Origin of the sequence: Bremerella sp. JC817 (assembly GCF_040718835.1) — a bacterium.
In the GTDB taxonomy this organism is placed as follows: Bacteria; Planctomycetota; Planctomycetia; order Pirellulales; family Pirellulaceae; genus Bremerella.
This window is the reverse complement of record NZ_JBFEFG010000274.1, coordinates 57672-173014: the sequence shown is the minus strand read 5'-3', so window position 1 is coordinate 173014 and position 115343 is coordinate 57672. Positions and strand designations below refer to the sequence as shown.

80 protein-coding genes (2 of these 80 cut by a window edge) are annotated in these 115343 nt (G+C 56.4%); 46 read left to right on the top strand and 34 right to left on the bottom strand.

The window, feature by feature from the left end:
- Nucleotides 1-633: the 3' portion of a PDZ domain-containing protein gene (locus AB1L30_RS14845; RefSeq protein WP_367014215.1), read on the top strand. Its footprint begins 447 nt before the window's first position; the window shows 633 of its 1080 coding nt (coding positions 448-1080); its start codon lies off the left edge, out of view; the stop codon is at nt 631-633.
- Between the two features lie 168 nt (nt 634-801).
- Entirely contained in the window at nt 802-1299 is a 498-nt protein-coding gene (locus AB1L30_RS14840) for an MgtC/SapB family protein (RefSeq protein ID WP_367014214.1), read from the top strand.
- Here AB1L30_RS14840 and AB1L30_RS14835 read toward each other — a convergent pair.
- The 3 genes from AB1L30_RS14835 to AB1L30_RS14825 form a co-directional block, all read right to left on the bottom strand.
- Nucleotides 1296-2189, bottom strand: a complete 894-nt coding sequence (locus AB1L30_RS14835; protein ID WP_367014213.1) for a LysR family transcriptional regulator — start codon at nt 2187-2189, stop codon at nt 1296-1298. The genes AB1L30_RS14840 and AB1L30_RS14835 overlap by 4 nt on opposite strands.
- A 120-nt stretch (nt 2190-2309) precedes the next feature.
- On the bottom strand, nt 2310-2936 hold the full coding sequence (locus tag AB1L30_RS14830; protein ID WP_367014212.1) for an SGNH/GDSL hydrolase family protein: 627 nt from the start codon (nt 2934-2936) through the stop codon (nt 2310-2312).
- 19 nt (nt 2937-2955) lie between these two features.
- On the bottom strand, nt 2956-3372 hold the full coding sequence (locus AB1L30_RS14825; RefSeq protein WP_345086001.1) for a methionine-R-sulfoxide reductase: 417 nt from the start codon (nt 3370-3372) through the stop codon (nt 2956-2958).
- A 217-nt stretch (nt 3373-3589) separates the two neighbouring features.
- On the opposite strand from AB1L30_RS14825, the gene AB1L30_RS14820 reads away from it, so the two are divergent.
- From AB1L30_RS14820 to AB1L30_RS14810, 3 genes are all read left to right on the top strand, one after another.
- Nucleotides 3590-5071, top strand: a complete 1482-nt coding sequence (locus AB1L30_RS14820; RefSeq protein ID WP_367014211.1) for a di-heme oxidoredictase family protein — start codon at nt 3590-3592, stop codon at nt 5069-5071.
- 151 nt (nt 5072-5222) lie between these two features.
- Complete coding sequence (locus tag AB1L30_RS14815; RefSeq protein WP_367014210.1) at nt 5223-6737, top strand: di-heme oxidoredictase family protein; 1515 nt, start codon at nt 5223-5225, stop codon at nt 6735-6737.
- 45 nt (nt 6738-6782) lie between these two features.
- Entirely contained in the window at nt 6783-8048 is a 1266-nt protein-coding gene (locus tag AB1L30_RS14810) for a glycoside hydrolase family 71/99-like protein (RefSeq protein ID WP_367014209.1), read from the top strand.
- Here AB1L30_RS14810 and AB1L30_RS14805 read toward each other — a convergent pair whose 3' ends face one another.
- On the bottom strand, nt 8049-8894 hold the full coding sequence (locus AB1L30_RS14805; protein WP_367014208.1) for an alpha/beta hydrolase: 846 nt from the start codon (nt 8892-8894) through the stop codon (nt 8049-8051). It lies immediately after the preceding gene.
- A 92-nt stretch (nt 8895-8986) separates the two neighbouring features.
- Nucleotides 8987-10072, bottom strand: a complete 1086-nt coding sequence (locus AB1L30_RS14800; protein WP_367014207.1) for a dienelactone hydrolase family protein — start codon at nt 10070-10072, stop codon at nt 8987-8989.
- 171 nt (nt 10073-10243) lie between these two features.
- Between AB1L30_RS14800 and AB1L30_RS14795 the strand changes: the two genes are divergently transcribed.
- Nucleotides 10244-11470, top strand: a complete 1227-nt coding sequence (locus AB1L30_RS14795) for an endonuclease/exonuclease/phosphatase family protein (RefSeq protein ID WP_367014206.1) — start codon at nt 10244-10246, stop codon at nt 11468-11470.
- Between the two features lie 7 nt (nt 11471-11477).
- On the opposite strand, the gene AB1L30_RS14790 is transcribed toward AB1L30_RS14795, so the two are convergent.
- The 4 genes from AB1L30_RS14790 to AB1L30_RS14775 form a co-directional block, all read right to left on the bottom strand.
- Nucleotides 11478-11930 carry a hypothetical protein gene (locus AB1L30_RS14790; protein ID WP_367014205.1) on the bottom strand — a complete coding sequence of 151 codons (453 nt, stop codon included), beginning with the start codon at nt 11928-11930 and terminating at the stop codon, nt 11478-11480.
- A 469-nt stretch (nt 11931-12399) separates the two neighbouring features.
- The gene (locus AB1L30_RS14785) at nt 12400-13428 is read right to left on the bottom strand and encodes an MOSC domain-containing protein (protein ID WP_367014204.1); all 1029 of its coding nucleotides are present in this window, start codon (nt 13426-13428) and stop codon (nt 12400-12402) included.
- Between the two features lie 115 nt (nt 13429-13543).
- The gene (locus AB1L30_RS14780) at nt 13544-14959 is read right to left on the bottom strand and encodes an SPFH domain-containing protein (RefSeq protein WP_367014203.1); all 1416 of its coding nucleotides are present in this window, start codon (nt 14957-14959) and stop codon (nt 13544-13546) included.
- A 71-nt stretch (nt 14960-15030) separates the two neighbouring features.
- Nucleotides 15031-15558 carry a hypothetical protein gene (locus AB1L30_RS14775; RefSeq protein ID WP_367014202.1) on the bottom strand — a complete coding sequence of 176 codons (528 nt, stop codon included), beginning with the start codon at nt 15556-15558 and terminating at the stop codon, nt 15031-15033.
- A gap of 375 nt (nt 15559-15933) precedes the next feature.
- Between AB1L30_RS14775 and AB1L30_RS14770 the strand changes: the two genes are divergently transcribed.
- From AB1L30_RS14770 to AB1L30_RS14755, 4 genes are all read left to right on the top strand, one after another.
- Nucleotides 15934-16635, top strand: a complete 702-nt coding sequence (locus AB1L30_RS14770) for a HEAT repeat domain-containing protein (RefSeq protein ID WP_367014201.1) — start codon at nt 15934-15936, stop codon at nt 16633-16635.
- A 376-nt stretch (nt 16636-17011) separates the two neighbouring features.
- On the top strand, nt 17012-18577 hold the full coding sequence (locus tag AB1L30_RS14765; RefSeq protein ID WP_367014200.1) for a hypothetical protein: 1566 nt from the start codon (nt 17012-17014) through the stop codon (nt 18575-18577).
- A gap of 143 nt (nt 18578-18720) precedes the next feature.
- Complete coding sequence (locus tag AB1L30_RS14760) at nt 18721-19659, top strand: diadenylate cyclase (RefSeq protein WP_345085975.1); 939 nt, start codon at nt 18721-18723, stop codon at nt 19657-19659.
- A gap of 35 nt (nt 19660-19694) precedes the next feature.
- The gene (locus AB1L30_RS14755) at nt 19695-20192 is read left to right on the top strand and encodes a GNAT family N-acetyltransferase (RefSeq protein ID WP_367014199.1); all 498 of its coding nucleotides are present in this window, start codon (nt 19695-19697) and stop codon (nt 20190-20192) included.
- On the opposite strand, the gene AB1L30_RS14750 is transcribed toward AB1L30_RS14755, so the two are convergent.
- Nucleotides 20189-20863 (bottom strand): NAD(P)H-hydrate epimerase, encoded by a 675-nt coding sequence (locus tag AB1L30_RS14750; protein ID WP_367014198.1) that lies wholly within the window; start codon nt 20861-20863, stop codon nt 20189-20191. The two genes, AB1L30_RS14755 and AB1L30_RS14750, sit on opposite strands and share 4 nt — an antisense overlap.
- Nucleotides 20864-20941: 78 nt before the next feature.
- Between AB1L30_RS14750 and AB1L30_RS14745 the strand changes: the two genes are divergently transcribed.
- Together AB1L30_RS14745 and AB1L30_RS14740 are read left to right on the top strand one after the other, a co-directional pair.
- Nucleotides 20942-21172, top strand: a complete 231-nt coding sequence (locus AB1L30_RS14745; protein WP_345085969.1) for a zinc ribbon domain-containing protein — start codon at nt 20942-20944, stop codon at nt 21170-21172.
- Nucleotides 21173-21232: 60 nt separating this feature from the next.
- Nucleotides 21233-22561, top strand: coding sequence for a PQQ-binding-like beta-propeller repeat protein (locus AB1L30_RS14740; protein ID WP_367014197.1), 1329 nt, complete (start codon nt 21233-21235; stop codon nt 22559-22561).
- 1 nt (nt 22562) lies between these two features.
- Here the strand turns inward: AB1L30_RS14740 and AB1L30_RS14735 are convergent, their stop codons facing one another.
- From AB1L30_RS14735 to arfB, 5 genes are all read right to left on the bottom strand, one after another.
- Nucleotides 22563-23693, bottom strand: a complete 1131-nt coding sequence (locus AB1L30_RS14735) for a DUF1570 domain-containing protein (protein ID WP_367014196.1) — start codon at nt 23691-23693, stop codon at nt 22563-22565.
- 65 nt (nt 23694-23758) lie between these two features.
- Complete coding sequence (locus tag AB1L30_RS14730) at nt 23759-25375, bottom strand: ABC transporter permease subunit (RefSeq protein ID WP_367014195.1); 1617 nt, start codon at nt 25373-25375, stop codon at nt 23759-23761.
- 77 nt (nt 25376-25452) lie between these two features.
- Complete coding sequence (locus AB1L30_RS14725) at nt 25453-26754, bottom strand: Gfo/Idh/MocA family oxidoreductase (RefSeq protein WP_367014194.1); 1302 nt, start codon at nt 26752-26754, stop codon at nt 25453-25455.
- A gap of 205 nt (nt 26755-26959) precedes the next feature.
- Nucleotides 26960-27706: a UvrB/UvrC motif-containing protein gene (locus AB1L30_RS14720; protein WP_367014193.1), complete on the bottom strand. Its 747-nt coding sequence runs from the start codon at nt 27704-27706 to the stop codon at nt 26960-26962.
- A 122-nt stretch (nt 27707-27828) separates the two neighbouring features.
- Nucleotides 27829-28269 carry an alternative ribosome rescue aminoacyl-tRNA hydrolase ArfB gene (arfB, locus tag AB1L30_RS14715; protein WP_367014192.1) on the bottom strand — a complete coding sequence of 147 codons (441 nt, stop codon included), beginning with the start codon at nt 28267-28269 and terminating at the stop codon, nt 27829-27831.
- Nucleotides 28270-28487: 218 nt separating this feature from the next.
- Between arfB and AB1L30_RS14710 the strand changes: the two genes are divergently transcribed.
- Nucleotides 28488-29735 carry a PQQ-binding-like beta-propeller repeat protein gene (locus tag AB1L30_RS14710; RefSeq protein ID WP_367014191.1) on the top strand — a complete coding sequence of 416 codons (1248 nt, stop codon included), beginning with the start codon at nt 28488-28490 and terminating at the stop codon, nt 29733-29735.
- On the opposite strand, the gene AB1L30_RS14705 is transcribed toward AB1L30_RS14710, so the two are convergent.
- Both AB1L30_RS14705 and AB1L30_RS14700 read right to left on the bottom strand, forming a co-directional pair.
- A complete protein-coding gene (locus tag AB1L30_RS14705; protein WP_345085955.1) occupies nt 29728-30537 on the bottom strand; it encodes a sugar phosphate isomerase/epimerase family protein in 810 nt (269 codons plus the stop codon). The two genes, AB1L30_RS14710 and AB1L30_RS14705, sit on opposite strands and share 8 nt — an antisense overlap.
- A gap of 262 nt (nt 30538-30799) precedes the next feature.
- Nucleotides 30800-31687 (bottom strand): hypothetical protein, encoded by an 888-nt coding sequence (locus tag AB1L30_RS14700; protein WP_367014190.1) that lies wholly within the window; start codon nt 31685-31687, stop codon nt 30800-30802.
- A 293-nt stretch (nt 31688-31980) separates the two neighbouring features.
- Between AB1L30_RS14700 and AB1L30_RS14695 the strand changes: the two genes are divergently transcribed.
- Nucleotides 31981-32817, top strand: coding sequence for a hypothetical protein (locus tag AB1L30_RS14695; protein WP_367014189.1), 837 nt, complete (start codon nt 31981-31983; stop codon nt 32815-32817).
- A gap of 206 nt (nt 32818-33023) precedes the next feature.
- On the opposite strand, the gene AB1L30_RS14690 is transcribed toward AB1L30_RS14695, so the two are convergent.
- The gene (locus AB1L30_RS14690) at nt 33024-36329 is read right to left on the bottom strand and encodes an aminotransferase class I/II-fold pyridoxal phosphate-dependent enzyme (protein ID WP_367014188.1); all 3306 of its coding nucleotides are present in this window, start codon (nt 36327-36329) and stop codon (nt 33024-33026) included.
- A gap of 229 nt (nt 36330-36558) precedes the next feature.
- Nucleotides 36559-36786 carry a hypothetical protein gene (locus tag AB1L30_RS14685; RefSeq protein WP_345085948.1) on the bottom strand — a complete coding sequence of 76 codons (228 nt, stop codon included), beginning with the start codon at nt 36784-36786 and terminating at the stop codon, nt 36559-36561.
- Nucleotides 36787-37108: 322 nt separating this feature from the next.
- Here AB1L30_RS14685 and AB1L30_RS14680 point away from each other — a divergent pair, with 322 nt between their 5' ends.
- Nucleotides 37109-38695 (top strand): alkaline phosphatase D family protein, encoded by a 1587-nt coding sequence (locus AB1L30_RS14680; protein ID WP_367014187.1) that lies wholly within the window; start codon nt 37109-37111, stop codon nt 38693-38695.
- Nucleotides 38696-38788: 93 nt separating this feature from the next.
- A complete protein-coding gene (locus AB1L30_RS14675; RefSeq protein WP_367014186.1) occupies nt 38789-39694 on the top strand; it encodes an endonuclease/exonuclease/phosphatase family protein in 906 nt (301 codons plus the stop codon).
- Nucleotides 39695-39781: 87 nt separating this feature from the next.
- Here AB1L30_RS14675 and rsmA read toward each other — a convergent pair whose 3' ends face one another.
- Nucleotides 39782-40687, bottom strand: a complete 906-nt coding sequence (gene rsmA, locus AB1L30_RS14670; RefSeq protein WP_367014185.1) for a 16S rRNA (adenine(1518)-N(6)/adenine(1519)-N(6))-dimethyltransferase RsmA — start codon at nt 40685-40687, stop codon at nt 39782-39784.
- Nucleotides 40688-40726: 39 nt separating this feature from the next.
- Nucleotides 40727-41323 (bottom strand): riboflavin synthase, encoded by a 597-nt coding sequence (locus AB1L30_RS14665; protein WP_367014184.1) that lies wholly within the window; start codon nt 41321-41323, stop codon nt 40727-40729.
- A gap of 260 nt (nt 41324-41583) precedes the next feature.
- On the opposite strand from AB1L30_RS14665, the gene eno reads away from it, so the two are divergent.
- From eno to AB1L30_RS14645, 4 genes are all read left to right on the top strand, one after another.
- Entirely contained in the window at nt 41584-42870 is a 1287-nt protein-coding gene (gene eno, locus AB1L30_RS14660) for a phosphopyruvate hydratase (protein WP_367014183.1), read from the top strand.
- A 143-nt stretch (nt 42871-43013) separates the two neighbouring features.
- Nucleotides 43014-43355 (top strand): hypothetical protein, encoded by a 342-nt coding sequence (locus tag AB1L30_RS14655; RefSeq protein WP_367014181.1) that lies wholly within the window; start codon nt 43014-43016, stop codon nt 43353-43355.
- Nucleotides 43356-43369: 14 nt separating this feature from the next.
- A complete protein-coding gene (locus tag AB1L30_RS14650) occupies nt 43370-43954 on the top strand; it encodes a hypothetical protein (protein ID WP_367014180.1) in 585 nt (194 codons plus the stop codon).
- A gap of 491 nt (nt 43955-44445) precedes the next feature.
- Nucleotides 44446-44820 (top strand): carbon storage regulator, encoded by a 375-nt coding sequence (locus AB1L30_RS14645; protein ID WP_367014179.1) that lies wholly within the window; start codon nt 44446-44448, stop codon nt 44818-44820.
- A 30-nt stretch (nt 44821-44850) separates the two neighbouring features.
- Here AB1L30_RS14645 and AB1L30_RS14640 read toward each other — a convergent pair whose 3' ends face one another.
- The gene (locus AB1L30_RS14640) at nt 44851-46932 is read right to left on the bottom strand and encodes a hypothetical protein (RefSeq protein ID WP_367014178.1); all 2082 of its coding nucleotides are present in this window, start codon (nt 46930-46932) and stop codon (nt 44851-44853) included.
- A 213-nt stretch (nt 46933-47145) separates the two neighbouring features.
- Here AB1L30_RS14640 and AB1L30_RS14635 point away from each other — a divergent pair, with 213 nt between their 5' ends.
- A complete protein-coding gene (locus AB1L30_RS14635; RefSeq protein ID WP_367014177.1) occupies nt 47146-48249 on the top strand; it encodes an aminotransferase class V-fold PLP-dependent enzyme in 1104 nt (367 codons plus the stop codon).
- A gap of 70 nt (nt 48250-48319) precedes the next feature.
- Here AB1L30_RS14635 and AB1L30_RS14630 read toward each other — a convergent pair whose 3' ends face one another.
- Nucleotides 48320-48553: a carbon storage regulator gene (locus AB1L30_RS14630; RefSeq protein WP_367014176.1), complete on the bottom strand. Its 234-nt coding sequence runs from the start codon at nt 48551-48553 to the stop codon at nt 48320-48322.
- An 834-nt stretch (nt 48554-49387) separates the two neighbouring features.
- Here AB1L30_RS14630 and AB1L30_RS14625 point away from each other — a divergent pair.
- The 3 genes from AB1L30_RS14625 (at nt 49388) to AB1L30_RS14615 (ending at nt 52038) form a co-directional block, all read left to right on the top strand.
- A complete protein-coding gene (locus tag AB1L30_RS14625) occupies nt 49388-49762 on the top strand; it encodes a hypothetical protein (protein WP_367014175.1) in 375 nt (124 codons plus the stop codon).
- Between the two features lie 31 nt (nt 49763-49793).
- Nucleotides 49794-50543 (top strand): hypothetical protein, encoded by a 750-nt coding sequence (locus AB1L30_RS14620; RefSeq protein WP_367014174.1) that lies wholly within the window; start codon nt 49794-49796, stop codon nt 50541-50543.
- Nucleotides 50544-50625: 82 nt separating this feature from the next.
- A complete protein-coding gene (locus AB1L30_RS14615; protein ID WP_367014173.1) occupies nt 50626-52038 on the top strand; it encodes a sulfatase-like hydrolase/transferase in 1413 nt (470 codons plus the stop codon).
- Between the two features lie 16 nt (nt 52039-52054).
- On the opposite strand, the gene AB1L30_RS14610 is transcribed toward AB1L30_RS14615, so the two are convergent.
- Together AB1L30_RS14610 and surE are read right to left on the bottom strand one after the other, a co-directional pair.
- Entirely contained in the window at nt 52055-52501 is a 447-nt protein-coding gene (locus AB1L30_RS14610; RefSeq protein ID WP_367014172.1) for a hypothetical protein, read from the bottom strand.
- A gap of 150 nt (nt 52502-52651) precedes the next feature.
- Nucleotides 52652-53425 carry a 5'/3'-nucleotidase SurE gene (gene surE / locus AB1L30_RS14605; RefSeq protein ID WP_367014171.1) on the bottom strand — a complete coding sequence of 258 codons (774 nt, stop codon included), beginning with the start codon at nt 53423-53425 and terminating at the stop codon, nt 52652-52654.
- 220 nt (nt 53426-53645) lie between these two features.
- On the opposite strand from surE, the gene AB1L30_RS14600 reads away from it, so the two are divergent.
- The gene (locus AB1L30_RS14600) at nt 53646-54317 is read left to right on the top strand and encodes a DUF1003 domain-containing protein (protein ID WP_367014170.1); all 672 of its coding nucleotides are present in this window, start codon (nt 53646-53648) and stop codon (nt 54315-54317) included.
- A 77-nt stretch (nt 54318-54394) separates the two neighbouring features.
- Here the strand turns inward: AB1L30_RS14600 and AB1L30_RS14595 are convergent, their stop codons facing one another.
- On the bottom strand, nt 54395-56530 hold the full coding sequence (locus AB1L30_RS14595) for a hypothetical protein (RefSeq protein ID WP_367014169.1): 2136 nt from the start codon (nt 56528-56530) through the stop codon (nt 54395-54397).
- Between the two features lie 512 nt (nt 56531-57042).
- On the opposite strand from AB1L30_RS14595, the gene guaA reads away from it, so the two are divergent.
- The 3 genes from guaA (at nt 57043) to AB1L30_RS14580 (ending at nt 60977) form a co-directional block, all read left to right on the top strand.
- A complete protein-coding gene (guaA, locus tag AB1L30_RS14590) occupies nt 57043-58593 on the top strand; it encodes a glutamine-hydrolyzing GMP synthase (protein ID WP_367014808.1) in 1551 nt (516 codons plus the stop codon).
- A gap of 405 nt (nt 58594-58998) precedes the next feature.
- Entirely contained in the window at nt 58999-60678 is a 1680-nt protein-coding gene (gene ettA, locus AB1L30_RS14585; protein ID WP_367014168.1) for an energy-dependent translational throttle protein EttA, read from the top strand.
- 104 nt (nt 60679-60782) lie between these two features.
- Nucleotides 60783-60977 (top strand): hypothetical protein, encoded by a 195-nt coding sequence (locus tag AB1L30_RS14580; protein WP_367014167.1) that lies wholly within the window; start codon nt 60783-60785, stop codon nt 60975-60977.
- Between the two features lie 122 nt (nt 60978-61099).
- Here AB1L30_RS14580 and AB1L30_RS14575 read toward each other — a convergent pair whose 3' ends face one another.
- Both AB1L30_RS14575 and proC read right to left on the bottom strand, forming a co-directional pair.
- Nucleotides 61100-61351, bottom strand: coding sequence for a hypothetical protein (locus AB1L30_RS14575; RefSeq protein WP_345085907.1), 252 nt, complete (start codon nt 61349-61351; stop codon nt 61100-61102).
- A gap of 73 nt (nt 61352-61424) precedes the next feature.
- Nucleotides 61425-62240: a pyrroline-5-carboxylate reductase gene (gene proC, locus AB1L30_RS14570; RefSeq protein WP_367014166.1), complete on the bottom strand. Its 816-nt coding sequence runs from the start codon at nt 62238-62240 to the stop codon at nt 61425-61427.
- 174 nt (nt 62241-62414) lie between these two features.
- Here proC and AB1L30_RS14565 point away from each other — a divergent pair, with 174 nt between their 5' ends.
- From AB1L30_RS14565 to AB1L30_RS14555, 3 genes are all read left to right on the top strand, one after another.
- A complete protein-coding gene (locus AB1L30_RS14565) occupies nt 62415-62807 on the top strand; it encodes a hypothetical protein (RefSeq protein WP_367014165.1) in 393 nt (130 codons plus the stop codon).
- Nucleotides 62808-62959: 152 nt separating this feature from the next.
- Nucleotides 62960-64351: a hypothetical protein gene (locus AB1L30_RS14560; RefSeq protein WP_367014164.1), complete on the top strand. Its 1392-nt coding sequence runs from the start codon at nt 62960-62962 to the stop codon at nt 64349-64351.
- Nucleotides 64352-64497: 146 nt separating this feature from the next.
- Nucleotides 64498-65340 (top strand): hypothetical protein, encoded by an 843-nt coding sequence (locus AB1L30_RS14555; protein ID WP_367014163.1) that lies wholly within the window; start codon nt 64498-64500, stop codon nt 65338-65340.
- 36 nt (nt 65341-65376) lie between these two features.
- Here the strand turns inward: AB1L30_RS14555 and AB1L30_RS14550 are convergent, their stop codons facing one another.
- Nucleotides 65377-65892 (bottom strand): hypothetical protein, encoded by a 516-nt coding sequence (locus AB1L30_RS14550; protein ID WP_367014161.1) that lies wholly within the window; start codon nt 65890-65892, stop codon nt 65377-65379.
- Between the two features lie 419 nt (nt 65893-66311).
- On the opposite strand from AB1L30_RS14550, the gene AB1L30_RS14545 reads away from it, so the two are divergent.
- The 5 genes from AB1L30_RS14545 to AB1L30_RS14525 all read left to right on the top strand — a co-directional run bounded on the left by AB1L30_RS14545 (nt 66312) and on the right by AB1L30_RS14525 (nt 72777).
- Complete coding sequence (locus AB1L30_RS14545; protein WP_367014160.1) at nt 66312-67520, top strand: hypothetical protein; 1209 nt, start codon at nt 66312-66314, stop codon at nt 67518-67520.
- A gap of 445 nt (nt 67521-67965) precedes the next feature.
- A complete protein-coding gene (locus AB1L30_RS14540) occupies nt 67966-69051 on the top strand; it encodes a DUF1559 domain-containing protein (RefSeq protein ID WP_367014159.1) in 1086 nt (361 codons plus the stop codon).
- A 168-nt stretch (nt 69052-69219) separates the two neighbouring features.
- Entirely contained in the window at nt 69220-69582 is a 363-nt protein-coding gene (locus AB1L30_RS14535; protein WP_367014158.1) for a hypothetical protein, read from the top strand.
- A gap of 344 nt (nt 69583-69926) precedes the next feature.
- Nucleotides 69927-71402, top strand: coding sequence for an IMP dehydrogenase (gene guaB / locus AB1L30_RS14530; RefSeq protein ID WP_345090817.1), 1476 nt, complete (start codon nt 69927-69929; stop codon nt 71400-71402).
- A 19-nt stretch (nt 71403-71421) separates the two neighbouring features.
- On the top strand, nt 71422-72777 hold the full coding sequence (locus tag AB1L30_RS14525; protein ID WP_367014157.1) for a hypothetical protein: 1356 nt from the start codon (nt 71422-71424) through the stop codon (nt 72775-72777).
- Nucleotides 72778-72876: 99 nt separating this feature from the next.
- On the opposite strand, the gene AB1L30_RS14520 is transcribed toward AB1L30_RS14525, so the two are convergent.
- Nucleotides 72877-73281 carry a carboxypeptidase-like regulatory domain-containing protein gene (locus AB1L30_RS14520; RefSeq protein WP_367014156.1) on the bottom strand — a complete coding sequence of 135 codons (405 nt, stop codon included), beginning with the start codon at nt 73279-73281 and terminating at the stop codon, nt 72877-72879.
- 76 nt (nt 73282-73357) lie between these two features.
- Nucleotides 73358-74329: a DUF1559 domain-containing protein gene (locus AB1L30_RS14515; RefSeq protein ID WP_367014155.1), complete on the bottom strand. Its 972-nt coding sequence runs from the start codon at nt 74327-74329 to the stop codon at nt 73358-73360.
- Nucleotides 74330-75084: 755 nt separating this feature from the next.
- On the opposite strand from AB1L30_RS14515, the gene AB1L30_RS14510 reads away from it, so the two are divergent.
- The 3 genes from AB1L30_RS14510 (at nt 75085) to AB1L30_RS14500 (ending at nt 94913) form a co-directional block, all read left to right on the top strand.
- Nucleotides 75085-76596 (top strand): hypothetical protein, encoded by a 1512-nt coding sequence (locus AB1L30_RS14510; RefSeq protein WP_367014154.1) that lies wholly within the window; start codon nt 75085-75087, stop codon nt 76594-76596.
- 395 nt (nt 76597-76991) lie between these two features.
- Nucleotides 76992-81350 carry a S8 family serine peptidase gene (locus AB1L30_RS14505; protein ID WP_367014153.1) on the top strand — a complete coding sequence of 1453 codons (4359 nt, stop codon included), beginning with the start codon at nt 76992-76994 and terminating at the stop codon, nt 81348-81350.
- Between the two features lie 591 nt (nt 81351-81941).
- Nucleotides 81942-94913 carry a GEVED domain-containing protein gene (locus AB1L30_RS14500; RefSeq protein ID WP_367014152.1) on the top strand — a complete coding sequence of 4324 codons (12972 nt, stop codon included), beginning with the start codon at nt 81942-81944 and terminating at the stop codon, nt 94911-94913.
- Between the two features lie 165 nt (nt 94914-95078).
- Here the strand turns inward: AB1L30_RS14500 and AB1L30_RS14495 are convergent, their stop codons facing one another.
- On the bottom strand, nt 95079-97802 hold the full coding sequence (locus AB1L30_RS14495) for a hypothetical protein (RefSeq protein WP_367014151.1): 2724 nt from the start codon (nt 97800-97802) through the stop codon (nt 95079-95081).
- 76 nt (nt 97803-97878) lie between these two features.
- On the bottom strand, nt 97879-99834 hold the full coding sequence (locus AB1L30_RS14490) for a hypothetical protein (RefSeq protein WP_367014150.1): 1956 nt from the start codon (nt 99832-99834) through the stop codon (nt 97879-97881).
- Between the two features lie 589 nt (nt 99835-100423).
- Here AB1L30_RS14490 and AB1L30_RS14485 point away from each other — a divergent pair.
- On the top strand, nt 100424-102886 hold the full coding sequence (locus AB1L30_RS14485; RefSeq protein ID WP_367014149.1) for an SdrD B-like domain-containing protein: 2463 nt from the start codon (nt 100424-100426) through the stop codon (nt 102884-102886).
- A gap of 96 nt (nt 102887-102982) precedes the next feature.
- Here AB1L30_RS14485 and AB1L30_RS14480 read toward each other — a convergent pair whose 3' ends face one another.
- The gene (locus tag AB1L30_RS14480; protein ID WP_367014148.1) at nt 102983-104260 is read right to left on the bottom strand and encodes a BBP7 family outer membrane beta-barrel protein; all 1278 of its coding nucleotides are present in this window, start codon (nt 104258-104260) and stop codon (nt 102983-102985) included.
- 678 nt (nt 104261-104938) lie between these two features.
- Here AB1L30_RS14480 and AB1L30_RS14475 point away from each other — a divergent pair.
- The 6 genes from AB1L30_RS14475 to AB1L30_RS14450 form a co-directional block, all read left to right on the top strand.
- Nucleotides 104939-106960, top strand: coding sequence for a preprotein translocase subunit SecA (locus tag AB1L30_RS14475; RefSeq protein WP_367014147.1), 2022 nt, complete (start codon nt 104939-104941; stop codon nt 106958-106960).
- Between the two features lie 334 nt (nt 106961-107294).
- The gene (locus AB1L30_RS14470; protein WP_367014146.1) at nt 107295-109343 is read left to right on the top strand and encodes an HlyD family efflux transporter periplasmic adaptor subunit; all 2049 of its coding nucleotides are present in this window, start codon (nt 107295-107297) and stop codon (nt 109341-109343) included.
- A gap of 85 nt (nt 109344-109428) precedes the next feature.
- On the top strand, nt 109429-110370 hold the full coding sequence (locus AB1L30_RS14465) for an HlyD family efflux transporter periplasmic adaptor subunit (protein ID WP_367014145.1): 942 nt from the start codon (nt 109429-109431) through the stop codon (nt 110368-110370).
- A gap of 56 nt (nt 110371-110426) precedes the next feature.
- Nucleotides 110427-112673, top strand: a complete 2247-nt coding sequence (locus AB1L30_RS14460) for a hemolysin D (RefSeq protein WP_367014144.1) — start codon at nt 110427-110429, stop codon at nt 112671-112673.
- 181 nt (nt 112674-112854) lie between these two features.
- Nucleotides 112855-113187, top strand: a complete 333-nt coding sequence (locus AB1L30_RS14455) for a DUF3467 domain-containing protein (RefSeq protein WP_345085866.1) — start codon at nt 112855-112857, stop codon at nt 113185-113187.
- Nucleotides 113188-113462: 275 nt separating this feature from the next.
- Nucleotides 113463-115343 carry the 5' portion of a peptidylprolyl isomerase gene (locus AB1L30_RS14450; RefSeq protein ID WP_367014143.1) on the top strand. The gene runs 1539 nt beyond the window's last position, so 1881 of the gene's 3420 nt are visible here — the first part of the coding sequence; it begins with the start codon at nt 113463-113465; the stop codon falls past the right edge of the window.

Genomic DNA, 115343 nt, shown 5'->3' with positions numbered 1-115343 from the left:
GTGCTCGGCGGCCAAGAGGTAGAAGTGAGCGATCCACCGGCGCGTCCTGCGCGCCCCGGCGGTTACGATCCACTCGGTGTCGAAGGCGCCATGCCTCCGCCGGTCGACACGTTACCTCCACCTGCCAACGAAGCACCGCGCGTACTTGGTGTTCGTGTCGTTCCATTGACGGAACAAATCCGTCAGCAGACGGGCGTCTCGGTGCGACGGGGAGCTTATGTCGAAAGCGTCAGCCGCGATGGCGTGGCCGATCGAGCCAATATCCCTGCCGGCGCGGTGATTGTCGCTTACGATGGACGTCGCGTGGACGATGCGGTGGAGTTGATTCAGTTGGTTCGCAATTCCCCAGACAACCGAGCGATTCCGGTGAGCTACTACTTCGGCAATCGCATGGAAACGACTCAGGTCTACTACGGCGATCCTCGCCAGCTGCCGCAGTCGCCGGGACCTCAGGCCGACAACGACCGCCCTGCCCTCCGAATGTTGCAGCAGGCGATTGGAAGTGTTGAAGGGGGTAACTTCGCCTCGCAGGAACAAGTTGATTCGCTCAGTCGACGCGTGCGAGAATTGGAGCAAGAGATCCGAGCCCTGCGAGAAGAAATGCAGACTCTCAAGGCGGGACGCGATCTATAAACCGATCGACCTCGTGTTAGTTGCTAATTTCCGCAAGAGACGAAGCCCGACAGGCTCCGTCTCTTGTCGTTTCGAAGCGGAGCGTTGTGAGGCAAGCGTTTCTCTTGACATACCTTTCGCGGTAGCATTACCCCAAGATAAAACCACCGTAGAAGGAGCAACAACCAAATGGACGACTGGATACTGCTGGCGAATCAAACGTTGAACTGGGATTCGTTCTTACGACTGGCGCTCGCCGCGCTGTGTGGGGCGGTATTGGGCTGGGACCGCGAGCGAAGAGCAAAACCTGCTGGCCTGCGAACGAATATGCTGGTCGCTTTGGGGGCAGCTACGTTCATGGTGATCGGACTTGACTATCAAAACTCGTTACAAGGCACGACGCCCGATTGGCTGGGGATCGATCCGTTTCGAATTCTTGCCGGTATCATCGGAGGGGTCGGCTTTCTTGGGGCTGGCTCCATTATCGAGTCGCGTGGAAACGTGCATGGACTGACAACCGCGGCGACGATCTGGGTTTCGGCCGCGACTGGTTCGGCGTGCGGAATGGGCTTCTACGGCGTGGCCGTGATGGCGGTCGGTCTGGGGCTGGTCACGTTGATCGCGATTGGCTTCGTCGAACGGTATTCTTTCCAAGATCGCGATGCACAGCCTGGCCGGCAGGACTAGTCCTTCGCGTTCATCGTCTTCGAGAAGTCGCGGATGTGCTGCTTGAAGCGATCGAGCAATTTGCACTGGAATCGATACGGATTCCAGATCATGGCAATCTGCCGTGTCGGTTTGGTGCCATGCAGCGAGCGATAAACGCGTCGTTTGCTGGCGTCCAGTTTCTTCGCCATCGCGGGGATCATCGAGACGCCATGCTTAAGCGAGACCAGTTCCTGGACGGTTGCCAGTTGGCTGGTCCGTTCGACCGAGATCGGGTTGAAAGATCGATGACGACAGAAGGTCACGATGTTATCCGACAGACAGTGGGCTTCGTCCAGCAACACGAACGGATAGGGTTCGACATCGGTCAGCTTGATCTGCTTCTTCTCGACCAGCGGATGATCGACCGGCAAGACCAGCAGCAACTCTTCCTCGAACAGCGATTCGATTTCCAAGTGCTTGGCCGAGATCGGCAACGCCAGGATTGCCAGATCGATTTCTCCTTGTTGGCAGCGACGCAGCAAATTGTCGGTCGTATCTTCTTGAACGGTGAGTTGGGCTTTCGGGAACGACTCGGCGAATTGGCTCAGCATTTCTGGCAAGTAGAAAGGAGCGATCGTGGGAATGGCTCCCAAGCGAATTCGACCACTCTCGCCATCGTCCGAAATCTCGGCCTTGGTATCTTCGACCAGGGCGACGATTCGATGGGCCCGCGAAAGGAGCAACTGCCCGGCATCGGTCAGCGTGACCTTGCGGGTTTGCCGTTCGAACAGTGGTTGTCCCAGTTCATCTTCCAGGCGGGCAATGGATCGGCTGAGGGCTGGCTGCGAAATGGCCAGGACTTCCGAAGCCCGCGTGAAGTTGCCGAACTCGGCCACTTTCAGGAATTGATGCAACTGTTCGATTTCCATTCCGCGATCCTGAATCTCTGCCTGATGCAGTGCATGCATAGATAAAGCGTAGATTATGCATGGCATGCATTGCGAAGGCTACCCCTCGGAATCGCTGAAATCGCGATGATCGGGCCGAATTCAGATGAAGACTCGACGAGAATTGCCCGTTTGCATCAAGGCATCGGCGATGACCTGGGCAATTTTCTCACTCCCCTGGGCCGATGGTTCGATCGGCGAGATGGGAGAATAATCGCCGGGGTCATCACAGATCAGTCGCAGATCGATGAGCGGAAGATTGTTGCGGAAGGCCGTTCGTGTGATCACATCGTTGTAGACACCCAGGCCGGCTCGCTCCGCAACGCCCATCCCAGGAATGGAATCGTAGATCGTGCAAACGGCCAGCGGTAATTCCTTCAGAAGCAGATGCAGGATCAGTTCGCGATATTCCTGAGCGAACGTATCGACCGCGGTCGCGACGCGTCGCAACGCTTCCGCCAGCGGAGCAGGATCGTCGGTAAATAACTCGCCCGATGCCCACAACGCATCGTTCCCTCCGATACTCATCACCAAGTGGGTCGTTGTTTTGGGGATCGCGTTGGACTGATGAAAGACATCCGACGCCCGGGCTCCGTCGACAGCGCGCAAGGTTGCATCGCAGTCTGCCGGTAGCTTGCCTTTGAGAAGCTCGATCACCGATTTGCCTTCAGGTACATAGGCGGCGTTGTCAAAGATGGAATCGCCCAACAGAGCAACGTGACCTGGCATGATGGCAAACGCTCACTTCCTAGGAGGAGGAAGATGATCCGTTGGGGCGAATCACCTCCGGCAATGGTTCACCTTCCGGGATGAACCGCATGGAAATAGAGTTTACACAGTGGCGCGTATCTTTGGGAGTAAATCCTTCCCCCTCGAAGACATGGCCCAGGTGACCATCGCAGTTTGCGCAAACAATCTCAGTTCTTCGCCCATCGGCATCTGGTACGCGAAGCACCGCTTCAGGAAGATCGTCGTCGAAACTAGGCCAGCCGCAATGGCTATGGAATTTATCGTCGGACTGATAAAGCGGCAGATTGCAGCGCCGGCAAATGAACGTGCCAGGGGCAGCCAGATCGGTGTATTCCCCGGTGAAGGGACGTTCGGTTCCTTTGCGAAGAATCACGTGCGCTTCGGCATCGTTCAGCGAGTTATACTCGGTCGACATAATCGCGGCTCCTGGCTGGGGAAAGGGACGAACTTATCAGGCAGTTTCATTCTAGGCGTTCGCCGCCGGGCAACAATCCACCGGCCTGGTTTCCTGCCCCAAGACCCGTTTGGATCGGCAATTTGACATTCTGTTTGCCATCGCTGTTGTGATTCCCTAAACAGGTGATAGCTTGAGGAGTTCTGATAGGCGGTTTGAACCCAGCAGAGGATACAGCATGTTTCGAACCAAACTGATTCTGACGATCGCTTGTACTTGCATTGGAATCGGTAGCTGGAGCACGTCCGGCAGTTCCGCCGAGTTGGAAAAGAAATCGCCAGATCAGTTCAATGGCCGTGATCTGTTTCTTCATCAATGGGAACCGAACGACGAGCTTAGCCGGAAAGGTGACGGGCTGGGACCACTGTTCAACGGTCGAAGCTGCGTCGAATGCCATTCGCAAGGTGGTGTTGGGGGCGCCGGCGACAACACGCACAACGCCCAGTTTCTCTCCTTTCTGCCAGAAACAGGCGACTTCTCGGACGATGGCCTGAAGGTGTTTCTCGGGAACTTGAAAGGAATGCACCCTGACTTCGTCGACAAAGACGACCAGTTCTCGCTCGGCGTGCTGCTGCATCGGAAAAGCACGAACCCCGACTATGCTCCGATTCACGAGCGTGTGACGGCGGAAGTTCCCAACGATTTCAATACGCGACTCCGTATCCGCCGTATGCTGCGGAAGCGAGACATCCGCGGGGTCGATGCGTTGCCGTTAAATCTTGTGATCTTTGACCAAGGTTTGCAGTACGCAACCGCCGAGCGCAATCCACCGCAACTGTTTGGTATCGACGACATCGACAAGCAGATTCGCGAGGCGGATTTGAAGCAATTGGTCGAAACACAGAAGCTCAGCCGTACTGGTGTCTCCGGTCGAATGGCCGGCAAGTTTGGTTGGCGTGGGCAGATGCGGAGCCTCGATCTGTTCGTGAAAGGTGCGTGCGCGATCGAAATTGGTTTGCAGGTCCCCGAGTTTCATCAGACGGCCGACCCGCTTCGTCCTGAGTATGAACTGAAGGGAACCGATCTAAACGAGAAGCAGATTTCGCTACTCGTCAACTACGTACGCGAGCTGCCCCGCCCCGAGCGAGTCATGCCGACGGACGACGATGCCAAGGCGTTGGCGATTGAAGGACAGAATCTCTTTACGGCAGTGGGTTGTGCCGAGTGCCATGTGACCGACGTTGGTTCGCTGAAAGAGGTTTACTCCGACTTCCTGCTGCACGACATGGGGCAGCAGTTTGAAGACCCGATCCCTGCCGAGCCCAAGACGGAGACCATCCTGCAAGAAAACATGGATGTGATTTCCTCGTACCATGGCATGGTCCGCCGCAAAGTCACGACCGAGTTGGTCCGCGAGTTGGCGATCGAGCCAGAGCAACATCGCGAATACAAAACGCCGCCGCTCTGGGGCGTGGCCGACTCGGCTCCTTACCTGCATGATGGTCGCGCGACAACGTTACGGGCTGCCATCGAGTGGCATGGCGGCGAAGCGTACTCCTCTTTTCGTCGCTTCTCGCTACTGAAAGAGGAGCAGCAGTTCGCGCTGCTGAAGTTCCTCGAAACGCTGAAGGCTCCTTTATCCGCAGAGCCAGCACCACCACAGAAGACCGAAACTCAGGTCAGTAATCGCTCATCAACGATGCCTGTTCAGTCGCGGTAGGTGGTAAGGATTTTTTGGGAGACAATCTATTGCGCAATTTGCGGCTAGGTGTTTGCAAATTGTTTGCCAGCTAAGGGACATTGCCTTAAACAGGTGGGTAGGAACCCGCATTTGCTGGTGGAAGTCGCTTCGTGGAACAAGGGGAATGGAAATGTCTCGTCTCCCATCTCTTCTCGTATTGCTAGGCATCGGTTGCCTGGCAAGCCCGGTATGGGCTCAGTTTGATTCCGATCCGGAATCGATCGAGCGTGGTCGTGAGCTCTTCACACATCAATGGAAACCGAACGATACCCTCAGTCCCAATGGCGATGGCCTGGGACCGGTTTACAACGCGAACAGTTGCGTCGCCTGTCACGCCCAAGGAGGCATCGGCGGAAGTGGTGCGAACGAGAGCAACGCCCAGATGCTCGCCTTCGTCCCTGAGCCGGGCAAGTTCACCTCGCGCAACATCGATTCCATTCGTAACCGTCTGCGAACGATGCATCCGCTGTTCGTCAACAACGATGGCAACATTTCGACCGGCGTTCTGCTGCATCGTTACAGTACCAACCCTGAGTACGCTGCAATCCACGCCAGCGTGACTCAGCCGCTCGAAGAAACGTTCAATTCGCGAACTCGTATGCGTCGCATGCTGCGAGAACGCAACCTCAGCGACCTCGGGTTCCTTCCGCTGAAACTGGTGACCTACACGAAGGACCTGCAGTTCGCCCTGGCCGAACGCAACCCACCGCAATTGTTTGGTGCCGGCGAGATCGCAGACAAGGTCCTCGATTCCGACATCGAAGCGATCGCGCGGGCTCAACTTCTTACGAGTAACGAAACGGGGATATCGGGGCGAAAGGTCGGTCGTTTTGGCTGGCGAGGTCAATTGAATGATCTCGGCGCGTTCGTGAAAGGAGCATGTGCTGCCGAAGTAGGTTTGCAGGTCGATCAGATGTATCAGTCGCCGGATCCAACCAAACCGAACGAACAACTGGAAGGCGTCGATCTGACGGCTGATCAGACGAAGCAGTTGATTGACTTCGTCGCCGCACTACCTCGTCCGGCACAAGTCCTTCCGGAAGATCCGAACGCCCGCAGCCGCGTGACCCAGGGACATCTGCTGTTCGAATCGATCGGCTGCGCTTCGTGCCATGTCGAAGACGTTGGCGCATTGAAGGGTGTCTTCTCCGACTTCCTGCTGCATGACATGGGCCCTGAGTTTGAAGATCCAATCCCTGCCCAGCGTATTCCGGTGCAAGTGGTCAGCATTGAAGACCGGTTCGAGATGCCGACCTACTATGGTTCGGAGTACAATCCTCCCCAGGTCATCGTCGAGAAGTACAGCGTGGCGATCAAAGAAGATCGCAAGGAATACCGCGAGTATCGCACTCCGCCACTCTGGGGCGTCGCCGATTCGGCACCTTATCTTCACGACGGACGTGCCGAGTCGATTCGTGCCGCCATCGAAATGCACAACGGCGAAGCACGCGGAGCGACCGCGACCTTCATGCGGCTGAATGAAGAAGAACAGTTCAGCGTGATCAGCTTCCTGAAATCGCTGAAAGCTCCAGAGTCGGCGGAAATGGTCCCTGATCGAGTCGCCGAACGCCCAGTAACCGACGCGGATGCTGACAAGATTTCCTCGACCAGCGAGGGTACAATGGAGTCAGTGGCCTCGCGATAGAAGACGGGGCCCAAACGCCCTTTTAGAATCTGCCGAGGACTGGTTATGCAATCTCGGGCAACCTCCCTGCCCCATCGTCGAACTTTCTGGCTGACCCTGCTGCTGGCAGCAGGGGTCAGCCTTCTTCTGGAATCGCCCCTTCACGCCCAGCCAAAACCGGTTACCGATGCCACCACGCTGGAGGGCAAAGTGATGACCGGTTACCAGGGCTGGTTTCGTTGTCCTGGCGACGGCACCGAGCGTGGTTGGCTCCATTGGAGTCGTCGTTCCACGATCACGCCGCAGTCGCTCACGTTCGAGATGTGGCCAGACCTGTCCGAGTTCAGCTCGACCGAAAAGTACGCGGTTCCTGGTTTCTCGCATGTCGGGGGAACGCCTGCTTATCTGTATAGCAGCGTCAACAAGGAAACGATTCAGCGGCATTTCCAGTGGATGCAGCAGTATGGAATCGATGGCGCTTTCGTGCAGCGTTTTCTGGTGAACCTGCGCGATCCTTCGTTTGAGAAAGTGCTCGAAAACGTTCGTGTCGCGGCGAAGGACTCCGGCCGAGCCTTTGGTATTTGCTACGATCTGTCAGGCTATCCAACCGAGCGAATCTACGACCGGCTGACTGAGGACTGGCGAGAGTTGTGTGATCGGCGCAAGGTGACGCGTGACGAACGCTACCTCGATCACGACGGTTTGCCGGTGGTCTTTCTGTGGGGACTTTATTCCGACCGCTTCGATGCGAAGCTCGCCCACCAGTTGATCGACTTCTTCCATGAAGAAGGTCCCTACCGGGCGACCGTCATCGGAGGCGTCCCGCCGCAGTGGCGACGCGATCGCGATCCACAGTGGGCCGCCGCCTATCGGAAGCTCGATGTGATCAGCCCCTGGAATGTGGGCAACATCGAGATGCGTGGCGGTGAGAAGATCGCCAACACCAACATCTGGAAAGGAGATCAAGTCGCTGCTACCGAAGCAGGTGTCCGGTTGTTGCCGGTGATCTATCCTGGGTTTGCCTGGACGAATTTGAAAGGTCCCGTAGCCCAACGCGACACCATCGAGCGGCGTCGCGGAGACTTCTTCTGGGAGCAGTGGGTTGCTGCTGCGAAGCTGAAGACAGGGATGGTCTACGTAGCAATGTTCGACGAAGTCGACGAAGCGACCGCGATCTTCAAAGTGACCAACGATCCGCCGACCCAAGGAAGCTACGCCACGTACGATGGTTTGCCGAGCGACTGGTACCTGCGATTGGCTGGCGAAGGTGGCCGCATGCTCCGAGGCGAAGTGCCGATCTCGGAGCAAATCACAATCACGCCGCAGCGTTAGCTACTTGGACGACTTGCTCGAGTCGATCCAGCCCAGCGAGGTGAGGAACTTGTCCATCTCGCTGACGGTTTCGTTGTACCAACGATTCTTGTCACGGCCGTGATTGAAGAATCCGTGCCCTTGCCCTTCATAGATTCGCAGTTCGCTGGTGACGCCGGCCGACTGCGACTTCTTTTGAAAGTCTTCCGCAGTCGAGACCGGGATCAGCTTGTCTTGCGAACCGAGAAACACGATGTGGGGTGGGTCGTCCTGGCTGATGTTGTGGGCCGGCGAGAACTCCGCGACGCGATCTTTGACGCGGCCAGCACCCCAACCACCCTTGCCGTTGTTGTAGACCGGGTTGAACAAGATCATCGCGTTCGGCTTGGTCGAAACGCCTTCTTCCTTCTGCGTGACGGTACCCAGGTAAGCCGCCAGGTGACCCCCTGCCGAACCGCCCGCACTGGCGATGCGATTGGGATCGATCCCTAGCTCGCTGGCGTGCGAACGAACCCAACGCATCGCGTCTAAAGCATCTTCAACGCAGATGGTCGGTGGATCGTTGTTGTCGCGATCGAGCAGGCGATACTGCACCTGAACGCAAACCAGTCCTTCTTTCGCCAGGTGCTTACTATGTTCGGTGAATTGCCCAGGGGCACCGCCGACCCAGCCGCCACCATGAAAGAACACCACGGCAGGACGTGTGTCCGATTTCTTCCAATCGGCAGGCTTGGTGACGTAAAGCGTCAGCGGCTTGCCATCGACCGTCTTATAAACCGTGGGCTCGCCAACCGGTTTGGTGGCCGACAACAGCGGCGAAGCAGAAAGAAGGAACAGCAGCGTAAATGCGAGGCGAAGATGTGGCATGTGTCGGATCTCGACGGAGGGGATGGTGGGTTTGTCGCCAATTATCGTAGCCCATCCATCGGCGGGATGCCAACAATCGCCCTGCGGAACGGTTAAGGCGATACCTGCGGGCGATCCTTTACGTAGGCGACGAGCCACTCGATCACGCGTTGTCCCGATTCCCACGAAAGCGAATGCCCTTGCCCGTGGTTTAGCATGCCAATCCGCGTTGGTTCGCCATAGAACTTCCGGGCAACCTGCTGTCCTGAGATCAACGCAGGCCAGCTTCGTTTGCCGTCGGCACATCCCTTGCCCGTTTCGCCCCCAAGAATCAGGAAGGGGCGACCGGCGATCCGCTGGACCAACTGGTGATGGCTGAGAGCGAAGTCGGCTCGCTTCACATCAGGGCCGAGATACCAGATCGCGTCCCAGTTGCTGAAACCAATTTCGATCCCCCCTTCACTAGCAACCGCCGCAACGATGCGATCGTCCATCGCCGCCAGGTAAAACGCTTCCTTGGCACCAAGTGAGTGCCCGTAGGCACCGATCCTGTGGGTATCGACGTTGGGCAGCGTGGCAAGCAGATCGACCGCTCGCTTCGCATCGGCCAACATCACGGCCATCCCCTTACTGCCAGGATGGGACTTCAGCGCGGCGGTGGTGGAGACGACGTACGACTTCTGCTCCCACAGGTAATTCTCAGGGCAGATCACCACAAATCCCTGCATTGCCAGACGCAGTCCCATGTGCCGCTCCGGTTCCGCCGCTAGGCCGACCAGCTTGTCGAACGTCTGCGGACTCGTCCCATGCAGAGCCACGATCGCGGGCAACTTCGCATCGCCACTATCGTGTGGCAGCAGTAGATAGGCACGCACCCGTCGACCGGGTTCTGCCTGATACCGAATCAACCGCCGCGTACAATTTTCCAGGCGTTCTTCTTTCAGCGTTTCGACCTCCAGCGGAAGGTCGGCAAAGTGATACGCCCCAAGGAACTCGCTCCAGCGCTGAGCGATCGCTTCGCGTTCCTTCTGCCAGTCGGCCAGCGATTCGATTCCGGATAGCGTGTTTGATCCTACCTGAGGGACATCTGCCGGAGGCGTCGTCACGTCTTCCAGCCACGAAACTTCGGCTGCCAGGGCCAGCGAGGTGAGCAGCAGCGAAAAGATAAGGATGGCGGCAGAGCGAGGCAAGAAAGTCATGGGCGAGTCGACTAGCGGGAGGTAAACAGGCTGGTTTTATGCATGATGTCACGTGCACATCAAATGTAGATGTCCGCTGACTTCGATGCAATCCGATTCGAGTTCTTGCGCTGCCATTCCGCGGGAGCGAACCAGCCAGCTTGCAACGGCATATGGTTTGCAAGGAGAATAGTGAATCGGCTGTCATTTCACGTCACACTGCTGAGGGCAGTAGTGCCACACCCGCCGGTTCATCCCGGCTGCATTCTTATAGGCAAAATTTGTTGCGTGTCGAATTTACCCACTCCTTTCAACTCGGCACTCTCCTGGCTGGCAAGGTTGACCCTTGCCGTTTTGGTTCTCGTGTCGCTGGCACCTTTAGTAAACACGGGTTACTGGGTCGTTCGGTTATGTGATTTCCCTCGGGTTCAGTTATTGGTTTTGCTGCTGATACCCACTTTGGCAACCGTTGCTTATGCCTGGGGAACTTGCGGTTTCCGGCGAGAGCACTGGGTGCTTGGCGGTGGCATTCTGGCCGTGGCTTGTTGGCAGGCAGCCCATGTGCTCCCATTCACACCGCTTTGGCCGCAAGAGTTGGCAAATGCAACGGAGCAAGAAAATCTTCGGCTGATGGTGGCGAACGTCAAATTCAGCAACACCCAATTCGACGAAGTGTCGCAGGTAATCGAGCAGCATGATCCAGACCTGCTGCTTTTGATTGAAGTCAATCAAGAGTGGCAAACCAAACTCGATTCGCTTCGTCAGGCATATCCGCACCGGGTGGAAGTCATCCGCGACGAGGGACTCGGTTTGGCGTTGTGGAGTAAGTTGCCAATTCAACGGGAACAGGTAAAGTACCTGGTCACGGAGCGGAGGCCATCGATCTTTGCGACTCTTGAGCTGTCTGATGGCAAAACCATCGAAGTGGCGGGCGTGCACCCGACCCCGCCAGGGCTGAAGGATGAGACGCCAGGGGGACGCCGCGACAGTCGCGTGCGAGATGCCGAACTTGTTCTGGTCGCGAAAGAAGTTCAAGCCAATCCGGATACGGCTTGGTTGGTTACGGGAGACTTCAACGATGTGGCCTGGTCCCACACCACCCTTCTCTTCAAACGCTTAAGCGGACTGGGGGATCCCCGTGTGGGACGCGCGCTGCTGACCACGTTTCACGCCGACTACCCGCCGTTTCGTTACCCCATCGATCACGTGTTCCTCTCTCAAGGATCTACGGTCGGTCAGTTTCAACGGGTAAGACTCCCCGGCTCCGATCATTTCGCGGTGCTGGCAGAATTTCATGTCACCGGCAATGCCGTGCCTGAAACAGCCGATTCCTTCGATGAAGTGGAAGCTCAAGAGATCGTGAAGGAAGGGGAACAAGACGCCCAGCAGCGAAACATCGATGCGGATCCGAACAAATAAAACGGCATCAGGGTTCGTCTTTCCGCACCACCAAGATCTGCCAACCCGGCTGTCGCTCAACCAGGTTCACGGTTCTTTCTTGGGTAAGGGTGCAATCTAAGTATTGCTTCACTCCATTTGCCTGAGCCACGTCTGAAAACTCTATTTTGAACGTCTTGCAGGAAGTTGCGAGTATTTTCAATTCGTCATGAATCTCGTGGAGATCCCCAACAGCGACATCACCTGGATTTCGATTTATCCACGACTCGGCAGCCCCGCTCGGCATACAAGGCCCAAAGCTCACATAAATCGTCTGATCGCTGTAAGAAACCCCGCCCCCATGGCTCAGAACCGCTTCAACAGATCGCTCAAAAGGGTCATGGCGATACCAAGCACAGACAGTTGCCAAGACCGTCGTTATCAGCAATAGAGCCTTCAAAGATGTTTGGTATTTTGCGATCGGCGGGGTGGCACGGTTCATCTTTTTCTAACGTCAAGCTTCTCTGGGGGTGGAACTGCCGGCCTCGGTAGTATGAATTTCTGAAACGAGTGCTACAACTGCACTAACATCGAACGCTATGCACTAACCGCAAAATGACCTGGGTAGGTTCGCTCTGGCAGGTATCTAGGATGGCAGCGTGGGTGCTGTTTGGCGGGACTCATGAGCCTGGGGAGCTAATCAAGAATGATAACTGCCAAAACGGCCGCAATCGCCGCACGAAAAAATTGTCCTGCTAGAACGTTAAAGTGCTACGTCACGCCACAGGTCTAAATTGCAAGAAACCAAGAGCAAGATCCATTGAAGGCTGGAATGTCGCCACGGTCGATGTCTTCAGTGGCGAAAACGTCGATCCTGGCCTCGGCATATTGTCAGCAGGCCGAGATTTTGCTGAACGACGAGAACCAGCTCGCTATCGAGATTGGCCGCCAGGCGGAGAGATGGTCTGCGGCTAGATCTTGGTGATCGTATCGCCAACGCGGACCAGGCCATCCTTCACGATCCGCGCGTAGATGCCGCGCAGGTGAAGCTGCTTGCCGACTTTTGAGTTAACCCAACGCGTGGCATCGGGGCCGAAGCGTTCCGAGAACTTGCCACATCCGTTATGGGCGACTTCGGTGATTTCGAGCTCGGCTTCGCCAATGACGATGCGTTGTCCCACCGGAAGATTTTCTTTCGAGAGGTTCATGTCGACGAACAAGTTGTCGCCTGCCAACGCCCATCGCGAACGATCGCCGGCAATCAGGTCGATGGCGCGGGAGTTCATGATGGCGACCTGAACATCGGGATGAGGCGAGCCATCGGGCAGCGACATCCAACAACCCAGTGCCCAGTTATCGCCATGCACACCGCCGGCCAGGCTCAACTCGCAGAAGGCGAGACTCTCACGCTGATCGGTCGTGGGACGAATGACGATCGACTCGAGCTTGCCTTCTTCGCATGGTGATTGTTCGATCAGCGGCAGTCCAGCGTCGAGCTGTTCCGTCGAGAGATGTTCCGGCATCGATTCCCCTTCCAGTCTGGGTAGTGGTTGAAGGTCTGGTAATAGGAAACAGCGTTTAGCCATCCAGGTCCGCAATCTTTCAGGCGAGTAATATCGCTGCAGCGCCTCTTTGGTGGAAAGGTCTTGATGGCGGCGAAGGAAATCTTGGGCGGTGGCGTGCGGACCTGTCTGATGAGTCGCGACGAAAATCAAACGCATGAAGGCCTGGGTGATCGTCTCATGATAGCCGCGATCGAGCGATTCGGGAGTCTTTGTCGCGCGATTAAATGCTTGAATAGTCGCTCGAATGGCAGGCATGGCTTCCGCCCACGGATGGCGAGAGGCGATCAGAAAGGCGGCCCGGACGTGCGCTTCATGCGTCCAGTCTTCTGCCTTGAGCGTGCAGTCGAGAAACGCATGGAGGAATTCGTCGTCGGTCATTAAGGCCCTGCCTGGCAAGTTGGCGGCATGAAAGATCTCAGGCAACTTCCGAGACACCGCTTCGCCAGGTCAGGTTCGCTACGCGGAACTCGCTCGATGAAGGCAAGAAACAAGCAAGGCGACACCTTGGGGGTATCGCCTCGCGGATGGTTGTCTTGGAAAAGGCTACGTTTTAGTAGTTGTCCGTTCCCAGCAGTTTCTCTTCGACCTTGTCGGCCTGCCACGCGATCGCGGTGATGGTTTTGGTGACTTCCAGTTGGTCGATGGCGTCGGCCAGTTGGTTGGCTCGCACGGTAATCACTTCGCCCGAGTCGAATTTCTCGACGGCGAACGCACCATGAATCATCTTCGTGTTGTAACGCAGCAGTGCCATCGCATTGCGTTCGTTGGCAGGTCCGCAAAGGCTGTTGTAAACGACCAACTCGTTGCCGTCGTCATCTTTCTGGCCGAACATGATGTTCACGTTCTGCTTGCGAAGTGCATTGACCGGAACGTTGACCGTCCAGAGGTTTTCATTTGTTTCGGTCAGGGGCCAACCGCTCGTCTGGGCAACATGCTTGATGATGTCGCGGGCACTCAAGGTTTGTGCCGGAACCGTTCCGGCCGGGCCTTGCAAGTCGTCGAAGCTCAGGCCGCCACCCATCGGTGCCGCCGGAACCACACCTGGTGCCTGCCCAGGTTGATTGCCCATTGGCTGAGGAGCCGGTCCACCTTGCGGGGCCATGCCTGGAGCCTGATAGCCCTGCATCGCGGCGTTCATCATGCCGGGCATCATCATACCGAAGCCCGCGCCCATCCCCATTTGCATGGCACCAGGGCCCGAGCCATCGCCGCCGTTCTCGGCCATCTTGCTCATGCTGTTGGCCGCTTGATACATGGTGAACGCTCGAAGGTCGCCGATCGCGCCCATGCTGCTTCGCGCGTCGATCGCCTTCTGTACTTCTTCCGGCGGAGTAATCGCGTTGATGAAGAAGTCGACCAGTTCGAGGCCGTACTTGGTGAAGTCGTCGGCAACTTTGATGCGTGTACCAGCGGCGATTTCATCGAACTTGCTGGGCAAGTCGAGCATGCTGATCTGCGAGGTTCCCAGCAGATCGGTCAAACGCGAGACGATCAGGTCTTTCAAGTAAGACGAAACATCGTCCGTCGTGTATTTGCCTTGCGTGCCAACGATCGTGTTGAGCATTAGCGGGGCATCGACTACGCGGAACGAAAACTTACCGAAGCTGCGCAGGCGGATCATGCCGAAATCGCGGTCGCGAACCGTGATCGGCTGACGCGTGCCCCACTTCTGATCGAGGAAGGTTTGCTTGCCGAAGTAGTAGACCGAAGCCTGAAACGGCGACTTCTCCCACGGAATGGTCAGAATGCTGGTGATCAGCGGGATGTTCTGGGTCTGCAGCGTGTAGCGGCCTGGACCGAACGAATCCATCGCCTTGCCATCGAGAAAGAAGACGGCTTCCTGATTCTGTTGGACGATGAGCTGGGCGCCATACTTGATCGCGGCCGAACCTTCGGGTGGCATGCGATGGACGATGGAGCGATTCGAGTTGTCGAAGAACTGAATGACTTCCAGTTGAAGGCTCATCAGTGGTATTCCTCTTTCTTCTTGCCGTAAGGCGATGACGAGATGGTTGGGTTATTGGGCGTTGGCAAAGACTAGCCGTCGTTGGGACCGGCGGCGACACCTTTCAGCATGTTCTCGCGGTGGTCGATCTTCTGCAGCAGGCCATCCAGCTTGGCAGTGATCTGAGGCACCACTTGGGCCGGTGTCAGCTGCGTGGTGGCCAACCCTTCAATTTCGGTGGCAATGGCATCGACCTGTTGGACCAGAGCCAGGTCGTGTTCGTAAATGTCGGTCAGCAGTTCCTCGTCGACTTGAACGAAATCGAAGAAGCCACTGTAGCCCGGCATCTGGGCCTTCAGGCGATTGATCGCCAGGTCGAGTCGGCTCCGAAGTCTCTCTAGCATCGGCAGTTGATCTAAAGCACCCAAAGCAACCAAGGTGTGGCCATATTCATCGAGCCCCTTCTTCGACTTTTGCAGTTTGTCCGCAAGAAAGTCGCGTGTCATGCTATCACTCTCGCGGCGATATTCACGCGATAGATAGCCGGAAAAGCCAGGAATGTACTTCAAAATGGACTCGACGAGCCCGCGATTCTTGGCGTGTTGTTGAGGGTCGATCACCGATAGCCTCCCGAGGGGGTGAAGAGCGAAGGTCGAAACGAACGATAAGGTCTTATGCAGCATTGCCAGACGCTACCTTCAGGAAAGTCGCTGGCGGTCGTCGCGATAAACTTCAGCAGTATTTCGTTCGATAGCGTCCGATCTTGCCGAGTTTGACTCGACATGCTGGCAAAATGAAGCCTGTCCGATCGCGCTAAGCCCTTACGATATCAGTTTTTCCGGCGGATGGAAAACATTCCCAGGAACTTTTTGTGAGGGCGTTCGTAGGCACAAAAAACGGGCATGAATTCACCTGGAACCGGGCCGCCGATTTTGGTAGCGTTCGCCCGCTTACATCGCAAAAGTCTTTATCTCTAGGCCAGTTGGACAAATTTCATGGACCAGAAGTCCACGCTTTGCGGAATCTTGGTGGTTGTCGTACTGACGCTGTCAGGATGTGCCTCGAACGGTGCGATCGTCGATCCGATCATTTGGTGGGACAACGACGATCCAGCCGACTTTGCCAAATATGGACCGACGCCAACCCAGCGGATCGAAGAGCTCGATCAGTTGGCCAGCAGCGCGTCGCGCTTACCGGCGGAGAAACAGATCGAACACGCCACGAAGATCGCCGAGGCGTTACCGACCGAAGAGAACTCGGTGATTCGCGTGCATATGCTGCGAGCCCTGGGGCAGATGACGGTTCCAGAAGCGATGCCAGGCATGCGATCTTCGCTATTCGACCCAGATGCGGATGTTCGCCGAGAAGCGGTCCTGGCGTTGGGTGAGTCGAAGAATCCTGAAGCGGTTGCCCTGCTGGGCGACGTGTTAATTCGCGATCGCGACTATGACGTGCGTTTAACGGCTGCCAACTCGCTGGGTGGTTTTTCTTCGGAAGCCGCCAAGCAGGCCTTGGTGCCGGCTCTCGACGCACGCGATCCCGCCATGCGATTCGCAGCGATCCAGTCGCTGCGAAAGCACAGCAATGTCGATTACAGGGGTGATACGGCCAAGTGGCGCGAGTTTGCCAATGGCGGTAGCCCTGAGCCCCCCACGACGTCGATTGCTGAGCAACTAGTGCCAAGCTTCTTGCGATAGAAACGCTGGTACTGCAGGTCGATTGGGTTAGCTAAAGGTTACCCCAAATTGGCTGCGTGACGGATGATCTCCTTAAGCCGGTTTGTCAGCGCAAGCCGGTTAGACAAAGACACCCAATGGCTTCGGTTTCTCTATAGTTCCTCTAGCCGGGATGCCGTTTGCTATAAGCGTGGCGTGGTGTGTAAACTAATGTCAGAAACGAAAATGCTTAAGCCTCGAAACTTTAACGCGGACGCAAATCTACCCCACTCGTCCGTGCGAGGATTCATGCCACCATGTGCATTTTGCCCCCCGTTTCTGAACGCGTTGACCGTTGACTCTGTTGCGGCCTATTTATCCATCCATCAGGCTGCCTAGGAATTGAAGATTTAGACGCATGCAAAGACGGACTGCAATCCTCCTCGGCGCGTTGGCGTTCTGGAGCACGACAACCCTGGACAGCATTACGGCATCGGCACAAGAAGTGATCGTTGCTCCGGTGTTAAATACTGCAGATGGCTCGGAAGCGGGTAGCTCGGCCGAAAGTCCGATGATTCGGGTCGCGCTGGTTCCGGCGGAAAAGAAAGACCCGTTCAAGCCGCAGCCACCGACCACCTCGGAAGAAGCTCCGGTCCTGGAACCCGCCACCGGCGACGCTTCCGCTGAAGAAGCCCAGCCAGCGGAAAAGCCTGCCGACAAGCCAGCTGCCGAGTTGACTCCTTCTAAAGAGCTGCCAGCCGCAACGCTGGAAGTGGAAAAGGAAGGTAAACCAGAGCAGCCTGCGAAACCAGAGAAAACCGAGAAGGTAGAAGCTGAGCAGCCGGCGGATGTCGAGCCAGCCGACGAGCAGCCTGCCCCGCTGATGCAAGATCAGCAAGCCAAGCCGATCAAAGAGGGCGACGTGACGCCGATGGCAGAAGTGGAAGTCGAACCGGTTCCGATGGAAGAGCCGGAAGTCGTGCCGCCGCTGCCTGGTTATGTTCAAGCGTTGCAGCCACGCATTCATCGCGTTCTCGATTACTACTACCGTACCCAGCCGGGCGATGCCTCGAAGCATGACGTCTGGGAAACGATGCATGGCTTTTTGCCGTGGGGTGTCGATGCCCTCATTCGTACGCCTGACTATCGTCAGCCGGTAAGCGCCATTGGTTGGGTCTGCTGGAACAAGCCCTGCCGCGGCAATCGTTTGTTTGCCGTGCAGAATGGTCAGCTGATGGCCAAGCAAGGTCCTCGCGTCCAAGGGCATCATGGGCAGTTTCTGGCAATGTTGGCCCAAAGTTACGTCGCTCCTTCCTACGAGATTCAGGTCGATGGTCAAACCTTCACGGTCCAAGACCTGATCGAATTCGAGAAGGCGACCTGTGTTCCGAAGTCGGAACTGACTTTCAAGCTGCTGGCTCTGTCGTACTATCTGCCTGCCGACGCCACCTGGAAGTCGCGTGATGGCCAGGAGTGGAGCCTCGAGCGTCTGTTGAAAGAAGAGATCACGCAGAAGGTCGTCGGAGCCGCTTGTGGCGGTACCCACCGTCTGACGGGGATTTCGTTTGCCCTGGCTGCCCGTAAGAAGGCCGGCCTGCCGATGGACGGAGTCTGGGAAAAGGCGGAAGAGTACATCAATGCTTACCATAAGCATTCCTTCCAGATCCAGAATCCTGATGGCAGTTTCAGCACCAACTGGTTCGAGGGCCGAGGCATGGATCGCGATGTCGATCGCCGTCTGCAGACCTCCGGACATATCCTGGAATTCCTGATCTACTCGTTGCCGCCAGAGAAGTTGACTTCGCCTGAAGTTGTCCGTGCGGTCAACTATGTGACGACCATCCTGGAGCAAAATCCGCGACACGATTGGAGCATCGGCCCGCGCGGCCATGCCCTGCACGCGTTGGTCCTGTATGACCAACTGGTGTTCGGAACCAAGCCAGGTAGTCGAACTCAAGAAATCCTGCAAACGTCGCACGATTAGTGGCACGCAGATTCGGCAAAAATTGAGCCCCAGCGTGCTGAAAACCGGGTGCATCGCTTGTCATTTGGGCCTATCTGGCCTACGATTGCGGGCACTCGCGCATTAATGGTTTGCTTCACACCTGGGAATGAACTCCGCTGGGGATGAAATATCAAAAGCTCTCGAATCAGTTCACCGAGTTTTTCAAGCTCGCGATTCGAATGCTCGAAGTCGCGGAAGCGGACGCGGTACTCATTTTTGTGGATGGCATGCCTGAGTGGGACAAGCTCAAGGCAATTGCTGAAGGCCACAAAGTGATCGTGGCTGCCGACCGGGATGAATTCCTGGTCGGCATCGAAGAGACCGGGCTGCATGGCGTGGTCGTCGAGCTGGAAGAAAGCCCCATCCTCGAAAAGCTGATGCACGCCCTGGTCGAGGCCGTTGCCAACGACCAGCTTTCTACCGGTGCCCGAGTTGTCTCTTTGTACAGCGGTTTTGATGAAGAGCGGATCGACACGATCAGCTTCATTCGCCTCGACGAACGTCTGGGCCGCCTTACCTCGCGGGATCTCCGCAAGCTGGAGACCAGCGTTCCGCTCGAGACCCTGAAGATCGTCGTCGACCTGGCGGTCGAGATCGGTCGCGAAGGCCGCGAAGGGAAGCCGGTCGGAACTTGCTTTGTGGTGGGCGACCATCGCAAGGTGCTCAGCAACAGCGCCCCTAGCGGCTTCGATCCGCTGAAGGGTTACGCCAAGAAAGACCGGCACATCGGCGACCGAAGTGTCCGCGAGAACCTGAAAGAAATCGCCCAGCTGGATGGTGCCTTCGTGGTCGCCGCCGACGGCACGGTCGAAGCCGCCGGGCGAATGCTTGATGTCACCTCGGCCAGCGTCACGCTGAGCAAGGGACTGGGTGCCCGGCACTGGGCTGCGGCAGCCATCAGCAAGAAGACCAAGGCAATCTCGATCGCCGTCAGCGAATCGAATGGCACGGTCCGCTTGTTCCAGGGAGGAGAAGTCGTTCTGCGAATCGAGCCTTCGCGCCGAGCGATGAAGTGGAAGGATCTCGATTTCGACAATCCTCAACAAGGCGGTTCTGACTAGTTCGCTAGTCCGCCTTCGATCCCCACGAGGCGCATGTGACGCAATCGTTCGTCGGCACGATCCACGCGATCGATCTGGAAAGCAAAGACCACGCACAGGCCTTGCTCGATCTGCTCGATCAGTACTCTCGCGATGAAATGGGCAGCGGTTCGCCTCTGCCAGAGGATGTCTATCTGCATCTGATTCCACGGCTGAAGAAGGTCGATACCTATCGCGGACTGCTGGCCGAGATCGACGGAAAGTATGTTGGCCTGGCCAACTGCTTCATTGGCTTCTCGACCTTCAAAGCCCGACCGCTGCTTAACATTCATGACTTGGCGGTCTCGCCCGATGCCCGAGGCTGTGGTGTCGGCACGGCACTGCTGGAAGCGGTCGATTGGCTGGCCGAGCAGGAAGGCTGTGCGTTTGTCACGCTGGAAGTGCGAGCCGATAACCGAGCGAGGAATCTTTATCTGCGTCACGGCTTCCTCCCCGGTGATCCGGCGACCGACGCCATGAGCTTCTGGAAGAAGCCGATTCGGAGCGAAGGTTAGCCCAGGACTTCACGCAGCAGCTTCTGCGGAGTTCCGATATCGATCACGTGCAATTCCCCCAGGTACTTCTGCGCCACCGCAGTTTCGTAGCCAATCTTCGGCGTGACGAAGGTCGCGGTTAAATCGGCTTCGATCGTCGGATCATGAGGCTGGCCAGTATCGCAGTCGAGCCCGCTGGGGATGTCGATGGCCAGAACTTTCGCCGGTGAAGCATTGATCGCGCGAATTGCGGAGGCGATTGGCTCGCGCGGGGGCGAAGTGACTCCGGTTCCCAGCATCGCGTCGACAACCCAGTCTGCACCGGCCAGTGCCTCGCGAAACGATTCGCAAAGAGGCTCATCAGAAACATCCAGAATCTCAATGTCAGATGCCGTCAAGATTTTAAAATTGATGGCGGCGTCGCCCTGGACACGTTCCCGGGAGCAGAACAGGGCAACCTTCACCGGAACCTGGTGCAAATCGAGTTGCCGGGCAATGACATAGCCATCGCCCCCGTTGTTTCCAGGTCCGCAGCAGATGAGCACGTTGCGTGGCGATTTCGAGCGAAGCAGCTCGGCACAGCCCCGTCCGGCGTTTTCCATCAGAATGACGCCCGGAATGTGGTATTTTTCAGCAGCCAGAACGTCGACCGCTCGTGACTGCTCTCGAGTGAGGGGGGTGCGAGAAGTCATGGATGCAGTTCCGTGGGGAATTACTTACAATACGAACGCCTGTTTTGACTGTATCCGATTTTCCCGCCAGGTGAACCGATGCCATTGTTTGAATACACGTGTGACGCATGCCACAGCCAGTTTGAATTGCTCGTTCGTGGTGGCGAAAAGCCGAAGTGTCCTCAGTGCGGCAGCGCCAAGCTCGAGAAGGCCTGGAGCGTTCCGGCTGCTCACACCGGTGGCAAGTCGAGCGACTTGCCGATTTGCGGTCCGATGCCGAGCGGAGGTGGATGTGGTCTGCCTCAATGCGGCGGTGGTGGCTGCCACTAAGGTAAATCCCTCCGACATGCCCTTCCCCTTCCAACCATCCTCGCAAACAGGTTAACAACCATGATCCGCGCCTGCGCATTGGCATTGCTCGTAGCGATCGGCTCGCAAGTCTCAGCCGCCGCTCCTGACGCCTGGCCTCAGTTCCGTGGCCCGAACGGTGATGGTGTCTCTGATGCCAAGAATGTTCCGCTCCACTGGAGTGCCACCGAGAACGTCGCCTGGAAAACTCCGATCCCGGGCAAAGGTTGGTCTTCCCCCGTGCTGGTCGGCGATAAGATCTGGCTGACGACCGCGCTGGTCGAGTTTCTTTCCGATGAAGAAAAGGCCGAACGTCTGAAAGATGCCAAGCCGTTCATGAAGAACTCGTCGAACATCGCTTCCGAAGTGAAGCTGCAGGCGATTGAAGTCGACTACAAAACGGGCGAAGTCGTGCGAACGCTTGAACTGTTCGAGGTCGAACGTCCCTTGGCCGTTCACCTGACGAACTCGTACGCGTCGCCAACGCCGGTGGTGGAAGGCAACTTGTTGTACTGCTACTTCGGAACCTATGGCACCTGCTGCATTGACACCCAATCAGCCGAAGTCGTTTGGAAGAACAACGAAAACGCCTTGGAGTATTACGTCGGTCCTGGCAGCTCGCCGGTGTTGGTTGGCGACAAGCTGATTTTGACCTGCGATGGCGTCAACGAGCAGTACATCACCGCGCTCGACAAAAAGACTGGCGAGACCGCCTGGAAGACTTCGCGTCCTCCGTACCGCACGGAAGATGGCGACCAGAAGAAGGCGTACGCCACGCCGCTGGTCGTTGAAACGGACGGCAAGACCCAAGTCATCATTCCAGGTGCCCAGTGGGTTTGTTCCTACGATCCAGAAACGGGCAAAGAACTGTGGCGCTGCGATCATGGCAGCGGCTTCTCGAACGTGCCACGTCCGATCTATCACGACGGGATCGTTTACATCTGCTCTGGCTTCATGCGACCGCAGCTTGTGGCGATTCGTACCGACGGAGAAGGCGACGTCACCCAGACGCACATCGACTGGACCTTCAGTCGCCAGGTTCCCACGACCCCGTCGCCAGTCTACGTGGACGGCAAGATCTACATGGTCAGCGATCGTGGTGTTGCCACTTGTGTCGATGCGATCACCGGCCGCGACGTGTGGACCAATCGCATGGGAGGCAACTACAGCGCTTCGCCAACCGTAGCGGAAGGTCGGATTTACTTCTGCAACGAGGCAGGCCTGACGACGGTGATCAAGCCGGGTGAAGAATACGATGTGCTGGCCGAGAACGACCTGGGCGAACGCATCATGGCTTCGCCGATCTTCCTGGATGGTAACCTGGTGATCCGTACCTCGGATCATCTCTTCCGAATCCAGGACGGTAAGTAAGCTAAGGCCGCAGGCCTTGCATCATCTGGCGGATCTCATTTTCTAGTTGCGTGAGATCCGCTCCGAAGTGCCGCTGAAACATACGAACCCGCTCGGCTTGGGGCGGGTCGTTCAGGGCCTCGATCTGCGAAAGTTCGCGCAGGTACGCGTCGTACTTCTCCGGCATCCGTTTCTGCAGGTAATATGTCACGGCCCAGGCCTGGGCGTAACGATCCATCGCCGTCGCCGCCTTCCGCAGCGAATCGTCGTTGGTCAACAGATCTGGCAGGAACGCTTGCCCGCTCTGGCCGGCTGCTTTCTGGAATTGCTGTAGTCGCGGAGCGCTGATCTGACCAATGCCTCTCCAACCGCGACTACTGGAGACGTCTGGCGTCTCGAAGTAGATCGCCAGGCCTTCCGAAAACCAAAGCGGTACGTCGGCAAAGCGTTGTTGCAGACCAGCATTGAATGCCAGTTGGTGCGTCGCTTCGTGCACGATCGTTGCCAGGCTCCATTGAAAGTCAGGGCGCGACATTAATCGCTGAATGTCGCGCGTTCCGAGCGTGCGTCGCGACGAGTCCCCTGCTCCGCCGGTCAGGTCGAACATCACCACATAATTCGTGTGCATGCTGTAGAAGCCAATCACGCTGTTGGCGGCTTCACCCAATTCTGCTTTGCCATAGTTCGCGAAGCTGGTTCGATCGTCGAAAACCAAAGCGACCATAGGCTGTTCTGGTTTCTTCAAATCGATGCCGCGCTGCGACCAGTAACTGGTGAAGCCACGATGCAGTCGTTCAAGCATTCCAGCGACCCACTGGGCATACGCGCGCGAGGTGTTGTAAGCGACGATGTAGTGCGTCGTCTCGATGACCTGCGATCCTTGCGGCATCTCGGAAAGCACGGTCTCGATCAGCTGCTCTTTGGTCTGCAGTTGGAACTCGCCGGTCGATTTCTGGCGATGGACGATTTCTTCCTGCTGGATCGGCCACAGCTTGTTATCTGGCGTTTGCAGCACGATGCCTGCTTCATGCGTAGCGATCACTTCTCCCTTGAGGTCGATTCGCTGGCCGTCCCGTTCAAACGAGACGTCGTCGGCACGCAGCGGGCACGCAGCTGCCAGAAGCAAGACAAGCAAGGAAATCGATCGAAGCATGAGTGACCTTTCGGGTCAGAAGTCGAAGCAGAGCGAACATTGGCAGTATAGTACGTCGCTACGAATCAAGGCAGCGAATCGCGAAAATCGCTACGACTGCGCCATGTGGCCAGCAGGCGGATTGCGATCGCCAGCACCGCCACCACACCCAGATTCAGCAGCAAAATGCCTGCCACGTTGTCTTCGCCCCCGAAATGGAGCAGGCCAAAGATCCGTCGCGAGATCGTATCGATCCCCGCCGGAAGGACCAAGACCGATGCCGCCACATCGTTGGCTGCCAGCACGAAACCAATCAGCAGACCAGCCACAATCATCGGCCAACTTGCCGGCAGAATGACCTTCCACCAGGTTCGTAGCCAGCTACTTCCATCCAGACTGGCCAGCTCGCGCAATTGCCGCTGCGAAGGCATTGCATGCCAATAAAAGAACGTCACCAGCGGCAAGGTGATCGTCACGATCGCCAGCGAAGGTGCAAAGATCGTCCGGTCGACAAGCGGCGCCATCCACGCCAACCAAGGTCGATTGGTACCCCACGCGATCGCCAGACCAACGATCGGTCCTGGCAAGGCGAAAAGGACCCCGCAGAGTAGTGCGACACCGCGTGCCAACCATTTGCCGCGACTGGCAATGTCGGCCAGCAGTAAGGCGAACAGTGTGGTTACCAGCGAAACGGTGCCCGCCAAGAGTAACGACCAGATGAGCTCGCGGCGATAGACAGTCACGCTGCTGAGTGTCAACTGAATCGCCTTCCACGGCGACCAGCCGCGTACGAACTGCCCGTCGACTTGATTGATCGTGATGCCGACTTTGTAAATCAAACCAACCAGCGGTGGTGCCAGCGCGAACAGAAATATTCCCCAAATCAAAAGCGACCACGCCGTCCTGCCGCGTTGCAATGGCAGCGGTGCTGGGCGATTGGTTTCGACTTCTTGCCCGCGAGGTCGCACGGTCTCGGCCAGCCAGGCGGCAAGGACGACCAGGCCGATCATCAAGATTGCTCCCGGTCCGAGCGTTAGTCCTGATTCGGTTGTCGTCAGCCCGAGCGGGATGCCGGTGAAAACGACTTCGCTGTAGGTTCGCACGTTGCAAACGCTGGCGATGCTCATCTCGCCGAACATCGTGATGACGATCCATACCACTGCTACCAGAACGGCGTCCCAACTGCGACGCAGCGTCACATTACCCAGGACCGACCAGGGAGAAGCTTCGAGTCGGGCGTCGTCTTCCAGGCTCGCTGGTCCGCGAGCAAAAGCGACCCCGGTCAGAAAGACGACCCATGGAAACGCGGCCAGCGCATGCAGCCAGATCACACCGGTTACGCCGTCGATTAGATTCGTCGAAGGTTGGAACGGATTGGGAACTTCCAACCAGCCTTGGGGCCCGAACAGATCACGCCAGCCAGCAATGTGGACGTAGACTGGCAGAAACAGCCATACGATCAACATTACCTGAAGCGCGGTCCGTCCCAGCAGGTTCGTCCGAAAGACGAGCAGCGCCGTGACAATCGCTGGTGGGAGCGTTACCACGGTCACGACGGCCGCGTACAGCAGCGTGGCGCCGGCAAGTGATGTGGAAAGCGGATCGCCCCACAGCATCATGGCAGAGGCAACCGCCAGGGTCAGCAGACCTAACGACCCGATGGTGATGCCAGGCGAACGAGATGCGAAGGATTCAGATGTCACGAGCGCAAAAGAAAGGAGGCCAGGAATTGTCCTGGCCTCCAGTGTAATCCGTTTTGCATGCGGAAACGATCGGTCGCTTAGACCAGCTTCGTTTGACCTGGAACGGCGATTGGAGTCGGGATGGTGACCGCGCCCCATTCGTAGCTCTTCGGAGTCAGGTCTTCCTGGCTGTTCCAGGCTTCTTCCCAAGTCACCTTCTTACCGGTGTAGGTCGCCATGCGGCCCATGATCGCACACATGGTGCTCTTGGTCATGTAATCACCATTGTTGATGATGTTGCCCGAACGCATGCCTTCGTAGAGAGCCTTGTGTTCCAGGTCGTACATGTTGCCGCCAGGACCGTCGTACTTCCAGGTGGTCTGGCCTTCGACCACATTGGCGAGGATCTTGGCGTTCCCCTTCGTGCCCATGATGAAGTCTTCGGTTTCGTTGAAACAGCCAGCCATCTGACGGGTGTAGTGGAACATCTTCTGACCGCCAGCGTATTCGTACATGACGGCGTGATGATCGAAGATGTTACCGTATTCTTCCCCGGTACGAACTTCGCGACCACCCAGGCCATAACAGCTCACTGGTGGGACGTCGTCCATGATCCACTGCGCCTTGTCGATGCTGTGAATCGCCTGTTCAGCGATGTGATCACCCGACAGCCAGGTGAAGTAGAGCCAGTTGCGGATCTGGTATTCCATTTCCGACCACTCTTCTTTGTTACCACGATGCCAGAGGGTACCGGCCAGGTAGTTTTCCTGCATCGAGATAACGTCGCCGATGGCACCTTCTTTGATCTTTTGCACCGTGGCGATGACGGCAGGATGGTATCGCCAGCACAGACCGCTCACGATGCTCAAGTTCTTCTGCTTGGCCTTTTCGACCGTTTCCATCACCTTACGGCAGCCAGGAGCGTCGATCGCAACAGGCTTTTCGCAGAAGACGTGCTTGCCAGCGGCAATGGCGGCTTCCAAGTGAGCAGGACGGAAGTGAGGGGTGGTGCACAGGAGCACGACGTCGACGTCGGTTGCCATCACTTCTTTGTAAGCGTCGAAACCGCTGAAGCAGTTTTCGTCACTCACAGCGAACCGATCGCCCAGCTGGCGGCCGAGAATTCGCTTCGAAGCTTCCACCTTGTCTGGGAAAATATCAGCCAGAACGGTGATCTTCAGGTTCTCGTCCCCTTTGGTCGCGTTGACGGCGGCACCATTGCCACGGCCACCACACCCGATCAGGGCCACCTTCAGTTCGTCGTTACCGGCAGCGTGCGCCGAGCGAGCCATGGTCAGGCTGCCGACCGCAGCAGCGGTACCCAGGGCGGCGGTCCCTTTCAGAAAGGTGCGGCGTTCGACTTGGTTAGGCGAAGCCGGCTTAGCGGACTGGTCAGTCATTTCGGTTCCTTCGATCTCAAAGGTGGGATATAGCGGGATATGTTCTTGTGCAAGACGAGGGGCTGGACCCAAATTGTAGCCAGCGCGGTAGGCGAACGCAACAAAAAGAAGCCATAGGGTGGGTATCGCTTGACCACTTGGGTCGCTTCTATGGGCGGATTGATGCCCCTTCAGAATGACTGGATTGGGGTGCAGTCCCCCCAGCCTAGCGGAGATCTTCCCGCTTGTGGATACGATCTCGCAGCTTGGCTGCTTGTTCGTACCGTTCGTTGGCAACGGCATCGGCCAGTTGCTCGTTGAGCGTCTGCCCGACTTCAAACTGCTCGCGAAGCGTTTCGCGAAGTTCGACGAGTCGCACGTGAAGTTCGTCGTTTTCGAAGTCTTCTTCGGACTCGTTGGAGGCGTAAAGCTCTCGAAGCTCCTCGACCCCTGAGGTGAGCTCTTCGATCGCGTGCTCTGGGGTGTGCTTTTCCAGCTCGATCAAGGCTTTGGCCTGAATCCGGTGGAACATCACAAACGGGCGGAAGTGCTCGTGGCTGTCGATCCACTCTTCATCGGTGGAATGCGCCTGGCACAGGTCCATTAACGCCAGCGTGTGATCGGCATCGCGAACGGCTTTCTCGTATTCACGAAGAGCCAGCCAGCAGATTCGGCGATGATAAAGCTGGACGAACTCTCGATCGATCTCTACACAGTCGTCGTCCGACAACATGGCATCCAGATCGGTCAGGAACTGAGCCTGGAGGTATTCGAGGTAAGAGTCGAAATTGAAAGGCTTTTCGCCGTCTGGCCGGCCGGCGATCTCCATTTGCAACAATCCCATTTCGATCCGCATCTGCAGCACATCACGTCCGTCCGATCCGGTGGCGATCCGGGCCGTTAGTTTGCCAGGCTCGAAAGACCACGAGTTAACGATGTGATCGATATTTTCAGAATGTTCGAAGGAGTCCATAGGATCCGTAGGGGAAAGTCACGTAACAAGTTCCACCCAGATTATAGGTCATCACCCGTCAGGGAAAAGGATGCGTTCAGCCGCAGTGATACCCATTACAGAGGGGGTATCGGCCGTGGATGCTAGTCGGGACGCCGAGAGATGTTCTTCGATTGCCGGCGATCGTTCTTTCGCTGGCTATGCTGCCGCTTCTTTTCCTGGTTCTTCAGGACAGAGCTTCGTGATGGCTTCGTCGGCACGCGAACCTTCGGCCGCTTGGCGGAAAGGGTGATCATCTGCTTGAGCTTCGCCAGGCAGGCTTCCATGTTGCTGCGTTGCTCGCGACTATCTTCGCTGGTGATGACCAGGACACCTTCTTTGTTGATGCGCGCCCCCCAGTTTTTCTCGAAGCGGATTTTAATCGCCGGCGAGAGGGCTTCGGTCTGGTAAATGTCCCACTTGAGGGTCGCCTTCGTGTTCGTCTTGTTGACGTGCTGTCCGCCGGGACCGCTGCTACGCGAATACGAGAATTGCAGCTCGCTCCACGGAATCTCGATCGAGGGACTGATGACAAACGTCGACATAGGATTCACGTAAGAAGCGGACGAAGTGAGGTAGACCTGTTTTGGATCGAACCGACGGGGTTAGCTATACTGCCAGGATAGGTTGATTTCCCTCCCAAGACTACCCACGTCAGCAGAAAGACCATCGCATGCCGATTCGGGTTCGCTCGCCTTTCTTCCTCTGGTTCGTTTCTTTTTGCATCGCCTCCCCTGCTCTGCTGTCAGCGGAAGACTGGCCCATGTTTCTTGGGCCGCGTCATAACAGCACATCGCTGGAAAAAGGCTTGCTCACACCATGGCCGGAAAGTGGCCCGAAAGTTCTGTGGGAACGCGAGATCGGTACTGGCTATGGTATCGGCAGCATCAGCCAAGGAAAGTTCTTTCAATTCGATCGCTACGGCAACGAAAACCGGCTCGACGTGCTGGATGTGAAGACTGGCGAGAAACTGTGGGACTATCAATATCCAACACAGTACGAAGACGCGCTCGGCTATAACAACGGTCCCCGCTGTAGCCCGGTGATCGATGGCGACCGGGTTTACATCTATGGTGCCGAAGGAGAACTGCACTGCTTGAGCATCGCTGAGAAGAAGCTGCTGTGGAAGCGGAACCTCTCGGAAGAGTTCATGGTGGTCCCAAATTTCTTTGGGGTCGGCAGCACTCCGGTAGTGTACGAAGACAAGTTGCTGGTGATGGTGGGTGGCAGTCCCGAGCAGTTTCGTGGACTGGGGCCTTACGACATTGGTCGCGTCGATGGCAACGGCAGCGCGATCGTGGCTCTCGATACCAAGACCGGCAAAACGATCTATCAACTCTCCGACGAGCTTGCCAGCTATGCCAGCCTGACGTTGGCTGAAATTGATGGCCGTCCGTGGTGCTTTGCTTTCCTGCGTGGTGGACTGTTGGGATTCGATCCGCGTGACGGCAAGATCGACTTCCACTATCCCTGGCGCGCCAAGAAGCTGGAAAGCGTCAACGCCAGCGTGCCGGTCGTGGTCGGCGACGAAGTCTTCATTTCAGAATGCTACGCCGTTGGCAGCACCCTCTTGAAGGTGAAGCCAGGCGGTTACGAAGTCGTTTGGAAGGATGAAGAACGAAGCCGCAATCACGCGATGGAAACGCACTGGAACACGGCCGTCTATCAGGATGGCTATCTGTATGCCAGCAGCGGTCGGCATTCGCACCAGGCCGAACTGCGGTGCATCGATTGGAAGACCGGCAAAGTGATGTGGGCGGAAGAAGGTCTTTCCCGAAGCTCGCTACTGCTGGCCGATGGACACCTGATCTGCTTGAGCGAAGATGGCGTGCTGCGACTGCTGAAAGTAAACCCGGAGAAATACGAACTGATCTCGCAGTCTTATCTGCGAAGTGCCAACGGTCGGCCACTGCTTCGCGCCCCAGCGTGGGCCGCACCGATCCTTTCCGATGGACGCTTGTTTGTCCGGGGTGAAGATCGGCTGGTCTGCCTGGAAGCGATGGCTAAGTAGTCGAGTTCATCGACTGCAGATAGCCGACGCTGTGAGCGAGCATCTCTTCATAGTTCAACTGCTGCACGTCGCGTCCCATCAGTTCGACATCGATGGGGCCATCGTAGCCAAGTTGCAGCAGGCGAGTGATCGTCGAATCGAGCGAAAGCTGTCCGCTACCCAGCAGGCAGCGGTTTGGTTCCTCGAGCGGATCGCAGCTACGATCGCCCACTTGGACCAATGCCAGGTAAGGGACCAAGAGGTGCAAGTTGTCGAGTACTTCGGGCTGGTCGCCGAACTCATACAAGTCGAGCACCAGTTTGAAGCAAGGCGAGTCGACCAGGTCGATCAATTGCAAGGCATCGGTCATCCGACGGATCAAGGTCCAGTCGCTGCCGTATTTGTGCCGGATCGGTTTGATGGCCAGCTTCACATGATGGGCTTCGGCATACGGAATCAGGTCGGCGAGCGCGCCCGAGAACAATCGCTGGGCGTGCTTGCTGATGTGACCTCCGCGGGCACCGCTGTAAACGATCAAGCAGCCGGCGTTGAGTTCCTGGGCGAGATCAACCGCGTGCTTGGCATCTTCCAAGGCGTCTTTGAAGTTGCGGCCATCACTACCGGTGAATCCCCCGGCCCAGCTGAGTGCGGAAACTTCCAGGCCAAGCTCTTCCAGCAGGATCGCACCCTTGGCTTCGCCGTAGTCGTGAATCTTGTCACGCCAGACGTGAATCGCCGAGAGGCCTGCCTCGCGGTATCGGAAGCAATCTTGTTCAAACGACCAGCGAAGGGTGGTCATCTGATTCATCGAGAACTTTGCCATCCGTGCGACACTCGTAAGAAAAGATATCTGTCGTTTGCCACCCGAAGATCCGCCTGGGTTGGCAGCGAAGTGAAGCCAAGTATAGGAAGCGAACTTCTTTTGTAAACGGCTTGACGGAAGAGTTTTGAAGGTTCGCTGGCCGACCGGCAGAAAAGCCAGATAGAAGTGATAGCAGTGCCATCCGCTGGGGGGCGACCTTGATCGTTTCAGGTCCAGAATCTGCCCGGCAGAGCCCCCCGCCATGTTGCGTTGGAAATGGATGTTATTCCAGTTTCCAAGCGTCGAGATATTCGACCGACTTCAGTTCCATGCCGAAGTCATTCAGCAGTCGCTGGTGCATGTCGTCCAGGTGCCCTGCCCCGTAGAAAACAGCAATGTTCTTCTTGCCATCTTTGATGCTCTTACCCATCACCTCGAATGCCTTGGCGTTCCGCTGCGAGATGATCGTTGAGCCGTTCTTCCCTTCGATCGCTCGCATCTGGTTGTCCATGTCCGAGATCTGCGAGGCAAACAATCGACGCAACTTGATAGCGCGATTGCTGGAGAACAACGCCATCATGATGGCGGCATCGTTGGCGCCACCCTTGGACTGCTGAACGAGGCCCTGACCCATGGCTCGGGCAAACATCTGCAGGAAGCCGTCCCCTCGGTCGGCCATGTCTTTGGCGAACTCTTCCGGCGACATATCGGCGTGGACGAAGTTGTCTGGCGAGTAGTCGACTTTCTCGAGCTGGAATTCGAGCTCTAGCATGTCCTTCATCCCGTTCTGCAGGCCGCTGACCGCACTGCCGGTTCCTTTATGTCCTTTCGGGACGCGGGTACCTTCTGGGGCGACCAGTTCATACATGACGGCGTCGTATTCCTTGAACCGCTTGTTGAGATCCTGGTAATAGGCGTCTTCACCAATATGGACGGCACCGACCAGGTCGATTTTCAAGTCGCCATCTTTGGCAACGTAGTGAGCGATCGCCGTTTGCAGGGCGACGGGGCGATCGTCGGCGTTCTTTTTAACGCGGACGAACTCCGGAGCGTCAGTTTCAGGGGCGGTCTCGGCCTGGGCACCCGATGCTAGCAGGATCGAGAGAATGAGGGTCCAAAGCCGGCGGTCAACAAGTGGTTTAAGCGAGTTGAACAGAGAAGAGCGTGACATCTTGGTTCCTTGCAGCTTGCTAGCGAAACGATTCCAAATTAGTCTACTCGCAATATATGCGGATCGTTTCGGTAAGGGAAAAAAGAATTCGCGAAAGCTAGCAATCTTGGTGCTGCAAGGCCAATTCCTGGTGAGATTTACCGATTAGACCGAATTTTCGGCAGAGTTTGCCAAACTGGTTCAATTAGTACTCGCAGACGTACCGATACAAACGGCAACGCAGGAACTTTCGTCATCAGCCAGATGGCGTCGTCCATACCATTACCGTGGAAGTCACAAGGTAGAAGTGGACCATGTTGAGTTATCGTAAAACACTGTGGGCTCTGGTGATTGTGGCCAATTTGGCGGCCGCTTCCGGTGTGCAAGCACAGTATGAGACCGTTTTCCCCGCCGCGAACCAGCCGTTCACCGATGTCAATTTGGAAAACTACGATTTCCAATGGTTCGCGCCCCCGATCACCGAACAGTACGGCCAGGACACGATTGATCCGAACACGGGGATCTTCTTCGAGTACCACCGTTTGTTCATGAACGTCAGCCGCAGCGACGTGGCTCCAGGCCCGTACGACGGCGACGCCACCTATGGTAACCGTATCGACGTCGGTTACATGACTGAAGACAACCACGGCTGGTTGATCAGCGGTTGGCGTCTGGACGGTCCCGCCTACAACGGCGTGAACCGTGGTGACTTCAACAGCATCGAACTGGACCGTACCTGGCGTTTGCCACAGTTCCACCAGGGTTTCTACATCGAACCTTTGATGGGTCTGCGTTACGCTCAGTTCAACGATAAGACCAGCACGGTCAACTTCGTGCAGAATAACATGCTGCTGGGCCAGCTCGGCGGTCGCATCTTCTCGCACCGCGGTCAGTGGACCCTGGAAGGTACCGTTCGAGCCTTCGGTGGCCAGAACTGGATCTTCCGCGGCGACCAAGACTCGTACTCGGCCGGTGTGGCTGGTGGTGAATTCAGCCTGGGTGCTGCTTACCACATCACTCGCGAGATCTCGATCGACGTTGCCTGGGAAACGATGTACATCGGAACCGGTGTTGGTCGTGACCCATTCTTCAACAACGACGAAGACATGACGATGACGGGTGTCGCCTTCGGCTTCACGCTGAACCGATAAGCCCTCCGACTTCCACGAAAGTCCCAATGAAAAAGCCTCGCGAGTTGTTCGCGAGGCTTTTTTCGTGCGCGGTTACCAAAGTGTTGCTACTGCGTGATCGGCGATACAGTTGGCAGCGTTTCCCAAGCAAGATGTGGAAACGCTGCGTGTCAGAAGATCTTGCCGCTGGCAACGATTGGTCGCGGAGCGAATCGCGATCAGATTGCTTACGACGTGCTGGCGTGATTCTCTCGCTGCAGCTTCGACCACAACGCTGCCAGCTTGTTGATCGTCTGGCGGATCTGATCCTTCGTGTGGTGGGCGTTGACGAATAGTCGCAGCCGTGCCGCCGACTCTTCCACCGCCGGATAAGTCAACGGACGAGCGTTGACGCCGTCTGCCAGCAGCTTTTGAGCCAGGATCATGGTCATCATCGAATCGCCGACGATGATCGGAACAATCGGAGACAGCTCGCTGGCACCGATGTTCAGGCCGGCCTTCTTCGCCAGGTCGCGAACCAGCTCGGCGTTTTGCTGCAGCTTGTTGATCCAACCAGGGTTTTCTTCCAGCAGCTTCAAGCTGGCCAGTGCAGCAGCGGTTGCCGGTGGCGAAAGCCCGGCACTGTAGACGAAGCCGCTGGCCGTATGCTTCAGGTAGTCGATCAGGTCGTGGCTACCGGCGACATAACCACCAGCCGAGCCGAGCGCCTTGCTGAGCGTTCCGATCCAGATATCGACGTCGCTGGCATCGATGTTGAAGTGCTCGCGAACGCCGCGGCCTGATTTGCCGAGGGTTCCCAGCGAGTGGGCTTCGTTGATCATCAGCCAGGTCTTGTGACGATTGCGGATCTCGATCAGTTGCGGCAAAGGACAAACGTCCCCTTCCATGCCGTAGACCCCTTCCGCCACGATCAACACGCGGCGGTAGTCTTTGCGAATGTCGTGCAGGATCTCGTCCAGTTCACGCCAATCGTTGTGCGGGTAAGGTCGTCGACGAGCACCTGACAGGTTAGCACCGGTGATGATGCTGCTATGCGCCATCGAATCGTGCAGAATCAGGTCGCCGGTTCGCAGCAGATGCCCGATGGTCGTCTCGTTGGCGGCATGGCCCCCAGACATCAGCATCGAACTGTGAACGCCCACGAACCGGGCCAATTCGCTTTCCAGTTCGCGATGGATGGCTCGTTCGCCAGAGATCAAGCGGCTGCCGCTGGTCGAGACGCCGAGTTCTTCGATCGCCTTGATGGCGGCCTGTTTGACTTCGTCATGCTCGGCCATGCCCAGATAGTTGTAGCCGGCGAAGTTGATGACTTCTTTGCCTTCCACCACGGCCGTTGCCGAGGTTGGGCCGTCGAGGATCTGGAAGTAGGGATTGGGCAGTCCCAGTTCGGCCAGTTGATCCGCCATCTGGCGAACCTGGCGATACTCGGGCAGTGCCGAGAAGCCGAACATCTCTTGCGGGATCTCGCTCGGTGCCGCTGGGAGCATATCTTCCGACGCGAGATAGATCTCGATGCAATCGGCGACCTGGGCCACGGTTCGCATCGACGGCAAGATGTCGTCGGGGAAGCGGGCACCATACTGGTCTTCGATCGACGCGATGATTTCCATCCGTTCGAGCGAGTCGAGATCGAGTTCCAGGATATCGGTTTCTGGTTCGATCGTACGGCCGCGATCTTTGGCGATCTCGCGGATCTTATCGATCACCATCTGCACGGTTCGTTGACGGACCATCGGATCGGAGACCGCCAGACCTTCGGCGTCGGCTCGGGCCGCCTCCAATTGAGCACGGCGAAGCTTGACGCGTTGAATCTCTTCGGAGACCTGAACTTCGTCCCAAGCGACCCAGCGTTCCAAAACAGGCAGCGTATGCGTCAGGAAGTGTTCCTTGCACGCGTGTCGCTGGATCTTGCCGCTGGAAGTCTTCGGGATCGAGCCGCGACGAATCAGGGCGACGCCATCGACCGAGACTTCATGTTCGATCGCCACTTCCCGGCGGATCGCGGCGATGATGTCGGTCAGGTCTTTTCGCTTGGCACGCGGCGCTTCGGCCACGACGATCAAGCGTTCTTTGTCGGCGACTTCCGCGACGACGGCCGCGGCGGTCATCCCTTCCATCAGGTCGTGACACTGCGTGACGGTCTGCTCGATATCTTGCGGATACCGGTTCACACCACGCACGATCAGCATGTCTTTCAAGCGACCGGTGATGAACAGCTCGCCATTGGTTTTCATGAAACCAAGGTCGCCGGTTCGCAGGAACGGACCTTCCTTCGTATCGGAAGTGAACGCGTTGAAGATCGTTTCGGTCGATTCTTCGTTTCGCCAGTAGCCCTTGGCGATACTCGGGCCTTGAACCCAGACTTCGCCGACTTCATCGGGCTGGCGTTTCACGAGCGTATCGGGCTCGACAATCAGAATCTTCTGGTCGGGAAGCGTGTTGCCACAGCCGACGATCAAACGGGCACCGTCGTCGTCGGGATCGGCGTCGACCACCTGATGATGATCGAGCGAGTAGCCATCGACGGCCTGAATTACCGGCGGGCTCTTTTTCATACCGCCGGAGATGATGAGCGTAGCCTCTGCCATGCCATAGCACGGATAGAACGCTTCACGGCGGAAACCGCACGATTCGAACGCCTTCGAGAAGCGATCGATCGTTTCTGGTCGGACTGGTTCGGCACCGTTAAAGGCAAGTTCCCAGTTGCTCAGGTCGAGCTTTTCACGTTGTTCCGGGGTGACCTTCTGTACACACAGCTCGTAGGCGAAGTTCGGACCGCCGCTGATGTTGCACTGATACTTCGAGATCGCGCGAAGCCAGCGATACGGCTGCTGCAGGAAGGCCATCGGCGACATCAGCACGTTTGGCTGGCCGATCTGCATTGGCTGAAGCACACCGCCGATCAGACCCATGTCGTGATACATCGGCAGCCAGAAGCAGGCCCGGACACTACGGGTATGTTCGAAGGCATACGAGATCAACGCCGAGTTGTGCATCATGTTGCCATGCGACAACATCACACCCTTGGGCGTTCCGGTCGAGCCGGAGGTGTACTGCAGGAAGGCGAGCGTTTCGGCCGTGATGCGCGGCTGGTTCCAGGCATCGGCCTGTTGGTCTTCAACCTTGTCGGTTCGGATCCATTCGATCGTCTTCAGGCCTGGGGTTTCCTCGAACATCGGGACCATGCGGTCGTACACGTCCGAGATGGTCAGGGCGACCTTGGCCTGGGCGTCGTCGGCGATGGCCTGGATGCGGACCATGTTGCGATTGCGGCGCGGCGGATAGGCCGGCACGGCAACGACACCGGCGTAAAGGCAACCGAAGAAGGCGGCGATGAAATCGAGCCCCGGCGGAAACAGCAGCAGCGCACGCTCCCCTTCCATGCCTCGGGCTTGCAATTCCGCAGCGATCGCCTGGCAGCGATGGTCGAGCTGTTCGTAAGTCAGCTTGACCTCTTCGTCTTCCCCATCGACCAGAAAGGTGAAAGCAACCTGCGACCCCAGGTGCTCGGCACGATGGCGCAAGCGATCCACGATGTTCGTCGAGGGAGGGGTAAACGAGTTGAGCATCTCTGGAGTCACGAGTTTTTCATTCTCCGATTGGCAATTCGCAAACGGCCATCTGGGTTCCGAGCGACGCGGCGTTAGCGCATCCAGGCTCGCAGTGGCAGGCGGCGACAGGACGCCGTGCATTGGGAATGGGACGAGAGTAAGGGGTTATGTACTTGCATGAATCATTCAAATGCAAGGCCAGCGACGGGGCTTAAGCCCACGTGCGACCACAGCTCTTGAGAATTCGGCCTTCGTATTCGCCGATCAATCCACCCACAACATCCCAGCCTTCCGGTCGACGAACTTCAATGTCGCCCTGGCGGTTGATGCGCACGATGGATGTCTCGGTGATATGCGACTTTCGCAGATCATCGGGAGTCAATTCGTCGTCGTGCAAGGCATCCATCAATTCTTTGCCTGTCATTTCGATGAACTGCATGGCTTGCAAACTTTCGGCTATGAATGAGCTTATGGCGCTTTCCGCCCCGAAATGGGCAAACCCTCATGATAACGTAAACGAGCCTCGGGGGGAGTATCTGAGAATCAGAATTGCCCCCGGAAAACCAGTACTATGGGGGAGGGATTGGGATAGTTGGAATAGTTTTATCGGGGGATAAGAGGATGTCGGGCCCCGAAATCAAATGAAGATCGTGTTGAGATCGGTCTCTGGATCGGGCATGCTGGTTGTTCGACAAGGCATTCGCTGTACCCTGAACACATCCCTGTTTGACAGCAACATTTTTGCCTAGGAGTCCCCGCCGGTGACCTCTCCTTCCTTCCAATCGGCTGCCCAAGCCTTTCTTTCGGACCGTCGTCAGTTTGTGTTGGGGGCTGGTTCCCTCACCTTGCTTCCTTGGTTGGGACAATGTGTTCAAGGGGCTTTGAAGACCAACGCGAGCTTCGCCAGCGATCCTTTCACCTCTGGCGTTTCATCCGGCGATCCGAGTCCGGATGGGTTTGTGCTGTGGACCCGCCTGGCACCCGATCCGATCAACGGTGGTGGCATGCCGGACGATGCGTTCCAGGTCACCTGGGAACTGGCCGAAGACGAAGGCTTCCGGAAGATCGTGCAGTCGGGCAAAACCCTGGCGACGCCACAACTGGGGCACTCGGTTCACATCGAAGTCGCCGGATTGCCGGCCGATCGCTGGTTCTATTACCGATTTCAGTGTGGCGACGCGGTCAGTCCGACCGGTCGAGCCCGCACGACGCCGGCGTTCAACGTGATGGCCGATAAGCTGCGGTTCGCGTTCGCTTCGTGTCAGCATTTCGAGCATGGCTACTTCACCGCCTACGAGCACATGGCTCAGGAAGACCTCGACCTGGTGCTGCACCTCGGCGATTACATCTACGAATATGGCGAGAACAAGAAAGCAGTTCGGCAGCATACCGGTTCGGAAATCAAGTCGCTGACCGATTACCGCAATCGGTACGCGTTGTACCGCTCGGACGAGCACCTGCGAGCCGCCCATGCGAAGTGCCCTTGGTTGGTGGTGTGGGACGATCACGAGTTCGACAACAACTGCGCCGCGGACATCTCGGAAGAAGACGACGTCAATCCAGCCGACTTCCTGCTGCGTCGAGCCAATGCCTATCAGGCCTATTACGAATCGATGCCGCTCCGCAAGCGAAGCATGCCCAAGGGGCCGCACATGCAGCTCTATCGCCGGATTCCTTACGGCCAGTTGGCGAACTTCGAGATGCTCGATACCCGGCAATATCGCAGTGATCAGCCGAATGGCGACGGTTTAAAACCGATGAACGAGGCGGCTCTCGACCCGAAAAACACGTTGCTGGGCGAAAAGCAGGAACATTGGTTGATGCGAGACCTGATTGCCTCGCAAAGCAACTGGAATGTCCTGGGACAACAGGTGATGATGGCCCCTGCCGATCGCCTGGAGGGTGACAAACAAGCCTACAGTATGGATCAATGGCCTGGGTATACCGCCTCGCGAGATCGCCTGTTGGCCTTCATGCAAGACCGCAAAGTTCCAAATCCAGTGGTTTTGACCGGAGATATCCATAACAATTGGGTTAATGACCTGAAGGCGAACTTCTCCGACGAGAAGGCCGCCATCATGGGAACCGAGTTTGTGTGCACGTCGATCTCATCAGGCGGCAATGGCAGCCTGCAGAAGTCGGACGCATACGCAGATCGAATTAAACGCGAGAACCCGTACGTCAAGTTCTACAACGCTCAGCGTGGTTACGTCAGTTGCACGGTCACTCCGACCGAGTGGCGTAGCGATTACCAGGTGGTCGAATTTGTCGACAAGCCTGGCGCACCGAAAGTGACCCGCGCATCGTACGTTGTTGAAAGTGGCAAGCCGGGGGCTCAATTGGCCTAAGACCTAACGGCCAGTTAATAAGGATGCCAGCGCCGACCCAGCTCTGGCATCCAACCTTCCCCCTCCCCCCGCGATTTGTTGATGAGATAGCTAATGCGCACGATCTGGCTTTGTGCCCTGTCCTTGCTGGCAGGGATTGCCGCCGCGACCTTGTTCAGTTCCGATGCGGACGCCGACGCAAAAACGAAACCGGCCGATCAATTGACGGTGATGTCGTTCAACGTCCGTTACGGTTCGGCCAATGATGGCGACGACGTCTGGGACAACCGAAAAGAGTTCCTTGTCGAAACGATTCAGGAGGTCTCGCCTGACCTGCTGGGAACGCAGGAATGCTTAAACTTCCAACGCGACTTCATCGCCAAGCATCTGCCCGGCTACGAAGTCCACGCCGCTTCCCGCGAAGATGGCAAAGAAAAGGGTGAGATGTGTGCGATCTTCTTTCGCACCGATCGCTTTGAAAAGCTCGATGGTGGCCACTTCTGGCTGAGCGAAACCCCCGAAGTTCCTGGCAGCAAAAGCTGGGACAGCAGCCTGCCGCGGATGGCGAGCTGGGTGAAGCTGAAAGATAAGAAGTCGAAGAGCGATCGCCCGATCCTGTACGTTAACACGCACTTCGATCATCGCGGTGAACAAGCCCGGATCGAATCGGCCAAGCAAATCCGCAACTGGGCTGCCCAGTTCGCCGACTGCGATCTGGTGCTGACCGGTGACTTCAACGCCGGTGAAGACTCCGCTCCTTACAAAGCGATGTTCGCCCAGGCCGAAGGCAAAGACTCGGTGTTCGGCGATTCGTATCGCATTGCGACTCCGAAGCGATCCGCTGAAGAAGGCACCTTTAACGGATTCAAGCCTTCTGCCACCAGCGGCGATCGCATCGACTGGATTGGCGTCTCCGAGAACTTCAACGTTATGAAGGCTTCGATCCTGCGAAACAACCGCGACGGTCATACCCCGTCGGATCACTTTCCGATCTCGGCCCAGTTGAACCGCTCGAAGTAAGCGACCTGGCTGAAGCACCAATCGAAACGAAAAAACGCCGTCAGTTTGACGGCGTTTTTTTATGTTTGGATCGTTTCGCTCGGAAAGTTACTGAGCCAAATGCTGGCGGAACAGTTCGCTCATCGCCAGGATCTCGTCGACCGTGAAGCACTCGCTGCGGCTGGTTGGATCGAGATTGCCTTGCTGCATTACTTCGTCGACCTCGGCCTTCTCGAGCCGGCCCTTGAACGCACTGTGCAGGACGCTCCGCAGAAACTTGCGGCGATGGAAGAACAACGCTCGGTTGAACTCGTGGAAGAACTCGAGGTCTGGGATTTGGGCCCGGCGTTCCGGTTCGACCTCGATGTGCAGAATCGCCGAGTGGACCTTCGGAGCTGGCCAGAAGACGCGTGGCGGAAGGATGCGAACCAGTTCGCATTTGCACTGGCTTTGAATCCAAACCGACAGGGCGCTGTAATCCTTCGTGCTCGGCTCGGCAACGATTCGTTCAGCGAGTTCCTTCTGGATCGTCACCGTCATGCTCTTGGGCGTGATCTCGGTTCGCAGCAGATTGGAGATGATCGGCGTGGCGACGTTGTAAGGAAGGTTGGCCGCCAGCTTGAACTTGGTGGTACCAAGCTCGGCCATCTTCTCCTGGATCGTCTCGATCATTTCCGGGCGGAAGTTGTTCTTGTTCTTCAGCGCGTCGAAGTTCAGCAGCGTGACGTTCTCGAAGTCGTCGAGTTCTTCCGAAGCGAACGTCGCCATGTGCGGATCGATTTCGACCGTCACCAGGTGCCCTGCTTCGTTCGCCATACGCGTCGACAAGGTGCCGGTTCCGGTGCCGATTTCCAGCACGACTTCATCTTTTTGTAGATCGGCGGACCGAACCAGCAAGTCGAGCAGGTTCATATCGATCAGAAAGTTTTGCCCGTGCTTCGAGACAGGGCGGATTCCGATTTCGCGGAATTTGCTCGTCAGGTACGAGATCGTTTGATTACGAATTTCAGGCATGCGCGAAATCGGTTTCTGCTAAAGAGCGTGTACGGTGGGTTACTTCGGCTGGGTTGCCAGTTGTCGCTGGACGTACTTGGCCAGCAAATCGGTCTCGATGTTGACGGTATCGCCGGTCTTGCGTTGACCCAGCGTCGTAGCATCCAGCGTATGCGGAATCAGGGCGACGCTAAACCGAGTATCGGTCACATCGACCAAAGTCAGACTGATACCGTCGATCGCGACGCTACCCTTGCTGGCCATCTGACGAGCATACTCGGCAGGCACTTCAAACCACATGGTGCACCACTCGCCATCGTCATTTCGTTCGACCAGTTGCGCGGTCGTGTCGATGTGCCCCGTCACCAGGTGCCCCCCCAATCGATCACCCAACTGCAGCGATCTTTCGAGGTTCACGACGCTTTCGGTGGCAAGCTGGCCAAGATTGGTTCGCTTTAAGGTTTCTTCCCCAGCTTCAAAGTCGACAACATTTTCGGCAATGCTGACCACGGTTAAACAGCATCCATTCACGGCGATACTGTCCCCCAGGCTGGCACTTCCAGCGATCAGGGGGCTGTCTAATGAAAGTCGAACCCCCGGTCCCTCGGGTTTAAGGGCGACGACTCTTCCTTGGGTTTCAACTAAGCCGGTGAACATGATTTCCTCAGTTTTCCCCCGATGGGGCGGGAATAGGTGAAGCTTGGGCTACTCACGAATTTAACGGTAGGGAAAATTCCCCACAACGACCCGTCCCATCCTTGGCAAGCGGCCCCAATATGGGTCAAAATGGCGGCGATTTTTGAAAAACCGCTTGAATGCCTAGTGCGTTCGAGTTTCTCCGCATTCTGCCCCATGCGTGCGGAATTCGGAAATACACACTCCCATTTTTGACACTTATTAGAAGACGAGCCAAAACCATGAGCATGATTGTCGACGTTCGCGGACTTCAGATCCTGGACAGCCGCGGTAACCCGACGGTGGAAGTCGAAGTGATTCTGGACAATGGCGTGGTTGGCCGCGCTGCAGTTCCTAGCGGTGCCAGCACCGGCGTTCACGAAGCCCTCGAACTGCGTGACGGTGACAAGAACGTTTACCTTGGCAAGGGCGTTACCAAGGCTGTTGAAAACGTCAACGACGTGATCGCAGACGCTTTGATCGGTGAAGACGCCACCAGCCAGACGCACATCGACGAACTGATGATCGAACTGGACGGTACGCCCAACAAAGCCAAGCTGGGTGCCAATGCGATCCTGGGTGTTTCGCTGGCCGTTGCCAAGGCAGCCGCCGCTGCTTCGGGTCTGCCGCTGTACCGCTACCTCGGTGGCGTTGGTGCACGCACCCTGCCGGCTCCGATGATGAACATCGTCAACGGTGGTTCGCACGCCGACAACAACGTCGACGTTCAAGAGTTCATGGTCTTCCCACTCGGTTTCGACAAGTTCGGCGATGCTCTTCGCTGTGGCGTCGAAGTCTTCCACAGCCTCAAGAAGGTTCTTAAGGGTAAGGGCCTCAACACGGCTGTCGGTGACGAAGGTGGTTTCGCCCCGAACTTGGGCAGCAACATCGAAGCCCTCGACCTGATCATGGAATCGATCGACGCCGCTGGTTACAAGGCTGGCGAACAGGTCTTCATCGCTTTGGACGTCGCTTCGAGCGAACTGTACAACAAGGATAAGAAGACCTACACCATCGACGGCAAGGAAATTGATTCGGCCGGCATGGTCGACTTCCTGGCTGCCTGGGCTGACAAGTACCCAATCGTCTCGATCGAAGATGGTTGTGATGAAGACGACTGGGAAGGCTGGAAGATGCTGACCGACAAGATCGGCCACAGCTGCCAGCTGGTGGGTGACGACCTGTTCGTGACCAACACCGAACGTCTGCAGCGTGGTATCGATGAAAGCATCGCCAACAGCATTCTGATCAAGGTCAACCAGATTGGTTCGCTGACTGAAACGATCAACGCTATCCAGTTGGCTCACGCGAACGATTACACCAGCATCGCCAGCCACCGCAGCGGTGAAACCGAAGACGCCTTCATCGCCGACCTGGCGGTTGCCCTGGGCACCGGTCAGATCAAGACTGGCTCGGCTTCGCGTAGCGATCGTATGGCCAAGTACAACCAGTTGCTTCGCATCGAAGCCGAACTGGGCGACCTGGCTCTGTACGGCGGTCCAGCTCTGCTGAAGCGTCGCGGCAAGTAAGCTTGCTGACGAGCAACGAGCCCCTCTTCTGGCTGGTCCATGTGAGGTGGCTCGATCTTGAAGAAGACATGGCAAGGGGCCCCGATTGGTGGCCCCTTGTTTTTTCTTTCGACCATTCTGAATGGTTCAGTTAGACTACAATCATGAGCGAGCCCCTTTCGCCGCAGCGCGAGCCGATCACCGATTCTCCTTGGTTTTGGCTCTATCTGTTCGCCACGGTCGCGCTCATTTTGCTGGTGTTCTTCCGTGGCAAGCTTGATATCCGGCAGGCCAACATCGAGCGGCAGCACCAGGCTCGTCAAATCGCCAATCAGGCCTCTGGCACCCCCGACGCAGAAAACGTCGCGGTTTCATCGCCAGGCAACACGCTGATCGGCCTGAACTACCTGTTTGCCATCCTTGGCATCCTGGTCTCGATTGGTTGGGGGCGTCTGTGGTATCTCCGCTTTCGCACACCACCCCCACCGGAAGAGCCATCAACATAAACGGTGACCCGCGCATGTGGATCTTTGAACAGTCGTTACCGATCATCATCATCGCCGTAATCGGCGGGGCGATTCTGGCCGGCACGATGATGCAGACCGGCAAGAAGCTATTTCTTTACCTGCTGATTGGCTGGATCGCACTCTGCTCGCTCGCCCTCGCCCTCGAATATGTGGTAGTCACCGAAAGGGAACGCATCGAAGGGGTGGTCTATCAGATTGCCGCTGCCCTGGAAGCGAACGACGTCGAACGAGTCAAAAGCTTCATCTCAGATGATGCTGAACAGATCAAGTCGGTCGCCGAACGACAAATGGCCTACGTGCAGATCGAGCACATCAAGCTGAAACGCAACCTGGAAGTGACGATCATGACCGGATCGACGCCGATCATCGGGGTCGCCAAGCTGAACGTGAAGATGGAAGGTCATTTAAAGAATAACGAGGCCTGGGATGGAGATTTTGCGACGTTCCTGGTGCTGACCTTCCAAAAGGACCCCGATGGCGAGTGGCGGCTGATTTCTTACCAGTTTTTTGACCCTCGAGGGGAACAAGCAGGCGAGATAACCCCTCCAATATCAGCGGTGGCAGTGCCCAGTTTTTGAATTTTTTTGCGTCTGAGGCGAAATACGGTAAATGCCGTAGCTTTCCACAAGTTATATTCGATTTGCAATTCAGGGGCTGACCAGCGCATTACGAATGTTTGCTGGCCGACGCGTACATTTCCAAGCCCCAGCCCGGCCATATGACCTGAGTCGCTTTGATGGCGACATGCTGCCCTTGGTCATGTGGCTGGGCGTTTTTTTATTCTCGTCGCATCTCTCGCGAACGACCCTCTTTCGGATGCAGGCCCCACTTTGGCCAATTTTTCCCTGCCGTTTTGTCATTTCGACAAAGTTGCTTGCCTTCATTTTGAAAATTTGTACACTACTTGGCAGTCCAGGTGGTGAACAGATTTGCACTAAATCCCGCTGAATGAACCATTTGGAGGAATCTGGGCTCTTTTTCAAGTGGTTTGGCATCCCCTTTGCAAGTGCTCTGAGATACCAAAACAACCACCTAGGATTTTCCCTTTTGCAACGGAGTGTAAAAAACCATGTTAGTTCTGACTCGTAAGCAGCAGCAGCAGATCCAGATCGGCGAAGGCGTCACCATCACCATCCTGAAGGTGAAGGGCAACACGGTTCGCATCGGCATCGAAGCCCCTTCGGACGTCAAGATTGTCCGCAGTGAACTGGAACCTGAAGAAGAATCTGCCCCTGCCAAAGAGGCCGAGCCTCAAGCCGCTGCACCACGGATCGATCAGATGGAATCTGTTTCGTTGGGTGGTAAGCCTAAAGGCAACGAGGAATACCGCGTCATCTCGTTTCGCTTGAATCCGGAAGCCGAAGCGAAGAATCAGAATAACTCGCCACGTGCTGCCAGCATGCGAGAGTTCATCGCTGCTCGGGCCGCCAATTCCCTTGGCTAGTCGAAGGATAGCGACTCCCTCGATTTCGTTCTAATTGGGCGACGGGGGAGTCGAATAAATGCTAGGCCTCAAGGTATTTACGGGCTGCGAAGGTGGCAGCGTTTCTACTGGGGCCAGGTGACTTGCCGGCATGATCTCAGGCGTTTGCATCGGAGCGATCGCCGGCTGTTGAAGCGAACTATAGTATTCCTGCCGCAACTGCTGAATATGTTCCCGCAGGATACGTCGAACCTCGAGCACGCTCTCTGGGTTTCGATGGACCGTGTTATGATCCGCGGTCACAATCTTCTCCGAAACAGCCTCGTCTAAATGGGCGCTCTCGTATTTCACGATGCCATCACTGCGCCCCGAGAAATAGCCCAGCCACGTCTCTTGATCAACGACACCGATCACCGTGTGGTATTTGACCCATGGTGCTTTGGGGGCTTCGAGGATCGCCGGCAGCACAGGCGAGTCCGGTGCCAAAGAATCGACGCTGGTGCTGATCTCCAACAAGTCTTTGTTCTTGAAGAAGCCAGGGTTCGCTGCCACTAGGCGATTGCTGCTACCAGTGACAAACGTTGGCAGTTCAATCAGGTTCTTGCCCAACCAACGCGTTGTCGAGTTTGCAAAGTCGCTTCCGCGGTGCGGCGTGCCCATCGTGATGACTCTTCGTACCGATGTGCTTGGATGGAAGAACAGCACGTTCTTGAGTGCTTGCGTGTCTTCTTCGCTGCCATGTAGTTCGCCCGGCGACCGGTCGCTGACCAGATGCCAGAACTCGCTTTGACTTTCGATGGTTTGCATGCGCGAGACCAGTCCCCCCATACTATGCCCGACCAAGACCATCTGATCGAGGGCCAGAGCGGTATGATGTGGGTCGAGTTGCTGGCGTAATCCATCGAGGTCGGAACGGAACTGCGACGCCGAAATCCAGAACGGCTGACCCGTCGGATACATATAGAACCAGAACTGGTAGTTATCGCGGATTTCAGGCTGGGCTCGCAGATCGTTGAACATTTCGAGCCAGGTCATGGGGCTGGACCATAAGCCATGCAGCATCACGACGGGGATCTTTTTGGGATCGTAAGGTTCCAACATGTAGACCCCGCGGCGATCTTGTTGAGCGCCTGGCGTCAACATCCCCAGCGTCGCCAGGTAGGTTTGCGAAACCTTTCCTTGATCGAGCAAATAGGCGAGCGGTGTACTGATGTCCGCTTCCAGTGGAATCGTCTGCCCGTTGATTGCGATCTCAGGTTCTTCCAGAGGGTCGTAGAGCAGGATCTTACAGTAGTGAATGCTCTTCTTCGTTTTCGGATCAATCGTCGGATCTTGTTCGACTTGTAGAAACGCCGTTAGCGCGAACGTGAGATTCGGCGGGAAGTAATCCGAGCCGGGCGCTTCAGGAGGTTGGTCTTTGCATTCAGCAATCAGCGGAACACCCAAGCCATACTGACGATGTTGGTTTTTCAAACCTTCGACTTCGTAGTCGGAAGTGAACTTGAAGTCTTGAAACTTCGTGTCTTTCCAGCGGCCCACGGTATCGAGCGAAACGTGGAACTCTTGGTTTGGCGTTTGGATGCGGTAGGTTTCGCCCTGGCGGAAACGCCCCTGGGCTTTGACCAATCGGAGCGAGCCTTCCAGGGATTTGTTGTAAATGTCACAAGCCTGGCGGAAGCGAGGATCGTAGCCATCCGCACGAACACCATCGCGGCATTCAAACAGGTAATAATAGGCGTGCGAAACGCTGCCGGCGTACATTTCCAGGGCGGTCGCATCGCGGCCAACGGCATCGGCTCGGGCACCGGCGACGTACGAAAGCTCGGCATAGGTGTAAAGGTTCTCGCCGGTAGGCTCTTTCTCGATCACCTTCGAGAGCTTCGTCAATCCTTCTTCGTAGTTGCCATGGGCATATTTATCGAGGTTCAATTGGCGAAGGGTTTGAAGTGTGCGCTTGGTAACCGCCGGCCCATCTTTCGACATCAACTGCAGTGGGCCTGCCAGCGGATTGCTGGGAGTCTTGCGAACACTCGCCCATCTCTGGGTACCGCAACCGCTGACCAGAATCAGCAAGAGAAGCAAAAGGCAGCCGTTAGTTCGAACGAACAAGCGTCCCTGATCGGGTTCAATCATGGTGCGATCTATCGAACGGATCATACGACTGATCTCGACGTTGGTTGTTGTTGGCTCCGGAAACTCGCTGCCAAGAACCCTTGATCCACGCTGGACAGGGCAATAGGCCGGAAGACAATACAAAGATTGAGAAAAGTTCGTCAATGGAAGATCGACTCAAAAACCACCCAGCCGAGCGGAAATTGCGAGGAGATAGCTATCAGCGATCACGAAGTGGAACCGGCCTGGAATCCAGAGTGGAACGTTTGGCCAACCAACAACAACGAAGCCATTCGCGATGCGATCCTCAGCGCGTATGAAGACGGCAGTTGGGGACATTATCACGGCCCCAACGTCGAGAAGCTGGAAGCGACACTCGCCACCTTTCACCAGGTCGATCATGCGTTGACATGTGCTTCAGGCACGATCGCAGTCCAAATTGCGTTGCAAGGATTAAATTTGCCGGCAGGTTCCGAAGTGTTGCTCGCCGCGTACGACTTTCCGGGCAACTTCCGAGCGATCCAGGACGTGGGGCTGTTCCCGGTATTGGTGGATATTGATCCGAAGACTTGGTGTATTGATCCGGGGCAAATTGAAGAAGCGATCAGCGAAAAGAGCTCGGCGATCATCGTCTCTCACCTGCATGGTGGGATCGCCGACATGAAACAGATTGGCGAAATCGCCGATCGCCACGGCTTGGCGATTGTCGAAGATGCCTGCCAGGCGACAGGCGGACGACTGGATGGAAAGCGGCTGGGAAGCCTAGGAGATGTAGGCGTTTTGAGCTTTGGCGGCAGTAAGCTGATCACCGCCGGGCGTGGCGGCGCAATCTTGTCCAACCGGGCCGATTTAATGCAGCGGGCAAAAGTCTTCTGCGAGCGGGGGAATCACGCATTTCCACTGAGCGAACTGCAAGCAGCAGTGCTGTTGCCGCAATGGCAGACTCTCGACGCAGCGAATCAAACGCGTTTGGCGAATATCGAGCGTCTGCGCGCAGCACTACACCGTTTTAATAACTTATTGGAGCCAGTCGCATGGAACGCGTTGGGAGAGCCAGCGTTCTATAAACATGCGTGGATATGCGAATCGACGGAGACTGCTCGGTGGCTGTTCACAAACGCTCAGAGAGACGGAGTTCCCTTGGCAGAGGGATTCCGTGGATTCACTAAACGCCCACCGAGCCAAGCTCGGAAGGTAGGACAGCTCACATATGCGAAGGATGCCAGCGAACGCACGGTCATCCTACATCACCCCGTTCTGTTACGGGACGAAACCGTTGTGGACCGACTGGCAGGTTGGATCTCCGAGAAGCTGGATAGCCAGTTTCCCAGACCGTGAAGCGCGACGGTACTAGCATCACATCAACCCGATGCCGCGGCCAACGAAACGCGGCGTCGGGTGAATTGAATTAGCTTGCCGCGTGGCTATAGTCAATCTGAGCTGCACCCAGCAGACCACTCAAAGCGAGGACGGCCTCACTATGGTCGTCGAGATCGACTTCGACTTCACCGCGAAGAATCCGGACATCTTTCGGAGCTTCCACGCCGATGGTGACTCGGTTGCCTGAAATACGATTGATCACGATTTCGATGTTATCGCCAATCTTGATCGAATCACCGACTTTACGACTCAGAACTAACATGACCTCAACTCCTCCGTGGCGGATTTAAAATTAGATCGTCTTGACCGGGTAATTTGCCGTTTGATGAGGTCTCGACACTCACTGTGCTGAGTCCCTCGATGTTGCAGTCGACTAGTGCAACTCAAGGGCCAGAACTCGGGAAAGCAGACTGGGTTGAGTTGCATGGTTTTGTAAGTTGTTCTTTTGTAGTAGGTTACGGGCAGAGAAAATTCTTTATTTTGGCTCAAGAAAAATCACTGATTTACCGACGCTCTGTCTTAATTTGAGAACGGCCTGTCAAACTGAGATGAAATCAGGATGATGCAACTACCTTAACTGTGGGGTATTTGCCCATCGTTGGCTCTGCAGTGCGGTCCCATTTACGCGAAAACGCGACCATATCTGGTCGATTCAATCCGATTTTCGCTTAAAACCAGTTCCTGCGAGGGGGTGGTGATGGCTGCTTGCAGATGCATCGCCGTGGTGGCGATTGCGAGGTAGCAGTGGGTAAATAATGAGACAACTGGGCAATGGACGCTGCTCTACCAACCCGGTTGTTAAGAAACCAGCGAAAAACAGCCACATACAGGACACTTGCGAAATTGGTGCTATCGATGCCGTCGCGTCACTGCTTTGACGGTATCGTTCTCGCTCGAATGGGGGCCACTACGGATAAAACCCTTCATTCCCTGTCCAATTAGTTGCCGATAAGGTAGATCTCCAGTACCATCGTAGAGGGTCCCTCTGAGGGACTGGTTGTGTTTACTGCTTTGTCGTGTACTTTCGCCCAATCGACCTCGAATGCCCCACAGAAAATGGATCTGCGCAGTGGTCGTGCGAAGGACTGCGTTTGGAATGGAGTTCTGGCTGAAGACCGATCCGCAGTCTGCTCGCTGGGGCTTCCCGACATTCGCGATGCCTGCGGTGGAGATGCCGGAAACACTACTGGGCCATATCGAAAACCATTGGAATCTGCGGGTACGTCCGTTAGCATCAGGGCCGGTGGCAACACTTCGCCGCTCTCGAAATGAAGAGCCTGGCATCCTGCGAGCCCATGCTTTTCAGTACGTTGGTCCGGTGACCACACGTCCTCCGGCCAACGACTTTCGGTCTCGCTGGTGCCTTCTGGAAGAGGCTCAGCGTCGCATTCGCCGAAAGCCCCTCCAACGGATTGTTCACGATGTGCATCGCGACTTCAACGACGATCTCCCGCTTTTTGACGGGGTGTAGCTTCTTTCTCCTCGTTTTCGGTCTCTCAAGCTTGGCTCTGGGCCAAGAAGACTCCGAAGAGAAGTTTACGCAGTTCAGCTCTCAGCTTCAAAAGGCTTGGGCTCAATCGGATAGTGCTGGGGCGGTGAAGGCCCTGGACAGCATGATCGAGCTTCGTCCTGAAATCCCGCGACTCTATTACTTACGGGGCGTGGCAAACTTCGAGGTGAGAAACTTCCGCCAATCGGTGGCCGACTTCGACCAGCTCATTAAACTCGAACCACGCCGCAGCGATGAACTTTGGGAACGTGGCATCTCGTGCTACTTCGCCGGCGACTACGAAGCAGGGGCAAAGCAGTTTCTCGATTACCAGAACTACCACGATCAGGACGTCGAGAACTCGGTCTGGCGATATCTTTGTCTGGCTAAGTCGAAAGGTGTCGCCACTGCCCGCGAGACCTTGTTGCCGATCGAACGCGATTCGCGACCAGGCTTGATGGAAGTGTTGGAACTGTATCGCGGCAAATTGACACCACAGCAACTGTTGGAAAAGATGCAGCAGACGGAACTCAATGGCGAGGCCGAGGCAGGCTATCGTTTCTACACGCTCCTTTACGTGGGGCTGTATTACCTGGCGGAAGACGACAAGGCCAAGGCAGCCGACTACCTGGCTCAGGCCGGCGATAAGAAACTGCTGGAAGCAGGCTCAAGCCGCATCAGCGAATACATGTGGAATACGGCTCGTATCGCCCACGCGGAAGTCATCAAGAAGGCCGCGCCGGCGGAGCCCGCCGCAAAGTAGCTTTCTCTCTGCGGACCTGTTAAGTTTGGTCGGTACCTCGCCTCCTCCTCCCCTGCCCCTCTCCGTGGAAAGGCTTTCTGTAATGCGCTGGTCTTCGTTCTTGCTGTTGTTGGTTCTGCTCGGGTTGCCTGCGTCGGTTTGGGCAGACGACCGCCCGAACGTTCTGGTGATCTTATGCGACGACTTGGGGTACGGCGATCTGGAGTGCTTCGGTCACCCATCGATCAAAACGCCGCATCTCAATCAGCTGGCGGCCGAAGGCGTTCGACTGACGTCGTGCTACAGCGCGGCCCCGGTGTGCTCGCCATCGCGGGCAGGATTGATTACTGGTCAAACACCCACGCAGCTTGGCATCTACGATTGGATTCCGGCAGGCTCGCCGATGCATGTCCAGAAGCAGGAAGCAACGGTGGCAAAGCTGCTGAAGGATGCTGGCTATCAGACCGGCTTGTTTGGCAAATGGCACTGTAACGGCAAGTTCAATTCGCCGGATCAGCCGCAGCCTGGCGACATGGGGTTCGACTATTGGTTCGCGACGCAGAATAACGCGGCACCCACGCACGAAAACCCAAACAACTTCGTTCGCAATGGTAAAGAAGTCGGCCCGACCGCAGGGTATTCGTGTCAGGTCGTGGCCGGTGAAGCGAGCAAGTGGCTCGAACAACGCGACCCTGCCAAGCCGTTCTTCGCACTGGTCACCTTTCACGAGCCGCATGAACCGATCGCCTCGCCAGCCGCGCTGGTCGAAACCTATCCTGACGCGGATAAGAAGGGAGAAGCGTTGTACTATGCCAACGTCACCAACATGGATCGCGCGGTCGGCAGTTTGATGGAAACGCTCAAGCGACTGAAGCTGCAGGACAACACGCTGGTGCTGTTCACCAGCGACAACGGCCCGGAAACGCTCGATCGTTATCCCAACGCATGGCGGTCGCATGGTTCGTCGGGCCCACTGCGTGGCATGAAGCTGCACATCTATGAAGGTGGGATTCGCGTGCCCGGGATCGCTCGATTTCCTGGGCATGTGCCGGCCGGGATCGAATCGGATCAGCCGGTCTGCTCGCTCGATATTCTGCCGACCTGCTGCGAACTGGCAGGTGTCGAATTAAACGACACGTCGAAGCTCGATGGGACGAGCCTGGTGGGCATGTTCGAGGGGAAGACAATTCAGCGTGAAAAGCCGCTGTTCTGGCATTACTACCGAGCGTACGGCGATGGCAAAGTGGCCGTTCGCGATGGCGACTGGAAGCTGGTTGCCCTGTGGGATCAAGGCGAGGTGAAGCCTGGTGCGGCTTACAAAAAGGGAGACTATCCACTGATTGCCGGGGCAAAGTTCACGAAGTTCGAGCTTTACAACGTGACCGAAGATATCGGCGAGAAAGAGAATGTCGCCTCACAGCAACCACAAGTGGTCGCTCGGCTGAGGAAGGCTTTGCTCGACAAGTACGCCACGGCCACGGCTAACGCTCCGGATTGGTTTTCCGAAGCGAAGTGACCGCGCTGGTGGTCGATTAATAGACCGGACCCTGAGGGGCACCGAGACGGCCGTAGCCGCCAGGACCGTTCCTGCCTGGTGGCAAGTTGGGATTGATGGGGCCACCAAAGTTGTTCTGGAAAACAGGTCCCAGACCGCCATACGGCTGTCCCCACAGTTGATAGGGCACCGAGTAAGGACGGTAAGGTCGTTCCCATTCGCCATACGGACGAACCGGACGTCCCCATTCTTCGACGATATGCAATTGGTCGAGACTTCCGTCAAAGCCACGAATGGTCGAGCGGCGATGATGATAGCCCGACTTCAGGTACGACGGGTTTTCCTGAACATAGGCTGGTTGAGGCTGCGTGTATTGGACGGCCCGTTGACCCGTTTCCGGATCGTGGCTGTAAAAGCTGGGGGCCAGAAGCCAATCGTTAGCCGTTGCCGGGGAGGCGACCAGCGCGCCAAGCCCTACGGACACTACTCCGAGGAGAATCACTTTTCGTACAAACATAGCAATGTCGATCAGTCAGACGCAGCCACACAGGTCCCTTGTGCGGCGGATGCGCAATTCGACGCCGGCGTCATGTGCCGGAATTTAAATTGAAAAGTGAATCGGGGTACTTCTACCCTAGTCAGAGACGCGAAGATTCCAAGGCTTCATTTCATCAATTTGCGCACGTTCGGTCATATCAAAGTGCAGTGGTGATAAGGTCAAAAAGCCTTTTTCGAGCGCCGAGAGGTCGGTTTCTTCTTCGCCATGTTCCGGCGGGGGATCGCCGGTAGCCCAGTAATAGTCACGGTTTCGGGGATCTTTCCGTTTGACAAAGTGCTCCCCATAACGAGCCACGCCCATCGGGACCACTTTCAACTCAGCCTCCCCTGGGGGTAGCTCTGTGGCGGTGGTCGGAATGTTCAGGTTATACAGCCTGGGAGCACTCGTTTTGCGCTCAAGAATTTGCGAGATGACCTGTCGCGCCATCGCCGCGGCTCGATCAAAGCGGGCATGTTCGTTCCATTCCAGCGAGACCGCGATGCTGGTGATTCCAAAGAATGCCCCTTCAATCGCAGCGGCGACCGTGCCGGAATATAGAACGTTGATCCCGGCGTTCAGGCCACCATTGATGCCGCTGACGATCAGGTCGGGGCGTTCGTCCAGCAGTTCGACCACGCCCAGTTTGACGCAGTCGGCCGGGCTCCCTTCCACGGCGAATCCGCGCCGGCGATCCCCATCGTAAACCGCTTTGCAGACCAGCGGGCTGAGGAAGGTAATCGAGTGACCCACGCCACTTTGTTCGGTTGCCGGAGCAATCACGGTCACGTCGCCCAGCTCTCGCAGGGCCTTTTCCATCGCTGCGAGCCCAGGAGCGTAAATGCCATCGTCGTTAGCCAGCAAGATTTTCATCGTGGTTCCACCTCGGGTTTTTCTTCCATCTTACGGCAATTCCAACGTCCGTAAACGAGGCGTCCGAAGGCTTAACCGTGACGGGACGTCTAGGGGGAGGATTGCTGTCCACGGTATGATTCTGCCAGAGTTCGGCGGATCCTATTGTTTCTTTTCGTGACGAGAAGCGGAAATGACCAGGCGAAAACATGCGGCGAGTCCCTGTTCTTTTTGTTCCCAGATGAAGCCCTGTGCCGAGATGGTGCCTGGCGATTCGCTTCGCGATGTGATCGTCCAAGAGATCCAGGCGGCTCGCCCCGATTGGAGCACCGAGGGATCGATCTGCCTTGAGTGTCTTAACCGCTTCCGAACGGAATACTTCCATCACCTGCTGGAACAGGAAAAGGGGGAACTTTCCGTGTTGGAACTGCAGGTTCTTGATGCCATGCGCGAGCAAGAGTCGATCGCGGCAAACGTTAACGAGACGTTTGAAGGTCAGCTAACCACGCCTGAGAAACTATCCGACTGGTTGGCCAGCTTCGGAGGCAGTTGGAGCTTTCTGACCTTGTTCATGGCGACCACGGCAATCTGGATGATGATCAATAGCCATTGGCTGCAGTCGCAGCCGTTCGATCCTTACCCATTCATCTTGCTGAACCTGGTCCTTTCCTGCTTGGCGGCGATCCAGGCCCCGGTCATTTTGATGAGCCAGAAACGCCAGGAATCGAAAGATCGAATGCGGTCGGAATACGACTTTCAAGTGAACTTTCGGGCCGAGCTCGAGATCCGCTTGCTGCATGCCAAGCTCGACCAATTGCTGTCGCATCAATGGCAACGCCTGCTCGAGATTCAGCAGGTGCAAATGGAAATGATGGAGCAATTGACCAGCCAACAAAAAAGCCCGCGTGAATAGCAACATGGAAGCGAGATTCGCTTCACGACGCGCAACGTCACGCAGGCTTGATAAATGTTCGATGGTTGCCGGGAAGTCTAGATCGTGTTCTCTTCCGCCAGGGCTTCCTGGAAGGCTCGGACCTTCTCGCCTTTTTCTTCCGGGTCGTCACCCATGTTACGAATCCGTTCCAGCAGCTTGCTCAGTTCTTCTTTTCGCGAAGCATCGTCGGTCTTGGCAATCGCTTCTTCCAGGACCTCGATACAGGCGTTTTTCCAGACCGGGGTCGCGCTCCGGTAAACAAGCATGTTGTCGATATCGAGCATCCGCTGCGCGATGACTTTGCCTGCCTCGACGTCGTCCATCATCGAAGCGAAGTTCAAGGCGTTCCGCAGCAATTTCTTATCGTCGGAGGTCTTCGAGATGAGGACGAAGCCTCGCAGAACCCGGTCCGGATCGAAACGGCATTCCGTTACCAGCCCGGGATAGGAAACGAAGCGAGCCACATGGCGAGCAATATGAGCGTACAACATGTCGCCGTCGTCCCCTCCGACCTTGTCGGCGGCTGTTTTAGCCAGGTTACGCGTATCGGCCGGACGACCTCCCCAGCGAGGAAGCCGGGCCACCCCTTCTTCGGCAAAGGTGCGGTGGTACATCGGATATTCGGCCACCGACTTGCGCAGTAGCGGATTGATGTCCTCGTATTCCCACTGCAAATCGCGGCCCGTCATGATCAAACAGGTGTAGCCTTCCGCCGGAATCTTTTCCTGGTTGAGCATCGGTTCCAGGACTTCCCACGACTTGACGATTTCTTCTCGGTAGACCTTCCAGCCTTCTTCGGTCACGGTGTTCGCGAAGCCACCTCCGCGTGCGTCGTAAGCGGCGCAGCGGTGATGGTAGAACAAGCCAAGTCGCACCATGTTGCAGTTATCGGGATGGTTCTCGATCCACTCGCGATACCATTGATTGCGAACGTCGAGTTCGACACCTTCCGGCACGTAGTGGGCGATTCGCGAAACCAGGAAGCTGCCGGGCGTCTCATGCTCGACTTCACGGAAGTGGTCGATCTTGCCATCCCACATCCGCCCCAGTTCTTCTAACGCATCGAAGCGTTTGGCATCGATTAAACGTTCGATCGCATCCCGAACTGCATAGTCCGTATCGAGCCAGTTCCCTTCGATTTTCGAGATCAAAAGGCTTTGGCGGTCCTGGCTGAGACCTGCCAGGCATTGGTGGTCCGGGTAGGTATAGGTAACCGAATGCACGAACTCGGACGGGACCTTGATCAAGGCGACGCGGTAGCTCGGGTCGTTGTAGCGATAAACTTCGACATAGTGGCGACCAGACATCGACATATGCCGTCCGTCGGTCGAGAGGGCGGCTCGGCCACAGCCATATTCCGACTCCACATGAACTCCGGTAAACGTGCCGGCCCTTTTGCCGGTGTTGAAGTGCCCGAAAATCGCTTTGACCCCCAAGGTCCAGCAATAGCCACCTTCGTTCGCGTCGACGGCGTAATGTTCCGGAAGGACGATCAGGTCTTCCATGATCTTTTCGCCCGTGAAGAACCAATGCTTCGTCTCCCCATCGATTCCTTGAACTCGTTTCCACCAGGTGTTGTGCGGCCCCATCGCCATTGCGATATGCCGGGTCTTGAATTCGATTTCGCTCTTATGAACTTCGGTGGCGTCTTCCAGCGGGGTCGTTATTGCAGAGTTACCCCGGATGTCGACCATGTAGATTTGCTTGCCATCGATTGAAAATCCCATCTGGGAGGTTGTCTCTGGCAAGACTGCATGGGTGTGCAACACTTTGCCCGAATGGCTGTCGACAACGTCGATTTGATTGGTGTACTGATGAACCAGAATGAGCTTCCCGTCGGGAGAAACCGTATACTCACAACCGCCACGACGAAGGTCTTTTCTGAGCGGATACTGGTGAATCCGCTTCCCCGTTTCCATGTCGTAAACGTGGGCGTTGGGACCGGTATCGGTCGCCACAAGCGTCTTCATGTCACGCGAGAAATGGAACTTCTGCATCTTGGTGTCTTCGATTTGCAGGTCGAAGACCGTTGGCGACGGGAATTGGGCGTTGGGTCCTCGCCGAGTCAACGCATCGATCTCGGCCGCCAATTGCTGTGCGGAAGGCTGCGGATCGTCGGCCTTGCAGATGGACTGACCGGCCGTGAGAGAAAGGGAGACGAACAGAGCAAAGAGGAAGAGCGTGGATCGCATCGGTGAAATATCTCGGCTGGACGAACGGGGGGAATTCGATAGCTCGCTAAGAGAATCTCCAGTTTACCGAGACCCAGTCCGAATGGGAGAAGCAAAACCACCTATTTGGTGTTTTGCACCATGTGACGATTGAGATTGCGCAATTGGTATCGGTTGTCCGTTAAGAACAGCCATCGATCTGGTGTGAGATTGTGCGGACTGAGCATTAATTGATCGCCACATCGCGAAACCGTTGGCCTTCGAGGGGCTCGGCAGGGCTGCGAAAGATCGGGGAACAGGCGTATGTGGTCACCGCGAAGCCGCGGATCCGCTGAAAAGCCTGGGAATCCCGCGAGTTCCCCGTTTGCGAGAGGCTTGCCGGTTGGAACCAGTGAAAAGTCGCGATATAATCGCCCGTTTCCACTTCCCGCCCTATTGCTCGGCGGGATTTTTCATTTCCCGAGCCTGCTTTCACGGCTCGACGATCACGGACGGAAACTATGCCTGATACCGCCTCCGTCAGCTCCCCTGGTATGACCGACATCTATTCGGAACGAGTTCTCGTTCTCGACTTTGGGTCGCAATATGCCCAACTGATCGCTCGCCGGGTTCGAGAGCAGAACGTTTACTGCGAAATCGTCCGACACGACATCACGGCAGAACGCATCCGAGAGTTGGCTCCGCAGGGAATCATCCTATCTGGTGGTCCTTCCAGCGTTTACGAGCCAGACGCACCGAAATGCGACCCATCGATCTTCGATCTCGACATTCCGATCCTGGGCATTTGCTACGGCATGCAGTTGATGTGCGAGCGTTTTGGCGGGAATGTTCGCAACGCATCGGCTCGGGAATATGGACACGCTCATATCCGTATCAGCGATCCAACCGACCTGTTGGCCGGCTTGCCGGACGAAACCGACGTCTGGATGAGCCACGGCGACCAGGTCGAGCAAATCAGCGGGCTGTTCCGCCCGTTGGCTTCGACGCGTACCTGTCCGGTGGCGGCGATGCGTCACGTCGATCGGAAGCAGTTCGGCATTCAATTTCATCCTGAAGTCACGCATACGCCGCTGGGTAGCCAGATCCTGCGAAACTTCGTGATCTCGATCTGCGGCTGCGAAGGTACGTGGAAACTGGGTGACTTCGCTCGCGAGACGATCGCCCGTATCCGGGAAGAAGTGGGCGATGCTCGCGTGATTTGTGGCCTTTCCGGCGGTGTCGATTCGTCGGTGGTTGCCGCCCTGCTCTACCGCGCGATCGGCGATCAGTTGTCCTGCATCCTGGTCGACAACGGCCTGCTCCGAAAAGACGAAGAAGCCGCGGTGATTGCCGAGTTTTCGTCGCACTTCAAAACCGACTTGCACGTGGTGAATGCCCGCGAACGCTTCCTGGAGAAGCTGAAGGGGGTTTCGGACCCGCAAGAGAAACGGAAGCGAATCGGGTACGAATTCATCGAGTGTTTCAAGGAAGAGGCGACCAAGATCAAGGACGCCAAGTTCCTCGCCCAGGGAACGCTCTATCCTGACGTGATTGAAAGTGGTGCCGCGGTCGATGGCCCTGCGGCCGTGATCAAACTGCATCACAACGTGGGTGGTTTGCCGGCCGAACTTGGATTCGACCTGGTCGAACCGCTGCGTGACTTGTTCAAAGACGAAGTCCGTAAGTTGGGTATTGAACTGGGGCTGCCCGAAGACATTGTCTGGCGACATCCATTCCCAGGTCCAGGTCTGGCTGTTCGCTGCTTGGGCGAAGTCAGCGAAGACAAGCTGGCCGTCCTGCGAGAAGCAGACGCCATCGTCGTCAACGAAATCAAGTCGGCTGGTCTGTATCGATCGACCTCGCAGTGCTTCGCCGTGCTGCTGCCGGTTCAGAGCGTGGGTGTGATGGGCGATGCCCGAACCTACGACAATGCGGTCTGTGTCCGCTGTGTTGACACCGACGACTTCATGACCGCGACGTGGAGCGATCTCCCTTACGAAGTGCTCGCTCGAATTTCGACCCGTATCATCAACGAGGTGAAAGGGGTCAATCGCGTCTGTTACGACATCAGCACAAAACCACCGGCAACGATCGAGTGGGAATAAAAGAGAAAGCCTCGGCGATACGCGGCTGACCGCTGCCTTAGGGCTGCCGGTCAGCGGGATGAGGCAATAAAAAAAGCGTGGCTAGGGGGACTAGCCACGCTGTTGATCGGGATGGTGCGAGAAGAATTCAGTTTTTGGCGGGGCGAGGAATGGGGATGGGAATCCTCGAAACCAAATTCATTCGTACCGACAAGAGATGAGATTAGTAAGGGTTGGAGTGTGCTTCCAACACTTCGGATCGTACCAGAGAATCGCATGCTTGCAACCATAAAATCCGCCTGACGGAAGGATTTTTTCCGACAGGAAATGGTTTGCGGGGCCCATTCTTGCATAGGGTGGTAGCGTTTCTTAACTGTACGCAATGGCGCAAGGACTAGAAGTGTTCCCCTAAACAGGGATTTGGTAATGGCTATAAGCAAGAATTTTATCTTCCAGATGGAGCGACTGACCAAGAAGATTGGTCCTCGCGAGGTATTAAAGGAAGTTTACCTAGCCTTCTATCCGGGCGCAAAAATTGGCGTTCTGGGCCGAAATGGAGCAGGTAAAAGTACCTTGCTCAAGATTATGGCCGGAATCGACAAGGAATTTGACGGAGAAGCCCGTCTTAGTAACGGATTTACGGTGGGCTATCTTCCTCAGGAACCGCAGCTCAACCCGGATAAGAACGTTCTGGAGAACGTCGAGGAAGCCGTGGCCGAGCGTCGCGGGCTGCTGACTCGCTTCAACGAGATCTCCGGCAAGCTGGGCGAAGATCTGCCAGAAGACGAGATGAACGCCCTCTACGAAGAGATGGCGACGCTGCAAGACAAGATTGAAGCGACCAACAGTTGGGAACTCGACCGCGAGATCGAGATCGCGATGGCCGCAATGAACCTGCCGGATGCCGAATCGGGTGTGACGAACCTCTCTGGTGGTGAACGTCGCCGCGTGGCTCTCTGCCAGTTGCTGCTGAAGAAGCCTGACCTGCTGCTGTTGGACGAACCGACGAACCACTTGGACGCCGAATCGATTCTGTGGCTGGAACATCACCTGGCTCAGTACGCCGGCACAATCGTCGCCGTGACCCACGATCGTTACTTCCTGGATAACGTCGCCGGCTGGATTCTGGAACTCGACCGAGGCAAGGGGATTCCATTCGAAGGCAACTACTCGTCGTGGCTCGAGCAGAAGCAGAAGCGTCTGGCCGTGGAAGAGAAGCAAAGCGAAGCCCGCCAGAAGACCCTCCAGCGCGAACTGGAATGGATTCGCTCGTCTGCCAAGGCGAAGCAGTCCAAAGGTAAGGCTCGTGTGAACGCCTACGAAAAGTTGGTCGCCGAACAATACGACGATCAGCCAGATGAATTCGAAATCCAGATCCCTCCCGGCAAGCGCCTGGGCGACCTGGTGATCGATGTCCAGAACGTCAACAAAGGTTATGGCGATCGTCTACTGGTCGAGAACCTCAACTTCCGTTTGCCGGCTGGTGGTATCGTGGGCATCATCGGACCGAACGGTGCCGGTAAGACCACCTTGTTCCGCATGCTGACCGGTCAAGAGTCGCCAGACTCGGGCAAGATCGTGATGGGCGAAACGGTCGAATTGGGTTACGTCGATCAGTCGCGCGATGCATTGGATCCGGAGAAGACGGTCTTCCAAGAGATCAGTGGCGGTCACGACTTGATCGAACTGGGCAAGCGAAAGGTCAATGCCCGCTCGTACGTTTCACGCTTCAATTTCAAAGGCCCAGACCAAGAGAAGAAAGTCGGCGTGCTTTCCGGTGGTGAACGCAACCGAGTTCACCTGGCAACGCTGCTGCGTCGTGGGTCGAACGTGTTGCTGTTGGACGAACCGACGAACGACTTGGACGTCGACACGCTTCGTGCCCTGGAAGAAGCGATTCTGAACTATGTTGGTTGTGTGGTCGTAACAAGCCACGACCGTTGGTTCCTCGATCGAATCGCCACGCATATTCTGGCGTTTGAAGGGGACGGCTACGTGCACTGGTGCGAAGGAAACTTCGACGCGTACGAACGACAACGGAAGGAACGTCTGGGCGTTAGCGCGGATGAACCGCATCGTTTCAAGTACAAGAGACTGGCTCGCTAGCGGCTTGGTCCTTGACCTGTATGCGAAATACGTTATTAACTAAACGAAGATTCACGTTCTTGATCTGAAATCAGGGACACTAACGTTTCCAGGAGGTTTTTACCGTGTCTATCATTCGTGTGGGCTCCACCGAAAAGTACTCAGCCGGATGGGAGTCAGCCTTCGGCGCAGCCCCAGCCAAGAAGAAGTCCGCAACCAAGAAAGCATCGAGCAAGCCGGCAGCGAAGGCTACCGCCAAGAAGGCAAGTGCCGCCGCCCCGAAGAAGAAGGCCGCCAAGAAGAAGGCCGCCAAGAAGTAACGGGGAAACTGCCGCGTGCCCGAGATCCGGTAAAATCGCGTCGTATCAAAAAACAAAGAGCCTGGTCGTTTCCGTCCAGGCTCTTTGCATATGTAGTTAAAGATTGATTGCGAAGGTTACGTTTACGACCAGCTCTCGAAGTCTTGGCCGCCGGCATCCAGGTCGTCCCCGGTGTGCCACTTTTCTAACGCTTGCAGGACATCGTCGCGTTCTTCGCGATTGGTCCACAGCGATTCGCCTTGTTCCAAGCGAACTTCATACCGCCCTTCACACTGGCAATCCTCTTCACCGCAGAAGTGCGGCACGGCGGATATCCATAGGATGCGATAGATCGGTACGTGTTTGTCGTCGATGATGCAAAAGAGCGAACTCATGGGCGACTCCTTATCATTCAGGCTGTCTCTCTTAGCCATTTCATTATATTACTCGCATCGGCTGTTTGGGTTGTCAATCCAGCCCTAATTCGCGAGAACGCCCCGCTGCAGCCGAAATCGCGTCGATAATTGCCCCACGAAAGCCTTTTTTCTCCAATTCGTGGATTCCCGCGATGGTCGTTCCGCCGGGACTGGCCACCTTGTCTTTAAGGACACCCGGGTGCTCTCCGGTCGCCAGAACCATCTCTGCGGCCCCTTTGACGGTCTGGGCTGCTAACTGCAAAGCGATGCCTCGCGGCAGTCCTTCGCGAACGCCTGCGTCGCTCATCGCTTCGATCAGCATGTAGATGAACGCCGGACCGGAACCAGATAAACCGGTCACCGCATCCAACTGCTTTTCAGGAACCTGCAAAGCCAGGCCAGTTGCGCTCAGAAGCTTCTGGGTAACTTCGATGTAGGCCGCGTCGACTCCTTCGCCAGCCGAGAACGCACAGGCGGACATACCAACCAGGCAAGGTGTGTTCGGCATGACGCGGATCATCCGCGGCGTTGGGAACAACTCTTTCAGCTTGGCAATCGACAGGCCAGCGGCGATCGAAACAAACAGGCAGCTATCAGGGATGTCGTTGATGGTGGCAGCAGCTTCGGCCATCATCTGTGGCTTGACCGCCAGGAAGACCACGTCGCTTTGATCGACCACCGTTTGATTCGAGGTCACCGTCTTCGCGCCGGAAATCTGGTTCTCTAAGCGAGTTCGGGCTTCTGGAAACGGATCGGAGGCCAAGATATGGCCACCTGGGATCCCCCCGTTCGTGACAAAGCCATGAGCCATGGCCAGGGCCATCTGCCCGGCGCCAAGGAAGCCAATACGGGGAATTTCGCTCGACATGAATGCATCCTGTTAGGTGATTGGGGAAGTGCCACTCTAAGGAAAAATGCTGGCGGCGACAATCGGCAAGAAAAGTCGCAAAACGTCACTTTTTAAAGCGGATTGATCTGGACATGGTTTCCGGAAGTTGAAACTATTCGCCCCTGCTATGTTTCCACTAACGGAGTCGGAGAAATGATTCGCACTAAAACGCTGTTCGTTTGGACACTCGTTTGCCTTTCATGCTTGTCGCTGCCTGCCGCTGCTTCGGCCGAGTGGTACAACCCGCTTTCGTGGACCAGTTCGTCCTCGAGTAGCAAAAAGAAGTCGAAAGAACCCAGCACTCTCCAGAAGTTCAATCAAGGGACGAAGGATTTCTTCTCGAAGTCGGCCGACTTCCTGAATCCGTTTGACGATGCGGATGATAAGAAGAAGACCAATACCCGCTATCAATACAACGGCGGCTACCGCTCGTCGAAGAAGAAGGAAGAAAGTTCCTGGTTTGGTTCGTGGTTCCAAAGCGATCCGGAACCTCGCCCAGCCGAGACGATCAGCGACTTCCTGGATGCACCGCGGCCTGAGTTTTAAGCTGCCGCCATCAAGCCAACTCCCGAAGGCCTCCCAGGCTCTCCAACTGGGAGGCCTTTTTGATGCGAGGACCGAATGCAAGGGCCCCGTGAAAAAAGCTTCGCGGCGGGGCATAATAGAGGGTAACCCTAAGACGCATGAAAGGTTGCCACATGTCGGATTCCCCTGTGAATCGAATTCCGTCCATCTCGCAGTTGATGGAACTGCGCCCGCTGAAAGATCTGGCCCACAAGGTTTCCAGCAGCACGGTCGCTGCCGGCATTAAAGCCTACCTGCAGCCATATCAAAAGCTGGCGATGGAGGCGGCCCCTACCCTGCCCTATGCTTCGCTGCAAAGTTTGGCGAGCGAAATCTCGGACTGGATCCTCGGGCAGCGCGGCCTCAGCCGACCAGAGGTGATCAACGCTTCGGGGCAGATTCTCGGATCGCAGTTCCCGGTTGGTCCCTTGGCGGACGAGATCGTGGTGCAAGCCCATGCCCGCCGGCACGACTACCGACTCGCTTCAGCCCAGCAAAACTTCCGGCAAGCGATCGAACAACTGCTGTGCGAGATCACCGGAGCCCAGGCCGCGATGGTCGTGAAAGATCGCGCTTCGGCGATCTACCTGGTCGCGACCACTTCGACCGGCGGTGGCGTCTTTGTGCCACGCTGCCAGATGTCAGCCACGTTCGATGGAATCGATTTTCCGAAACTGCTCGAAGCAGCCGACGTGCAAGAGATCGGCTCGAGCAACCAGGTACAGTTGGCGGAAATGGCCAACGATCTGCAAGGTAGCGCGCGGCGGCTATTGTGGTTCGATCGAACGAACTTCGACGGTGCCGGCAGTGCGGCCATCCCGAGCACACGCGAAGCAATCGAAACGTTGAAGTCGACCGGTGCTGCGATCTGGGCCGATCTTGGAATCGCGGGTCTGACGGCGGAAGGTCTCGAGCCATCGCTCGCGCTGTGCGATGCTCGGCAAGCGATCGACAGTGGAGCCGACCTCGTAACGCTCGGCGGCGGCTTGCTGTTGGGCGGTCCGGAATGTGGCATTATCGTCGGTTCGCAAGATGCGATCGCGAAACTGCGCTCCGTTTCGGTCGCTGCTTACCTGGGGGCTTCCGCACCAGCGTTTGCGGAACTGGAGGTTTGCCTGCGGATCCATCAATCAGGCGAACGAGTCGATGATCGGATTCCAGTTTTGTCGTTGTTGTCGACGCCGATCGAAAACCTTGATCTGCGGGCAACTCGCCTGGCTGAGCAGTTTGTTATTTCGCCTTGGATTGAAGAGGTGACGACGCGCGAAGCGGAAGCTCTCGTACTGCCAGGCGGCGTGAAATTGCCAACTCGCCAAGTTGTTATCAAACCGAAAGCAGATGGCAAAGAAGCCCTGTTAGCTCACCTGCAGGGCTTCCCGATGGTCGTGGCTGCCGAGGCGGGCGACGGACAACTCGTGCTCGACGTGCGCACTTTGTTCCCGCGCGACGACGCGCAATTGGTGGGCAAGATTGTTCCGGAAAACGGCTCTGGCGAGGGGTGTGATGCCGGAAATGATGAAAATTAGCAACTCTCGAAGGGGGAAATCGACCCTCTTGGATGCATCTTCATTCAAGATAAGGTAGCTTAGGCAAGATGCGTTCGGAGGGTTTGCCTGCATTGGCAGGGAAACCTATCCTAGTGTGTCCGTCGCCCTCACTGGAAAAACTTTCCATGCTTCGTGTTGCTGCTCTTCTGTTCATGCTGTTGCTTCCCTGCGTGGGGCATGCGCAAGAACTGTTGGTCCCGCACGAGCACCACGAGTGGGCGAGCTTTCCCGAGGGATCGTGGAAGCAGGTCAAACAGGTCACCGAGACCTTCAAAGATGGCGAACTCGTTTCGTCGATGACCACCACGCTGACCATTCGTCTGAAAGAAGTTGGTCAGGACTACATCGTTCTCGAACGTGAAGCTAAGTCGGAAGTGAGCGGTCAGGTCTTCGAGAAGCCGATCCGCGAATTCCGGAGCGGCATCAATGGGCAAAGTGGCGGACAACGCGTTCGCATTACCCCGGCCGGCGAGCAGAAAATCTCGGTCCTGGGCAAGCCTTACAAATGCGAAGTACGGCAGATGGAAGTCCTCGATGAGCCAACCAAGATCGTTGGCAAGGTTTTCTATAACTCGGAGACGCCACCTTACATTCTCCGTCGCGAGCACACCTTCACGCCGGCTGGTGCCGAGACACCTCAAAAGCAAATGGTGTCGGAAGTAATCGCCCTTAATAAGCCTTACCCGGTGCTGACCGAGATCAAGACGGTCGCCTTCATCGTGCAGAAGACCACCTCTTCCGACGAGACCACAGAAACGGTCGAAGCTCAATGTGCCGACGTGCCAGGCTTTGTGGTTGGCACTTGGATGACCGCTTACGACGCCAACGGCAAGTTGAAGTCGAAGACCACCGTCCAGCTTCTTAACTACGAAGTCGCTGCCCAGGAAATGGTGCCGGCGACAACCAAGACGGGCATCTTTCGCAATAAGCGAAACCAACGTCGCGTGTTCGACGAGCAGCAGAACTAAGCCGCTGCCATTTGCCTGGTCGATTCTTTCCGCGGACTACTCGTTCGCCGCGGTCTCTTGGGTTTCCACGCTTCGTGGTGGAGCTTTCTGCAGGGTCAGTTCCAGGAAGTGCGTTGGATCGACCTGGATCGATTTCGTTTTCGTCGGCTGCAGCAACGTTCGCAGCTTGGTCGAGGTCTCGGTGAAGATCTCGGTATCGGGATCCTGGTCTGACTTACGCACGTTCGCGTTCGAGTACGACAACTTTACTTCGTACCCATGTTCGGAGTAGCTGGTCACCTTTCCCAGGCACTTGAAGCCGAGACGTTGTTCCTCGGGCCAGTACTTCGAGGGCGTGGTGCCGCCGACTTGAATCGAGAACTCGTGGCCAGGCATGCACATCACCATCGGGCGTCCCAGGCAGACCGGCTTTTCCCGTGCTGGCCGCTGTTCCATTAACTTGATTTCCAGTGCGACGTACGACTCGAGCGGAGGTTCCGCACGCTTTTCTTCAGCGAAGCTGGTTGTCGGTAGCCAGGTCAAAAGCACGATTGTCAGAAGAAGGCGAGTCATCCGATGGGCTCCTCGGCGGAATAGGTGGAAGGTTTGGCAAGGCTATCCGATCGGGGCTGTTCAGGTCGATTCCAATCTCAATCAATTCGATTGATTTCCTTAGCGGTGATCTCGCCTGCCATTGGCCTGGGGGAGTGTCGGTTGAAGTGACGCGGCTGTCGCCTCAGATATCACGAGAAACAGCGGGAGGGAGTAAGTATAAAATTCTGTCGATCTTTCTTCCTTCTGCAGCGCCGGATCGGGAATAGTCCGTCCAGACCACTGCGAATCTTTACCCGAACAGTTCTCGGGATGGTTCGCGGATATCCATCATCTAAGCGGTCTTCTACACGCTGGCACTCTGCGTGCATTGGCGGTGATTGCGCTTCGACGATCGCGCCATCCCTGCTCCGCATCTCCCCTTGGCCAAGATAGTTTCTATGGACAACGAATCTCCGGAATCGACTGAATCGTCGCACTCGGGCAACAATTTCTTTCGCGTCGTTCCGATGCTGACCAGTGCCTTTGTCCACTTCATGCTGATCGTCTTATTGGTGGTTCTGACCGTCGATCTGGACGAAAAGCCGAAGATGATGGTGATCGATGCCGTCAACGATTCGGAAGAGTCGCTCGAAATGGACAGCTTCGAGGAATTCGAGTTCGCCGAAGACCTCTCCGAAATGGAAAACGAACTGAACGAGATGATGGCGGAAGCGTTGACGATCGAGGCTCAGGAAACGCCCGTCGTTGAAGTGGAAGCGGTCGAGATGATGGACAACTCGCTGCAAGTGGTCGAGAGCTTCGAGTCGATAATGTCGAGCGATTCGCTGATGGAAGAGATCGGCGGAGGCGACAACTCCAGTCGCTTTGGTTCATCCGGGGGCGGCGGTGCCGGGGCGGGTTCCGGGATGTATGGTCCTGGCCTGGTGGGGCGTTTCTTCGATATGAAGCAGGATCGCTCGCGTCGACCGCTCAGCTATACCGGTCGTTTTCCGGACTATATTGCCACGATGAATCGCCTGGTGGCGGCGGGCATGTCGGACCAGGCCACGCAAAGGTTCTTCGAGGCCAGCACGCGTTTGCAGCTCTCGCAGCTGATGATTCCGAACGCGGATGCCAACGATGCCCCCAAGGCCTTCAATGTTGAAGGCGAAGTCGAGCCGCGCGGCTGGTTCGTTCACTACACCGGAGTGGTCTCGCCGCCGGAAGGTGGCGAATGGCGGTTTGTCGGGTTCTTCGACGACATGCTGATGGTCTACATCAACAACAAGCCGGTGCTGGATGGTTCATGGGAACCGATGGTGAACGTCGGCAATGGTCCTTACGACAACTCGCTACGACAGGAATTCGGCGGTCCGAAGGTCATCACCACGCGTTCGGCCTATGCCGGCAAATGGATCAAGCTGAAAGGTCCGGTGAAGATCGACATCCTTATCGGAGAGACCCCTGGCGGACGGATGGGTGGCGTTTTGATGTGTCAGAAAAAGGATGCCGAGTACGAGAAGCGAGAAGACGGCACGCCGATTCTCCCTCTGTTTGCGGTTTCGCATGCTGAAACACGTCGCGTGCGAGAGGACGCTTTCGCCAAGCAATATGGCTTCGTAAACACGCCGCCACTGTGGAAGATCGCCGACTCGAAGCGGCGATAATCTACGCCTGCAGGGAGAGGGCAAAATTCTTCATATCCCTTTGCGCAGAATAGTTAGCAGTTTAAACGGACATGCTCTTAGTCGGCTAACGATTCTTAAGTCCCATATCGCGCGGACCCTCAAAGGCATGGGAACCTTCGATGCCTGAATTGCCGTCGGAATGTGGGATTATGCGCAGGTCGTTCCCTTTTTCCGTCGCTGCTCGTTTGGCGCAGGCCGCGATTGTTTACGACGCGGACGCTTTTTTCGACGAATTGCCACCCCCTGCGATAAGGGTGGACGGATTCGGCAAATGGTTCTTAGTTTGAGTCTTACCCCGATCATGCATCCTTAAAACTTCCAGGCTTTAGCCTCCCGCTCCGTCGAACGACGGTTACGTCGTGCACTGCGCGATGGATGGTCGTCTGACGCCTACCTGTTTTTTCGTCTTCATAAGGATGTAATTATGCAAATGGGTCTGAACCGCAATCGTCTGCGCGGTTTTACCTTGGTGGAACTGCTTGTGGTGATCGCGATCATCGGCGTGTTGATCGCTCTGCTTCTGCCAGCCGTCCAGCAAGCCCGCGAAGCTGCACGACGTATGCAGTGCACCAACAACTTGAAGCAGTTGGGACTCGCACTGCACAACTATCACGACGCTTTCGGCTCGTTCCCGTTTCGGAATGGTGGCACTGGGGCTCCAAGTTCGTCGACCGGTGGTCAGCGTAGTCGTCTGAGCGGGTTCTTGTTCCTGGCTCCGTTCTACGAACAACAGGCACTCTACGATCACTTTGTGGGTGGTGTCGAAGCTCCGCCATGGGATTCCTCGAAAATCACCGGTCCAACGTTCGCGGAAGCGGTTGTCGATGCCCTGCTCTGCCCTTCGGACGGCCAAGGACCACCGCCAGCGAACAACGCGATCGGTATGTACAACTACGTGATGTGCGGTGGCGACAGCGCCAACGGAACCGCGATCAGCACCTCAGTGACGACGCCAACCGTGCGTGGCTCGCGTGGTATGTTCGGTTCGTACATGTCGTATCGTTTCCGCGACATCATCGACGGCACTTCGAACACAATTGCCTTGTCGGAGCTCTCGCGACCCACCTCGCGCCGTCATATCGGCATGGTTGCCAGCACGTCGCGGATCAATAACCCCGCCGCATGTAAGGCGTTGTACGACTACAACAACAACGAATACTACGCCGACGGTTGGGTCGCTTCCGGCGAGCAGCTGCGTGGTTATCGCTGGGCGGATGGGGCTGAATTCTTTGCCGGCTTCCACACCAACGTCCCGCCGAACTCGCCATCCTGCTTCACGCAGCCGCAGATGGGGCACGTGTATGTCGGGCTGTACAGTGCCGGTAGCAAGCATCCAGGCGGTATCGTCTGCACCTTCGCGGACGGTTCGGCTCGGTTCATTACCGATACGATCGACACCGGGGACCAGTCGCAGATTCACCCCGTCTATAACGCTGGCTATGCTTCGCCCTATGGGGTGTGGGGGGCCCTTGGTACCCGTGCCGCTGGCGAAACGGTCAGCAACGACTAAGGCATTCTTCCCAACTGGCTTTTACCACACGGTCGACCGAATTCGGCCGTGTGATTGGTGGAGTTAAACAGACAAACCATGAGAATTGCATTCATCGCAGTCCTAGGCGTATTGATGCTGGGACAGTTTGGTTGTGGTTTTGGGGGGCGTGCTCTTCCTGAAGGTGCCATGGCTCTAGTGCCTGCCTCAGGCATTTTGCTCTATAACGACGAGCCCGTTTCCGAGGCCATCATCGTGTTCACGCCAGTCGACGAACACGCAGGATTCCCAGGTGGTTCGGCTCGAACCGATATGGATGGACGTTTCGTGCTGCAGGCCTATCCGACGCACGACGGAATGGTTCCAGCCGAGTACAAGGTTTCCGCGGTTAAGACCGAAGTGATCGAGATCGAAACAACCGATCCCGACGCCGACAAGTCGATCGCCCGTTCGTTTCTGCCCGAGAAATACATCAGCTACAAGACTTCCGGACTGACAGCAACGATCGGTCCTGAAGGAAACCAGGATCTCGTAATCGAGTTGCGCAACTAACCAGGTCGTCGAGTCACGGCAAATCTTAACCAGCGGCCGGCTCGACGCGTTGATTCTCTTTGCCGGAATTACACACGGGGGAGGCGTTCCAATCGGGACGCCTCCTTTTTTCGTACCTGGATCGGAAGCCAGAATTGGCAGGGTCTGCCTGCCGAAGCCGAGGCTGGAAGACGATTTGCCCGTAGCGAGTGGCGAATGGGGCAAATATCGGGCGAAAAATCTCCTAAAGCTCCCGTTTTTGTTAAAGTTCCATGCGTTGCCGAGGTGGGGCGGTTTGGTGCATAATACAGGGTTTCTCCCCTCGCATTTGCCAGCACCCATTACCGACAGGAGTTTGTATGTCCATGGAAGATCGCTTCAATAAGGTCGCGATTACCTTCGATGACGTCTTGTTGAGTCCCCGCTACAGCGACTTCGTGCCGGCCGATGTTACGACGAAGACCAACCTGACGGCGAACATCTCGCTGAACATTCCGCTGCTCAGCTCGCCCATGGATACCGTCACCGAATCGGAGATGGCGATCGCCCTGGCAAAAGAAGGTGGCCTGGGCATCATCCATAAGAATCTCTCGACCGAAGTGCAGACCGAAGAAGTCACCAAGGTGAAGCGGTCTGCCAACGGCATTATCGTCGACCCGGTGACGCTACCACCGACAGCACCTGTCGACGAAGCGAAGCGTCTGATGGATCAGCATCACGTTTCCGGCGTTCCGATCATCGGAACCGATGGCAAGCTAGCTGGTATCATCACCCGCCGCGATTTACGGTTCCTTGAGTCGAATGCCCTTTCTATTGCAGAGGTTATGACGAAAGACAACCTCGTGACAGCAACGGGGACCGTAACGCTTGCGGAAGCTGAGCAAATTTTAACGGCTAAAAAGGTGGAGAAACTTTTACTGGTTGACGAAGATTACAAACTAACGGGTCTCATCACGATCAAAGACATTGACATGATGAACCGGTTCCCCGAAGCGTCCAAAGACTCGATGGGACGCCTCAGGGCTGGAGCCGCCGTTGGTGTGATGGATTTCGACCGAGTTCAAAGTCTCATCAATGCCGACGTCGACGTGTTGGTAGTGGATAGTGCTCACGGGCACTCCAAGAACGTCATCGAGACCGTTCGCGAGATCAAGAAGAATTGGAACATCGACGTGATCGCCGGCAATGTGGCGACCGCGGAAGGATGCGAAGACTTGATCAAGGCGGGCGCGGACGCGGTTAAGGTTGGCATCGGACCTGGTTCGATCTGTACAACCCGAGTCGTCTCCGGGGTTGGTGTTCCGCAGATTACGGCGATTCATGACACGAGCATGGTTGCCCAGAAACACGGAATTCCGATCATCGCAGACGGCGGCGTGCGGTTCTCTGGCGACATTACCAAGGCGATCGCAGCAGGTGCTAGTGTGGTCATGGTTGGCGGGTTGTTCGCTGGCGTGGCTGAAAGCCCTGGCGAGGTGATCCTTTACCAAGGTCGAACCTTCAAGGTTTACCGCGGGATGGGCAGCCTCGGTGCGATGGTGAAAGGCTCCAAGGAGCGGTACCGACAAGGCAGTGTCACCGACGGTGGCAAGCTGGTCCCGGAAGGGGTCGAAGGTCGTGTGCCGTTCAAAGGACATTTGAACGCGTTTGTGTACCAACTTGTTGGCGGTTTACGAGCCGGCATGGGGTACTGCGGAACGCGGACCATCGAGGAGTTGCGCAAGGACGCCACCTTTATCCGAGTTACCTCGGCTAGTGTTAGGGAAAGCCATCCTCATGACATCGCCATCACTCAAGAGTCTCCTAACTACAGCCCGGAGACACACGACAAAAACGAATAGCATTAAGCTGCTCGCCACCTTGATGGTGCAAGGTGGCGTGGTGCTGGGCGGTTTGATGCCAGTGGCTGAAGCCCAGTCGCCTCGTACCCTCCCCACGGCTCAAAACACCGCGGCCCCGATTCAATCGAGCACGCCGCAAAGCCATCTGCAATGGCGACCTTCTACTAAGGTTCGCTCAGAAGCCAAGCCGGTCAGCAACGTTCAGCCGGCTTCGCATGTCCAACTGACTTCGGCCGATGGTCGTTCGGTTGTGCAGAACGCTTCGACCCTGCCGCCGGCCGATCCATTCAACGATCCGTTTGGCGATCAGATCCCTCATTACACCGCACAGCAGGCGACGCCACCGAGCCGTTTCTCGGCTCCTCCTGCCCCTCCGGTTGGTCAGCCAATGGCCGAAGAACCGATGCTGGAGCAGCCTGGTACGCCGCAGCCGATGGAACCATCGCCGATGCAACCTGCTCTGCAGCCATCGCGTCCGATGCCTTCGGTTCCGATGGAAAGCTCGCCGATGGATATCGTCCCCATGGACGAAATGCCAACGCCTGACGTGAAGCCGATGGCTCCGGTTCAGCCAAGCTCGCCTCCACGTTCGTCGAACGCATTGCCACCACCGCTGTTCCGTACGCAGCCAGAAATTCCGAACAACGCCGATCCAAACTGCGGTCAGATCTACCAGAAGCGTAACTGCTGCGAAGAATCGGATAACTGCAAGGAAATCCGCGAGGAACTCGGCCGCTTCAGCATCAAGCAAATCTCGCTCGACATCTCGTCGCCGTTCGCTCCAGACGAAGACGATCCGGCTGTCGCCGAGTCGTCGCAAGCTCAGGCCATGCAAGAAGCACCTGCCCGCGAATGGCGAAACATCGAAGGTGTGGTCGTCGCCGACGGTCGCATGATCGACATCCGCGATCGCCGTGTCAGCATCGACACGGGTGAAGAGATCAAGCGTATTCGCATCCAGGATCTGGGTAGCGATGAAAAGTGCTTCCTGACTGCCTACTGGAACCTGCCATACGAATGCGGTTGGACCGATCAGCCTTTCGAGGGCCGTCACTGGGCTCCGCTGGAAGTCAACTGGACCGCTTCGGCTCTGTGCCACAAGCCACTGTACTTTGAAGAACGTGCCCTGGAACGCTACGGTCACACGACCGGACCGATCTCGCAGCCGATCATCTCGGGGGCCCACTTCTTCGGAAGCGTCGCTGTCCTGCCTTACAAGATGGGGCTGAACCCGCCAACCGAGTGCCGCTATGCCTTGGGGTACTACCGACCTGGCAACTGTGCACCATACCTGGTTCCGCCAATTCCACTGAGTGCTCGTGCCGCAGCCGCTCAGGCTGGAGCCGTGCTCGGGGCGATCTACTGGATCCCCTAAACTGCTCACTTCCCACTGGGAGCGATTGGACCGGAAGGGCAGCCTGCATGCCAGGCTTGCCCTTCCATTGTTTCTTGAGCGTGCCAATGCCACGCGGTGTTAGTCGTCGCTTTTCAAATCAAGCTCGAAGTGATTGGTCTCGCCTTGAATCACTTCGCAAACCAATTCGGTTTGATCGTTGTACTTGCGAGGCACCTTCTCTTCGACGATCACCTCTTTACCTTTGTCGTTCACCATGGTGGTTGCTGTCCGCACACGCACGACATACTTACCTGGCGGAGCCCCACTCTGGCCGACGGTATAGATCAGCTCGAAATCGCCCTGCTCGTTCGTCTCGGCGACGGCTGGCCGTCCACCACCTTCCGGCGTGAAGACCACCTCGGCGTTTGGCAAAGGTTTTCCGTCGAGTGTCACTGTTCCGGTAGTTGCCGACGTGTTGCCCGATCCGCAGCCGGTGATGGCAAAGATGCCAAGCAGAAAGAGCTGTGCGCAACGTCGTTTCATAGAGTTAGCTTCCCTTCAAGAAAGGCACGAGCCAGCGTCTGCCCCCTAAGACGCCGGCTCGTGCCCAAGGTGTGAATTAAGAATTGTCGATCGGCTGGCCGTCATTACGAACGCCCAGACGCTGATAGACTCCCAGGTTCGCCGGATTGAAGGTGGGAGGTGCCGTGGTGTTCTGGTAGTCCTGGCCATTCACACCGGCGTTGCGATAGTGGATCGTGTCCGCGATGAAATGCACCGATCCGTCGGCATAAGCAAAAAGTGCCCCGCCAGGGTGATCGCTGGCAAAGCCTTCGATGCACTGATGCGTTCCGTTTAAGGGATCGTTCAGCGGTCGTGTGATCCGCCCGTGCGTGTAGTCCGATCCCTGGGGGCCACTTCCGGGCAAATTACGATTGCCGACCCAGGTGCCCTGAGCACAGCGACGATTTCGTTCACCCAGAATGAACGTGTTGGAGGTGCCATCCGTAACGTCTGCCAGACGCGTCTTGCTGCCGCGGAATAAGATGCCGTTATTCTTCAGATGGTTGACGTCGTACATCCCAATCACGGCGATGTAATTGGACTTCGACAAACGGAAATTGGTACCGAGATTGGCATCGCCGCTGAAATGACGGCCAGTGCCACCGTTCATCTTCCCACCATCCATCAGATGGCCTGCTGGATCGGAGGGACAGATGAAAACATCGAGCCGGGTTTGCACCAAGGGACGAAGGCTGGTGTCGTCCAGCGTGACTTTCAGATCCTGTTGAGATACCTCCAAGCGATCGTACAGGCTCGTTTGTTCCACAAATGGAAGGATGCGGGCTCCCCAGCCCCACATTTGTCGATTGTCGTCATTGGTGTGCTCACCTCCAGGCGGGAAATAGCCATAGGTATCGTGATGATTGTGCAGAGCAATGACCAGGTTCTTCAGGTTGTTATTGCAGTTAATTCGACGGGCCGCTTCCCTGGCCTGCTGAACGGCTGGTAACAACAAGGCGATCAGCACACCAATAATGGCGATGACCACCAGCAATTCGACGAGGGTGAAACCTCTTTTCGCCAGCATGACGAGACTCCTTACGTGGCTAGAGAAGAAGAGTGATGCGAAGAGGCTTGGAGTCTAGTGAAATATTCATTTAAAATCAAATTCTTTTGTTTTTGCACGCCTTGAGGACGTAGAAACGGGCTTTCCTTGTAGGAAGCTAAAGGAACGGATGCCACCATTCCCCAGATTGGCGATTGAGGCCGCTATCTAGAGGGGGTGCCGGATTGGTAAGAGAATTGAGCCTTTTGCTTCTTTCCCCTTTCGTGAGCTGGTCTCCGGCTTAGGGAGGGATCCTAGTCTCTGGGCCGCAATCCATAGGTGTTGCGCCAGGAAAGCAAATAGTTCGCCGGAAATCGAACGTTCCGACTTGTGATAAGTGTCTGAAGAACCTGAAACAGCTCGGCGAAGCCCGATCGATCAGTCCGCAGAGATATACGCCAGTCAAGTGAATTGAGCCTCTGGAAAGGCTCGAAAGTGTGCAAATTGCCTGGAAATTATAGGGTAAACGCCGCTTTCCCTATAAATCAGCCCGCGATGATCCGACGGACCCTCTTGCTAGCAGGATTGGTAATCTTGTTAATTTGCAAAATATCTGCGGCTCATGCTGAAAGTGTTGGTTTTGCCTGCGTTTCCGTGCCGATCGTTTGTGTTGAAGGTATCGAAAACTCAACCTGATACACGCTGGAGGTCTGTTATTTGACTTCCGGCCGCTCATTCACCAACCGTTGTCGACCACTGGGCCATCCAGTTGCCTTTCGATTGCGAAAGAGGAACCCATGAGAGCCACTACCTTGTGGACTGCCTTAACGTTGTCCACAGTGCTTTTTGCCGGCCAGGCAAACGCTGCCAAGACAACCTATGCCAACCAAACCGGTCAAAAGACGATCGGTCAGGAAACGTCTGCCGTCACCCATATCGCCAGCGGCGATTGGCGTGTCGAACGTCATCCTGAAGGCCAGCCAGGGCCGCAGATGCAGCCTGGGATGAACCCCTATGTGGCCATGGATCCTTACGGCCAGATGATGATGCCAGGCATGGCTGCAGGATACGCTCCCAACGGAGTGTCGCCGGCCGCCTATGGCATGCCGATGGGTCCGGGGTACGGCATGGCCGGGCCTGGCCAGCCAATGATGGATCCGAATGTCATGCCTGCAGGTCACCTCGGCGGCTACGGCTGTCAGTCGTGTGGCGGTGCAGGCTGCCAAAGCTGCCGCGGAGGTCACCTCGGTGGTCTCGGTAACGGTTGCAGTGCTTGTGGCGGAGCCGGTTGCGGCGGCTGCTGCGGACTGACCGGTGGCGGCATGTACTGCGGTTTCAGCCGCGGTATCGGCAACGCCTGGGACCTTTCGGCCTTCGGTGGCCGTTGTGCTCCTCGCTGGGCCGACGTGGTTGTCGACGCGACCTTCTTTATCTACGAACCAGGGAATAACAACATCGTTCTGGCTTCCCAGGGTGGTGCGAATAACCCGGTTCTCGATACGGACGACGTCGACTTCACCAACCAAGGTGGCGTCCGCATGTCGCTCAATCGAGCCTTCACCCCAGGTGGCAACCTCGAGTTCAGCTACATGGGCATGGGCAACTGGGCTTCGCAGCAAGGAGCTTACGGTAACGGTAACCTCTTCTCGCCTTTCTCGGACTTCGGTACCGATCCGGTTGGTGGTTACGCTGAAACCGACGGTGGCGACCTGATGCTGTACTCCTCGTCGAACCGCTTCGATTCGTTCGAGCTGAACTACCGCCGCTTCTTCACCTCAGCTAACTGCTGGTGGCAAAGCTCGTGGTGGGTTGGTATCCGCTACGTTCGAGTTGACGACGACGCCGTCCTGAACACTCAGGGGAGCGGTGGCACCCTCGAATATATCGTCGACGCTGACAACGACCTGTTCGGTGTGCAGTGGGGTACGGACTCGGCTCTGAAGCTGACCACTCGCTGGACGCTGTCGCTGTTCGGTGAGATCGGTGTCTACGGCAACCGTGCAACACAGGAATCGAATATCAACTTTGGTGGTATTAACATCCAGGAAACGACCGCCCAGCGTCGAGCCTCGATGGTTCTGGAAGCTGGCTTCCTGAGCACCTTCCGCATCGTTCCTCGCGGTACCTTGCGAGCCGGTTACCAGATCGTCTACATCGACGGTGTGGCACTGGGTAGCGATTCCTTCAACTTCCAGACCGGTGGAGCCGTTCCGCTGAATACCGCTCTGGCGGGCCGTGCAGCGAACATCAACGACAACGGTAACGCTCTTTACCATGGTCCAACGGTCGGTTTCGAGTACACCTGGTAAGACCTACCAATTAGCTCGACTATCAGAAACGCTAATAGGGTCGGCAACTTGCCGGCCCTATTTTTTTGCGCTCGATGGACATATAGAACGATTCTTTCTGCAGAGACGGCTCTGTCGGGGGGAATCGTTTTTGTCGATTTCCGGGGAAATGGGTAGAAAAACGGAACATTCGCGACTAATGTCAGTCTAAGTATATTCCGCAGAACTACCTAAATGGCGGGGCAAAGCCGACAGGTGAGTGGTGTGAGCGGCCCAAGACAGGGGCAGTTGGTTCGCTCCCAAAGCGGTTTCGGAAGGCAAGATCGCCGACCGGGTACTGTGCTCATCGAAATGACTGGTCTCCCGTCCATTTCATCAGAACAACTTGAGATTCATCGTAGGTGAGGAGTGTTTCCATGAAACGTGGAATCAAACGCCAGAAACGAACCCGCATGCAACAGATCGAGGCGTTGGAAACCCGAAATCTGTTGACGGGTGATGTTGCGATCGACATTCCAGGGACGGTCACGTTCGCAGATGGCGTCGAGCAGAAGTCCGAGAACGAATGGACCAAGTTCAGCACGAACCTGGTCAGTGTCGTTCGGCAATATAATGCTCAGGTCACCGACCCCAACTACGATGGCGGCGACGTCACCATCGATGTTCGTTCGACCCGGGTCGACGGTAACACAATTCTTATTCGAGCAATTGCAGCGACCACGGCCGACGCCGTCATCGCTGATCTGAATGAACTCGGAGCCACCGACACGCAGTCGTTCGGCAGGATTGTTTCGGCTCGAATCACGCTCGATAAGATCGAATCCCTCGAATCGGTTGACAGCATTCTTTCGGTCGCCGCTGTGACCACCCCGACGGCCAATGCGGGGCTAACGACCAGCCAGGGCGACGCAGTAATGCAGTCGGATGAAGTCCGGGCCAGCCTGGGTTTTGATGGAACCGGCATCTCGGTCGGTATTCTGTCGAACTCGTTCGACGCGCTGGGCGGCATGGCGGGCGACATCGCTAACGACGACCTGCCAGCCAACGTCACCATTCTGAAAGACGTTACCGATCCAGCCGACCTCGTCGGCTCGCTGCCAGACGAAGGCCGCGCGATGGCTCAAATCGTGCACGATGTGGCCCCTGGTGCTGACATTCTGTTTTATACCGCATGGGAATCGGACCTCGACTTCGCCCTTGGTATCCTTGCCTTGGCCGCAGCTGGGGCGGACATCATCGTCGACGACGTTGGTTATGCCAACGAACCTTGGTTCCAGGACGGTATCATCGCCCAGGCGATCGATATGGTAGTTGCCCAGGGCGTTTCGTACTTCACCGCCGCTGGCAACTCGGGTACCGAAAGCTATCAGGCTGCTTACCAGCCAAGCGTGATCATCGACGATGATCTCGGCGAACTGCACGACTTCGATCCAGGTGCCGGTATCGATACCCGCCAAAGCGTTACGATTCCTCGGGGAACCTATTTTGCTTTGGTGCTGCAGTGGGATCAGCCATTCGCCTCGGCAGGCGGTCTTGGTTCGCAAAGCGACTACGACATTTACCTGCTGGACGACAACGATGAAGTCGTTGCCAGTTCGGTTTTCGCGAACGTGGGTTCGGACGCGATCGAATTTTTGGAATTCGACAACGACACCGGCCTGACGAGCTTTCACATCGTGATTTCTAAATTCTCCGGTGTTGACGCCACGATGCTGAAGTACAACGTCTGGGCTGCTGACCCGGGTGTCACCTTCAACGAGTACTTCACCAACAGCGGTACCGCCGTCGGTCACGTAACTGCTAAGGGAGCCGCTGCCGTTGGTGCTGCTGGCTTCTATGACACGCCAGAATTCGGTACGAATCCTCCGGTCAAGCAGTCGTACTCTTCGGTTGGTGGTGTTCCGACCTACTACGATACCGCCGGTAACCGACTCTCGACGTTCGAGATTCGTATGACGCCTGATTTCGTCGGCCCAGACGACGGCAACAATACGTTCTTTGCCTTCGATGTTGTTGAGGATGCCGATAGCTTCCCGAACTTCGGTGGTACCTCGGCCGCAGCTCCACACGTTGCCGCCGTTGCCGCGTTGATGCTGCAGAAGAACTCGAGCCTCACGCCTGAGAACATCTACGATATCCTTGGCGCGACGGCGACCGACATGGCCACCTCGGGCCCTGATATCCAGACCGGCTACGGTTTGGTCAACGCACTAGCCGCGGTGAATGCTACTCCAGGTACGAGTTCGGGCGGTGGTGATGGTGGTTCGTCTGGCTCAACAGACGCTTGCGGCGTCGCTCTGCCAGAAGGAACGACGTCCTTCGCCGGCGCGGTGGGTGCGAATTTCTTCGCCAGCACGCATGCGATCCTCGATGGCGACCAGCCAGGTCAACTTGGTTACGACTACGCGATCCTCGACTACTTGCGTGGTAAGGGAACGCTGGCGGAAATCGCCAAGGAAGACTATTCGATCGCTGTGGTCGGTAACGGTTTGGTGAACTGGTCGTTCTCCGATGGTACGACTTCGGCCACCGGTTACGAACGAACCGACTTCTATAATATCGACTACTTCGGTATCGGCGATTTTGAAGAGCTGCTGACTCACGACCTCGTGATCGTCCTGTCGGGCGAAAACGCCGTGACCAACGGTATGACTGCCGTTCAGATGCAGTACTGGGCCGATGCCGAATCGGCGATCACGCAAGCCGTGAATCGTCTGGGCCTCGATCTATGGGTTGGTGCTTCCGGCGGCGACGACACCTACTACGAGTTCCTGCCATCTGGCACGCTCGCCTCGGCTGACTTTGTCAACGCTGCTCCACCGCAGAACTACATGATCACCGCGGAAGGCAGCATGGTCGGCATCACCGATGCCATGGCGGAAGCAGCTGCGACCGGACAGTACTTCACCGGTTACGACTCGGACTTGTTCCGCTTTGAAGTCCGTAACGACGACGAATTCATTTCGGTTGGTGCCCAAGGCATCGCCTTCGACAACGACCAACTGGTCTTGGCTTCCGACGTGCTCGGTGGCGTGACTTCGGGCATTCTGGGGACGGCTTTCCAGGACCTGAATCTCAACGGTGTTCAGGACGCGGGTGAAGCGGGGATTGCCGGAATCCGATTCTTCATCGACTACAACGGTGACGGCCAGATCGGTCTTTGTGAACCAACCGCTACTTCGGACGATCTTGGTCGCTTCGTGATGCGATCGGCGTTCTCGGGCGAGTTCCAGATCTTACCGGTTCCGACCGCTGGCTATGTGGTCACGACCGATACGCCGATTACCGTCACAATCAATCCTGATGGTTCCGCAGAAGCGTCTTCCGAAATCAGCTTTGGCGTGATCGCCGGAACGGACTCGGGCGACAGTGGTATCGGTGGTACCGTTCCGATCGCCGATGGCGCCTTCCTGGGTGACAGCCCGGTTGTCGACGATGGTGTCTTCTTCGGAAACGGTATCCAGATCGGGACCAATACGATCAGCATCACGTCGAGTGTCGAATACTCGAATACCGTGCTGAATGCATGGATCGACTTGAACAAAGATGGCGACTTCAACGACGCCGGTGAACAAATCTTCAAGAATGTTCACATGCAAATGGGAACGCACGACTACACCTTCGTGATTCCATCGTGGGTGTTCGACGATTCGTTCCTGCCAGAAGAAGCTCGCCTGGCGGTTGATATCCGCTTCCGCGTTGGACCCACTTTGAACATCGCTCCTGATGCCAACGACATCTTCGGCGAAATCGAAGACTACGAGATCTTCATCTCGCAAGATCCCGATCCGGGTCTGTACGCCAGCAACGACATCTTCGAATACGAAGACGACACCGCCGGACAGTACTTCAATGTCCTGGCCAACGATAGCAGCTACTTCAACCGTACGCTGACGATCGTTCCTGGTAGCGTGACCAACATCAGTCCCGTTTTGACGCCTGGTCTCGACATCACGGTATCGCCAGATGGCACGCGAATCTTGTTCGACGCGACCGGCGTGATCGATCTGACCGAAGACATCACTTTCCAGTACACCGTTCAAGACACGGCCGGCAACACGGCAATTGCGACGGTAACTTTGGTGACTGCTTTGGATACTTCCGCACTCCCCGTGAATGCGGTTACCAGTTCGTCGGTGGCAACGTTCTTCAATTCGTCTGGGGCAAGCCCTGGCGACGTGAACAACGACGGCATTCTGACCGGCCAGGACCTGGCTTCGGTCATCGCGGAACTGCGAACGGTTGGTTCTCGTGACTTGCCAGAAATGGGGGCAGCGACCGCTGGCTTCAAGCGATTCATCGATGTGAACGGCGACGGTCGCTTCAACAATGCGGACTTGATTCGCTTGTTGTCCCTGATGCGTCAGCCAATCACGCGAACGGAGGGTGAATCCTACTCGGATCTGGCCTCTTCGACCGATTCGGCCATCGAAACGATGACGGAATCGACCTCGAGCAGTTCCACGACTTCGGCTGTGTTGACCTCGTCATCGAGCAGCAAGTCGAGCTCGGCTTCGGCCTCGAACCTGGTTACAATCCAGCCGATCGTCACCGACGGTTCGTCGTCAGCGACCGGTGCAATTCTGGAAGGTGAAGGGGAATTGTCCTTCGAGCCATCCATCACCGATCAAACCTTGGCTGCCTTCGGCGAAGATCAGTCCGATCTGCTCTGGTCGAATGATGACGGAGTCGATCTCTTGGAAGAAGATTCTTCGGATGCCAGCGACGACCTGTTCGCCGACGACGAATGGCAGAACGAGCTGATTAGCCTCTAAACACCCGGTTTCAGGCTGTTTTGCCCAATTCAGAAATCAAAAGAGCCTCCCCAGACCGGGGAGGCTTTTCTTATGCGCTTGCGCTAAACGTCCGGCGTCAGGATTGACTTTGCCTCTCGGCCAAGGTGGTGCTGGAAGATTAGCGCGATTTGATTGGATTGGCCAGATTCTAGGGGAAATACGGGAACTAGCTGCCGGGTGCCCGCGTCAAAACGTCGACAGGGTCCTTCTCTACTCAGAGTTCATCGAGTGTGGGGGGCTTCAGGGCAACCTTCTAAGTCATTCAAGGTCAGCTAGTTAAGTAGAAATCCTGAGGGCAACTCATGAACCGAGCCTGGTCAGGAGTCTAAGGAACCCGCCGCCTTTAATGTCTGGGGGAAATGGAGTGGATCCCCCCGATAGAAGTTGCTGTGTTAATTTGGGTAATTATAATCCGACATGGATCATCCTAAATGTCGGGTATTTCGCCACGATGCGTTTGCCTTCCCTGATTTTTGATTCCGGGGCTTCCCTCCCGAATTGCGACACGAAGTCGCTGTAACAACTCAACATACAAGTTCAGCTTTAACTGAAGATAAAAAGGTTTGCCAAATGACCGTTCGTCATGCGAGTAAGCTAACCCGAGCTCAGCGCCGCGATCTCAATAAAAAGAACCGAATGCTTCGGCAAACCAAGAAGCGAGTCATGCAACATGAGGCGTTGGAAACGCGTCAATTGCTCACGACTCCGCAGCTAGTGGGCATCCAGCCCAACAGTGGCGAACTGCTGCAAGAAGGGGACATTCGTGGCATCTCCCCACGCTCGCTGACGTTCAACTTCGCCGATCCAGTGATCGCGACCGATTTCCTGGACGAGTCGACTTTGGCCGATGGGATCCGCATCACGCGTGCTGGCCAGGATGGTCAGTTGGGAACGGCGGACGATGTGATCATCACCGGTGCCGGCTCGAACTTTGAAGGCTTCATCGGCTTTGGCGATCAGCCGAATCAGGTCGTGGTGCGATTTGGGGAAGCACTGCCAGACGACTTGTACCGTATCGAAATTACCGACGCGTTGAAGAACCTGGCAGGCGAAACGGCTGCTCCGTTCACCCGTAATTTCGAGCTGAACCTGGCACCTCAGGTGATGTCGGTCGTTCCACAGCCAATCGAACGTGACGATGTCACTGGCGAGCTAGTGATGCAGACCGACAAGGTCTACGTCTACTTCAACAACGACGATCTTGATCCCCAGCTGGCCGTAAACCCAGATTACTACCAGCTGACCTTCCAGCAGCCAGTCGACGCAAACTCGACCAATGCTGACCTGGGCAATGCCCAAGGCGAGCTCGCCTTCTATCCAACTTCGGTGGAATACGATGCCGAATTGGACAGGGCCATTCTGACTTTCGCCAACGACATCGACAAGCTGGTCGATCCTGCTTACGCCGATGCCGGTTTCGCCACGGTGTTCCGTCTGCAGATTGGCGTTCGCGGTATCATCTCGAAGGACGCCCAGGTTCTTGATCTGACCATCCCAGGGGCAGCGAACCCAGGCACTAGCTTCGATTCTGCCTACGACTTGTCGAACTCGAGCGGCACGCTGCAGGGTCCTGAAGGGATCGAAGAATATACCAATGCCAACCTGCTTAACGGCAACCACGAGTTCCTTGTAACGCAGGTGCCAAGTGCCGCACTGCACGGCACCACGTTCACCATCAACGATGGCACGAACTCGGTTACCTTCGAGCTTTCGATCGATGGCACCGGAACCAGCGGCAACACGATTATCAACATGAGCCTGATCGGTCCGACATCGGTCGATCTGGCCGCTGCGATCCGCGCTGCGATCAATAACTCGGGACTGAACGCCACCGCAAGCGAAGTCTCCGGTTATAGCGAAGCCCGCACCAAGCTGCGTGGCACCGTCGAAAACCGCGTCACGATGACGGTCGGTACCAAGTCGACTGGTATCATCGTCGATCGATCGCAGTCGATCATCATCTCCAGCGAAATTCGCAACAACACTTCGTACGACCTTACACTGCCAGGCGGTAACGACGAACCAGGTCATCGCGACATCGAAGTTAGTGGTGAAGAGCACTTGGAAGATGGTGCTCAAGATACCAATGGCTATGGCGTTGAAGTCATCACCTACAACTTCCCAGACATTTACGGCTACGATCCCGGTAGCACCAGCCAGACCGCGCTGTACAACCAGATCACCGAAGCTCAGAAGCAGCGTGCGCGCGAGATCTTCGAGATCTACGGCTTCTACGCTGGCGTGACCTTCGTCGAAGTCCCGAACAGCATCGAAGCGGACTACGGTATCGTCACCGGCGACCTGCGTGCGATTTCCCCGAACATCATCACGGGTGAGGGTGGTGTTGCCGGTTTGGCCGGTCAATCGAACCTGCCGGATGAGCGTCGCCTGGCGATTATGGAACTGGCAGACCACAACGGGGTTGGTGACGACGAATTGGGCGCTGCATGGCAGAGGACCGCCTTCCACGAAATTGGTCACTTGCTGGGACTAGATCACACCTACGATCTGCCACCAGGAACCCTGATGGGTGCCGACGACGAGGCAGATGGCAACTACAGCTACGTCAACAGTGTCGAAACGTTGCTGCCTGGTGACTTCGATATCAACCACCTGCAGCACCTCTATCGTCCAGACGTCATCGATATCGACATGTATCGTTTCGAGATCAGTGAAACGGGCACGCTGTCGGCGGAAATCGTCGCCGAACGTCTGGCCGACGCCAGCCAGTTGGATGCCGCTCTGACTTTATACCGTTTGAACGGTAACGGCAGCTACTCGGTGGTCGGTCGCAACGACGACTACTTCAGCGAAGACTCGTTCCTGCAGATGACCCTGGAACCTGGCGTCTACTTCATTGGCGTTTCGGCCAGCGGTAATAACGTCTACGATCCGAACATCGAAGACTCTGGTTTCGGTGGTACCAGCGAAGGTGCTTACAACCTTCAGATTCGCTTCACGCCAACCGCCAACGATGCCCTGCGAGACACGGGTGCTTCGGTCTCGGAACTGAGCACCATGGTCGTCCGCACCGGTGGTGCTGGCTTCCAGGATGGCGATACCATCACGCTGAAGGATGGCACCAAGACGATCACCTTCGAGATCGACATCGTCGCGACGGAAGGCGATCCGGCTAGTCTCAATAACCCGAACAACGTTGCGGTCCAGTTCCTGGCCAACGCCTTGCAAAGTGAAGTGGTTGCCGCCCTGGTCAGTGCAATTAACTCGGCTGACTTCACCGTTTATGCCAGTGCCAATGGCAACCGTATCGAACTGGGCAACCTAGGCGCGACGTCGCCCATCTCGCTGTCCTCGGGCATTATCCAGAACAAGGCTCTGCTGATCACTGGTGGTACCTCGGCAGGTGCCGCACTGGACGGCGACCTCGATGGTGTCGCCGGCGGGGCTTTCAACTTCTGGTTCCGTGCTGAACCAACTCAAGACGCCAACCTGGATGACGCGACACCTCGTACGTTCATCGTGGATGCTTCGTACAACGGTGTCGGTGAAACGGGCTCGCTGACGCAGCCATTCAAGACGATCGCCGCGGCGATTGCTGCTGCGACCGCTTCGGGTCGGGGCGACGTAATCCGCGTTGTCGGTATTCAGCCAGATGACGACCAGAACATTCTGGCGGACAATGTTGCCTATCTGATCGGTCAGAACCCGTTCAACACCACGCAGGCCCTGAAAGATGGCCGCGACATCATCCTGCCGCAGGGCGTGACGATGATGATCGATGCGGGGGCGATCCTGAAGTTCTCGAACGCCAGCATTCAGGTCGGTAGCACCACGGTGACCAGCGACAACAGCTTCTCGTCGCTGCAGGTTCTCGGGATTCCAGAACGTTTCGATGCGTACACTGATGCCAATGGTAACGTGATCGAAGATACCGACCGTAAGAATCTTCGCGTCACGATGACTTCGTACCGTGAAACCACCTACCTCAACGGTTCGACTGGATCGACCGACCAGGTTGGTCACGCCAGCAACACCCAGGCCAACGCCGGTGCTGGTAACTGGGGCGGTATTCTGTTCAACCAGCAGATCGACAAGCAACAAGGTCGCGGCAGCTACGAAGACGCCGGTATCTTCCTCGACTCGATCATTGGTGCCGACATTCGCTACGCCGGTGGTGTGGTGCGTGTGAACGGTGCCTCGGTCAACCTGTCGCCAATCTACATGGAAGAAGCTCGTCCGACGGTGAATTACAACGTGATTCACCTGAACTCGAACTCGGCCTTGTCGGCAGACCCGAACAGCTTTGAAGAAAGCCGCTACACCGTTTACGACGGCGTCGTCGCGCAGTTCACGCCAGACGTGACCCGTGTCGGTCCCGATATCTTCGGTAACCGAATCGTCGACAACTCGACCAACGGTATCCAGGTTCGTATCAGTACCACGCCTGGGCAGCCAGTGGACACGTTGACCGTGGCTGGCCGCTTCGACGATACCGACATCGTCTACGTCATCCAGGACACGCTTTACATCACCTCGACCCCAGGCGGCATGACCTCGAGCGATCAAGAGGTCATCAAGATCGATCAGCTGCAGGGTATTCAGGTCGGTGACCGGATTGTTGTGAACGCGGTTTCTTCGACGAACCAGATCCGTACGTTGAATATCGTCTTCACGAACAACCCAACGGGCGCGACCTACGAAATCCCGCTGAGCGTCTTCCATACCGAAGCCGACATCGCCGGTGAAGTCGCCCGCTTGATCAACTACTTCCGTCGAGCCGAACTCTTTTCCGGTTCGCCAGGCCCGATCCTCGACATCGCTGCCACCGCGACTGGCAACGTGGTTGAAATCTCGGGTACTTACAACATGTTCACCGTCAACCCAGATGGTGGCATCGCAATCGAACAGCTTTACCATGCTCGCTTTGACGCCAGCCTGGTGGTCGACCCGAACGTGGTGGTCAAACTGTTCAACGCTCGTATTGAAGTCGGAATGGGTGCCAACCTGATCGCCGAAGGTGCCCCTGGCCGACCGGTGGTCTTCACTTCGCTGCTGGACGACCGATTCGGGTTCGGTGGCACGTTCGACACGAACAACAACGGTGACCTGAGTGTTCCAACCCCAGGCGACTGGAGCGGTATCTACTTCGCTCACGTGTCGTCAGGTAGCCTCGACAATGTCATCATCGCCTACGGTGGTGGTGACTCGACGGTTGCTGGTGGTTTGGCCAACTTCAACGCGGTTGAAATTCACCAGGCCCACGTTCGTATTACCAACAGCACATTCGAGTACAACGACGACGGTCAGGGTAGCAACACCGGTGGTGCGACCCGTGCCGGTCACATGTCGAACGATGACGCCGTGGTCTTCGTACGCGGTGCTCAGCCAGTCATTGTTGGCAACAACTTCCGCTACAACGAAGCCAGTGTGTTAAGCGTCGATACCAGTTCGCTCGATTACAAGCTGATCGACGACTGGGGCCGTTCGACCGGCAGTGCCAATCTGCAGGCAGGTCTGGGCGATAACCAGGGTGCTTTGATCCGCAACAACCTGCTGACCGACAACAACCTGAACGGGATGGTTGTCCGTGGTGGTGTGCTGACCACGCAAAGCGTCTGGGACGATACCGATATCGTTCACGTCGTTTACGACACGATCTACTCCGACAACTTCCACACCTACGGCGGCATCCGCCTGGAAAGCTCTTCCACGCAGAGCCTGGTGGTCAAACTGTTGGGCTCGTCGGCTGGATTCGTGGCCACCGGTCATGAAATGGCAATCGACGATCGTATCGGCGGTATGCTGCACGTCATCGGTCAGGCCGGCTACCCAGTGATTTTCACCAGCCTGTACGACGATACGGTTGGTGCTGGGTTCACTCAGGATGGTCGTCCGCAGAACGACACCAGCAACGACGGATCGACGACCAATCCAGTCCCAGGGGCATGGCAAGGTCTGACGATCGAAGAGTTCGCCAACGACCGCAACGTGCAGGTGGTTGTCGAAACCGAAAATAGCGGCCTGTCGGGCCCCGGTATCAACGGTACCCCGCAAACCTCGCAGAACCTTGGTATTCTGGCGACGGATGAATACGGCGGCGACGATAACCAGCGTCTCGGCTTCGAGGTCAACGGTTACATCAGCAACCCATCGGACATCGACGTTTATCGCTTTGAAGCCCAGCCAGGCACCGAAGTTTGGTTCGACATCGATCGCACCAGCTACGACTTCGACGTGGTGTTGGAACTGATCGACAACAACGGCAATGTGATCGCCGCTTCCGACAACTCGATCGACAATACCTTCTACGGTCAAGGTGCTGCTCTGGCAGTCACTAACCCGCTGCAGAAGTCGGGTGATTACAACACCGACCACTGGTCGACCAACCCACGCGATGCTGGCATGCGAGTCGTCCTGTCGGGGGCTGCCGGTCAGTTGAGTGAATACCTGATTCGCGTTCGCAGTGCGACCGACGACACGGGTGCCGGTTTGACCAGCGGTGTTTACCAGTTGAACATCCGCCTGAGCGAAGTCGATGAACTTGCCGGTTCGACGATCCAGTTCGCGGACATTCGTTATGCCGAAAACGGTATCTCGATCTACGGTCAGCCAGGTCACTCGCCAGTCTTGGGTGAATCGGCCGACGTCGAAAACAACGACACCAAGGGCAGCGCTCAGAACCTGGGCAACGTGTTGAACTCGGATCGCGGTGCGATCAGCGTCGCCGGTGAAATCGACGACGAAGAAGGTACCGACGTCGACTGGTACCAGTTCTCGCTCGACTTCGACGGTATCCAGGCCATCGCCGGTCAGTCGAACACCAACCAGTATGCCTCGCTGGTGATCGACCTCGACTTCGCTGCCGGTGCTGGCGGTCCGAACACCGTGATCTCGGTCTATACCGCGGATGGCACGCTGGTTTACTTCGGCGATCGCAGCTCGGTGAACGACGACCTGGTGAACCCCGAAAATCAGGCCGACTCGGACACCTACGATCCGGCCCGAGGTTCGGAAGGTGTGAACGATCCTTATATCGGCTCGATCATGCTGCCAGCCGGTACCCCGGACAATCCGGTTGTCTACTATGTGGCGGTCAGCTCGAACGGTCAGTTGCCAGCCCAGATGGATCAGTATTTCACCTCCGGTTCGTCGAACGCCAACGTTCGCTTCGAGCCAGTCAACTCGGTGATTCGTATCGTCGAAGATCACATCTCGACCCCATACAACCCGAACTCGACCACCAACTCGACTCCGACACCTCCGCGGGACGACTCGATCGTCGCTGCCGAGAACGTCAAGGGTTACACGCTCGCTGACCTCAGCATGTTCCTGGTCACCGACGAAGGGGTGCAGACCTCGAAGTTGTGGCAGGTCGATCCATTCACTGGGGCTTTGGAAACGCTGATCGGTAGTTTCGGCAGTGCCGTCTACGACCTGGCGATGGCTCCGGATGGAACGCTGTACGCGTACAACATTGACGAAATTTCGCCAGTCAGCGATGGCTCGAACGGTAACCTGCTTTCGATCAACACCGGTAATGCAGCGACGGCGGTCATTAACGACGACGCCCTGATCACCTACTTCGACAACAACGGCAATGCCGCGGTTGCCAATGTCGGTTTCCATTACAACGGTACGACCTTCCGCCGCTCGGGTTCAGGCAATCCGGAAGGGACCGCCTTGTACGCCATCGGTAACCGCAACGGTGCCAACACCGCGGCCAGTACCAATGCCAACGTCCTGTTTTTGATGGATGGCTTTGGAGACGATATCGGTGAGATCTCGTCGACGCTGCCGCAGGATCAGATCAATGCTTCGCTGAACAACGTGGGTCAAACCAATGCCAGCGGTGCTGCGATTCAGGGCCGTGTTGACACGAATGATCATAACGGTGGCTTTGTCACTGGGATCGCCTGGAGCGGCAATGAACTGTATGCAGTGACCGACCAGGGTGATCTCTACCGTCTGTCGAACAACGGTGTCATCACGACCGATGTGGACGACGACATTAATCTGACATTTATTGGCAATTACACCGATCCAGTCACCGGTAACCCGATCCAGTTTGAAGGGCTCTCTGCCGGTCCAGATCGTCCTGGCGACGACGGGGTCGAAGGCCTCAACGGTGTGTTGTTCATGATTGCATCGAACGGCGATATCTACGCGGTCGATGGCGCTGGCGAAGCTCAGCACCTGTTCCAGGGTGGGCGTTCGATGATCAGCACGGGTGTCAGCGGTATCACCGGTATCGAGTTCGGTACGCTGACGGAGAACCTCTGGAACATCCAGAGCACGCTGGAAGACACCTCGCAAGGTCACGGTGTCAGCGTTCCTGTCGACGTCTCGCGTGATGCGACCATCGATGACGGCAACACCACGATTTACTTCGGTAATCTCGACCGAACCTATCAGTCGGGCAACACGGCCAACGGTAACGCCAGCCAATATACCTACGACTTCCCAGGCGGTGCTCACGGTTCGGTGATCACCGATACCTTCAGCCTGGAAGGCTACTCGGCAGCCGATGCTCCAACGTTGTACTTCAACTACTTGCTTGACGGTGGGCAAGGCGACTCGCTCCAGGTCTACGCTTCGGCCGACAATGGCAATTGGGTACGCCTGGGTGCCAATACCTTCAGTGTCGACGAATGGCGTCAGGCCCGTGTCGCTCTGGATCAGTTCGCGGGTGAAGACAACATCCGCCTGCGGTTCGACTTCACCACGGGGCAAGGGATCGACTTCCAAGGTGTCGCCCTGTCCGGACTCGACTCTGCCAACCCTTACCTCGGTCAGCAGGTTCGCGTGGCGGAACTGCGTGCCGTAACAGGGGCCGATATTGAAGATGGAAGCACCTTCTCGGTTACCGATTACCTCGGTGATGGTGGCACGGTGAACTTCGTCTTCGAGAAGGGGCAGTCGCTGTCGTTCGACAGTGGTGCCCGCTTCTTCGATCACCTGGTGTCGAAGACCGATGCACTGACCAGCAGCTTCTCGCTGTTTGATACCAATGGTATTGAACACCAGTTCATCTACATGCTCGACAGCGATCCGACTTCACCGCCATCTAACGTTCGAGCGATCCGTGTCTCGCAAGGTGATTCGGCTGCTGAAATTGCTGCCGCAACTGCCTTCGCGATCAATCAGGAAAACATCCCTGGCGTAATCATTGCAGGCGAGGACCTCAACTCGTTCAACATTCAGGGTGTTCAGAACATTGTTCAGAACGATCTGCCACTGGGCATGCACGTCACCGGTAATTTCGACTTCTCGATCGATCCGGCCGATTACGACGATCCGGCTTACGCCAACATTATCCGAATCAGTTCGTCCGACACGGCAGAAGAAGTTGCCGAGAAGATTCAGACGGCTCTGAACGTGATGATGGCGTTCGAGGCTTCGGAACAAGACTATATGGTCTTCGAGCGATTCGAAAACATCGTCTACATGTCGGGTTACACGGCAAATGTCGGCAATACCCAGATCGGCTATCACCGAACTGGGGACGCCTTCGGTGTTAACAGTATTGTTACGACGAATACGGCAACGCCATTCGGTACCGCACCTGGTCTGGACAACGCCGGCTTCACCGGGGCGTTCATCGACGACATCATTGTCGGTTTCGCCGAACGGGGTGAAATGGTGACCGGATCGAACTCGGGTACGACCGGATTCATCCGTAATCCATCGTTGCCACTCGGCTTGCCGAACAACCAGAACCTGACCGGTACCTACCAGTTGGAAATCCGCCGTGGTGTCGACTACGGAACCCCAACGGGTGCTTCCAGCGGTCGCCAGTTGCGGTTCGATAGCGGTTTCAGCTTCGATACCAACGATCGTTTGGTCCAAGGCTACTCGATTCTGGCGGTGGCGGGTGCCAACCTGCAGACGGGCGACCAGATCCGAATTGGTGATGGTACCGACTTCGTTACCTTCAGGTTCTATGATCTGGCCTCAAGCATCGAGCAGTTCAAGCGTGACAGTGGTCTGTCGACCGATCCAGAAGATGGCCTGATCGAATACGACAAGGCTGCTGGCTACTACAGCATTGGTTACTCGGCAACGGATTCGGCCGCCGAAATTGCCGAGAGACTGATCGATGCCATCAACGACCACGAAGGGCAAATCGCTCGAGGCTTGCTCAGCACTTCGATTGGTGGCTTGGGCATCTACGCTCAGCTCAACTCGCGAACCAATGCCGAGGGAAGCAACCGAGTCGATCTGGCTGCCAAGAGCGTGTCAGACGTGGTGATCCTGGAAGATTCGCTCGATTCGGACGATACGGTCCGTACTGCGTTCGACCTGGACCTGAACGGTGCCGTGATCGAGAACTCGACCAACGGCAGTGTGATGGTTCGTACGATTCAGGGCGAGTTGGGCGACAATGACCCACGCGACATCGTGGCGAACGTAGCCGATGTCGACATGTACCGCTTCGTGATGAAAGCTGGTCAGGTAGTTTCCTTCAATCTGTCGACCGCCCTCGGGTCGGTAAACGGGTTGGGTGCCACTTTAAAGCTGTTCATGGAAGGTAGCAACGAGTTTGGTATTCCAACCGGTGTGGTTGGCAATGCATTGACCTTAGTCGCCGGTGGCAGCCCTGGTGAATTCTCATTCACCGCCACTGCCGATGGGGTCTACTACGTCGCGATTGCTGGAGACAAGGTGCCAGCCGCAGGTGGAGCAGATACTCCGCTGAACTACAACCCAAACAAGTACGGTTCAACCGACCCGGCTCGCCAGGTCGAAACCTACAACGGGGATTACGTCCTTCAAGTGAACTTAACCGAGCCGGGGCCAAACGTGACCCTTTACGACGTTCAGACGTTCCGCCGCTACACGGGTGGCGCGGATGCGGAACGTTCGGCTCTGCGGGGTGATTTCATCTTCATCGACTACGATCAGCTTGGTGGCAACGACTTCGAGCTGGTTGGAGATCGGAACCGCATGCGAGATCAGGGGCAGATCATCATCAGCTCCAATAAGATCTCGAATTCGTCGAACTACGGTATCTTGATTGATGCTGGTTCGCGAGTGACGATCGCCGACACGCTGTCCAACGGCAACCGACCTCACCAGGGTGCGCCGATCAACATCCCAAGTGCGTTGAACGAACAGCGATACGCCACGGGGGTGACGGTCACCAATAACGTGATTTACGATAGTGCCGTCGGTGCTCTGCTTTACAGCGGCGACAGCAACACGGGCAACGGACCTGACGGTGCGGTTCCATTCGGTCGCATCATCAATAACACCTTCTACGGAACGGGCAGCACCGATGTTGGTGTCCGCGTCGAAGAAGGTGCTGGTCCAACCCTGATGAACAACATCATCGCCAACTTCGGCACCGGTGTTCAGGTGGTTGGTGCGACTTCGTCCGCCAGCACCGTTCTGGTCAACAACCTGTTCCAGGACAACACCACGCCAACGACTGGCGTCTCAGTCCAGAGCGGTTCGATCTTGCTGGCATCAGGTGAAACGCTGTTCATCGATGCAGCGAATCGCAACTTCTACCTGGCGGAAGGCTCGCGTGCGATCAATGCTGCTCGTACCTCGCTGCCGGAACGTGACGAAGTTCGCCGAGTGCTCAATGCTTTGGGTATCAAGGGAAGCTCACTCCAGGCACCTGCCCGCGACATCACTGGGCAGCTGCGTTCGGACGACTATCAGAGCCCCGTCTCGGATGGTAGCGGTCTCTCGCCATTGGTCGACATCGGTGCCTTCGACCGATCGGACTTCACCGGCCCGACTGCTTACCTGACCAATCCTCAGGACGATGACTCGGATGGCCGCGATCTGGATGAAAATCCAAACCAGGTCCAGTGGATCGATGGTCCGCTGACCAACATCTCGATCCAGTTGCTGGATCAAGGTGAGATCACCGATCAGATCGAAGGTGCCGGTATCGACGACAACACGGTGACCGCGAACTCGGTCATCCTGGAACGAATCGCTGGCGGCGTGACCACGCAACTGGTGATCGGCGTCGACTACACGTTTGACTACGACGCGACGAACAACATCATTCGTCTGGTTCCGATCTCGGGTGTGTTTGAGCAAGGTGTGCTCTACAAGATCACCCTGGTCAGCGATCCGGATTCGCCAGATGTCATCCGCGACCTGGCTGGTAACTCGATCGAGTACAACAACCAGTACCTGGGTGACGATGGCAATGGTAACCAGGTCCTCATTCCAGAAACTCGCTTCCTGATTCAGGTGGGTGGTCTGGTCGACTACGGTGATGCCCCAGATTCGTACGGTACAACCGCCGAATCGGATGGTGCACGTCACCAACTGCGAACCGACTTCTACCTTGGTCAAAGCATCGACGCCGAACTCAACGGTCAGCCGACTGCGGATGCCTCGGGCGATGGCGACAGCGACGACGGTATCTACATCCGCAGTGAAGACCCGGCAAATTCTGGTCAGTTCCTCGACTTCGTCCTGCGAAGTGGTGTGAACAACGACATCTTCGTCACGGCAACCGTCCCAGCAGGCAGCACTGAATACGGTTTCCTGGATGTTTGGATCGACTTGAACCAAGACGGTGTGTTCCAGGAATCGGAACACCTGGTTGTGAGCGAAGCGTTGACGATCGAAGCGATCGACCCTGCTTCGACGATGGATGGTCTGGGGCAGCTGATTCCGATCACCTCGCAAATGCTTAACGGAGCGGTTGCAGGTGAAACGATGGCTCGCTTCCGCTACAGTTCGACGATCGGTCTGTCGGCCACCGGCCTGGCGGAAGACGGGGAAGTGGAAGATTACCTGGTGACGATCGCCGATGCCGGTCCGAACCCATGGCACAACTCCAACAATTCGTATGCGATCTCGAAGGGTGACAACATTGTCACCGGCCTGGACCTGTCGATTCTGATTTCAGAACTGCGAAATCGAATTTACACCTTGCCAGGAACTGGCGAGTTCCGCAGTGACACTCAGTCGACAAGCGGCGTAGATTACCGACCAGAGAACGTCGCCGACGCAGATGTCGTAGCCTACTTCGACGTGAACAACGACCGCAAGGTAACCGACGAAGACGTTCAGGCGTTGTTGGCTTACCTGCGGGCACCATTCACGCCATCGCCAGAAGCGATCGGTCAGATCGCGATGGGCGAAGCTTACCTCGGCGGTATTTCGGAATCGGAACCGGTAGCCGACTCGTCGGAAACGACTCAGTCGCCAACGGTCACCTCGCCGGTTGTTACCAGCCCAGTGACTTCGTCGAGTCAGTCTTCGGTAAGCGAAAGCCTGCAGACCGATTCGATGGTCAGCTCGTCGATCGACGTCTTCGCATCTTCCTACTCGGAACTGCAGATGAAGCCGGCGACCAGCCTGATGGGCCTGACGACGGTTGGCTCCAGCACCGGATCGAATGTCGACGGGACGCTGGTTGACCGAGCGATCGCCCTGGACGGCCTTTCGGACGACGATCAGTTCGACGCCCTGATGGGTGACCTGGCCGACGACCTGAGCACGACTTGGGACGGTAAGCTGTTCGACGACGAAGCGGAAGGTGAATCGGAAGATGCGGACGAGCTGGAAGACCTGCTCGCCCTGATCAGCGATCCATCCAGCAGCTAGTTCGCCGCGGGACAAACGTTAGAATCCAGAAAGCCCGGCAGGTAATGACCCGCCGGGCTTTTTCATGCGCGGATGGGTTGATCGTAATAACGAAAGGCAACGCGGGCTTGAGGGAAAGAAGCACTTCCGCAGAACTTTGCCTGGCGCGGTTCAGAATGGAAGCGACTAGTTGAAGTCGTCTTCCAGGGCCCAGGCAACGTCCAGATCGGCGAGCAGCGTGTCGACGGCATCGTCGTCGAAGGATGCTTCTGCATCACTAGCGGCGTCTTCCGAGTAGGCCAGAAGCTGGTCGAGCGAGAGCGTGGTCTGAGGGATGATGCCGCCAGTTGGCTGGGCGGCTTCGATCAGTTGCCCCTCCCCTGCCCCGATCGAAGTCGAAGCGGAAGAGCTGAGCTGCGGGTTCAAGACAATCATCGTCGACGACGAAGCAGCGAAATCGCTTGCGATCTCGGAATCAAACGTGATGCCCGGTTCCGATTCGACGACTATGTTCCCACCACCGGTCGAACTGTTCGACTGGGAAGAAGACCTAGCCGAGATATGGATCTGCGTCGATTCGCCATCGAAGCTGGCATCCGACGACTGCTGCGACGAGAGTATGTTCAGCAGGCGGATCAGATCGCGGTTGTCGAGGTAGCCATCGGCCACGATATCGAGGTACAAATCGCTCGACTGATGGGCATCGGTCAGTTCACGAACCGAACGCGAAACGATCGTTCCGGTCGATGGGGTTCGGAATTCGTCCAGCAACAGATCGAGGTCGTTCAAGTCGACCTCCCCATCACCGTTGATGTCGCCTTGGGCGATCGGATTGTGCCAGGAAGTCGACGCAATCGTCGTGGAGAAGGCGAGTCGACTGGTCGCCGAGGCACCCCCTAGCACGACATTCATCTCTGCAGGAATTGCGTAAAACGATTCCTCTCCGCCGGCAGGTGTCACCATCAGGCGATAGTTGCCATCGACATCGACCGGCAGCGAAAACGCGCCGAAAGCATCCGTTTTGGTCGTGTTGGGCCGGCCGACAACCAGATTATCGAGCCCAATGTATTTGGCGGTTCGCGAGCGATCGTTGGTCGTCGGCGAAAGTGCCCCGCGAGCGATCGCGTAGGCGGCATTGGCCGTTTCGATTTCGACCACCATCGTCTCGACTTCCCCGGCCGACATGGCCGAGGTGCTGTAGCGAGCCAGAAGGTTATCGTTCGCGTCGTACAGTTCAAGATAGCCGATATCGCCGTTGGCACTCGCGATCGCATCAATGGCGACGCGGCTTACAGGCGAATCGAAGGTAATCTCGAGTTGACGTTCGTATGACCAGAGGTTGCTCCAGCTACCGTTGTTGTAGTTGCCGAAGCCAAGCGTTCCGGTCGATGCCAGCGAACTGGTGATCGTCGCTGCCAGGTCATAGCCTTCCGGCAGATCGTCCCCCAGGACTCGCAGCGTGACGCCGTTGATCGGATTGCTAAGCGTCTCCGTGTTGTAATAGTTGTCAGGTTCGACATAAACCTGCGTTGCGACGGCCTGGCCTTGGTTGTTGACCAGTTCCACGGTCCAGCCGGCCAGACCCTGCTCTCCTTGGTCGTGGACACCGTTGCCGTTCGCATCGTATGAAAGATAACCGCTGAAACCATCGACGATCGAGCTGTCGATGTGGGCCGTCGAAGCGGTGAAGATGTCGGAGGTGATCAGACCGGTCGCATCGACCAGTCGCACCTCGACGACATGCATGCCGCTATCGGGCATGGTCAACGTGAGATCGAGAGTCACCGTGTAGTCATCGATGACTTGAGCGGTCTGCCACTCGCCACCATCGACGCGGATCTCGACCCGGTCGAGGCGATTGATGGTGACGGAAGTTTGCTGGCCCCAGGAGTTCTGATTCGGCAGCACGCCAATCTCGCCCAGACCGGTAATCCGTAGCTGAGAAGTCTCGGCGTTGAAGCTCGACTCCGCAGAGAACGCGATCGGCACATCGAAGACATCGAACAGCCCGTCGCCGTCCGAATCTTTCCAGCCGATCGATTCCAGTGACGAGGTACTGCTGGTGTGGGCTGCGTACGCCGCGGCCAATTCAGTCTGGTTGCCCAACAGGGTCGACTCACGCGAGTTGACATCTGGGTTGCCAGTAACGGCGTTGGTGTTTTGCGTGTCGTAGTAGCCACGCGTGCTATCGTAAGTTGAACTGGTCGAGGCGTATTCGTCCATCGCCCAGAATTGGTGCGAGATCTCGTGAGCGATGGTCGACGCGGGACGACCTGAAGGTACCGCCAGGAACGATCCACCGGCAAGCGAGAACGCTCCACGAACCGAACTGTTCGACGGGAACAAATCATCGGCGTCGTTGTCGGAGTTGATCACAAAGATCGTGAACGCCCAGTTCGTATCGTTGGCGACCCGCTGGGTGTGGTTGAACTGGCGGACATCGTTTTCGACGATGCCTGATCGCGAGACACCCACTTCACTGAGAAACGGCCCGACCCAGGCTTCCAGGTCGTCGGCCCGGTTCGAGATCGGTTCGACATTCACCTCGATCGGGTTGTCGGCGTAGGTGTAGTCGATCTCGAAGTTGAGCGTATGCACCGAAGACTGCAGAGCCAGGGTGTCTTCCCACCACTGCAGGGCTTCTTCGATCTTCCCTTTGACCTCGGTGCGGTGCTGGTTCGTCCAGGTTTCGGTGTTGTCGCTCCCGACCGACTCGAAGAAGACCACCGTCACGGTGATATCACCCAGCATGAATTCGCCGGTGTCGAGTGCCGTAGCGTTGTAAGGGACGGCCGAAAGAGCGAGCCGCGATTCCAGATGTTCCATTCCCACAGGCCGACGCGACCCGCCGCGTGTCGGCTTGCGGCCAGCACGCCTCGTCAGGCGTCGATGTGCGGTGAAACGAGACATGCAGGACTTTTGCCGGCTACGGAATTGTGAAAGGAAGAGTCGCCTCGGGCGAAGTTCGCGTGGACCTCAGTACCGATTACAGATCGGTTTCGTCATCCCACAGGGCGAGGATCGTGTCGGTGTCGCTTGTGAAAGACGAGTCGTCTTCTTCGCCAACGGTTGTGTCGGAACCACTGCTGCTGGCAGCGAGGATGACGTCCGATTGATCGTTCCAGTTCGAGACGATCTGATCGGTCGAATCAGGATTCACCGTTTCCGAGCCTTCTTCCGGTGGAGTCGTCGTCGACGCTCCACTGCTGGAAGTCGAGGCGGATGGAATCAGAAACGTGTTCGACTTGCTCGACGAAATACCGCTTCCCGAAACGGAGTCGGAATTGCTTGAGGTATTCAATTGCTTGCTGGACATCGTGCTCGAAGTCGACGTGGTTTGCTCGCTGCCGGTCGATTCACCCTCGAAGGCAAAGCTGCTCGAGCTGGTTCCGAACATCATGTCGGTGTACCAGGTCGGATAATTGCGAGGACTTGGATCGGTCGCTTTTACGCCGAAGTTCTGCACCAGAATGTTCAAGTCGGCCACGCCCACCTTGCCGTCGCGATTGAAGTCGAAGGTGACCGCGTCTGGGTATTCGTTCAGTGGCCGCCCCATCTGCTGGATCAACCGACTAAAGTCGATCACGCCGATCTTGCGGTCGCCACCATCCCCCAGGTCGAAGATCACCGGCCAGACCTCGAAGTTCTGGCTGGCATCATTCAGGTCGCCAACGACAATCGACTTGACCCCCTGGGTTGAGATGGTCGCATTGGCATCGACCAGGCTGATGCTGCTGGAGGTCACCGGCTGGTAAACTCCTTGGCTGTCGTCGATATCGATTTCAATCAACGAACGAAGCTGCACGCGACCCAGCAAGGCGAAGTTGTTGTCGCCCAAATCGGAACGAATCGTATTGAACGAAACCGTGATCAGACCATTGGTGGAATCGACCGTGGTAATGGTGTTGGTGTATTTGACGTTGGTGACGTCGTCCGAAGAATCGATGACGCCCACGTATGCGAATTCGGTCGGATCGTAGGCGATCTGATAGACGCCGCCGGTGATCGAAGTCCCGACTTCGGCCTGGGCATAAAGCTCGACGTAAACATGCGACCACTCGTCGATGATCTCGGTGTTGCTGACCGGCGTGTCGATTTCACCACGCGAGGTTGGCAGCGTTTGCGAAGGGGTCGTGACGAAGCGTACCTCGAAGTCGACTTCCGGCGTGGCGGCGGTCACGGTCAGGTTCAGCCCCTGGAAGTAGACCTCGGCCGTGGTGTCGAGGATGTCGTCCTCTTTGCCGATCAGGCTGATCCACTCTGCATCGTCACGGTAGAAGAGCGTTTTTTCGTTGCCTGTCATCGCTCGGGTTACTGGGTAGCCATTGAGGAACTCGAGTTCACGATCTTCTTCGGCAACGTTGGGATCGTCTTCCAGGGCAACGACGCGAGTGTTCAGTTCCGGCGTGAAACCATAAGTCCCGGTCGCTTCGGCAACCATCCGGAACGACATATATTCAATTTCGTTCGGGAAGGTCTGGCTCGTGACGCGCGTGTTCACAAATCCGATGTGCGTGAGATAGCCGTCGATCGAGTCATCAGGCTGATAGTCGTCGTAAACCTGAGTTACCGTTTGACCAGCTTGGATAAATGACGTTGAATCGAAGTCGAACCCGTCGCGGTTGTACGACAGATTCATAAAGAACGAGGCGAAGCCTTTGGGCAGTGGATTGAAGTTGTCGTCGGTAGTGGGGGTTGGCACCCCTGCATCGCCGCGGCGATCTTCGACCAGCACCTTGATCAAGAAGGTCTCGCCCTGGGCGACTTCGTTGATTTGGTTGCCGTTGAGGTCGGTCGCGACCAGGCGAACCGAAGCGAACTGGGCATCAGCGGCCAGTAGCTGTCGGGTTTCCAGCATTTCGACACGTGCCTGGCGGTTCCACTGGCGACCAGCAGATTTTCGGCGGAACGAACGAAGGCGATCGGTATTCATGATGTGCATGAGCTGATTCAGTGGTCCGAAAGGAAGAACCCGTCAAGTTTCGCGATGAGAGGGAGTTTGTCCGTCAGGCCAGATAAACCGGGAATGACTAGGTCTCAGACTAATTGGCCCCGAAAGGAACGCAATTGCGTAACTAGCTGAGAGCGTTAGGCTTTGCGGGTCGTATCGATTGTTTCGATAATTCACGCATTTCTGGCCTCGAATAACCTCTGATTTGGACGAACGGCCTGACCATTAGTTCCAAGCGAGAACTCAAAATCGAAAAAATTGGATCGATTTCCGGCGATGGCTGGGAACTTATTCCCCAGAGGGTGCGACCAACTGGCTAGGCAAATAGGAAATTTTGCGGATCAGGGCAGATAGCCCCGTTTTTCCGGGTTTGACGACCGGAAGAAAAAGTTTGCAAACGCCAATTGCCCTAATTAGTCTGGACGACGCGGGTGAACCCCCCTGGTTTTCCCAGATTCCATAACTTGTAACTTGCCTAATCGAAATTGATAGGTTGCCGTAGGTCGCCATGAAGAAATCCAAGAGCCGCCAGCACCGCTCCACTTCCCGTTCGATCCAACGCGCCAAACGGCAAAGCCGCATGGAATCCTTGGAACAGCGCTCGATGCTGGCCGGGAATGTGGTCCATAACGAATACTTCCCGAACGACGTGAACGGCGACGGGATGTTGAATGACCTCGATCTCGAGATCATGGTCAGCGAAATGAAGGCAGCCCGCTCCGCCTCGCAGTCGGGTTCGGGTGCCTCTCTGGAAGGGGAGCAGAGTCTGTTCCTCGACGTCAACAACGACGGTCGCTTGACCAACGAAGACTTGATCTCGACAGTCAACGCTCTCTCGCTAGAGGGGGAAGCTGCTCCGGCAAACTTCAAGATCAACTATGATGTTGAAATTGAAACCACGTCTTCGACGACCGGTGAAGGCGGCACAGGCACGATCAAGGTTGGCGACACTTTCACGCTGAACATCTACGTCGAAGACCTTTCGACGGTCAGCGATGTCGACAACTCGCCCAACCTGACCGGTATCTTGCAGGCTTTCGTCGACATTCGGATGTACGAAGGTGGAACGACTAATCTGGACACTAGCTCGTTCATCATCGCCGATCCGACGACCGATATTCAATTCGGTCCAACGTTCGACGATGTCGCCGCTTCGGTGCCAAGCAACGTCACCCCGTGGGGAGCTCGCGTACCGGGAACGGACAACCAGTTTGTTGAAGCTGGTGTGCTGAAGTGGATTGGTGGCTTCGACACCGGTGCCGTTCCGACTTCGGGCCCAATCTTGTTGGCCAGCATTACCTTCCAGGCCGTGAAAGAAACGTCGGCTTCTGGTATCGACTTCACTATCGACGTTCGTCCTTACGAACTGGGCAACGATGTCAGCCAGGAAGAAGTTGCGTTCAACCAAACGACGCGTGATGGCCAAATGGTGAGCGACGATCAGAACCTGAATGCCACGTTGCTGGTGGGGGCCAACACGGGTGGCCAGACCGGGGAAGTGGTGAACTTCGACGGTGGTTCGGTTCGCCTGGTGATTGAAGAAGCCGATCCAATCAACGGTGCTAACTTCGACTACTACGAAGTCGAGCAGAACTATGGTGACGACGACACCTCGGATCTGCCACCAGTTGTCGAAATCAGCGGAGTGAAGTACTACGTCCTCGATGTGCTGGCCAACGATCTTGATGGTGCCGGCAACTCGGTCGACTACTTCACCATCGATCCATCGACGTTGACTCAGCCAGATCAAGGTACGGTTCAGATCTACACCCGTTCCGACATCAACAACGACGAAATCACTCCGACCGGCATCACTTCGAGCCAGGTCATTTTGTATGAAGTCCCGCCGGGTGTGGGGGATGTGACCACGTCGTTCAGCTATTCGATCATCGACGATCCAATGGCGACCAACCCGATTGTCGAAGACACCGCGGAAGTTGCGATCTTCATTGAAGCAATTGAGTTTGCACCGGAAGCCACCGACATTCCACTGGTCGTGATTCCATCCGATCCAAATGGTCCGATTTCGGACAACGTACTCAACTACGTGAGCGACGCTGACACGCCGAATTCGGAACTGATCGTCGAATTCTTCGACGAAAATGGTGACACGCTGGAAGCCAGCGACCTGCAGGGTACCTTCACCCCGGTCGACGATGGCAACGGCGGATTCACCGGTGAATTCACCTACGAATCGGACGTTCCCGGCTTGTTCGAGCGAGTGCTCTATCGCGTGACCGATCCTGAAGGTAACACGGACGAAGCGTTCATCGAGTTCGAGACCTTGCTCGATAGCTTGATCACGGGTGTCGTTTACTTCGATCCGAATAACAACGGTATCGTTGACGACAACGCCGGTACGACTGGCATTCCTGAACTGCGAATCGGCGGCGTGCTGGTTCAGTTGGTAGACGGAGCTGGTAACCCGGTTCTGGACCCAACGACCAACTTGCCATTTGAGGTTCGCACCAACGCGAACGGTGAATACAGCTTCGCTGGTATCGACGCAGGCACCTATGGTGTTGTGATTGTCGACCCACCGTTCACCCGCAAGGGAATCACCTCGTCGGGCGGCTTCACTGCCAACGGTAGCCAGATCAACGACATCGTCATTGGATCGGGCGACGCCGCCAAGGCAACCGGCTTGAACTTCGGTTACAAGGGCCGCGACTACAACTACATCGGCTACGGTGACACAGTCGCTTCGAGCGTCGACGACAGCATCGTCTTGGCGTTCTCGAAGAGCAACGGCGTTGCCACGCTCGAATGGTACATGGTCGATCAAGGCTGGGATCGCCTGGTTCAGATCCGACAGGATTACGCCTATTTGAACCTGGCTAATCATTCGGCTCAGATCGCCTTCGAGGTCAATACCAGCAACGAAGACCTGAACGCCCTGGTGGTTCAAGGCTTCTCGCGATCGACTTCCGGCTACACCGTGATTGCTGAAACGGCTGACGGCATCATCATCCGTATTAACGGATCGGGCGGCACGGTTATGACGAACCTGGCTGCTGTCGACGCTGCGTTTGCTGACCTGTAAACGAGCAGTCGCCAACCTTCGAAATTGAAAAAGCCGGCGTCCATCAGGACGCCGGCTTTTTTTGTTCGTTGCTAAGCTCGGTGAAGAGCGTTTCCACTAGTAGTGGTAGTCAACACCGAGGGTCATGCCGAGAACCCAGTATTCCTGTTCGAGGAACTGGAAGGTTGGGTCGGTGCCACCGAAGCTTGGATCGATGTTGGTGTTGATCATCGTGCCGCCAGTGACCACGTCGCTGAAGTAGATGAAGGTCGCACCGATCTTGAAGTCGAGGTTGCAATTCAAAGCGTACAGCATTTCGACGTTGGCTTCTGGGATGTAAGCGAACTGGTCGCGATCGTACGAGCCAATGTTCGACGGCAAAGCGTAGACACCACCACCGGCGACCGGGGTGCCGTTGATGGTACGCGAGCCATTGATGGTCGCTTCCTGACGCATGTTACCGACGCTGATCTTACCCATGGCTCGCCAGCTCAGCGGGCCGTCCTGGAATTCAGCAATCAAGCCGAACTGACCACCGTGGAACTCGTTGGTTGCTTCAAACGCATCGTTATAGGCAACGATATCGCCGTTGGTGAAACCGGAACCGCCAGCCGCGACAACCTCGAACGAAGCGTTGTTGTACAAGTTGTCTTCGATCTTGGCGTAGCTATAACCAGTGACGAAGTCCCAGCGATTGCCGTGGTTGGTATAGATGTGCTTGGTGACGAAGAAGTCGCCCATGTAAATCGAGTTGCGGTTCTCGATGTTCACCGTGCTGTTGGCAAAGTTCGGGCTGGTTGGCAAAGCCACCAGATTCGAGTCCTGCATCATCGTGTTGGTGTTGAAGAATGGGTAGGCCAGCGTTGGGTACTGAGCCGAAGTGGCAGTGTAGCCAAGACTCTGTTCTTCCAATGCCATGAAACGGCCACCGACGCTCCAGTTCTGGTAGTCATCGAGCCACAAGCCGAGCGTAATACGACCGCCGATGCTTGGGCCATCGGTTTCATTGCCGGCACCAAACAGGACCTGGGTCGAAGGCTGCCCCAGAACGCCGAGGTCGGCCGGATCGCTGGTAGTCAGGATCGCTGGGTAGTTGCCACCCTTACGCCAGACCATCATCGCGTCGAAGGTACCGTAAGCTCGCGGCGGCAGAGCACAACCGTCTCCGCAATCTTCGCACGGCATGCCGGCAACGTTTTCATACTGAACGTAATCGCCAGCAGGCTCGTACATCGAGGCAGGATCCATGCCCGCGTACTGCATGCCTGGCGTCATGGTTCCGCCACCCGGGGCAGCAGCCATCTGAGCGTAAGGCATGGCACCCGGTGCACCCATCATCGCCGGTGGAGCGTAACCAGCCTGCATGCCGGGTGGCATCATTCCTGGTTGTTGCATTCCAGCAGGATCGTAGGGAGCGGGGTTGCCCGTGGGATAAGGGTATCCCATCGGCGCGTAACCCTCTTGGGCATAGGATCGACCGGTTCCGAGAACCATTGCGACGATCGAGAAAGCTAGGGTGGAGTAGTTAAGCTTCATGTTGTGTGCTCGCAAACTAATGCTGTCGCTCCCAAGGCCCTGCCTCGTTCCGTAGTTCGGAAGGAGTAACAAGAGCTACCGCTTGCGTCTTATGGACATCCAAAATCGAATAGCCAACGAAGAGCACGGCCTCATCACGAGACCGGTTTCCACGGGCGGAGTGGTTTCTGTAGTCAGGACGCTAGCCCTGCGCTCCAACGGTCCGCGTACGATTATTCCGGACGTATTAGGAATGTCGGCCATTCGTAGTGTGCCGGTTAAGCAAAAAGCCGGGTGCAATCCGTATAAACGGAATTCTCCAATCGATAGAGCCAGAGTGGCGTTTGAATGGTTCGAACACAATAGATAGGAGAGCTGCGCAAAGTTTGACGGTTATTCGTCAGGCCTGTGGCATCAACTTTGGCAATTCTGTCGATTCAACAAGCGGATTGTTGGGAACGGCAAGGGTTGTCTTTCATACTAAAATCTGTTGAGGTCTATCATTAGAGGGCCTGAACCCACAAACGATGTGGCCACGAAACCGTAGGAACCGTCCCGTTGGAAACTGAGCAGCAGACTTTGGATCCCCCCGAAACCTCGACGCAGGAATCGCCGCAGCCTCCTAAACGGGGGGCGCCACGGACATTCCGGACTGACTCGCTTCGGTCGATCTGTTCTCAGGTCACCCGCAGCGGATTGGCTCGCTATATCTCGAAGTTGCCGCTAATCGATAAATTCGAGGCCGAGCTCAAAGATCTTTCCGATCGCGATCTGCGCAAATACAGCCTTGGTTTGCGGCATCGGGCCAAAAGTGGTGAGTCTTTGGCCAAGCTTCTGCCCGAAGCGTTCGCCTTGGTACGAATCGCCGGTGCCCGCACGATGAACATGCGCCATTACGAGGTGCAGTTGATCGGTGGCATGATCATGTTTGATGGCTCGATCGCGGAAATGGAGACCGGGGAAGGTAAGACGCTGACCGCCACCCTTCCCACCTATCTTTATGCACTGCCAGGCAAAGGGGTGCATGTTGCCACGGTGAACGACTATCTGGCGGCTCGTGATGCCGAGCTGATGATGCCGGTCTATAAGATGCTGGGGATGTCGGTCGGGATCATCGAATCCCAAATGTCTTCTGACGAACGGCGAAAAGCTTACCAATGCGACATCACCTATGGGACATCGAAAGAATTTGGCTTCGACTTCCTCCGCGATCGCCTTCTGATTCGCCAGACGCGTGAACAAGGTCTCGGCGTTCTCGGGCCGCTGCTAGCAGGAAAGTCGCAAAAGAACGAAGAGCCAGTCCAACGCGAACACTTCTTTGCCCTGGTCGACGAAGCGGACAGTGTGTTGATCGACGACGCTCGTACACCGCTGGTGATCAGTTCGATCCCTGGTGAAGCGGAAAAGGTGGCCGTGGCATGTCACCAGTGGGCGGCTCTCGCCGAACGCGAATTCGAAGAAGACCGACATTATGAATATGAACACGACCGAAAGGCTGTCGAGCTGAACGTTTCCGGCCGTATGCTGGTCCGACAGATTCCGAAGCCGAAACTGCTCGATACGGTTGGCCTGGTCGACTTGTACGACTACGTCGAACGAGCGATCAAAGTGAAACGTGACTTCCATTCCGGACAGCACTACGTGATTCGCGATGGCGAAGTCGTGATTGTCGACGAATCGACCGGCCGTATCGCGGAAGGTCGTAAGTGGAGCTACGGCATTCACCAGGCAATCGAGGCGAAAGAGGGAGTCGAAGTCACGGTGGCGACTGGCCAGGCAGCCCGAATCACAGTGCAGGACCTCTTTCTCCGTTATCGGCACCTGGGCGGAATGACCGGCACCGCGGCGAGTTCCAAAGGGGAGTTCAAGAAGATCTATAAGCTGAACGTGATCAAGTGCCCGACCAACCGAATTCCTCAGCGGAAGCTGCTGGCAGATCGCGTATTCGGCAATGGTGAAGCGAAGTGGGCGGCGATTGTTGAAGAGATTCGCGAAGTGCATACGAAAGGACGCCCTGTCCTGGTCGGTACCCGCACGATCGAAAAGAGCGAACACCTTTCCAAACTGCTCGCTGAAGCTGGGATCGAGCACGAAGTGCTCAACGCGCATCAGGTTGCCGTCGAAGCAGAAATCGTGTCGCGAGCAGGCCAGCCTGGCAAAGTAACTGTGGCCACGAACATGGCTGGCCGTGGTACCGACATCAAGCTGGGGGAAGGTGTCCACGAGCTAGGTGGGCTGCATGTCATTTGCACCGAACTCCACGACTCGGCCCGAATCGATCGACAGTTGGTCGGTCGTTGCGGTCGTCAGGGGGACCCAGGCAGCACACGGCAGTTCATGGCGTTGGACGACGATTGTTTGCTGGTCGGATTCGGACCGAAGCGCTACAAAAAAATGGTCGAGTATGGGAAAAATCGGCAGGGCGAGCTCCCTGCCTATGCGGGTTTGTTCCGCAAGGCCCAGCGCAAGATCGAACGGAAACACTTCGGTGATCGTAAAGTGCTGCTTTATCACGAGAAGCAGCGAAAGAAAATGCATCGAGAAATGGGGCAAGATCCTTATCTGGATTCGCCAGATTAGCCAGTGTGATGTGCGTTTGCGACGTGATGGAACGAAGAAGCATCGGAATCCGTCGAATGATGCCTACCGACAACGAAATGCCTGTTCGGTACCTCTGCTTTATTACCGTAACTTCTTACCCCGTCGCGAACAAATGAGCCTCGGGTAGAGTACAGTTCAACGGCGATACGACCCCACCAATCGTCAAATCCTGCCGCAGAGCGTCGCCGGTTTACCCCTTTTCAGCATTCAAGATTTTCGATTGTGATGTCCCTTGTTATGGTGAAACGTAGGATTCTACGATCGCAAATCGATCGGCCTTTAACCTTCAAATCTCAATATGAATAGTCCCGGCATGTCCACTGAGCCCTCTTCCGTGAATCCCGAGACCCTCGAAAGCACCAAGAAGCAGATTCGAGGTCTGATTCAGGAGATTGCGCAGCTTTCCAAACGAGACGTTCCCCCCGAGCAGTACTTCAAAGATGTATTGCCGAAGGTGGTGTCGGCCTTGGCTGCCGTTGGTGGTGCTGCTTGGATTTACGACGATCAGCGTCGTCCACAACTGATCTACCAAATTAATCTCAGCCGGGGACTCGTCGATCCGAATGGTGAAGAAGGTGTTCGGCACCTTCGTCTGATCGATTCGATGTTCAAAGGTGCCGAAGCCCAGTTGCTGGCACCTCAGTCGGGCGGCGCCGAAGAAGGCTCGGCCGGTAACCCGACCAATCAACTGCTGGTGATTGCTCCGATCCAGGTCGAAAACAAAGTCGAAGGGGTGATCGAAATCTTTCAACGCCCTAACTCGGCACCCAATAGCCAGCGGGGCTATCTCCGTTTTCTCGAACAGATGTGCGGGCTGGCGACCGACTGGTTCAAGACCCGCAAGCTGGCCGACTTCAACGATCGTCAATCGTTGTGGTCGAAGATCGAACAATTCAGCCGAGCCGTTCACGAAAACCTCGATCTTCGTCAGACGGCTTACACCATCGCCAACGAAGGGCGTCGCCTGATTGGTTGCGACCGTGTTTCGGTGGTGCTGCGTCGCGGAAGCTGGAAGGTCGAAGCGGTCAGCGGTCAGGACGTGTTCGATGCTCGATCCAGCCAGGTACAGTTGCTTGGCAAGCTTGCTTCGCGTGTGATCGAAACGGGCGAACCGTTCTGGTTTAACGGCCAGACTGAAGATCTTTCACCGCAGCTCGAAACGGCCGTTCATAACTACGTCGACGAATCACATACCAAAACGATCGCCGTCATTCCGCTGCGACGTCCGGAGCATGCCACCGACAACCTGAAGCGTGAAGACGAAGAACTCGAACGCCAGTTCCAGGGCGAGATCCTGGGTGCCCTGGTGGTCGAGCAGATCGAAGACAGCTCGCAGCAGGAAGAATTCTCGAAAGGGGTCGAGCTGATCTCGGAGCACAGCAGCCGAGCACTCGCCAACGCGATTGATTACAACTCGATTCCCCTTACGCCGGTCTGGCGTCTGCTGGGTCGCTCGAAGGTCTTAGTGACCGCACGCAATCTGCCCAAGACCGTGTTGGTGATTGCTGCGATTGCCGCGGTGATTGCGGCTCTGTTTTTGATTCCGGCACCATTCAAAGTATCGGGTGCGGCAACGCTGACACCTGTCGTGCAACGCGACGTCTTCGTCAATGTCGAAGGTGAAGTGATTGAAGTACCGGTCGACCACGGCGACCATGTTGCTCAAGGACAACTCGTCGCGCGACTTCGTAACACCGAACTGGAACGTCAGTACAAGCAGTTGATCGGCGATCGTGAAAAGACCGCTTCGACGCTCCAGGCTCTGGAGTTCCGCAAGCGTCGTCCCGAAACGATGCGCAATGCAGCCGACGCCACGCAGTTGACCATCGATCTGGGGCAGGCTCGCCAGAAGTACGACAACCTGAACGATCAGGTCTTGCTGCTGGAAGAGAAGATGAAGCGTCTGGAAGTGCTCAGCCCGATCGAAGGTGAAGTGGTGACCTGGGACGTTCGCGATAACTTGATGCAGCGACCGGTTCAGCCTGGTCAGGTGATGATGACCGTCATCGACCCGACGCAGGAATGGATTCTCGAAATTCGCATGCCCGAGAAACGGATCCAGCACATTCAGTATGCCTTGGAGCATCAGCCGGATTCCGAACAGTTGGAAGTGACGTACATCATGGCCAGCGATCCTGGTCGTCAGTTGACCGGTCACGTCACCGAGATTCAGCGATTGGCCCAGCCCGACCAAGCCGAAGGGCAGATCGTGAAGCTGAAGGTGGCGATCGACAAGCAAGACATTCATCACCTGCGAGCCGGGGCGACAGCCACGGCCAAGGTTCACTGTGGCACGGCTCCGCTGGGCTACACATGGTTCCATGAACTGTTCGAGTTTGTTGAATCTCGCGTCCTGTTCTAAATAACGCATCGCCCCCGATGCGACCTACCGATATTTTTCGACCCGCACACGAGCGCGGGCTTTGTACTGCACGAGGTAAGAAGCCATGTTCAAGTTCGCAACCCTTTCGATCGCCAGCCTGCTGCTGATCACCGGACAAGTATCCGCTCAGACGCCGGCCAATAGGCCCATGTCGGAAGTGGTCGTCGAGCATTGTCTCGTTTCGTTGATCGACGAAGTCAACGTTCCGGCTCAAGAGACCGGCGTGCTGATCGACATCCCGGTGGAACGTGGGGACTATGTCACCAAGGGTTTTGAAATCGCCCAGATCGACGATGCCATTCCGGTCAAACAGCGCGAGATCGCCAAGCTGAAATGGGACAAGGCCACCGAACAAGCAACGAACGAAGTTGACATCAAGTACGCTGCGAAAGCGGCTGAAGTTTCGAGGGCTGAATTTGAACAATTGGAAGCCGCCAATAAGGGTGTGAAAGGCGCGATCGCCGAGATCACCATTCGAAAGGCGAAGCTGCAGTGGGAGAAAGCGATCCTGCAAGCGGAACAGGCCGACATGAACTACAAAGTCGCCGGCATGACCGCTGGCGAAGCTCAGGCCGAAATGGAAGCTGCCCAAATGGTCATCGACAAGTGCAAAGTGACGTCGCCCATCGATGGCGTTGTTGTGCAGAAGTATCGCCATGCTGGCGAATGGGTTCGCCCTGGCGATCCGCTGATGCGAGTGGTTGGCCTGAAGCGATTGAAGGTCGATGGTTCGCTCGATTCCGACAAGTTCGTCCCTGGCATGGTGATCGGCAAGCCCGTGACGGTTGAAGCTTCGACCCCTGGCGGGATGGTCACGTTCGAGGGAACGGTGGTCTTCGCCAGCCCAGAAATCGACGCGACCGGTCACTTCGACTTCACCGCCGAAGTTCAGAACCGTCCTTCGTCGACCTCGTGGATGTTGTTCCCAGGGGATGTGGCCACGGTGACGGTGCACCTCGATCGTCCGTCGACCATCAGCGCCTTGTTCGACGCCGAACGCAAGTAAACCACCTGGTACCGGTCGTCGATCTTCACCCCTCTCCTATCCCCGAGATTTGAACGTTGGTCAGTCTTCAAGACAGCCTGGTTGCCAGTAGTAGTCGAGCGCTCCCGCTTCGGGTGCGGCCTGACTTGACGGCCCGGCAGCATACCTATCAGGGACGCGGCTATTGGGTGGTGAAAGAGCCGTTGGGATTGAACTACTTCCGCTTTCAGGAAGAAGAGTACGCGATCCTCAACATGCTCGACGGCAAGACGTCGCTGCAAGACATCAAAGAGCGATTCGAGAAAGAGTTCGCTCCGCAGAAGATCAGCTTTACCGACCTGCAGCATTTCATTGGTACCCTGCACCGTAGCGGCCTGGTGATTACCGGGGCGATGGAACAAGGTCGCCAACTGAAGGCACGTCGGGACGAACGCAAATGGAAAGAAACCGTTCAGTTGATGTCGAACATCCTGGCGGTTCGTTTCAAGGGGATCGATCCCGATAAACTACTGACCGCGATGAACCCGGTCACCCGCTGGTTGTTTACCACGCCGGCGATGATTCTGGTGGCACTGCTCTGTTTGTCCGCGGTGACGCTCGTTTCGGTTCAGCACGATGTCTTCCGGCAACGACTTCCCTCATTCCAAGAGTTCTTCGGCCCTTCCAACTGGTTGTTGCTGGGCTCGGTGCTGGCGGTCACCAAGGTCTGTCACGAATTCGGCCACGGCTTGTCATGCAAAAGGTATGGCGGCGAGTGTCACGAAATGGGCGTGATGTTTCTGGTCATGACGCCTTGCTTGTACTGCAACGTGTCGGACTCGTGGATGCTGCCCAACAAATGGCATCGCGCGATGATCGGTGCGGCAGGGATGTATGTCGAAGTGATCCTGGCCTCGATTGCCACGTTCATCTGGTGGTTCAGCGAGCCTGGCTTGTTGAATCACCTGGCACTGCAGGTGATGTTCGTCAGCTCGGTCAGCACGGTGATCTTCAACGGTAACCCCCTGCTCCGCTACGACGGTTACTACATCTTGTCGGACATCATGGAAGTGCCGAACCTTCGTCAGAAGGCCAGCAGCGTGCTGCATCGCTACATGTCGAAGTATTTCCTGGGGATGGAACTGCCGGAAGATCCTTTCCTGCCGGAACGCAATCAGTTTTTCTTCGGTTTGTACACGGTCGCGTCGAACATCTATCGTTTGATCGTGACCGCGTCGATCATGTTGTTCTTAAATCAAGTCTTCGAGCCGTACGGCTTGAAGGTGATCGGTCAGATGATCGCTTTGGCTGGTGTGTATGGCCTGGTGGTGATGCCGATCTATCAGCTTTGCAAGTTTTTGTATGTCCCTGGGAGAATGTCACAGGTGAAGCGGAAGAATGTTTTGATCACCGCCTCGGCCGTGGCGGCGTTGATCGCGGGAATCATTTACATTCCCGTCCCTCAATGGGTGAAGTGCCCGGTGGAAGTGCAACCTCGCAACGCCGAAAGTGTTTTCGTTGTTGTGCCTGGCGAACTGGAAGAGATGCTGGTCCAGCCAGGTCAGTATGTCACCAAAGAAACCAAGCTGGCTCGCGTAACCAACATCGATCTGTTGTTGGAACTGACCGAACTCGAGCATGAAGGGGAACGCCTTGCCTATATGTCCGAGGCGCTCAACGGCCAGCGACTACGAGCAACGGAAAGTTCGGAAGTCGAACAGGCCTACGTCGAAGTCATTCAGCAGTTGAAGTCGGTTCAGCAGCAATTGGAAAAGAAACGCCAACAGGTTGCCTTGATCGACGTGCCTGCCCCAATCGAGGGCACTGTGTTTCCGGTTCCCGACAAGTCGGCACATGGTGGAAACGACGGCCGCCTGGGCGAATGGTCGGGCTCGATCTTTGAAACCAAGAATCAAGGCGCTCACCTTTCGAGCAGCGACGTGATCTGCCAGATCGGCAACGCGGACGAGATGGAAGTAGTGCTGTACATCGATCAGGATCACATCGAACTGGTCAACCTCGATCAAGAGGTCGAGATCAAGCTGGATGCCTTCCCAGGGCGAACCTTTCAGGGACGCATCGCCGTGATGGGTAGCAAAGAAGTGGAATTCATTCCACCAGCTCTCAGCACGCAGCAAGGGGGGGACCTGCCTGCGATCTCGGATCAAGAGACCGGTCGGCTTCGTCCGCAGAACGCCACCTTCCCTGCCCAGGTTCCATTGGCCGAAGGAGAGCAAGGCTTGAAGCTGGGGATGCGAGGTCGGGCGAAGGTGTGGGTTCAGTGGGAACCGCTGGGGATTCGTGCCTGGCGATACATCTCGCGAACGTTCCACTTCTACCTGTAGTCGCCATCTTGCGCATTGTTGCGAAGATTCGTCCGGTTGTTTCGATTCTGTCGATTAGGGCCGGTTGATGCCCACAGATGATGTGCCAAACTATCATTTGCACAGCTTCATGGACGGGGGCCCTGACTAAACTAGCCCAATACCGTCAAGGTAACTTTTCAATCTCTAGGAGACATTGTTCATGTCGGATGCCCCTGAACCTACTCAACCAACTGCTCCGAAGCAGGTCGAACTCGATGAATCGGATGCCATTGCGTGTTACGCCAACTTCTGTCGCGTGACCGGTACCCCAGAAGAGTTGATCATTGACTTCGGTCTGAATACTCAGCCGATGGCCCAGTCGCAAGAGAAGATCAAAGTCTCGCAGCGAATCATTCTGAACTACTATACCGCCAAGCGTATGCTGGGTGCCCTGCACATGGCCGTTCAACGTCATGAAGCAGCCTTCGGCAACCTGGAAACGGACATCCAAAAGCGTGTCATCCCTTCGGCCCAGCGTCCTGCCGGAAGCTAGTTGAAACGCGGTCACACGAACTGCTAACGCGGGATCTGGAAACAGGTTCCGCGTTTTTTTTGCGCAAGCTGGAACGGAATCGGAAGCTGGTGCGTCAAAATCCTTCGCGGGAAGGTCTGTCCCTGGGGAATGTGCACCAAATTGATTGGTATCTTCCTGGGGCGTAACTACCATGGAAGTTCCTGGTTGAACTGCCATATATCACTACTACTGGCCGGGTTAAGGCTCGCCAGGCCGACATATTCCCTGCTTCGCATCGACAGCGATTCTGATTTATGACCGACGCTTTGCTCCCTGTCGCTACTGCCACGATGATTGTCTTGGGGCTACTGCTTTTCGCCGTAGCTCTCTCTCGCTTCGTGGCCAAAAGACTCGCCCTGCGCCCTGCCCTGGCCCGCCGTAAACGGGCCGATCGAAAGTACTACGGCCAGCAGTTAGAAGCCCGTCAGATGCTCGATGCGGCAGCGGCGAGCGAGGCCGCAACGCTGGAAGGCGAATCGATCACGGTCGGCAACGTGACTTATGAAAATGTCGACATGATCGCCTTGGCCAAGGCAATCGCCGAAACCGGCACGCTGTTCTTTGGTGCCAGTTGGTGTCCCAAATGTGCCAACCAGAAAGAGATGTTTGGCGACGGCGCCGCCTACCTGCCTTACGTTGAAGCCTCGACACCTGCGCATGGACAATCGACCGCTGGGATCATTTACAATATCACCGCCTATCCGACCTGGATCTTCCCGGACGGAACCCGGCTGATCGACACGCAAGATCTCGATGTCATCATCGAGCGATCCGGTGTGACGATTCCACAAGCCGAGCCTCTTTACTTCGCCGAAATTCCAGACCAGTTGAATCTGAAGGCTGGCCAGTCGTACCACATCGCGCTCGATGGCTACTCGCCGCAAGGTTACGACCTGACCTACACCGTCTCGACCTCGTCAGGCGACATTCAGGCTCAAGTGCTGACTGGTAATCGCAGTATGCGAATTACGACCAATCGCTTTGGTCCGATGGAGTTCTACCTGTTTGAAGATGAGGCCAACCTGGCGACTTCGCGGGTGATTCAGTTGGCCGAGTCAGGCTTCTACGATGGAACGATCTTCCACCGAATTATCGACGGCTTCGTCATCCAGGGTGGTGATGCGGGCAGCAACCCCGATGGCTCTGGCGGCTCCGACTTGCCAGAGTTCGACGACGTGTTCGATCCTGACTTGCGGCACAACACCACCGGGATGCTCTCGTTCGCCAAGCCAAACTACGACGATTCGAACAACTCGCAATTCTTCATCACCGAAGGTGACCAGAGCCACCTCGACTTCAATCACTCGGTGTTCGGTTTTCTAACCGAAGGGGAAGCAGCTCGCCAGGCGATCAGCGGGACTCCTTCGACATCGGCAAACGGTTATCGTCCCACCTATGATGTGGCACTCGAAAAGGTCGAGATCTTTACCGATACCGAAAACGGCGTCCTGCGTCTGAAGATTCCGGAAGCGCTGGCTTCTGGTACCGTGACCGTGACCGTTTCGGATGGACATGGCTACACGCTGACGCGAACCTTCCAGGTGAGTGCGGTCACCGATACGCAGAACTACAACGCCTTCCTCGATGTGATTCCAGACGTCACGTTGAACCCAGGCGGAAGCTACACTTACCAGATGACCGCCAACAGTGTCGATGGCGACCCGGTCACCTTCTACACGGCTAGTACGCCCCCAACCGGTTTGACGTTCTCGGTCAATCCAACGACCGGCGTGCTGCAGATCAACACCAGCGTTTCGCTCGCTCCGGGGACCTACTCGATCTACGTCGCTGTTTCCGATGAAGTCGAATCGCCGACGACCAGCATCCTCGATTACCAACAGATCATGGTCTATGTCGGTAACAACCCGGTGCTGAACAACGACACCATCAACGCGACTGAAGATCAGCCGATCACGTTCAATCCGCTGTCGAACGACACTGGTGGCACTGGAACGCTCGTCCCTTCCAGCGTGCAGGTTTTGTCGCAGCCAGCTAATGGCGAACTGACCATCGATCGCGAGACCGGCGACTTCACCTTTACGCCAGCCAAAGATTTCAACGGCACGGTCACGTTCCAGTATCGAGTCATGAACACGCTGGGCCTTTATGGTTCGCCGGCGACGGTCAGCTTGATC

Excerpts from the sequence above, each read along its gene's own strand:
- AB1L30_RS14545 (WP_367014160.1), top strand. The coding sequence starts at position 66,312 with ATGGACAACGAATCTCCGGAATCGACTGAATCGTCGCACTCGGGCAAC.
- AB1L30_RS14595 (WP_367014169.1), bottom strand. The coding sequence starts at position 56,530 with ATGCGATCCACGCTCTTCCTCTTTGCTCTGTTCGTCTCCCTTTCTCTC.
- AB1L30_RS14675 (WP_367014186.1), top strand. The coding sequence starts at position 38,789 with ATGCGCACGATCTGGCTTTGTGCCCTGTCCTTGCTGGCAGGGATTGCC.
- AB1L30_RS14735 (WP_367014196.1), bottom strand. The coding sequence starts at position 23,693 with ATGCTTCGATCGATTTCCTTGCTTGTCTTGCTTCTGGCAGCTGCGTGC.
- AB1L30_RS14455 (WP_345085866.1), top strand. The coding sequence starts at position 112,855 with ATGTCGGATGCCCCTGAACCTACTCAACCAACTGCTCCGAAGCAGGTC.
- AB1L30_RS14765 (WP_367014200.1), top strand. The coding sequence starts at position 17,012 with ATGCAAAGACGGACTGCAATCCTCCTCGGCGCGTTGGCGTTCTGGAGC.
- AB1L30_RS14780 (WP_367014203.1), bottom strand. The coding sequence starts at position 14,959 with ATGAGCCTTCAACTGGAAGTCATTCAGTTCTTCGACAACTCGAATCGC.
- AB1L30_RS14825 (WP_345086001.1), bottom strand. The coding sequence starts at position 3,372 with ATGTCGACCGAGTATAACTCGCTGAACGATGCCGAAGCGCACGTGATT.
- AB1L30_RS14490 (WP_367014150.1), bottom strand. The coding sequence starts at position 99,834 with ATGCACATCATGAATACCGATCGCCTTCGTTCGTTCCGCCGAAAATCT.
- surE (WP_367014171.1), bottom strand. The coding sequence starts at position 53,425 with ATGAAAATCTTGCTGGCTAACGACGATGGCATTTACGCTCCTGGGCTC.
- AB1L30_RS14615 (WP_367014173.1), top strand. The coding sequence starts at position 50,626 with ATGCGCTGGTCTTCGTTCTTGCTGTTGTTGGTTCTGCTCGGGTTGCCT.
- AB1L30_RS14700 (WP_367014190.1), bottom strand. The coding sequence starts at position 31,687 with ATGTCACGCTCTTCTCTGTTCAACTCGCTTAAACCACTTGTTGACCGC.
- AB1L30_RS14510 (WP_367014154.1), top strand. The coding sequence starts at position 75,085 with ATGAGAGCCACTACCTTGTGGACTGCCTTAACGTTGTCCACAGTGCTT.
- AB1L30_RS14555 (WP_367014163.1), top strand. The coding sequence starts at position 64,498 with ATGCTTCGTGTTGCTGCTCTTCTGTTCATGCTGTTGCTTCCCTGCGTG.
- AB1L30_RS14625 (WP_367014175.1), top strand. The coding sequence starts at position 49,388 with ATGGAGTTCTGGCTGAAGACCGATCCGCAGTCTGCTCGCTGGGGCTTC.
- AB1L30_RS14465 (WP_367014145.1), top strand. The coding sequence starts at position 109,429 with ATGTTCAAGTTCGCAACCCTTTCGATCGCCAGCCTGCTGCTGATCACC.
- AB1L30_RS14820 (WP_367014211.1), top strand. The coding sequence starts at position 3,590 with ATGTTTCGAACCAAACTGATTCTGACGATCGCTTGTACTTGCATTGGA.
- AB1L30_RS14500 (WP_367014152.1), top strand. The coding sequence starts at position 81,942 with ATGACCGTTCGTCATGCGAGTAAGCTAACCCGAGCTCAGCGCCGCGAT.
- arfB (WP_367014192.1), bottom strand. The coding sequence starts at position 28,269 with ATGTCGACGTTTGTCATCAGTCCCTCGATCGAGATTCCGTGGAGCGAG.
- AB1L30_RS14835 (WP_367014213.1), bottom strand. The coding sequence starts at position 2,189 with ATGGAAATCGAACAGTTGCATCAATTCCTGAAAGTGGCCGAGTTCGGC.
- guaB (WP_345090817.1), top strand. The coding sequence starts at position 69,927 with ATGGAAGATCGCTTCAATAAGGTCGCGATTACCTTCGATGACGTCTTG.
- AB1L30_RS14600 (WP_367014170.1), top strand. The coding sequence starts at position 53,646 with ATGAAGCCCTGTGCCGAGATGGTGCCTGGCGATTCGCTTCGCGATGTG.
- AB1L30_RS14565 (WP_367014165.1), top strand. The coding sequence starts at position 62,415 with ATGATTCGCACTAAAACGCTGTTCGTTTGGACACTCGTTTGCCTTTCA.
- AB1L30_RS14515 (WP_367014155.1), bottom strand. The coding sequence starts at position 74,329 with ATGCTGGCGAAAAGAGGTTTCACCCTCGTCGAATTGCTGGTGGTCATC.
- AB1L30_RS14805 (WP_367014208.1), bottom strand. The coding sequence starts at position 8,894 with ATGCCACATCTTCGCCTCGCATTTACGCTGCTGTTCCTTCTTTCTGCT.
- AB1L30_RS14480 (WP_367014148.1), bottom strand. The coding sequence starts at position 104,260 with ATGCAACAACCAGGAATGATGCCACCCGGCATGCAGGCTGGTTACGCT.
- AB1L30_RS14815 (WP_367014210.1), top strand. The coding sequence starts at position 5,223 with ATGTCTCGTCTCCCATCTCTTCTCGTATTGCTAGGCATCGGTTGCCTG.
- AB1L30_RS14665 (WP_367014184.1), bottom strand. The coding sequence starts at position 41,323 with ATGTTCACCGGCTTAGTTGAAACCCAAGGAAGAGTCGTCGCCCTTAAA.
- AB1L30_RS14485 (WP_367014149.1), top strand. The coding sequence starts at position 100,424 with ATGGAATCCTTGGAACAGCGCTCGATGCTGGCCGGGAATGTGGTCCAT.
- AB1L30_RS14840 (WP_367014214.1), top strand. The coding sequence starts at position 802 with ATGGACGACTGGATACTGCTGGCGAATCAAACGTTGAACTGGGATTCG.
- AB1L30_RS14695 (WP_367014189.1), top strand. The coding sequence starts at position 31,981 with ATGTTGAGTTATCGTAAAACACTGTGGGCTCTGGTGATTGTGGCCAAT.
- AB1L30_RS14650 (WP_367014180.1), top strand. The coding sequence starts at position 43,370 with ATGTGGATCTTTGAACAGTCGTTACCGATCATCATCATCGCCGTAATC.
- AB1L30_RS14470 (WP_367014146.1), top strand. The coding sequence starts at position 107,295 with ATGTCCACTGAGCCCTCTTCCGTGAATCCCGAGACCCTCGAAAGCACC.
- AB1L30_RS14740 (WP_367014197.1), top strand. The coding sequence starts at position 21,233 with ATGATCCGCGCCTGCGCATTGGCATTGCTCGTAGCGATCGGCTCGCAA.
- AB1L30_RS14575 (WP_345085907.1), bottom strand. The coding sequence starts at position 61,351 with ATGAGTTCGCTCTTTTGCATCATCGACGACAAACACGTACCGATCTAT.
- AB1L30_RS14790 (WP_367014205.1), bottom strand. The coding sequence starts at position 11,930 with ATGAACCGTGCCACCCCGCCGATCGCAAAATACCAAACATCTTTGAAG.
- AB1L30_RS14550 (WP_367014161.1), bottom strand. The coding sequence starts at position 65,892 with ATGACTCGCCTTCTTCTGACAATCGTGCTTTTGACCTGGCTACCGACA.
- AB1L30_RS14640 (WP_367014178.1), bottom strand. The coding sequence starts at position 46,932 with ATGATTGAACCCGATCAGGGACGCTTGTTCGTTCGAACTAACGGCTGC.
- AB1L30_RS14655 (WP_367014181.1), top strand. The coding sequence starts at position 43,014 with ATGAGCGAGCCCCTTTCGCCGCAGCGCGAGCCGATCACCGATTCTCCT.
- AB1L30_RS14710 (WP_367014191.1), top strand. The coding sequence starts at position 28,488 with ATGTTTCTTGGGCCGCGTCATAACAGCACATCGCTGGAAAAAGGCTTG.
- rsmA (WP_367014185.1), bottom strand. The coding sequence starts at position 40,687 with ATGCCTGAAATTCGTAATCAAACGATCTCGTACCTGACGAGCAAATTC.
- AB1L30_RS14720 (WP_367014193.1), bottom strand. The coding sequence starts at position 27,706 with ATGGACTCCTTCGAACATTCTGAAAATATCGATCACATCGTTAACTCG.
- AB1L30_RS14770 (WP_367014201.1), top strand. The coding sequence starts at position 15,934 with ATGGACCAGAAGTCCACGCTTTGCGGAATCTTGGTGGTTGTCGTACTG.
- AB1L30_RS14810 (WP_367014209.1), top strand. The coding sequence starts at position 6,783 with ATGCAATCTCGGGCAACCTCCCTGCCCCATCGTCGAACTTTCTGGCTG.
- AB1L30_RS14685 (WP_345085948.1), bottom strand. The coding sequence starts at position 36,786 with ATGCAGTTCATCGAAATGACAGGCAAAGAATTGATGGATGCCTTGCAC.
- AB1L30_RS14705 (WP_345085955.1), bottom strand. The coding sequence starts at position 30,537 with ATGGCAAAGTTCTCGATGAATCAGATGACCACCCTTCGCTGGTCGTTT.
- AB1L30_RS14520 (WP_367014156.1), bottom strand. The coding sequence starts at position 73,281 with ATGAAACGACGTTGCGCACAGCTCTTTCTGCTTGGCATCTTTGCCATC.
- AB1L30_RS14495 (WP_367014151.1), bottom strand. The coding sequence starts at position 97,802 with ATGTCTCGTTTCACCGCACATCGACGCCTGACGAGGCGTGCTGGCCGC.
- ettA (WP_367014168.1), top strand. The coding sequence starts at position 58,999 with ATGGCTATAAGCAAGAATTTTATCTTCCAGATGGAGCGACTGACCAAG.
- eno (WP_367014183.1), top strand. The coding sequence starts at position 41,584 with ATGAGCATGATTGTCGACGTTCGCGGACTTCAGATCCTGGACAGCCGC.
- AB1L30_RS14830 (WP_367014212.1), bottom strand. The coding sequence starts at position 2,936 with ATGCCAGGTCACGTTGCTCTGTTGGGCGATTCCATCTTTGACAACGCC.
- guaA (WP_367014808.1), top strand. The coding sequence starts at position 57,043 with ATGACCGACATCTATTCGGAACGAGTTCTCGTTCTCGACTTTGGGTCG.
- AB1L30_RS14505 (WP_367014153.1), top strand. The coding sequence starts at position 76,992 with ATGAAACGTGGAATCAAACGCCAGAAACGAACCCGCATGCAACAGATC.
- AB1L30_RS14630 (WP_367014176.1), bottom strand. The coding sequence starts at position 48,553 with ATGTTAGTTCTGAGTCGTAAAGTCGGTGATTCGATCAAGATTGGCGAT.
- proC (WP_367014166.1), bottom strand. The coding sequence starts at position 62,240 with ATGTCGAGCGAAATTCCCCGTATTGGCTTCCTTGGCGCCGGGCAGATG.
- AB1L30_RS14750 (WP_367014198.1), bottom strand. The coding sequence starts at position 20,863 with ATGACTTCTCGCACCCCCCTCACTCGAGAGCAGTCACGAGCGGTCGAC.
- AB1L30_RS14760 (WP_345085975.1), top strand. The coding sequence starts at position 18,721 with ATGAAATATCAAAAGCTCTCGAATCAGTTCACCGAGTTTTTCAAGCTC.
- AB1L30_RS14725 (WP_367014194.1), bottom strand. The coding sequence starts at position 26,754 with ATGACTGACCAGTCCGCTAAGCCGGCTTCGCCTAACCAAGTCGAACGC.
- AB1L30_RS14800 (WP_367014207.1), bottom strand. The coding sequence starts at position 10,072 with ATGACTTTCTTGCCTCGCTCTGCCGCCATCCTTATCTTTTCGCTGCTG.
- AB1L30_RS14535 (WP_367014158.1), top strand. The coding sequence starts at position 69,220 with ATGGCTCTAGTGCCTGCCTCAGGCATTTTGCTCTATAACGACGAGCCC.
- AB1L30_RS14540 (WP_367014159.1), top strand. The coding sequence starts at position 67,966 with ATGCAAATGGGTCTGAACCGCAATCGTCTGCGCGGTTTTACCTTGGTG.
- AB1L30_RS14560 (WP_367014164.1), top strand. The coding sequence starts at position 62,960 with ATGTCGGATTCCCCTGTGAATCGAATTCCGTCCATCTCGCAGTTGATG.
- AB1L30_RS14645 (WP_367014179.1), top strand. The coding sequence starts at position 44,446 with ATGTTAGTTCTGACTCGTAAGCAGCAGCAGCAGATCCAGATCGGCGAA.
- AB1L30_RS14745 (WP_345085969.1), top strand. The coding sequence starts at position 20,942 with ATGCCATTGTTTGAATACACGTGTGACGCATGCCACAGCCAGTTTGAA.